Annotated in this window: 104 protein-coding genes, 4 tRNA genes and 2 pseudogenes; 53 read left to right on the forward strand and 57 right to left on the reverse strand. The window is 68.5% G+C overall.

Going from position 1 to position 111,014, the window contains the following annotated elements; all coding sequences use genetic code 11:
- Nucleotides 1–328 precede the first annotated feature (328 nt).
- Nucleotides 329–1,768: a MocR-like transcription factor YczR gene (gene yczR / locus ACZ7OI_RS00160; RefSeq protein ID WP_470262064.1), complete on the reverse strand. Its 1,440-nt coding sequence runs from the start codon at nt 1,766–1,768 to the stop codon at nt 329–331.
- 61 nt (nt 1,769–1,829) lie between these two features.
- On the opposite strand from yczR, the gene yczE reads away from it, so the two are divergent.
- The gene (yczE, locus tag ACZ7OI_RS00165) at nt 1,830–2,471 is read left to right on the forward strand and encodes a membrane protein YczE (RefSeq protein ID WP_470262065.1); all 642 of its coding nucleotides are present in this window, start codon (nt 1,830–1,832) and stop codon (nt 2,469–2,471) included.
- On the opposite strand, the gene ACZ7OI_RS00170 is transcribed toward yczE, so the two are convergent.
- Both ACZ7OI_RS00170 and ACZ7OI_RS00175 read right to left on the reverse strand, forming a co-directional pair.
- A complete protein-coding gene (locus ACZ7OI_RS00170; protein ID WP_470262066.1) occupies nt 2,468–3,001 on the reverse strand; it encodes a Clp protease N-terminal domain-containing protein in 534 nt (177 codons plus the stop codon). The genes yczE and ACZ7OI_RS00170 overlap by 4 nt on opposite strands.
- A complete protein-coding gene (locus ACZ7OI_RS00175) occupies nt 3,001–3,210 on the reverse strand; it encodes a hypothetical protein (RefSeq protein WP_009071860.1) in 210 nt (69 codons plus the stop codon). Before ACZ7OI_RS00175 ends, ACZ7OI_RS00170 begins: the two co-directional genes overlap by 1 nt.
- Nucleotides 3,211–3,692: 482 nt before the next feature.
- Here ACZ7OI_RS00175 and ACZ7OI_RS00180 point away from each other — a divergent pair, with 482 nt between their 5' ends.
- Nucleotides 3,693–4,457 carry a hypothetical protein gene (locus ACZ7OI_RS00180; protein ID WP_470262067.1) on the forward strand — a complete coding sequence of 255 codons (765 nt, stop codon included), beginning with the start codon at nt 3,693–3,695 and terminating at the stop codon, nt 4,455–4,457.
- Nucleotides 4,458–4,516: 59 nt separating this feature from the next.
- A complete protein-coding gene (locus ACZ7OI_RS00185; protein ID WP_470262068.1) occupies nt 4,517–5,200 on the forward strand; it encodes a DUF998 domain-containing protein in 684 nt (227 codons plus the stop codon).
- Here the strand turns inward: ACZ7OI_RS00185 and ACZ7OI_RS00190 are convergent.
- Entirely contained in the window at nt 5,178–6,206 is a 1,029-nt protein-coding gene (locus ACZ7OI_RS00190) for a D-cysteine desulfhydrase family protein (protein WP_470262069.1), read from the reverse strand. The two genes, ACZ7OI_RS00185 and ACZ7OI_RS00190, sit on opposite strands and share 23 nt — an antisense overlap.
- Nucleotides 6,207–6,478: 272 nt before the next feature.
- Here ACZ7OI_RS00190 and ACZ7OI_RS00195 point away from each other — a divergent pair, with 272 nt between their 5' ends.
- The 3 genes and pseudogenes from ACZ7OI_RS00195 to ACZ7OI_RS00205 all read left to right on the forward strand — a co-directional run bounded on the left by ACZ7OI_RS00195 (nt 6,479) and on the right by ACZ7OI_RS00205 (nt 9,275).
- Complete coding sequence (locus ACZ7OI_RS00195) at nt 6,479–7,855, forward strand: amidase (RefSeq protein WP_470262070.1); 1,377 nt, start codon at nt 6,479–6,481, stop codon at nt 7,853–7,855.
- Nucleotides 7,822–8,400 (forward strand): TetR/AcrR family transcriptional regulator, encoded by a 579-nt coding sequence (locus tag ACZ7OI_RS00200; protein WP_470262071.1) that lies wholly within the window; start codon nt 7,822–7,824, stop codon nt 8,398–8,400. Before ACZ7OI_RS00195 ends, ACZ7OI_RS00200 begins: the two co-directional genes overlap by 34 nt.
- Before the next feature lies 1 nt (nt 8,401).
- Nucleotides 8,402–9,275: pseudogene (locus tag ACZ7OI_RS00205) on the forward strand (oxygenase MpaB family protein).
- On the opposite strand, the gene ACZ7OI_RS00210 reads toward ACZ7OI_RS00205, so the two are convergent.
- Nucleotides 9,251–9,787 (reverse strand): CGNR zinc finger domain-containing protein, encoded by a 537-nt coding sequence (locus ACZ7OI_RS00210; RefSeq protein WP_470263406.1) that lies wholly within the window; start codon nt 9,785–9,787, stop codon nt 9,251–9,253. The pseudogene ACZ7OI_RS00205 and the gene ACZ7OI_RS00210 sit on opposite strands and share 25 nt — an antisense overlap.
- A 75-nt stretch (nt 9,788–9,862) precedes the next feature.
- On the opposite strand from ACZ7OI_RS00210, the gene ACZ7OI_RS00215 reads away from it, so the two are divergent.
- Nucleotides 9,863–10,699, forward strand: coding sequence for an alpha/beta fold hydrolase (locus tag ACZ7OI_RS00215; RefSeq protein WP_470262072.1), 837 nt, complete (start codon nt 9,863–9,865; stop codon nt 10,697–10,699).
- On the opposite strand, the gene ACZ7OI_RS00220 is transcribed toward ACZ7OI_RS00215, so the two are convergent.
- Together ACZ7OI_RS00220 and ACZ7OI_RS00225 are read right to left on the reverse strand one after the other, a co-directional pair.
- Nucleotides 10,658–12,097 carry an amidase gene (locus ACZ7OI_RS00220; protein WP_470262073.1) on the reverse strand — a complete coding sequence of 480 codons (1,440 nt, stop codon included), beginning with the start codon at nt 12,095–12,097 and terminating at the stop codon, nt 10,658–10,660. The two genes, ACZ7OI_RS00215 and ACZ7OI_RS00220, sit on opposite strands and share 42 nt — an antisense overlap.
- Before the next feature lie 169 nt (nt 12,098–12,266).
- Nucleotides 12,267–12,527: a DUF397 domain-containing protein gene (locus ACZ7OI_RS00225; protein ID WP_037712143.1), complete on the reverse strand. Its 261-nt coding sequence runs from the start codon at nt 12,525–12,527 to the stop codon at nt 12,267–12,269.
- 484 nt (nt 12,528–13,011) lie between these two features.
- Between ACZ7OI_RS00225 and ACZ7OI_RS00230 the strand changes: the two genes are divergently transcribed.
- Entirely contained in the window at nt 13,012–13,248 is a 237-nt protein-coding gene (locus ACZ7OI_RS00230; protein WP_344288058.1) for a hypothetical protein, read from the forward strand.
- Nucleotides 13,249–13,400: 152 nt separating this feature from the next.
- Here ACZ7OI_RS00230 and ACZ7OI_RS00235 read toward each other — a convergent pair whose 3' ends face one another.
- Entirely contained in the window at nt 13,401–13,988 is a 588-nt protein-coding gene (locus tag ACZ7OI_RS00235; protein WP_470262074.1) for a TetR/AcrR family transcriptional regulator, read from the reverse strand.
- 92 nt (nt 13,989–14,080) lie between these two features.
- Here ACZ7OI_RS00235 and ACZ7OI_RS00240 point away from each other — a divergent pair, with 92 nt between their 5' ends.
- Together ACZ7OI_RS00240 and ACZ7OI_RS00245 are read left to right on the forward strand one after the other, a co-directional pair.
- The gene (locus ACZ7OI_RS00240) at nt 14,081–15,274 is read left to right on the forward strand and encodes an MFS transporter (RefSeq protein WP_470262075.1); all 1,194 of its coding nucleotides are present in this window, start codon (nt 14,081–14,083) and stop codon (nt 15,272–15,274) included.
- 29 nt (nt 15,275–15,303) lie between these two features.
- A complete protein-coding gene (locus ACZ7OI_RS00245) occupies nt 15,304–15,687 on the forward strand; it encodes a nuclear transport factor 2 family protein (protein ID WP_470262076.1) in 384 nt (127 codons plus the stop codon).
- A gap of 33 nt (nt 15,688–15,720) precedes the next feature.
- Here ACZ7OI_RS00245 and ACZ7OI_RS00250 read toward each other — a convergent pair whose 3' ends face one another.
- On the reverse strand, nt 15,721–16,569 hold the full coding sequence (locus ACZ7OI_RS00250; RefSeq protein ID WP_470262077.1) for an SAM-dependent methyltransferase: 849 nt from the start codon (nt 16,567–16,569) through the stop codon (nt 15,721–15,723).
- A 120-nt stretch (nt 16,570–16,689) separates the two neighbouring features.
- Here ACZ7OI_RS00250 and ACZ7OI_RS00255 point away from each other — a divergent pair, with 120 nt between their 5' ends.
- Nucleotides 16,690–17,844 carry a glycosyltransferase gene (locus ACZ7OI_RS00255; RefSeq protein WP_470262078.1) on the forward strand — a complete coding sequence of 385 codons (1,155 nt, stop codon included), beginning with the start codon at nt 16,690–16,692 and terminating at the stop codon, nt 17,842–17,844.
- On the opposite strand, the gene ACZ7OI_RS00260 is transcribed toward ACZ7OI_RS00255, so the two are convergent.
- Complete coding sequence (locus tag ACZ7OI_RS00260; RefSeq protein ID WP_093571970.1) at nt 17,804–18,658, reverse strand: helix-turn-helix domain-containing protein; 855 nt, start codon at nt 18,656–18,658, stop codon at nt 17,804–17,806. The two genes, ACZ7OI_RS00255 and ACZ7OI_RS00260, sit on opposite strands and share 41 nt — an antisense overlap.
- A 282-nt stretch (nt 18,659–18,940) precedes the next feature.
- Between ACZ7OI_RS00260 and ACZ7OI_RS00265 the strand changes: the two genes are divergently transcribed.
- On the forward strand, nt 18,941–19,858 hold the full coding sequence (locus ACZ7OI_RS00265; RefSeq protein WP_470262079.1) for an MBL fold metallo-hydrolase: 918 nt from the start codon (nt 18,941–18,943) through the stop codon (nt 19,856–19,858).
- A 56-nt stretch (nt 19,859–19,914) separates the two neighbouring features.
- Nucleotides 19,915–21,351: an NADP-dependent phosphogluconate dehydrogenase gene (gene gndA / locus ACZ7OI_RS00270; RefSeq protein WP_470262080.1), complete on the forward strand. Its 1,437-nt coding sequence runs from the start codon at nt 19,915–19,917 to the stop codon at nt 21,349–21,351.
- Between the two features lie 52 nt (nt 21,352–21,403).
- Here gndA and ACZ7OI_RS00275 read toward each other — a convergent pair whose 3' ends face one another.
- A complete protein-coding gene (locus tag ACZ7OI_RS00275) occupies nt 21,404–22,126 on the reverse strand; it encodes a Clp protease N-terminal domain-containing protein (RefSeq protein WP_470262081.1) in 723 nt (240 codons plus the stop codon).
- A gap of 83 nt (nt 22,127–22,209) precedes the next feature.
- Nucleotides 22,210–23,163, reverse strand: coding sequence for an ArsR/SmtB family transcription factor (locus tag ACZ7OI_RS00280; protein ID WP_470262082.1), 954 nt, complete (start codon nt 23,161–23,163; stop codon nt 22,210–22,212).
- Between the two features lie 70 nt (nt 23,164–23,233).
- Between ACZ7OI_RS00280 and ACZ7OI_RS00285 the strand changes: the two genes are divergently transcribed.
- On the forward strand, nt 23,234–24,415 hold the full coding sequence (locus tag ACZ7OI_RS00285; protein ID WP_470263407.1) for an MFS transporter: 1,182 nt from the start codon (nt 23,234–23,236) through the stop codon (nt 24,413–24,415).
- Here ACZ7OI_RS00285 and ACZ7OI_RS00290 read toward each other — a convergent pair.
- The 3 genes from ACZ7OI_RS00290 to ACZ7OI_RS00300 all read right to left on the reverse strand — a co-directional run bounded on the left by ACZ7OI_RS00290 (nt 24,391) and on the right by ACZ7OI_RS00300 (nt 27,945).
- On the reverse strand, nt 24,391–25,563 hold the full coding sequence (locus ACZ7OI_RS00290) for a 4-hydroxybenzoate 3-monooxygenase (protein WP_470262083.1): 1,173 nt from the start codon (nt 25,561–25,563) through the stop codon (nt 24,391–24,393). The two genes, ACZ7OI_RS00285 and ACZ7OI_RS00290, sit on opposite strands and share 25 nt — an antisense overlap.
- 12 nt (nt 25,564–25,575) lie before the next feature.
- Nucleotides 25,576–26,799, reverse strand: coding sequence for an NAD(P)/FAD-dependent oxidoreductase (locus tag ACZ7OI_RS00295; protein WP_470262084.1), 1,224 nt, complete (start codon nt 26,797–26,799; stop codon nt 25,576–25,578).
- Nucleotides 26,800–26,865: 66 nt separating this feature from the next.
- On the reverse strand, nt 26,866–27,945 hold the full coding sequence (locus ACZ7OI_RS00300) for an erythromycin esterase family protein (RefSeq protein WP_470262085.1): 1,080 nt from the start codon (nt 27,943–27,945) through the stop codon (nt 26,866–26,868).
- An 88-nt stretch (nt 27,946–28,033) separates the two neighbouring features.
- On the opposite strand from ACZ7OI_RS00300, the gene ACZ7OI_RS00305 reads away from it, so the two are divergent.
- Nucleotides 28,034–28,705, forward strand: coding sequence for a MerR family transcriptional regulator (locus ACZ7OI_RS00305; RefSeq protein ID WP_470262086.1), 672 nt, complete (start codon nt 28,034–28,036; stop codon nt 28,703–28,705).
- Here the strand turns inward: ACZ7OI_RS00305 and ACZ7OI_RS00310 are convergent, their stop codons facing one another.
- Nucleotides 28,706–29,014, reverse strand: coding sequence for an NIPSNAP family protein (locus tag ACZ7OI_RS00310; RefSeq protein ID WP_470262087.1), 309 nt, complete (start codon nt 29,012–29,014; stop codon nt 28,706–28,708).
- Nucleotides 29,011–30,132, reverse strand: coding sequence for a 5-methyltetrahydropteroyltriglutamate--homocysteine S-methyltransferase (locus tag ACZ7OI_RS00315; RefSeq protein WP_470262088.1), 1,122 nt, complete (start codon nt 30,130–30,132; stop codon nt 29,011–29,013). Before ACZ7OI_RS00315 ends, ACZ7OI_RS00310 begins: the two co-directional genes overlap by 4 nt.
- Nucleotides 30,133–30,206: 74 nt before the next feature.
- On the opposite strand from ACZ7OI_RS00315, the gene ACZ7OI_RS00320 reads away from it, so the two are divergent.
- A complete protein-coding gene (locus ACZ7OI_RS00320) occupies nt 30,207–31,547 on the forward strand; it encodes a nucleobase:cation symporter-2 family protein (RefSeq protein WP_470262089.1) in 1,341 nt (446 codons plus the stop codon).
- Here the strand turns inward: ACZ7OI_RS00320 and ACZ7OI_RS00325 are convergent.
- Nucleotides 31,504–32,073, reverse strand: coding sequence for a TetR-like C-terminal domain-containing protein (locus tag ACZ7OI_RS00325; protein WP_470262090.1), 570 nt, complete (start codon nt 32,071–32,073; stop codon nt 31,504–31,506). The genes ACZ7OI_RS00320 and ACZ7OI_RS00325 overlap by 44 nt on opposite strands.
- A gap of 87 nt (nt 32,074–32,160) precedes the next feature.
- On the opposite strand from ACZ7OI_RS00325, the gene ACZ7OI_RS00330 reads away from it, so the two are divergent.
- Both ACZ7OI_RS00330 and ACZ7OI_RS00335 read left to right on the forward strand, forming a co-directional pair.
- On the forward strand, nt 32,161–32,601 hold the full coding sequence (locus tag ACZ7OI_RS00330) for a pyridoxamine 5'-phosphate oxidase family protein (protein ID WP_470262091.1): 441 nt from the start codon (nt 32,161–32,163) through the stop codon (nt 32,599–32,601).
- A 261-nt stretch (nt 32,602–32,862) separates the two neighbouring features.
- Complete coding sequence (locus ACZ7OI_RS00335; RefSeq protein WP_470262092.1) at nt 32,863–34,281, forward strand: pyridoxal phosphate-dependent decarboxylase family protein; 1,419 nt, start codon at nt 32,863–32,865, stop codon at nt 34,279–34,281.
- Nucleotides 34,282–34,723: 442 nt separating this feature from the next.
- Here the strand turns inward: ACZ7OI_RS00335 and ACZ7OI_RS00340 are convergent, their stop codons facing one another.
- Together ACZ7OI_RS00340 and ACZ7OI_RS00345 are read right to left on the reverse strand one after the other, a co-directional pair.
- Nucleotides 34,724–36,658: an APC family permease gene (locus tag ACZ7OI_RS00340; protein ID WP_470262093.1), complete on the reverse strand. Its 1,935-nt coding sequence runs from the start codon at nt 36,656–36,658 to the stop codon at nt 34,724–34,726.
- Nucleotides 36,659–36,724: 66 nt separating this feature from the next.
- Nucleotides 36,725–37,255 carry a hypothetical protein gene (locus ACZ7OI_RS00345; protein WP_470262094.1) on the reverse strand — a complete coding sequence of 177 codons (531 nt, stop codon included), beginning with the start codon at nt 37,253–37,255 and terminating at the stop codon, nt 36,725–36,727.
- A 148-nt stretch (nt 37,256–37,403) separates the two neighbouring features.
- Here ACZ7OI_RS00345 and ACZ7OI_RS00350 point away from each other — a divergent pair, with 148 nt between their 5' ends.
- The gene (locus ACZ7OI_RS00350) at nt 37,404–38,399 is read left to right on the forward strand and encodes a rhomboid-like protein (protein WP_470262095.1); all 996 of its coding nucleotides are present in this window, start codon (nt 37,404–37,406) and stop codon (nt 38,397–38,399) included.
- Nucleotides 38,400–38,515: 116 nt separating this feature from the next.
- Nucleotides 38,516–41,221 carry a sensor domain-containing protein gene (locus tag ACZ7OI_RS00355; RefSeq protein ID WP_470262096.1) on the forward strand — a complete coding sequence of 902 codons (2,706 nt, stop codon included), beginning with the start codon at nt 38,516–38,518 and terminating at the stop codon, nt 41,219–41,221.
- Here ACZ7OI_RS00355 and ACZ7OI_RS00360 read toward each other — a convergent pair.
- Nucleotides 41,215–42,015: an arylamine N-acetyltransferase family protein gene (locus tag ACZ7OI_RS00360; protein WP_470262097.1), complete on the reverse strand. Its 801-nt coding sequence runs from the start codon at nt 42,013–42,015 to the stop codon at nt 41,215–41,217. The two genes, ACZ7OI_RS00355 and ACZ7OI_RS00360, sit on opposite strands and share 7 nt — an antisense overlap.
- Before the next feature lie 158 nt (nt 42,016–42,173).
- Here ACZ7OI_RS00360 and ACZ7OI_RS00365 point away from each other — a divergent pair, with 158 nt between their 5' ends.
- The gene (locus ACZ7OI_RS00365) at nt 42,174–43,007 is read left to right on the forward strand and encodes a serine protease (RefSeq protein ID WP_470262098.1); all 834 of its coding nucleotides are present in this window, start codon (nt 42,174–42,176) and stop codon (nt 43,005–43,007) included.
- A 386-nt stretch (nt 43,008–43,393) separates the two neighbouring features.
- Here the strand turns inward: ACZ7OI_RS00365 and ACZ7OI_RS00370 are convergent, their stop codons facing one another.
- From ACZ7OI_RS00370 to ACZ7OI_RS00390, 5 genes are all read right to left on the reverse strand, one after another.
- Nucleotides 43,394–45,133 (reverse strand): glycoside hydrolase family 9 protein, encoded by a 1,740-nt coding sequence (locus ACZ7OI_RS00370; RefSeq protein WP_470262099.1) that lies wholly within the window; start codon nt 45,131–45,133, stop codon nt 43,394–43,396.
- A gap of 399 nt (nt 45,134–45,532) precedes the next feature.
- Nucleotides 45,533–45,606: transfer RNA gene (locus ACZ7OI_RS00375), tRNA-Phe, on the reverse strand.
- Between the two features lie 31 nt (nt 45,607–45,637).
- Nucleotides 45,638–45,711, reverse strand: a tRNA-Asp gene (locus ACZ7OI_RS00380).
- Nucleotides 45,712–45,725: 14 nt separating this feature from the next.
- Nucleotides 45,726–45,798: transfer RNA gene (locus tag ACZ7OI_RS00385), tRNA-Glu, on the reverse strand.
- 363 nt (nt 45,799–46,161) lie between these two features.
- Complete coding sequence (locus ACZ7OI_RS00390; RefSeq protein ID WP_378398698.1) at nt 46,162–46,413, reverse strand: hypothetical protein; 252 nt, start codon at nt 46,411–46,413, stop codon at nt 46,162–46,164.
- 451 nt (nt 46,414–46,864) lie between these two features.
- Between ACZ7OI_RS00390 and ACZ7OI_RS00395 the strand changes: the two genes are divergently transcribed.
- Nucleotides 46,865–47,284 (forward strand): hypothetical protein, encoded by a 420-nt coding sequence (locus tag ACZ7OI_RS00395; RefSeq protein ID WP_470262100.1) that lies wholly within the window; start codon nt 46,865–46,867, stop codon nt 47,282–47,284.
- Between the two features lie 1,310 nt (nt 47,285–48,594).
- Here ACZ7OI_RS00395 and ACZ7OI_RS00400 read toward each other — a convergent pair.
- Nucleotides 48,595–48,798 (reverse strand): cold-shock protein, encoded by a 204-nt coding sequence (locus tag ACZ7OI_RS00400; protein WP_003097368.1) that lies wholly within the window; start codon nt 48,796–48,798, stop codon nt 48,595–48,597.
- Nucleotides 48,799–49,022: 224 nt separating this feature from the next.
- Here ACZ7OI_RS00400 and ACZ7OI_RS00405 point away from each other — a divergent pair, with 224 nt between their 5' ends.
- The 5 genes from ACZ7OI_RS00405 (at nt 49,023) to ACZ7OI_RS00425 (ending at nt 51,999) form a co-directional block, all read left to right on the forward strand.
- A complete protein-coding gene (locus ACZ7OI_RS00405) occupies nt 49,023–49,151 on the forward strand; it encodes a hypothetical protein (protein ID WP_470262101.1) in 129 nt (42 codons plus the stop codon).
- Nucleotides 49,152–49,257: 106 nt separating this feature from the next.
- Complete coding sequence (locus tag ACZ7OI_RS00410) at nt 49,258–50,466, forward strand: L,D-transpeptidase (RefSeq protein ID WP_470262102.1); 1,209 nt, start codon at nt 49,258–49,260, stop codon at nt 50,464–50,466.
- Nucleotides 50,467–50,634: 168 nt separating this feature from the next.
- Nucleotides 50,635–50,943 (forward strand): hypothetical protein, encoded by a 309-nt coding sequence (locus ACZ7OI_RS00415; RefSeq protein WP_470262103.1) that lies wholly within the window; start codon nt 50,635–50,637, stop codon nt 50,941–50,943.
- A gap of 7 nt (nt 50,944–50,950) precedes the next feature.
- Nucleotides 50,951–51,496, forward strand: a complete 546-nt coding sequence (locus ACZ7OI_RS00420) for a SigE family RNA polymerase sigma factor (protein WP_470262104.1) — start codon at nt 50,951–50,953, stop codon at nt 51,494–51,496.
- 5 nt (nt 51,497–51,501) lie between these two features.
- Nucleotides 51,502–51,999 carry a hypothetical protein gene (locus tag ACZ7OI_RS00425; RefSeq protein WP_470262105.1) on the forward strand — a complete coding sequence of 166 codons (498 nt, stop codon included), beginning with the start codon at nt 51,502–51,504 and terminating at the stop codon, nt 51,997–51,999.
- Between the two features lie 355 nt (nt 52,000–52,354).
- Here ACZ7OI_RS00425 and ACZ7OI_RS00430 read toward each other — a convergent pair whose 3' ends face one another.
- The gene (locus ACZ7OI_RS00430) at nt 52,355–53,713 is read right to left on the reverse strand and encodes an MFS transporter (protein ID WP_470262106.1); all 1,359 of its coding nucleotides are present in this window, start codon (nt 53,711–53,713) and stop codon (nt 52,355–52,357) included.
- Nucleotides 53,714–53,917: 204 nt separating this feature from the next.
- Between ACZ7OI_RS00430 and ACZ7OI_RS00435 the strand changes: the two genes are divergently transcribed.
- On the forward strand, nt 53,918–54,496 hold the full coding sequence (locus tag ACZ7OI_RS00435) for a PaaI family thioesterase (RefSeq protein ID WP_470262107.1): 579 nt from the start codon (nt 53,918–53,920) through the stop codon (nt 54,494–54,496).
- 289 nt (nt 54,497–54,785) lie between these two features.
- Here ACZ7OI_RS00435 and ACZ7OI_RS00440 read toward each other — a convergent pair whose 3' ends face one another.
- From ACZ7OI_RS00440 to ACZ7OI_RS00475, 8 genes are all read right to left on the reverse strand, one after another.
- Nucleotides 54,786–57,245 carry a tetratricopeptide repeat protein gene (locus ACZ7OI_RS00440; RefSeq protein ID WP_470263408.1) on the reverse strand — a complete coding sequence of 820 codons (2,460 nt, stop codon included), beginning with the start codon at nt 57,243–57,245 and terminating at the stop codon, nt 54,786–54,788.
- A 793-nt stretch (nt 57,246–58,038) separates the two neighbouring features.
- On the reverse strand, nt 58,039–59,004 hold the full coding sequence (locus ACZ7OI_RS00445; protein WP_470262108.1) for a glutamate ABC transporter substrate-binding protein: 966 nt from the start codon (nt 59,002–59,004) through the stop codon (nt 58,039–58,041).
- A complete protein-coding gene (locus ACZ7OI_RS00450; protein WP_470262109.1) occupies nt 59,001–60,389 on the reverse strand; it encodes a hypothetical protein in 1,389 nt (462 codons plus the stop codon). The genes ACZ7OI_RS00445 and ACZ7OI_RS00450 overlap by 4 nt, the downstream gene beginning before the upstream one ends.
- 91 nt (nt 60,390–60,480) lie before the next feature.
- Nucleotides 60,481–61,536: an ATP-NAD kinase family protein gene (locus ACZ7OI_RS00455; RefSeq protein ID WP_470262110.1), complete on the reverse strand. Its 1,056-nt coding sequence runs from the start codon at nt 61,534–61,536 to the stop codon at nt 60,481–60,483.
- Between the two features lie 143 nt (nt 61,537–61,679).
- A complete protein-coding gene (locus ACZ7OI_RS00460) occupies nt 61,680–61,901 on the reverse strand; it encodes a heavy-metal-associated domain-containing protein (protein ID WP_470262111.1) in 222 nt (73 codons plus the stop codon).
- A 192-nt stretch (nt 61,902–62,093) separates the two neighbouring features.
- Nucleotides 62,094–62,297: a cold-shock protein gene (locus tag ACZ7OI_RS00465; protein WP_116199576.1), complete on the reverse strand. Its 204-nt coding sequence runs from the start codon at nt 62,295–62,297 to the stop codon at nt 62,094–62,096.
- Between the two features lie 212 nt (nt 62,298–62,509).
- A complete protein-coding gene (locus ACZ7OI_RS00470) occupies nt 62,510–62,785 on the reverse strand; it encodes a hypothetical protein (protein WP_470262112.1) in 276 nt (91 codons plus the stop codon).
- A gap of 297 nt (nt 62,786–63,082) precedes the next feature.
- On the reverse strand, nt 63,083–64,726 hold the full coding sequence (locus ACZ7OI_RS00475) for a thiamine pyrophosphate-dependent enzyme (RefSeq protein ID WP_470262113.1): 1,644 nt from the start codon (nt 64,724–64,726) through the stop codon (nt 63,083–63,085).
- A 124-nt stretch (nt 64,727–64,850) separates the two neighbouring features.
- On the opposite strand from ACZ7OI_RS00475, the gene ACZ7OI_RS00480 reads away from it, so the two are divergent.
- On the forward strand, nt 64,851–66,131 hold the full coding sequence (locus tag ACZ7OI_RS00480) for a hydroxyacid-oxoacid transhydrogenase (RefSeq protein ID WP_470262114.1): 1,281 nt from the start codon (nt 64,851–64,853) through the stop codon (nt 66,129–66,131).
- Nucleotides 66,125–66,538, forward strand: coding sequence for an acyl-CoA thioesterase (locus ACZ7OI_RS00485; RefSeq protein ID WP_470262115.1), 414 nt, complete (start codon nt 66,125–66,127; stop codon nt 66,536–66,538). Before ACZ7OI_RS00480 ends, ACZ7OI_RS00485 begins: the two co-directional genes overlap by 7 nt.
- On the opposite strand, the gene ACZ7OI_RS00490 is transcribed toward ACZ7OI_RS00485, so the two are convergent.
- Nucleotides 66,525–67,478: a helix-turn-helix transcriptional regulator gene (locus ACZ7OI_RS00490; protein WP_470262116.1), complete on the reverse strand. Its 954-nt coding sequence runs from the start codon at nt 67,476–67,478 to the stop codon at nt 66,525–66,527. The genes ACZ7OI_RS00485 and ACZ7OI_RS00490 overlap by 14 nt on opposite strands.
- A gap of 45 nt (nt 67,479–67,523) precedes the next feature.
- On the opposite strand from ACZ7OI_RS00490, the gene ACZ7OI_RS00495 reads away from it, so the two are divergent.
- Both ACZ7OI_RS00495 and ACZ7OI_RS00500 read left to right on the forward strand, forming a co-directional pair.
- Nucleotides 67,524–68,612, forward strand: coding sequence for an epoxide hydrolase family protein (locus tag ACZ7OI_RS00495; RefSeq protein ID WP_470262117.1), 1,089 nt, complete (start codon nt 67,524–67,526; stop codon nt 68,610–68,612).
- Between the two features lie 69 nt (nt 68,613–68,681).
- A tRNA-Lys gene (locus tag ACZ7OI_RS00500) sits at nt 68,682–68,757 on the forward strand.
- A 63-nt stretch (nt 68,758–68,820) separates the two neighbouring features.
- On the opposite strand, the gene ACZ7OI_RS00505 is transcribed toward ACZ7OI_RS00500, so the two are convergent.
- A complete protein-coding gene (locus ACZ7OI_RS00505; protein ID WP_470262118.1) occupies nt 68,821–69,435 on the reverse strand; it encodes a TetR/AcrR family transcriptional regulator in 615 nt (204 codons plus the stop codon).
- A gap of 116 nt (nt 69,436–69,551) precedes the next feature.
- Here ACZ7OI_RS00505 and ACZ7OI_RS00510 point away from each other — a divergent pair, with 116 nt between their 5' ends.
- The 3 genes from ACZ7OI_RS00510 (at nt 69,552) to ACZ7OI_RS00520 (ending at nt 71,800) form a co-directional block, all read left to right on the forward strand.
- On the forward strand, nt 69,552–70,028 hold the full coding sequence (locus ACZ7OI_RS00510; RefSeq protein WP_470262119.1) for an iron chaperone: 477 nt from the start codon (nt 69,552–69,554) through the stop codon (nt 70,026–70,028).
- Nucleotides 70,029–70,033: 5 nt separating this feature from the next.
- A complete protein-coding gene (locus tag ACZ7OI_RS00515; RefSeq protein WP_470262120.1) occupies nt 70,034–70,642 on the forward strand; it encodes a glyoxalase in 609 nt (202 codons plus the stop codon).
- A 276-nt stretch (nt 70,643–70,918) separates the two neighbouring features.
- A complete protein-coding gene (locus tag ACZ7OI_RS00520) occupies nt 70,919–71,800 on the forward strand; it encodes a hypothetical protein (RefSeq protein ID WP_470262121.1) in 882 nt (293 codons plus the stop codon).
- A gap of 88 nt (nt 71,801–71,888) precedes the next feature.
- Here the strand turns inward: ACZ7OI_RS00520 and ACZ7OI_RS00525 are convergent, their stop codons facing one another.
- The 3 genes from ACZ7OI_RS00525 to ACZ7OI_RS00535 all read right to left on the reverse strand — a co-directional run bounded on the left by ACZ7OI_RS00525 (nt 71,889) and on the right by ACZ7OI_RS00535 (nt 76,593).
- Nucleotides 71,889–72,842 carry a helix-turn-helix transcriptional regulator gene (locus tag ACZ7OI_RS00525; protein ID WP_470262122.1) on the reverse strand — a complete coding sequence of 318 codons (954 nt, stop codon included), beginning with the start codon at nt 72,840–72,842 and terminating at the stop codon, nt 71,889–71,891.
- A 72-nt stretch (nt 72,843–72,914) separates the two neighbouring features.
- Nucleotides 72,915–73,310 (reverse strand): STAS domain-containing protein, encoded by a 396-nt coding sequence (locus tag ACZ7OI_RS00530; RefSeq protein ID WP_470262123.1) that lies wholly within the window; start codon nt 73,308–73,310, stop codon nt 72,915–72,917.
- Nucleotides 73,311–73,482: 172 nt separating this feature from the next.
- Nucleotides 73,483–76,593: a BTAD domain-containing putative transcriptional regulator gene (locus ACZ7OI_RS00535; RefSeq protein WP_470262124.1), complete on the reverse strand. Its 3,111-nt coding sequence runs from the start codon at nt 76,591–76,593 to the stop codon at nt 73,483–73,485.
- A 123-nt stretch (nt 76,594–76,716) separates the two neighbouring features.
- Here ACZ7OI_RS00535 and ACZ7OI_RS00540 point away from each other — a divergent pair, with 123 nt between their 5' ends.
- Together ACZ7OI_RS00540 and ACZ7OI_RS00545 are read left to right on the forward strand one after the other, a co-directional pair.
- Nucleotides 76,717–78,210, forward strand: a complete 1,494-nt coding sequence (locus ACZ7OI_RS00540; protein ID WP_470262125.1) for an FAD-dependent monooxygenase — start codon at nt 76,717–76,719, stop codon at nt 78,208–78,210.
- On the forward strand, nt 78,207–78,869 hold the full coding sequence (locus ACZ7OI_RS00545; protein ID WP_470262126.1) for an SGNH/GDSL hydrolase family protein: 663 nt from the start codon (nt 78,207–78,209) through the stop codon (nt 78,867–78,869). The genes ACZ7OI_RS00540 and ACZ7OI_RS00545 overlap by 4 nt, the downstream gene beginning before the upstream one ends.
- Here the strand turns inward: ACZ7OI_RS00545 and ACZ7OI_RS00550 are convergent, their stop codons facing one another.
- The 5 genes and pseudogenes from ACZ7OI_RS00550 to ACZ7OI_RS00570 form a co-directional block, all read right to left on the reverse strand.
- Complete coding sequence (locus ACZ7OI_RS00550; RefSeq protein WP_470262127.1) at nt 78,870–79,709, reverse strand: SDR family oxidoreductase; 840 nt, start codon at nt 79,707–79,709, stop codon at nt 78,870–78,872.
- The gene (locus ACZ7OI_RS00555; RefSeq protein ID WP_470262128.1) at nt 79,706–80,638 is read right to left on the reverse strand and encodes a patatin-like phospholipase family protein; all 933 of its coding nucleotides are present in this window, start codon (nt 80,636–80,638) and stop codon (nt 79,706–79,708) included. The genes ACZ7OI_RS00550 and ACZ7OI_RS00555 overlap by 4 nt, the downstream gene beginning before the upstream one ends.
- A gap of 69 nt (nt 80,639–80,707) precedes the next feature.
- Nucleotides 80,708–81,553, reverse strand: coding sequence for a GGDEF domain-containing protein (locus ACZ7OI_RS00560; protein ID WP_470262129.1), 846 nt, complete (start codon nt 81,551–81,553; stop codon nt 80,708–80,710).
- Nucleotides 81,554–81,827: 274 nt separating this feature from the next.
- Complete coding sequence (locus ACZ7OI_RS00565; RefSeq protein WP_470263409.1) at nt 81,828–82,847, reverse strand: carboxylesterase family protein; 1,020 nt, start codon at nt 82,845–82,847, stop codon at nt 81,828–81,830.
- Nucleotides 82,751–83,371 (reverse strand): annotated as a pseudogene (locus tag ACZ7OI_RS00570) (carboxylesterase family protein); the annotation flags it as partial. The gene ACZ7OI_RS00565 and the pseudogene ACZ7OI_RS00570, both read right to left, overlap by 97 nt.
- Between ACZ7OI_RS00570 and ACZ7OI_RS00575 the strand changes: the two are divergent.
- Complete coding sequence (locus ACZ7OI_RS00575; RefSeq protein ID WP_470263469.1) at nt 83,253–83,528, forward strand: hypothetical protein; 276 nt, start codon at nt 83,253–83,255, stop codon at nt 83,526–83,528. The pseudogene ACZ7OI_RS00570 and the gene ACZ7OI_RS00575 sit on opposite strands and share 119 nt — an antisense overlap.
- A 208-nt stretch (nt 83,529–83,736) precedes the next feature.
- Here ACZ7OI_RS00575 and ACZ7OI_RS00580 read toward each other — a convergent pair whose 3' ends face one another.
- Nucleotides 83,737–85,014 (reverse strand): helix-turn-helix domain-containing protein, encoded by a 1,278-nt coding sequence (locus tag ACZ7OI_RS00580; RefSeq protein WP_470262130.1) that lies wholly within the window; start codon nt 85,012–85,014, stop codon nt 83,737–83,739.
- Nucleotides 85,015–85,389: 375 nt separating this feature from the next.
- Here ACZ7OI_RS00580 and ACZ7OI_RS00585 point away from each other — a divergent pair, with 375 nt between their 5' ends.
- The 8 genes from ACZ7OI_RS00585 to ACZ7OI_RS00620 all read left to right on the forward strand — a co-directional run bounded on the left by ACZ7OI_RS00585 (nt 85,390) and on the right by ACZ7OI_RS00620 (nt 93,013).
- Nucleotides 85,390–85,974, forward strand: a complete 585-nt coding sequence (locus ACZ7OI_RS00585) for a toll/interleukin-1 receptor domain-containing protein (RefSeq protein WP_470262131.1) — start codon at nt 85,390–85,392, stop codon at nt 85,972–85,974.
- Between the two features lie 40 nt (nt 85,975–86,014).
- Nucleotides 86,015–88,141 carry a hypothetical protein gene (locus ACZ7OI_RS00590; protein WP_470262132.1) on the forward strand — a complete coding sequence of 709 codons (2,127 nt, stop codon included), beginning with the start codon at nt 86,015–86,017 and terminating at the stop codon, nt 88,139–88,141.
- Nucleotides 88,138–89,118 carry a hypothetical protein gene (locus ACZ7OI_RS00595; RefSeq protein ID WP_470262133.1) on the forward strand — a complete coding sequence of 327 codons (981 nt, stop codon included), beginning with the start codon at nt 88,138–88,140 and terminating at the stop codon, nt 89,116–89,118. The genes ACZ7OI_RS00590 and ACZ7OI_RS00595 overlap by 4 nt, the downstream gene beginning before the upstream one ends.
- A gap of 3 nt (nt 89,119–89,121) precedes the next feature.
- Nucleotides 89,122–90,141, forward strand: coding sequence for a serine/threonine protein phosphatase (locus ACZ7OI_RS00600; protein ID WP_470262134.1), 1,020 nt, complete (start codon nt 89,122–89,124; stop codon nt 90,139–90,141).
- On the forward strand, nt 90,138–91,082 hold the full coding sequence (locus tag ACZ7OI_RS00605) for a protein kinase domain-containing protein (RefSeq protein WP_470262135.1): 945 nt from the start codon (nt 90,138–90,140) through the stop codon (nt 91,080–91,082). Before ACZ7OI_RS00600 ends, ACZ7OI_RS00605 begins: the two co-directional genes overlap by 4 nt.
- The gene (locus ACZ7OI_RS00610) at nt 91,079–91,780 is read left to right on the forward strand and encodes a vWA domain-containing protein (protein WP_470262136.1); all 702 of its coding nucleotides are present in this window, start codon (nt 91,079–91,081) and stop codon (nt 91,778–91,780) included. The genes ACZ7OI_RS00605 and ACZ7OI_RS00610 overlap by 4 nt, the downstream gene beginning before the upstream one ends.
- 101 nt (nt 91,781–91,881) lie before the next feature.
- Nucleotides 91,882–92,289, forward strand: a complete 408-nt coding sequence (locus ACZ7OI_RS00615) for a hypothetical protein (RefSeq protein ID WP_470262137.1) — start codon at nt 91,882–91,884, stop codon at nt 92,287–92,289.
- Nucleotides 92,273–93,013: a hypothetical protein gene (locus tag ACZ7OI_RS00620; protein ID WP_470262138.1), complete on the forward strand. Its 741-nt coding sequence runs from the start codon at nt 92,273–92,275 to the stop codon at nt 93,011–93,013. The genes ACZ7OI_RS00615 and ACZ7OI_RS00620 overlap by 17 nt, the downstream gene beginning before the upstream one ends.
- A gap of 24 nt (nt 93,014–93,037) precedes the next feature.
- On the opposite strand, the gene ACZ7OI_RS00625 is transcribed toward ACZ7OI_RS00620, so the two are convergent.
- Nucleotides 93,038–93,922: a LysR family transcriptional regulator gene (locus ACZ7OI_RS00625; protein ID WP_470262139.1), complete on the reverse strand. Its 885-nt coding sequence runs from the start codon at nt 93,920–93,922 to the stop codon at nt 93,038–93,040.
- 125 nt (nt 93,923–94,047) lie between these two features.
- Between ACZ7OI_RS00625 and ACZ7OI_RS00630 the strand changes: the two genes are divergently transcribed.
- Nucleotides 94,048–95,037 carry an NADP-dependent oxidoreductase gene (locus ACZ7OI_RS00630; protein WP_470262140.1) on the forward strand — a complete coding sequence of 330 codons (990 nt, stop codon included), beginning with the start codon at nt 94,048–94,050 and terminating at the stop codon, nt 95,035–95,037.
- A gap of 42 nt (nt 95,038–95,079) precedes the next feature.
- Here the strand turns inward: ACZ7OI_RS00630 and ACZ7OI_RS00635 are convergent, their stop codons facing one another.
- From ACZ7OI_RS00635 to ACZ7OI_RS00665, 7 genes are all read right to left on the reverse strand, one after another.
- A complete protein-coding gene (locus ACZ7OI_RS00635; RefSeq protein WP_470262141.1) occupies nt 95,080–95,484 on the reverse strand; it encodes a hypothetical protein in 405 nt (134 codons plus the stop codon).
- An 8-nt stretch (nt 95,485–95,492) separates the two neighbouring features.
- Entirely contained in the window at nt 95,493–98,900 is a 3,408-nt protein-coding gene (locus ACZ7OI_RS00640) for a WXG100 family type VII secretion target (protein WP_470262142.1), read from the reverse strand.
- Nucleotides 98,900–99,232, reverse strand: coding sequence for a hypothetical protein (locus ACZ7OI_RS00645; protein ID WP_470262143.1), 333 nt, complete (start codon nt 99,230–99,232; stop codon nt 98,900–98,902). The genes ACZ7OI_RS00640 and ACZ7OI_RS00645 overlap by 1 nt, the downstream gene beginning before the upstream one ends.
- A gap of 1 nt (nt 99,233) precedes the next feature.
- The gene (locus tag ACZ7OI_RS00650; protein ID WP_043837971.1) at nt 99,234–99,491 is read right to left on the reverse strand and encodes an acyl carrier protein; all 258 of its coding nucleotides are present in this window, start codon (nt 99,489–99,491) and stop codon (nt 99,234–99,236) included.
- On the reverse strand, nt 99,484–101,091 hold the full coding sequence (locus tag ACZ7OI_RS00655) for a fatty acyl-AMP ligase (RefSeq protein WP_470263410.1): 1,608 nt from the start codon (nt 101,089–101,091) through the stop codon (nt 99,484–99,486). Before ACZ7OI_RS00655 ends, ACZ7OI_RS00650 begins: the two co-directional genes overlap by 8 nt.
- A 90-nt stretch (nt 101,092–101,181) precedes the next feature.
- Nucleotides 101,182–102,381 (reverse strand): RNA polymerase sigma factor, encoded by a 1,200-nt coding sequence (locus ACZ7OI_RS00660; RefSeq protein ID WP_470262144.1) that lies wholly within the window; start codon nt 102,379–102,381, stop codon nt 101,182–101,184.
- Nucleotides 102,378–102,749, reverse strand: a complete 372-nt coding sequence (locus ACZ7OI_RS00665) for a YciI family protein (protein WP_470262145.1) — start codon at nt 102,747–102,749, stop codon at nt 102,378–102,380. The genes ACZ7OI_RS00660 and ACZ7OI_RS00665 overlap by 4 nt, the downstream gene beginning before the upstream one ends.
- Nucleotides 102,750–102,866: 117 nt before the next feature.
- Between ACZ7OI_RS00665 and ACZ7OI_RS00670 the strand changes: the two genes are divergently transcribed.
- A complete protein-coding gene (locus tag ACZ7OI_RS00670; RefSeq protein WP_470262146.1) occupies nt 102,867–103,634 on the forward strand; it encodes a methyltransferase in 768 nt (255 codons plus the stop codon).
- Nucleotides 103,635–103,643: 9 nt separating this feature from the next.
- Here the strand turns inward: ACZ7OI_RS00670 and ACZ7OI_RS00675 are convergent, their stop codons facing one another.
- Nucleotides 103,644–104,387 carry an alpha/beta fold hydrolase gene (locus ACZ7OI_RS00675; RefSeq protein WP_470262147.1) on the reverse strand — a complete coding sequence of 248 codons (744 nt, stop codon included), beginning with the start codon at nt 104,385–104,387 and terminating at the stop codon, nt 103,644–103,646.
- Nucleotides 104,388–104,466: 79 nt separating this feature from the next.
- Here ACZ7OI_RS00675 and ACZ7OI_RS00680 point away from each other — a divergent pair, with 79 nt between their 5' ends.
- The 4 genes from ACZ7OI_RS00680 to ACZ7OI_RS00695 all read left to right on the forward strand — a co-directional run bounded on the left by ACZ7OI_RS00680 (nt 104,467) and on the right by ACZ7OI_RS00695 (nt 107,886).
- Nucleotides 104,467–105,060, forward strand: coding sequence for a TetR/AcrR family transcriptional regulator (locus ACZ7OI_RS00680; protein WP_470262148.1), 594 nt, complete (start codon nt 104,467–104,469; stop codon nt 105,058–105,060).
- Nucleotides 105,061–105,597: 537 nt separating this feature from the next.
- Nucleotides 105,598–106,008 carry a hypothetical protein gene (locus ACZ7OI_RS00685; protein WP_470262149.1) on the forward strand — a complete coding sequence of 137 codons (411 nt, stop codon included), beginning with the start codon at nt 105,598–105,600 and terminating at the stop codon, nt 106,006–106,008.
- Entirely contained in the window at nt 106,005–106,601 is a 597-nt protein-coding gene (locus ACZ7OI_RS00690; protein WP_470262150.1) for a DUF3558 domain-containing protein, read from the forward strand. The genes ACZ7OI_RS00685 and ACZ7OI_RS00690 overlap by 4 nt, the downstream gene beginning before the upstream one ends.
- A gap of 1 nt (nt 106,602) precedes the next feature.
- Nucleotides 106,603–107,886 (forward strand): hypothetical protein, encoded by a 1,284-nt coding sequence (locus ACZ7OI_RS00695; protein ID WP_470262151.1) that lies wholly within the window; start codon nt 106,603–106,605, stop codon nt 107,884–107,886.
- A 1,056-nt stretch (nt 107,887–108,942) separates the two neighbouring features.
- On the opposite strand, the gene ACZ7OI_RS00700 is transcribed toward ACZ7OI_RS00695, so the two are convergent.
- On the reverse strand, nt 108,943–109,476 hold the full coding sequence (locus ACZ7OI_RS00700; protein ID WP_470262152.1) for a hypothetical protein: 534 nt from the start codon (nt 109,474–109,476) through the stop codon (nt 108,943–108,945).
- 183 nt (nt 109,477–109,659) lie between these two features.
- Here ACZ7OI_RS00700 and ACZ7OI_RS00705 point away from each other — a divergent pair, with 183 nt between their 5' ends.
- Nucleotides 109,660–110,706, forward strand: a complete 1,047-nt coding sequence (locus ACZ7OI_RS00705; protein WP_470262153.1) for a LysR family transcriptional regulator — start codon at nt 109,660–109,662, stop codon at nt 110,704–110,706.
- Nucleotides 110,707–111,014: the final 308 nt, after the last annotated feature.

A 111,014-nucleotide genomic window follows, 5' to 3' on the forward strand; every position in this document is an offset into this window, starting at 1 on the left:
TAAAAGAGGGTGCGAAAATGTACCCCCTCCTCCCGACCGATCGCCCGCCCCTGTCGTGTGTTCTCCCTTTTCCCCTCACCCCCCTCCCCCCTCTCCCCCGGGACCCACCACGGGCGTGCTCCGGAGGCTTTCGCTCACCGCGCCGAGCGAGGGCCTGCGCCAACCGAAGCCCGCCTGAACCGAGGGCGCTTCCCGGCACTTCGAGGGGCTGTGCCGGGAAGCGCCTCGGACGATCGGCCGGTGCGCCGGACAGGTGACCGTCACCCTCCCTGGAGTGGCTGGATCCCATCCGGTGCACCGGCTGTTCATTTTTCGGGAGAAAACCGCGCTACGTCACCGGAATCCGTTCCGCGGGCACGTCCGCGCACCCGCGCACCGAGGCCGCCGCCGCGCTGACCCGCCGCACCGCCTCCGGCAACTGCTCGCGCGGCAGTCCGAACGGCAGCCGCAGCCAGCGTTCCAATCCGCCGTGCACCCCGAACCTCGACCCTGGCGCGAGCTGCACCCCGCGATTCGCCGCCGACACCGCCAGCCGCGTGCTCATCGGTTCCGGCAACCGGCACCACACCGACAATCCGCCGGACGGCACCTGGAATGTCCACTCTGGACAGTACTTGCGCAGCGCCGCGACCGTGATGTCCCGCTGCTCCCGGAATTCCGTCCGCCGCCGGGCAAGCACCTCGTAGCCCTCCGGTTCCAGCAGTGCCGCCAGCACCAGCTGATCGAACACCGGAGCGCCGAGGTCGACCGCGAACCGCGAGGACTGCAACCGGTCCAGCAGATCCGTCGACGCCCGGATCCAGCCCAGCCGCAACCCGCCCCACTGCGATTTCGCCGCCGATCCGACGCTCAGCACCAACTCCCCGCCGAACGCGGCCAGCGGCGGCGGGCCGTCCACCGGATCGCCCTCGTAATCCAGTTCCACCAACGATTCGTCGACCACGACCGGCGTCCGCGACCGGGCGAGCAGCCCGCCGAGCCGTTCGCGCCCGGCCGCGTCGAGGCGCAGTCCGGTCGGATTCTGGAAGTCCACCACGAGGTAGCCGAACCGGGGCGCGGCCTGCCGGAGCGCGGCCTCGATCCCGGGCAAATCCCAGCCGTGCACCGGATCGAGCGCGACCGGCACCGGCAACGCGTGCGTCGCGCGGACGGCGTCGATCGCGTTGGGATACGTCGGTTGTTCGAGCAGGACACGGTCGCCCGGCCCGGTCAGCATCCGCAGGCACAGCACGAATGCGGAGTAGGCGCCGGACGTCACCAGCACCTGGTCCGGCGAGGTCGGCAGCCCTCGTGCGGTGTAGCGCTCGGCAATCCGCTCGCGCAGCCGCGGAAGGCCACCGGTGAGGTAACCGTTGCCGCCGACGTACTCGACGAGGTCGCGCCGCGCGGTGTCGAACGCGGCCATCAGCCCAGGCACGGCAGGCGGCGCGGCCCGCGCGAGGTCGAGGAGGTCGTCGCGGACCGCCTCGGCCTCGTCGCGGTTTCCGACACCGGCCACCCACGACCCGGCCCCGCGACGGCTGGCGACGAGACCGTCCGCGCGGAGCCGGTCGAGCGCCGCGCCAATGAGCGTGCGGCTGACGCCGAGCGCGTCGGCGAGTTCGCGCTCGGCGGGCAGCCGGGTGCCGATCGGCAACTGCCCGTCGAGCACGTGCAACTCGACCGCCGCCGCGAGGTCGGACGCACCCTGCCGGGAGCCACGCTGCCGCCATTCCCCCAGCAATGTGGCCAATCGCCGCCCCGAGATGCGTCCGCCTAGAGGTTCCATAAGGCCAATTGTCGCGTATTGGCCATGGCTTATCAGGCCAGTGGTCGCCAATAGTGGAGAAGTGGCAACTATCGACCTCAGTCCGCTCAGCATCCGCCGATCCCCCGCGCGCCGGGGCGCCCAGTTGTTCGCCGGCCTCGCGCTCTACGGCGCGAGCATGGCCATGCTCACCCGGGCCCGCCTCGGCCTCGACCCGTGGGACGTGCTGAACGACGGCCTGACCAGGCTCACCGGCCTGACGTTCGGCACGATCAGCGCGGTCGTGGCGGTGTTCGTGCTGCTGCTGTGGATCCCGCTACGGCAGCGGCCGGGCATCGGCACCGTCGCGAACATCGCGGTGATCGCGGTGGCCGTCGACGCGGTGCGCGCCGTACTGCCGGACCAGCACGTGCTCGTCTGGCAGATCCTGATGCTGATCGGCGGCATAGTCCTGAACGCCGTCGCGACCGCGGTGTACGTCGGCACCCGCCTCGGCCCCGGGCCGCGAGACGGCCTGATGACCGGCCTGCACGCCCGAACCGGCTGGTCGGTGCGCTTGGTTCGGACCGGCATCGAGGTACTCGTCCTGGCCGCGGGCTGGCTGCTGGGCGGCTCGGTCGGCGTCGGAACCGTGCTGTACGCCCTCAGCATCGGCCCGCTGACCCAGGCCCTGCTCCCCCTGGTCACTTGGCGCACCGGGCCGGACGAGCGAGAACAGCATTAGCGATCGCCGACGGCCTGGCGGACCGCCGGGTAGTCGATGCCGCGCGCCGCAAGAAAATCGGCGACCGGACCGCGCTGCTTGACGAGCGCGAGCAGCAGATGCTCCTGCCCGAGATGCTTGTCGCCGAGATCATGCGCCTCCCGCACGCTCATCTGCAGCGCGTTCTTCGCCTCCGACGTGAACGGCAGGTGATTGCGCCGGGAGCGCCGCCCAGTGTCGGCGAGCGCACCCGGCCCGTGCGTCTGCTCGACCCGCTCGACAATCTGATCGACGTCGATGCCGAACTCGGTAAGCGCCTCGGCATCGGCGTCGCTGATCCCGCCACGTCGGCGCACCCGGGCAAGCTCAGCGAAGACGTCGTCGCGAGACACCCCGAGAACCCGCAGCAGCCGCACCGCCTCGCCGCCCTCAACCCGCGCCAACCCAGCGAATACGGCCTGCGCGGAAATCTCGTGCGCCCCTGCCTCATGCGCCGCCGCCTGCGCCTCGACGACCGCTCTCCGGGCGTCATGGGTGAACTTCTCGAACATCAATGCCTCCCGTACTTCTTGTGTACGGCCTGCCGGCTGACCCCCAACTCGGCCGCGATGTCCTGCCAAGACCAGCCGTGCATGCGCGCGCTGCGCACCTGCACCGCCTCCAACTGCTCCAGCAACCGCCTCAACGCCGCCACCGCCCGAAGCCCCACCCGGGGATCCCGGTCACCGGCGCGAGCGGCCAGATCCGTCGCTTCCGTCATGATGTCAATCTAGGTTGACGCAAGCGCTCTGTCAACCTCCGTTGACATCCAGCCGTGAGGGCCACCTTCACAGCCCCTGATTCCCCCAGGGCTCCCCGCACTCCCCGCCTCCCGCCGGGTTCACGCCCCACCGCGAACCTCCGCATCGCGACCCCCCACAACCAACCGCCCAAGCCGCGCGCCCCCACCCCCCAACCGCAGCCCGCGCACACAAACCCACCAACGCACCCAAGCCCCGCGACCCGCCTACCCAACCGCAGCTCGCGCACCCAACCCACCAGCGCACCCACACCACCCCCGCACCCCGATACGAAGCCAAAATGCGGTCTGGGGGTGCTTGTCAAGGCATCTTTCCCGCCTTGACAAGCACCCCCAGACCGTCATCACAATCGGGCTTCGGGGTGCCCCAGCCGAATCCACGGCAATGTCGCCGCCAGGCGACGAGCCGCCCCCGCACCCCCACGAGAGCTACAGTCGACCCCGTGCCCGAGATCTCGACCGCCGAGCGAGCCGGGGTCGGTTCCGACGGCCACCCCCGCCCCACCGAAGACCACATCGCCCTCCTCCCCCACTCCATCCTGGTCCTGGACGGCGCCACCTCCCCCAGCCCCGACCTCCCCCCAGGCGGCTGGTACGCCCACCTTCTCCGCGACCAACTAGCCCAGGAACTCACCACCCACCCCCACCACCCCCTACCCACCGCCCTGGCCACCGCCATCACCGAGGTAGCCAAAACCCACGACCTACACCCAGGCCACGCCCCCTCCAGCACCGTCTCGGTCCTCCGCTGGACAGCCTCCGAAGTAGAAGCCCTAGTCCTGGCCGACAGCCCAGTTGTCGCTTTTGGACAGTTCGGCACCGACGTAGTCTCTGACGACCGCCTGATCTCCCTGCGCAACAACGGCCTACTCCAAACCAGCGCCGACGTCCGCCGCCGCCGCAACGCCGAGGACGGCTTCTGGGTAGCCGAAGCCGACCCCGCCGCGGCAGGCAAAGCAGTCCAGCGCAGCTGGCCCCGCGAAGACCTCGACGCGGTCCTCATCGCCACCGACGGCGTCGCGATCGGAGTGGACGAATACGGCCTCTTCACCTGGCCGGAAGTCCTGCAGCTAGCCAAAAACAAGGGCCCCGAGGCAGTGCTCGACGCGGTACGCGCCGCGGAAAACGACGACCCGCACGCGGTCCGCTGGCCGCGGGCCAAACGCCACGACGACCAGGTTCTCGTACTGGCCGACTTCGCGGGGTAGGGGCTTAATCAGGGGTTTTCCCTGATCACGAAACGCCGCCGAGCCGCCAATCTGGCTACATGGGGAACTCACGAGGCGTCCGGGGATGGCGCCTGACCGCACTCGCGGCGATCGCCTGGGGGCTGTTCACGATCACCGTGCTGCACATCATCAGCTCGCACGATCCGATCTACGACACGCTTTCGAGCTACACGATCACCGACCGAGGGGAAGGCATGCTCGGGGCGAGCGTGCTGTCGGTGGCCGTCGGATCGCTCGCGGTGCTCGGCGCGCTGATCGCCGGCGGAGTGCCGATGACGTTCAGCACCAAGGCTTTGCTCATGCTGTGGGCGCTCGGGCTGGCGGTCGCCGCGGTTTTCCCGGCCAGCTACCCGCCGAGCCCGAATCCGCTCAGCGGCGACATCCACCTGTACTCGTGCCTGGTCGCGTTCGCGAGCCTGCCCGGCGCGGCGATCACCATGCTGGAGCCGTTGCGGGGCACGGCGGAGCGCGTGTTCGTGGTGCGCTGGCTGAAATTCGGGCTCGCCACGGTCGGGCTGTTCGCGCTGAGTTTCCTGTTCGTCCGTCTCGACGAAGCCGGGGTGAAGCCGTTCCACGTGCTCACCGAGGTGCTGCCGGTGGGCGCGACGCAGCGGCTCACGCTGCTCGCGAACGTCGCTCTGCTGCTGGTCTTGCTCCGCATCGCCGTGCGAACCGAAACCGCTCGCGCCGCGGTGCTCGTCACTTCCGCGCCTCGGCCATGAATTCGGGCGCGTAACCGAACAAGCCGGGAAGACCTCCGGTGTGCACGAACACGACGGTCTCCTCGGGCGAATACCGCCCCGCCGCCGCCCATTCCACCAGGGCGGCGGCGGCTTTTCCGGTGTAGACCGGGTCGAGCACCACACCCTCGGTGCGGCCGAACAACCGGATCGCTTCCCAGGTCCCCGACGCCGGAATGCCGTACCCCTCGCCGATCGTCGTGTCGTTCAGCCACACGTGCTCCAGCTTCGGTGGGTCGAACCCAAGCAACTGCGCGGCCCCGGCGGTGAGGTGGGCCAAGTTGTCCACAGCCTCGCCGAGCGGATGGCTGACGCAGGCGATGTCCAGGTCCAGCGAACCGAGGAGTTCCGTGCCGAGCGCGAGCCCCGCCGCGGTGGCCCCGCTGGCGTGCGGTCCGACGATCCGGGCGTGGTCCAGGCCCAGCTCCGTCAACTGGGCAGCCAGCTCCCGGGCGGCATCCACATAGCCGAGCACACCAAGTGGGTCGGACCCACCGACGGGGACCGACCTCACTTTCCGGCCCTCGTCCGCCGCTTCGGCGAGCAGCCGTTCGTACGTCGCTGTCGCTTCCGCGTCCGACGCGCAGACGTGCACTCGCGCGCCGAAGAGGTGGTCGAGCGGGACGTTGCCGGACCGTTCGTACGCGTCGCCGGAGCGCGGCACCTCGGCGGTCAGCACCAGCTCGCAGCGCAAGCCAAGCCGGGCGCATGCTGCGGCGGTCTGGCGGCCGTGATTGGTCTGCAGCGCGCCGAAGGTGAGCACGGTGTCGGCTCCCTCGGCGAGTGCCGCACCGAGGTGGAAGTCGAGTTTGCGCAGCTTGTTGCCGCCGACGCCGAGCGGGTGGACGTCGTCGCGCTTGAGCAGCAGCCGTGGGATGCCGAGCGCTTCGCCAAGCCGCGGCGCCGGGACCAGCGGGGTCGGTCCGTGGTGCAGACCAGCGCGCGGAAAGCCGTCGAAAGCGGGGAACCGGGCGAAGTCGAACGTCATCGATCCTCCGTGCGCTGGCCGGGCTGATGACGTGCAGTTTAGGTGGCTTCCGCGGGCGGTGGCCGGGTCTGCGGCCTTCGCTGGCCACTCGATTTCGACCCTTCGACTCTGCCAGAAGGCGGCGTGCAGCTGCTCACGCAGGCTGTCGGCGTGCCTGACGGCGGCAGGAAACGAGCAGCCAACAATCCCCCCGCCTCGTCGCCGACAGGGGCGCCTCCCGCCCGCCTTCGTGATACGTTCGTTCGAGCGAACGAGAGAAGGGGGAGCCGCTGATGTCTTCCGCGACGACAGAGTTCACGACCCTTGCCGACCAGGCCGCCGCCCTCGATGCGGGCGAGGTCACGGCCGTGCAGCTCACCGAACTCGCGCTTAAGCGGGCGCACGCGAGCCAGCCGGTGCTCAACGCGTTCCGCGTCCTCCGTGACGAAGCCGCACTCGCCGAGGCCGCCGAAGCTGATCAGCGCCGCGCCGACGGTGCTCGCGCGCCGTTGCTCGGGGCCCCGGTGGCGATCAAGGACGACGTCGACCTCACCGGCCTGCCCACCGCGTTCGGATGTCCCGGCGACTTCCCGGCGGCCACCTCAGACGCGCCGGCGGTAGCGAAGCTCAAGCAGGCCGGCGCGGTCATCATCGGCAAGACCAACACGCCTGAGCTGGGCCAATGGCCGTTCACCGAGGGGCCCGCGTTCGGCGCGACGCGCAATCCGTGGCAGCCCGAGCACACGCCGGGCGGGTCGTCCGGCGGATCGGCCGCGGCGGTGGCGGCCGGGATCGTGGCCGCCGCGCTCGGATCGGACGGAGCGGGTTCGGTGCGCATCCCGGCGGCGTGGACCGGGCTCGTCGGAATCAAAACCCAGCGCGGCCGGATCCCGACCGACGGCGAACTGTTCCACGGCCTCACCGTCCTCGGCCCGCTCGCCCGGACGGTCGCCGACGCGGCCGCGCTGCTCGACGTCACGGCGGGCACCGGCACGTCGTTCCAGACCGCCGCGCGCCGCGAACCCGGACGGCTGAGAATCGGCCTCTCCACCCGGATTCCCTTCACCGCCACCAAAACCAGGCTCGACCCGGTGGTCGAAGCGGCGGTGCGGCAGACCGCCGAAACGCTCGCCGGACTGGGGCACGAGATCGTGCCGGTCGAACCCGGGTACGGGCTGATCGGCCTCACCTTCCTGCCGCGGTCGCTCACCGGCGTGCGCGATTGGGCCCGGCGCGTGCCGGAGCCGTCCGCGCTGGACCCGCGCACGCGCAGCAACGCCCAGCAAGGCGGCCTGCTCGCCGGGCCCGCGCTGAAGCTCGCCCGCGCGCTCGAACCCGTGCTGCGCCGCCGGATCGGCGGGATGTTCGGCGACATCGACGTCCTGCTCACGCCGACCACCGCCACCCCGCCGCCCGCGATCGGGTCCTTCGACGGGCTTTCCGGCTGGCAGACCGATCAGTCGATGATCGCCGCGTGCCCGTACGCTTGGCCGTGGAACGTGCTGGGCTGGCCCGGGGTGAACGTGCCTGCCGGACTGACCGCGGACGGGTTGCCGCTCGGCGCCCAGCTGCTCGGCCCCTCGCATTCCGAGGAGCGGCTGATTTCCGTTGCCGCGCAACTGGAAGAGGTGCTGCGATGGCCGGACCGACGTCCCGGGCCGGGGTGGTGAGCACCCGCGACGCGATCCTCCGCGCCACCCTCAAGGTGGTCGGCGAGCAGGGCGTCGGCGGGCTCACCAACCGGCGCATCGTCGCCGCGGCCGGGGTTTCGCTCGGCACGCTGACGTATCACTTCCCCAGCCAGACCGAGCTGCTGCGCGAGGCGATGCTGCTGTTCGCCGAGGAGGAAACGGCGAAGCTGGCAGGAATTGTCGAGGTGTACCGGGAACAAGGGCTGAGCCTCGAACAAGCGGCGACCGTCGTGGAGCACGTGATCAAGCAGCTCCCGTTCGGCACGGACGAACTCGCGCCGCATGAGCTGTACCTGCAAGCCGCGCGGGACCCCGGGCTGCACGAAGCTTCGGCGAAATGCTTTGCCGCGTATGACGAATTGGCCGTCACGATCCTCACCGCGCTCGGCCTGCCGGATCCGGAACGAGTGGCCGGGCCGGTGGTCGCGCTGATCGCCGGGCTGCAGTTGCGCCGGCTCGCCACTGGCACGGACGTTCCGGCCGCCGAGCCGTTGATGATGCTGCTGCATGGCGCCCGGGGCTGACGTGGCCCCGCCGGTCGTCCGCGGCACTGCTTGGCGCTATTTCGGCGACTTCCGCGATGCGCTGCTCGCGGGACAGGTGCTCGTGCTGCAGGTCGCGCATCCGGTCGTGGCGGCCGGAGTGCGCGATCATTCGGACTACCGCGAGGATCCGTGGTCCCGCTTGATGCGCACCGTCGCTTCGTTGTCGATCTATGTGCACGGCGGGACAAGGGGTGCACAGTTCGAAGCCGAACGGCTGCGGAAACTCCACCGCACGTTCACCGGAACCGCCGACGGCCGCCGCTACAGCGCGCTCGACCCCGGTGCGTACGCGTGGGTGCACGCGACGCTGGTGATGGCTCCCGTTGACGCGCAACGGTTCTTCGGCCGCCCAATGTCCACTTCGGAGCTTGACGAGTACTACGCGAAGATGTGCGGCATCGGCCGGATCCTCGGCGTGCGCGAGCGGGATCTGCCGCCGACCTGGCCGGAATTCGAGCGGTACTACCGGGAGATGGTCGCCGGGTTCTGTCCTAACGAGACGATCAGCACGCTGTTCGAAACCATCGACACCGTGGGGAAACCGTTCGCCCGCATGCCGGACCGCCGGTGGTCGAAGCTCCAAAAAAGGATACTCGACCGCACAGATGTTCCTTGTCCGCACGCCGGACGTTCCCCTTCGGCCCGCCAGCGCAGCCCCCGCCCTCCTCCGGGGGACGGCCCTTGTCCAGTATATCCGCCCGCGCCGACAACCCCGCCTACTTCGGCCGGGTTGTCCACAGCGACTGCGACTTGGGGAAAGCCCCGTTCCCGCCGCGCCCGTGCGAGGAGTCGGCAAGCTGAACGTCTGGCTTCGCGCGCACCCGTGGGCTTACCGGTTTTTCGTGCGTTCGTAATGCGCCCGGGCCTTCGCCCGGTTGCCGCAGCGGGACATCGAGCACCACTGCCGGGTCCGGCGCGGCGACGTGTCGACAAACCGCAGGCCACAGTCGTCCGCCGAACAGATCCGGATGTCCTCCGCGCCGGTAGCGAGATCGACTGCGTCCGCGGCCAGCACCGCGAAGGCCGTGGCCACCGGATCCGCCGGAGCGGGCACTTCCCGCTGCAGCACCCCGTCCTTCACCAGCAGCCGGTCTGGTTTCGGCGCGGCGGCGAGTGCGTCGTTGACCAGCCGGACATCGGCGACCAGCGGCTTGGCGGTCAGCAGTCGGTTCACTGCCTCGCGGAGGTCCTTTGCCGACGCCAGCTGGGCAGCAGCCACCGGCAGACGGCCGAACCCCGCCAGCTCAAGCCATTCCGCGAGCGCGTCCGGGTCGGTGAGCAGCTCGATGCCCTCCGGGAGATGCCGGGAGCGCAGCGTGTTCACCAGGTGCAGACACGGACGCCCGGCGTCGAACACCCAATCCATGCCGCTCATTCTAACCATTGAAACCGGTGAGAACCCGCGCTACCGTCTAACCCTATGAGCCGGTTAGAAGCAGCCATGGCCCAAGTAGACGACCTGCGCATGCACTACCTCCGCGGCGGCGACGGTCCGCCGCTGTTCCTCCTGCACGGCTGGCCGCAGACCTCGCACTGCTGGCACCGCGTCGCCGGGCCGTTAACCGAGACGCACACCGTGATCGCCCCCGACCTGCGCGGATACGGGCGCACCGACAAACCGCGCACCGGCTACGACAAGCGCACGATGGCCGCTGACGTCGCCAAGCTGGCCGAGCAGCTCGGGTTCGACCGCGTCGCGGTGGCCGGGCACGATCGCGGCGGACGAGTCGCGCATCGATGGGCACTCGACCGCCCGGACCAGGTCGAACGATTGGCCGTACTGGACATCGCGCCGACGAGGGAGATGTGGCGTCGCCTCGACCGCGACCTCGGGAAGGCTTACTGGCACTGGCTTTTCCATCTCCAGCCAGACCTGCCGGAGCTGCTGGCCGGGCAGAACATCGCCGCCTACCTCGGGTATTTCTTCGAGCGCTGGACCTTCCAACGGCACGGGCTGCCCGCCGAGGACGTCGCCGAGTACGTGCGCGCCTTTGAAGCACCCGGCGCGCTCCGAGCCGGTTTCGACGACTACCGCGCCTCTTTCCCGGACGACGCCGAACTGGACGACGCCGACTACGCCGCCGGGAAACGCCTCACCCAGCCGGTACTGGCGATGTGGGGCAAGGCCGGCCTGCTCGGCAGCCTGCCCACGCTCGACATCTGGCGCGACTACGCGGACCACGTGACCGGCGTCGGCCTCGAAGACTGCGGACACTTCCTCCCCGAGGAACAACCCTCACAGGTCGTGACACATCTGCGGGAATTCCTGGCCAGTTAACGGAATCCGCGCGAACCCCGCGCCCACGGTCTGCTCGATCGCCGCGCCGACGCGGAACGCCACGCCGTCGGCGTACTTGCCCGCGACGACCTGGACGCCGGTCGGCACGCCGTTTCCAGCCCAACCGGACGGCACGGCGAGCACCGGATGTGCGCTGCAGACGTTGAACGCCGGAGTGAGCGAAGCATCCGAAAAGTGTTCCAGCGCAACACCGTTGACCATCACCTGCGCAGAAAGGTAATCCTCGCCAGCGGCAAACTCGGTCGCACCGAGGGTCGGCACGACAAGCGCGTCGAACCGGTCAAACACGGCGTCGAGGCGTTCGCGGATCGCCGCTTCGACCGCGTGGCCGGTTTCAGCGTCCACAATGTTCTCGACGCCCTTCCGCGCGAAAGCCTGGCAGTACGGGGTGATCACGTCCGGGTTCCGCCGGTCCAGTTCCAGGACCTCGGCGGCCAGCCCGGTCCCGAAATGCGCCCACAGGGACTGCTTGACCATGTCGAGCGTCCAGTCGATCTCGATCTCGGTCACCACCGCACCGGCGGACGCCAGCGCCTGCCCGGCCGCACGGGTGTTGGCGGCGACCTCGACGTCCACCGGGAAGTCTCCAGGCACCGGGCAACACGCGACGCGGAGCCCGCGCACGTCCCCTGGCTCCACAGAAACCGGCGGAAGCCGCGAATGCGGGTCACGCGGATCCTCGCCGGACATGACGTTCTGCAGGAGTGCGCAATCGGCGACAGTCCGGGCCATCGGGCCGTGGTGGTAGTAGGTATCCAACCCCGCTGGCGGCAGGACCGGATTACGCCCGTGCGGCGGTTTGAACCCCACGACGCCGGTGAAGGACGCGGGCGCGCGAAGCGACCCGCCGATGTCCGACCCAGTGGCGAGGAAGGCCGTCCCCGCCGCCAGCGCCGCACCCGAGCCGCCGGACGAGCCGCCCGCCGCGGTCTGGAGGTTCCACGGATTGCGCGTGATTCCCCAGCGCCGTGTGTGCGACAGCGGCATGCAGCAAAACTCGGACGTCGTCGTGCGAGCGTGCAGAATCCCGCCGGCCACCTGGATCCGGCCGAGCCCGATCGCGGTCTCCCGCGCCAGTTGAGGCGGACGCAGGAGGGTTCCGTCGGTGACTGGACGCCCAGCCAGCGGCTGTTCTTCTTTCGCCGCGATTGGCAGTCCTTCGAGCGGTCTCGGCTGACCACCGGGCGCGTACTGCTTCTCCGCGACAGCCGCCGCCTGCAGCGCCTGCTCGAACATCTGCTCGGCGAACGCGTTGACGTCCGGCTCGACCCGCTCGGCCCGGTCCACGACCGCGCGCATCAGCTCCACGGGTGACAGCTCGCGGACCCGAAAGAGCCGCAACGCCTCGACGGCGGAGAGGTAGTGGAGTGAGGTCATGGCGCGCTCCGTGGGGTCGGGCCGCTCAACCTACTCAACCGGCGATCCTCGCCAAGCCGACATTCAGCCCACCGCCACCGGCACCCACGGTGACCAGAGCCAATCCGCACTCCACCCGATCGAGTGACTGTTTGCGAATCGCCCTCCGTTGAGACCTTGCCGTGGTGGACTACTCGCTCGGCGGCAGGTCGAACTGGCCAGCCTTGACCGCGACGAGGAAGGCGTCCCACTCGCCGCGGTCGAAGACCAGCACCGGGCTCGCCGCGAGCTTCGTGTCGCGCACGCCGATCAGGCCGGGACGGGAGAGGTTGACCTCGACGCAGTTTCCGCCGTTGGGCTCGCTCGCGAACGACTTCGCCCAGGCCGCGGCCGCGAACAGCGACTCTGCCGTGTCCGGGTCGTAATCCTGGGGCGACGGATAATCCGCCATGGGTCGTCCACCTCCGAGCCTTGTGCAGGGCGTGCGGTCTGGTGCACGTCCCCGGCTTCTTTGCGTCACTACGGAGCAAACCGCAGGGCCAAGCGGGTGATCAACTCGACCCGATCTCGACATGAAGATTATTCCAGGAGTAGGATTAATCGCAGCGATCGGGGCGTCAGTGGTGGGTGAATGGCTTGCGACATTCAGCCCAACACCGGCAGCACCCGCCCGGGCACCCGGCCCGGGCAGCGGAACAGCTGCGAGATATCGGGAGGAGTGCGGATGCGAGCCGACCCGTTCGGCCCGGCCAGGAGCCGATCCGCCCGCCTCTCCGGAATCGGCGCTGGTCCAGGTGCCGCGACGACCCTGCGGAGATGCCGCAACGAGGCGGTTTCCCTGGTGCCCGGCGTTGACCCGTCGAGCTCGTATTACCCCGATCCGGCCGGCGCCGACCCGCGCCGGTTCCCGTTATCCGAACTGGGGGTGTGATCCCATGGCCGTCCGGCTTACCACGCTTTTCCGCCGTGAGGACGAACACACTCGCGGCCGGCGTGGGATCAATCACGAATTGCGCAACCGGTTCGGGTTCAGCCTGATCCAGGCCCCGCTGCGCAGCCCGATGGTTGTGGACACCGAAATCGAAGTACCCGCTCCGCGCCAAGCGGACACCGTCCACGCCACCCGCCACCGTCGCGAGACACGAGTACCGATTCTCCACGGACTCGGCTGAGCCGCCGCCGTCCGCATCGTCCACGCTCCCCGGAACGCCTTGCCCGGGGAGCGTTTTCGTGTCCGGGGAACCTCGACCGCGGCATCCGGCAGATGGTTGAGACCATCGCGCGCGGTCTAGACCACCGCATTCAGGTCTGAACCAAGCTCCGGTCAGTCCGACGCGGGCCGCTCGAGCCGCTCCTCAGCCATCGTCCGAACCGCCGCCGAAACCTGAGCGCCCAGCCGGTCCAGCGAGTAATCCTCTCCCAGCACCATGCGGCGCAGCTGCGGCATCGACAGGCTCCAGCCGACCAACCCCATCGTGAAGAACAGCAACGCCTTCGGGTCCTCGCCGCCGCCCGCGAGCGCGGTTTCCGCGGCCGCGACCTTGTCCGAGTAATGCCGGGCCCGGGCCGCTTCCTCGGGCACCGGCTCGTCGCCCATCTCCAGCGCTTCCCACAGCAGCAGCCGAAGCGCCGCGGGATGGGCTCGGTGATACTCGAACAAGGCTCCCGCGTACGCACCGAGGTCCGCGTCGGCCGCGGGCGGCACAGCCTCGGCCAGCTCAGTCATCAGCCGCTCCAGCACAGCCGCGAACAACGCCTTCTTGTCGCCGAAGTAGTCGTAGATCGCCCGCTTGTTGGCTTCGGCGGACGCCGCGATGCGGTCGACCCTGGCGCCGGCCACCCCGTACGCGGCGAATTCGGCCGACGCGGCGGCGAGGATGCGGTCCTTGGTCGCGGCGGAGTCGTATGCCATGCGTCCAGGGTAACGAACCAGTTCGTTTGACACTCGCGATCACCGCCTCCTACTATCCGAACTAACTAGTTCGATCGATTTGGAGGGCAGAGATGACTACGGCGGAAAGCCCGCCCCTGGCCCGGCCGCTGCTGTTCGGGGCGATGGCGGTGTGCAGCGGGGCGACCGTCGCGAATGTGTACCTGGCGCAGCCGCTGCTCACGTTGTTCGCGAGCGAGTTCGGCGGCGCGGCGTCCTCGGCCGGGCTGGTGGTGACGTGCGCGCAGTTCGGTTACGCGGCGGGGATCCTGTTCCTGGTCCCGCTCGGCGACGTGCGCCGACGGCGTCCGTTGTTGACCGCGCTGCTCGCCGCGACGGTCGTCGCGCTGCTGCTCGCGGCGGTCGCGCCGAATCTGTCGATGGTGGCGGCGGCCGCGGCGCTCGTCGGCGGCTTCACGGTGATCCCGCAGGTACTGGTGCCGCTGGCCGCGGAGCTGGCACCGCCGGAGAAGCGGGCTTCGGTGGTCGCCGGAGTCCAAATCGGATTGATGACCGGGATCATCGGCTCACGGGTGATCGGCGGCGCGGTCGGCGAGGCGGTCGGCTGGCGGTCGGTGTATCTGCTCGCGGCCGTTCTGACCGCGGCGTCCGGACTGGCGACCGTCGCACTGGTGCCCCGCGAACCAGTCCGGGCGAACACCATCGGATACGGGCAGTTGCTGGCGTCGCTGCCTCGATTGCTGCGCAGCGAACCCGTGCTGCGCCAGTCCTGCCTGCTGCACGCCTGCCTGTTCGGCGCCTACAACGCCACCTGGACCTCGCTGGTCCTGGTGCTCACCCATGACCCGTACCGCTTCAGCACCGCGACCGCCGGATTGTTCGGCCTGCTGGGATTGGCGGGCGCGTTCGCCGCACCGTGGGCGGGCCGGTACATCGACCGGCGCGGCGCCTTGCCGATCGTCACCGCGGCACTGGTGCTGACGTTGGGCTCAGCGGGCGCCTACGCGCTCGGCCAGGTCTGGCTCGCGTTCCTGGTGGCGGCGATCATCGCCGTCAACATCGCCGTGCAATGGAGCCAGATCGCCAACCAAGCCCGCGTTTTCGCCCGGCTTCCCGAGGCACGCAGCCGCGCCAACACCGTTTACATGGTCGCGGTTTTCCTCAGCGGCGCGCTCTGCGCGGCACTGGCCGCGGTGTGCTACGGCGCGTTCGGCTGGCTTGGAGTCTGCGCACTGCAAGGGATCCTCGCCGTGGCCGGCCTCGCGGTCCTGCCCGCCGCTCGCCGCTACGACCGCTCTTTCGCCTGAAAACCCTTCAATACCAAGGAGAATGTTCAATGCTCGCAATGCCGCCCGCTGTCACGCAGTTCTTCACCGCGTCCCAATCCGGCGACGCCGACGCCTGGGCCGGCGCGTTCGCCGCCGACGGTGTCTTCCACGACCCGGTCGGCGAGCCGCCGATCGTCGGCCGCGCCGCGATTCGCGAGTTCATCGCTTCGGTGCTGCCGAACTTCAGCCCGTTCCTCGGGCTCACCCCGCGCGAGGCGCACGCCGTCGGCGGATCGGTCGCGGTTTCCTGGAGCGGCGCGGCTGTCACCGGCAACGGGGTCCCGGTCAACTGGTCCGGCATCAATGTCTACGACCTCGACGAGGACGGACTGATCCGCGAAGCCCGCGCCTACTTCAACCGGGCGATCTTCCAAGCCCAGCTCGCCGGATGAGGCCCGGGGCCGGAGCCGGGCGGCTCCGGCCCGTCAGGGCTTGCGGCCCAGCGCGCAAATCCCGCCGCTGAAGGAGGGATCGTCCGCCATCCGGTCGCTCGCAGTCGATTCGCCCGCTTCCGGATGCCAGTCCGACACCCACGAAATGCCCGGCTCCACCAGTTCCAGCCCGGAGAAGAACTCCCCGAACTCCGCCCGCGAGCGGTAGTGGAACGGCGTGCTCGACTTCTGGTACTGCTTGTGGATCGCGTCGCGGCGTTCGCCGTCGTTCGTCGGCACGCCGTCGTCGGTCAGGTGCGAGGACAGGAAGTACGAGCCGGACGGCAGCAGCGACAGGTACTTCCGCACGATCTCCAGCGCCGGCTCGTCGCGGCCGACGAAGTACAGCACGCCGACCATGATCAGCCCGATCGGGCGCTTCGGGTCGAGTACGCCGGTGTCGAGCGCGCGCGGCCAGACGTCGGCCGGGTTGCGCAGATCGCCCTGAAGCACCGCGTGCCGGTCGGCGACGCCGTCTCGTTCCAGCAGAATCTGCGAATGCGCGACGGCCACCGGTTCGTTGTCGACGTAGACGCAGCGCGCGTTCGGGTTCACCGAGGTGGCGATCTCGTGCACGTTGCCGACCGTGGGCACGCCGGAGCCGATGTCGAGGAACTGGTCGATGCCCTGTTCGGCCATGTACCGCACGCCGCGGCCGAGGAACTCGCGACCGGCCTTGGCGATGGTCTTGATCATCGGAAAGGTCTGGACCGCCCGTTCGCCGAACTCGCGGTCGATGGCCCAGTTGGCGGTGCCGCCGAGGAACCAGTCGTAAATCCGCGCCGCGTTCGGCCGATCGAGGTCGACGCCCTCCGGGGCTTCCGGATCCGGTGCCTGAGTCATCAGCTTCCCCTTCCGTGCGGGTACCAGTGTGCCCACTCGCCGCGGCCGCGCGCCGCCGCCCCCGGCAATCGCCCGAAAATGCCACGACTCGGGTACATCCGGGCCACTAGGTTGCGAGGGATGCGCATTCTTTTCTCGTTCGTCGGCGGTCGCGGCCACTGGGATCCGATGGCACCGGTCGCGCGAGCGCTCCTCGCGCGCGGCCATACGGTAGCTGTCGCAGGCGGCGGTTCGCACGTGCCAGCGCTCGCCAAAGCCGGATACACGACCTTCGCGGTCAACGAACCGCGCGAGCTCGAGGCGACGCGACAGCCGATGCCGCCGGTCGATCCGGCGCGCGACGACTGGGAAATCCGGGAGCTGTTCGGCAGGCGCGCGACGCGGGAACACGTGCCGGTGCTCCTGGAGATCGCCCGGGAATGGCGGCCGGACCTGATCGTCCGGGACGAAGTGGACTTCTCCGCCGCGATCGCCGCCGAGGTCCTGGAGCTGCCGTGTGCCACCGTCCTGGTGCTCGCCGCCGGAACGTTGCTGCGCAAGGAACTCCTCGCCGAACCGCTCGCCGAAGCCCGCGCCGCGCACGGTCTGCCGGCCGACCCGGAGCTCGAAATGCTCACCCGCGGTCAGGTGCTTTCGCCGCTCCCGCCGTCCTTTCGCGACCCCAGCTCGCCACTGCCGCCGGGCACTTTCTCGTTCCGCCAAGGAGATCCGGTCGCGCCCCGCCAGCCCGCCGAAAAACCGCGCGTGTACTTCACTCTCGGCACCAACTTCAACCTCGAGTCCGGCGACCTCATCGAGCGCACTCTCGCCGGATTAGGCCAATTGGACGCCGACGTGACCGCCACCGTCGGCACCCAGATCGACCCCGCCGAGTTCGGACCGCAACCGGCGCACGTCCGGGTGGAACGGTTCGTACCGCAGGCCGAGCTGTTGCCTCGCCTCGATTTGATGATCTCGCACGCCGGGTCCGGCAGCGTCATCGGCGCGCTCTCGCACGGTCTGCCCTCGCTGCTTTTCCCGATGGGCGCCGACCAGCCCGGCAACGCCCGGCGCTGCGTCGCGCTGAACGTCGGGCACGCACTCGATCCGGAAACGTCCACTCCGGACGAAATCCGCGAAGCCGCCGCGAAAATCCTCGGCGACCCTAGCTATCGCGAAGCCGCGCAACGGATGCAGGCGGAGATCAACAACCTGCCCGCCGCCGAAGCCACCGTGCCCGTGCTCGAAGCACTGGTCACATCATCTGCGAGCGGTAGCTTTCCGCCAGCTCCTTGAGAAACTGCCGCGTCTCGCCCCGCTCCAAAGCCGCACCGCGCAGCCGGTCCCACGAGTCCACGAAGATGTTGAAGTCCTTCACGTCGTCGAGGTACAGCCCGCCCGCGGAGTGTTCGATGTAGACGAAGTCGCGCGTGCGGTCCGGGAACCGCATGATCGTGAAGTCGTTGGGCACCGCGGCGAGTTTCGCGCCGAACGGCAGCACATGCACGTACACGCGCGGGTGCCGGTCGAGCGCGAGCAGGTGTTCCACCTGGTCCAGCATCACCGCGGGCGCGAACCCGCCGGGCGCGCGGCGCAGCGCGCCCTCGCTGATGATGAACCGGTAGTACGGCGGCTGCTGCTGGTCGAACACCGCCTTGCGGTCGAGCCGGTTGCGCACCAGCGACGTGACGTCGGTGGCTCCCGCCTCGGTGAACTGCTTGAGCATGTAGTGCTCGGACTGCAGCGGCCCCGGGACGCGCTCGCCGTGCCAGGTGAGGATCTCCGCGGCGGCCGGCTCGAGGTCGGTGAAGGTGCGGAACCAGTGCGGCACCACCGACCGGTAGCCCGACCAATGGCCGCGCTGCCCGGCCGCGGCCCGGGCCAGGTTCATCAGAGTGTCGGCCTCTTCGCCGTTGATCCCGAACGCGTTCAGCATGGTCCGCACATCTCCGAGCTTGACCCCCACCGCACCGGACTCGATCTTGTTGACCTTGCCCTGGGTGCAGCCGAGTACCTCGGCGACTTGCTGCTGCGTCATCTTCGCGGCGTTTCGAGCATGCCGGAGCTCGTTGCCGAGCTGCTTGCGGCGCGAGGTGACGGTGCTCGCCATCTCCCCTTGCTCTCCTGAACACTACTGCCGACGGGCTTTCCGCCGGACCGCGAACTACGAACCACCCAGGCCACTGCGACCCAACGGAGTTCGATGATGACACCCGGCAGCGTTTCAGGAAATGCACGAGAACGCCAGTCACCCGGCATGTCACCCTGCCGGAGCAGTGGATTCCGGGCGCCGCGGACATCTCGGCTACTCCATTCGGACTAAGAGGAGACTTCCGGGCACAGCTGAGCCGCCGACGCCCCATGCAGGCGCGCCGGGCGGCATAGTGTCGTCGTGATCGATCGATCCCCCGGCGCGGCGAGCGTCAAACAGCTGGCAGACGGCGCATTCGGCTACGTCCAGCCCGACGGTTCCTGGTTCATCAACAACTGCGGCTTCGTAGACGCCGACGGGCACGCTGTGCTTATCGACACATGCGCGACCGAACGGCGTACGCGCGCCCTCCTTTCGGCCGTCGGCGACACCGTCGGCCCGGTCACGACGCTCGTCAACACCCATCACCACGGCGACCACACCAACGGCAACTACCTCGTCGGCGGCGCCACCGTCGTCGGCCACCGCAAGACCCGCGAGACGCTGCTGGCCGACGGGATCCAGCGGTACGAGGGCGTCTTCACCGACAGCGATTGGGGCAAGCTCGAACTGCGCGTGCCCGACCTGGTCTTCGACGACACCGTCACCATCTACGCCGGACAGACCCGGATCGACCTCATCCACCCCGGGAACGCCGCGCACACCACCAACGACGTCCTGGTCTGGCTGCCCGAGCAACGCCTGCTCTACGCCGGCGACCTGGTGTTCAACGGCGGCAGCCCGTTCGCGTTGATGGGATCGGTCGCCGGGTGGCGGGCCGCGCTGAACGTCATCCGCGAACTCGACCCGGCCGTCATCCTGCCCGGCCACGGCCCGGTGTGCGGACTCGAAACAGTGGACTTGGTCGACGACTACCTGGAGTTCGTCCAGCGCGCGGCGGAAACCGGCAAGGCGGCCGAGCGCACGCCGCTGGAGCAGGCGAAGGCGACCGACCTCGGCCGGTTCGCCGAGCTGACCGAACAGGAGCGCCTCGCCGGGAACCTGCACCGGGCGTACGCCGAACTCGACGGCGAAGGGTGGGGTGCGCCACTCGATCTGGTGGCTCCGCTGAAGGACATGCTGGCCTGGAACGGGGGCCCGATCCGCTGCTTCTCGTGAGCACCGGTTTTGTGGTTAGGCTCGGAATCCGGCAGAGGTTTTCGGAAAGGTTTCGGATGAGCAAGAAGGCGAGCATCGGGGTCACCGGCCTCGCGGTCATGGGCCGCAACCTGGCGCGGAACCTGGCCCGGCACGGGCACACGGTCGCCCTGCACAACCGCTCCGAGGAGCGCACCCGCTCGCTCGTCGAGCAGTTCGGCGACGAAGGCGACTTCATCCCGGCGTACTCCGCGCAGGAGTTCGTCGACGCGCTGGAGCGGCCGCGGCAGATCGTGATCATGGTGAAGGCGGGCGGCCCGACCGACGCCGTCATCGAGGAGTTCGCGCCGCTGCTGGAGCCCGGCGACGTGATCGTGGACGCGGGCAACGCGCACTTCGCGGACACCCGCCGCCGCGAGCAGGCGCTGCGCGAGCGCGGCCTGCACTTCGTCGGCACCGGCGTGTCCGGCGGCGAGGAAGGCGCGCTGCACGGGCCGAGCATCATGCCCGGCGGGTCGAAGGAGTCCTACGAGTCGCTCGGGCCGCTGTTCGAGGACATCTCGGCGAAGGTCGACGGCGAACCGTGCTGCACGCACGTCGGCGCGGACGGTGCCGGGCATTTCGTCAAAATGGTGCACAACGGCATCGAGTACGCCGACATGCAGCTGATCGCGGAGTCGTTCGACCTGCTGCGCGGCGCGGCGGGCTACTCCCCGGCGGAGATCGCCGACGTCTTCGGCACCTGGAACACCGGGCGGCTCGACTCGTACTTGATCGAGATCACCGCGCAGGTGCTCAAGCACGTCGACGGCGCGTCCGGCAAGCCGTTCGTGGACGTGGTCGAGGACGCCGCGGAGCAGAAGGGCACCGGCCGCTGGACCGTGCAGATCGGGCTCGACCTCGGCGTGCCGATCAGCGGCATCGCGGAGGCGGTCTTCGCTCGGTCGCTGTCCGGGTCCACGGGGTTGCGTTCGGCCGCGCGCGGTCTGGGCGGACCGACGCGCGCGCCGCTCAGTGGGTCCGCGCTGGAGACCTTCGCGGACGACGTCGAGCAGGCGCTGTACGCGTCGAAGGTGGTCGCGTACGCCCAGGGCTTCAACCAGATCCAGGCCGGAGCCGCGGAGTACGGCTGGGACATCGACCTGGGCCGCGTCGCCTCGATCTGGCGCGGCGGCTGCATCATCCGGGCGAAGTTCCTGAACGACATCACGTCCGCCTACGCCGCCGAGCCGGGCCTCCCGACGCTGCTCACGTCCGGCGGCTTCCGTGCAGCGGTCGAAAACGCGCAGGACTCGTGGCGTTCGGTGATCTCGACGGCGGTCCGCCTCGGCATCCCGACGCCCGGCTTCTCGACCGCACTGGCGTACTACGACGGCTTGCGCGCGGACCGGTTGCCGGCCGCGCTGGTGCAGGGACAGCGCGATTTCTTCGGCGCGCACACCTACCGGCGGGTCGACCGTCCCGGCTCGTTCCACACGCTGTGGGCCGGGGATCAGTCTGAGGTCGAGGCCTGATTTTTGGTGCGGTGGAAGGGCTCTCCCGGTTTCGGGAGGGCCCTTCTCACTGTCATTTCTGCAACGTGCTGAGGATTTCGGCGAGGAATTCCTTGATCTTCGTTTCGGCCTGTTCCTTGTCGACCCCCAGCGCGGCAAGGACTTCGTAGCCCGCGCCCTCGCCTTGTTCCAGCAGGGCAAGGAGAATGTGCTCGGTACCGATGTAGTTGTGCCCGAGCCGCAGCCCCTCGCGCAGGGTGAGTTCGAGAGTCTTCTTGCCCGCCGGAGCGAACGGCACCGGATCAGGCGCGTCGTCGACCGGCTCCGGCAGCTTCGCCTTGGCGGCTTCCTTGACGGCGTCGAGAGTGATCCCTTGCGCGACAATCGCTCCCGCCGCCAGCGCGTCGGGTTCGGAGAGCAGGCCGAGCAGCAGGTGCACGGTGTCGATCTCGCGGCTCTTGCCGTCGATGGCCGCCTGCTGAGCAGCGACGACGACGTGCCTTGCCCGGTCGGTGTAGCGGCCGAACATCCGTTGTATTCCGCCGGATGAATCGTCGCTCTTCGGAACGAATCTCTTCTGGGCGGCTTGTTTGGACACGCCCATACTGGCCCCGATGTCGGTCCAGGAAGCCCCGCTGCGCCGAGCCTGGTCGACGAAGTGGCCGATCAGGTGGTCCGCAACGTCACCGAGGTGCTGGCCGACGTACACGGCGTCGGTGAGCTGGGCGAGAGCGTCTTTGTCGTTGTTGGCCTTGATGGCGCTGATGAGGTCGTCGAGTTTCACTGAGTCGGTCATGTCGTCAACTGTAGGTTGACGATCCGGTGGCGTCAACCCTTGGTTGACCAGGTCGGCGTGGAATGTGGGCGCGATCTGTGCGTTCACTGGAGTGGCTTGGCCTGGAGCACCGCGTCGCCAAGGGCCGTGCGGCGGTAAAGCACGCGATGCCGGCTGCGGTCGCTGGCCAGAAGTCCGGCCGCGCGCAGGGTGGTCAGGTGTGCGGACACTGTCGCCGGTGCGAGGCGCAACTGCTGGGCGAGGTCGACGGTTGCCGAGGGCCGGTCCAAGCAAGCGAGCAGGAGCGCGCGTGTTCGGCCGAGGAGATTAGTCAGCGGTTCCGGCGGTTCCGTCGGCTGGGCCCACAGCGACGCGACGCCGCGGGCGGGATACAGCAGGGCGGGCTGCCACGGCGGCACGGTCACCACCCCGACATTCGGCCACGCGAACACAGCCGGGATGAGCAGCAATCCGCGCGCGTCGATGTCCAGCCGTTCCCGGGATCGGACGTCGACGAGGATCGACGTCCCGGCCAGCCTTACGCCCGGATGCAGTTCGGCCAGCGCCTTCGTGAGCCCGCCCTCGCCGAGAAGCCGCGTTCGGTGTGCGATGTCGGCGGCGAGCAGTTCGCGCAGCGTGGGCCAGGCCGGTGCGAGCAGTGCGTTCCAGACGGTCTCGAGCTGGTCGGCGAGCAGATCCCGTGCGGTGGCCGGGTCGTCGGGCAGGGCGCTCAGGTCGGCGTCGACCATCGCCAGTTCCCATGCGACTTGGGAGGGCGGCGTGGTACGAACGGTGTTCAGTTGCATTTCCGCGGTCGTTTCCGGACCGTCAGGAGGCGGGCTCAAGAACTCCGTGATGTAGTGCCGCGCATTCAGCACCGCCGCCAACTCGGGGATGCCGAGGTCGTCGAGGGCGGGTGCACTGGACACCCACGGCAGATGTGCCGGATGTCCGCGGACGCCCAGCAGGGTCTGCACGGCACCGAGTACTTCCTCCAGCGGCGAGATCGCGAACCGGACGCGCTGACTGCCCGCCGCGGTCATGACCAGCTCGATCACGGCCGACCCACAACATTCGGTCCCACCCGAATCACTATGCCGCACTGCGGGATCCGGCGAGCGTATTCGCATGTCAGTGTTCACTTATCGGGCGTATTGGCACTGGTCGGCTGGAGCCCAGTGCGCCCGTCTCCCGGCGACGATGGCACCTCTCGCATTCACTCTGCTGACCACGGCTACCGCTGGGTCGTACCGGCTCGGCGGCGTTCTGATGTCGGTCTATGTCGTCGCGGAGATGGCCGGCGCGGTGCCGCTCGCACGGTTGCTGGACCGCGTCGGCGTGTCCCGCGGCCTGACCGGATTGCTACTGCTGGCCGCAGCCGGATTTGCGCTGATCACAGTTGCCGCGTCCGCGCATGCGCCGAATGCCCTGCTGCTCGGGCTCGTCGTGGTGCCCGGTGCCACGGCGGGTGCGTCATCCGGCGGCTTTCGGACTCTGCTGGCCGACGTGGTCGACGACCAGCAGCTGCCGAGGGCCGTGTCGCTCGACGCGGTTGTCCTCGAATGCGTCCTGATCGGCGGTCCGGTGTTGGTTGCCCTGCTCGCACTGGCCGGACCGCTGCCGCCGTTGGCCGCCATGACCGTCGCGTGCCTGCTTGCTGCGATGCTGGTCCCGCGCCGCGTGGGTGTGCACCCACGGGCCGAGGTCGCCGATGATGTCCCGCCGCGACCGCTGACCGTCTGCCTGCCGTGGCTGTGCTGCGCGTTCACCGTCGGGCTGCTGCTGTCCACGATCGAGGTCGCGCCGTTGCCGCTGGTCCATCGCCTTGGCGCGCCTGATACGGCCGCGCCGGCGGTGATCGCCGTGCTGAGCGCGGCCAGCATCGCGGGCAGCCTGCTCTGCGCGTGGCGAGGGAAGACTGGCGACCCGCGGCTCTTCCTCGCCGGCCTAGCGGCCGGCGGGCTCGCGCTCGCAGCAGACCTTGCCTGGCCCGGTTTGGTGGGCTCGCTGACGCTGATCGGTGGATGCACTGGGCCGTTGGTGGCCGCGACCTCGGTCAACCTCCAGCGACTGCTGCCGAAGAATCGCAGGTCAGCTGGTTTCTCGCTGTCGTTCACCGTGCAGGCGTGCGGGTTTGGTCTTGGGTCGCTTGCCGTAGGCGTGCTGCCGTTGTCGCTCGCACCGCTGTTCGGTGTCGGCTCCGCAGCCATCGCCGCCGGAATGCTGACGGCTGTTATCCGTCGGCGCCTCGATCCGACACCGGCCGCTCACAGTCACCGGCACCCTCAAGCGAACGGCAACCCCACGTAGTTCTCCGCCAAACTCGTCGCCGCCGCCCTCGACGAAGCCGTGTACCGCAGCTGCGACAGCTGCAGCCGTCGAGCGAACGCGTCCGCGCCCGGGTCCACGTGCAGCATCGTCGTCATGAACCACGAGAAGTGCTCCGCCCGCCACACTCTCCGCAGGCAAGTGTCCGAATAGGACTCCGCTAGCGACGAATCCCCTTGCAGCAAAGCGACCAAAGCCCGGGACAGCACCACGACATCCGCGACAGCCAGGTTCATCCCCTTGGCCCCGGTCGGCGGCACGATGTGCGCCGCGTCCCCGGCCAGGAACAACCGGCCGTGGCGCATCGGCTCGGTCACGAAGCTGCGCATCGGCGTGATGCCCTTGTCCAGGATCGGCCCCTCCTGCAGGGTGAACTCCCCGTCGACCGCAAGGCGCGCCGACAGTTCCGTCCAGATCCGGTCATCCGACCAGTTCGCCAGGTTCTCCGCCGGATCGACCTGCAGGTACAGCCGCGTGACGTCCGGGGAACGCATGCTGTGCAAGGCAAATCCCCGCGGATGATGGGTGTAGATCAGCTCCTCGTGCGACGGCGGCGTCTGCGCCAGCACTCCCAGCCAGGCGAAGGGATACTCGCGTTCGAACGTGGTCAGCACACCGTCCGGAATGGACGGACGCGAGACACCGTGGAAACCGTCGCAGCCTGCCACGGCGTCGCATTCCAGGGTCTGTACAACCCCAGCGGAATCCCGATAGCGCACAACGGGCCGTGAAGTGTCCAATGAGGACAGAGAAACTTCCGAAACCTCGAAGTGCAGCGGAAGATCCGCGGCCTCGTGCGCGTCCACGAGATCCTTCACGATCTCCTGCTGCCCGTACACCGTGATCGCTTTGCCGGTCAGCTCGGTGAGCGCGATCCGGTGATCGGCACCGTCGAACCGAAGCGAGAAACCCTCGTGCGGCAAGCCTTCCGCCGCCAACCGGCCGCCGAGGCCGATCTCGGTAAGCAGATCGACCGTCGGCTGCTCGCACACCCCGGCGCGCACCCGTTGCCGCACGTACTCGCGGTCGCGCGCTTCGAGCACGACAGCCTCGACGCCCGCCTGGTGCAGCAAATACGACAGCAGCAGCCCGGCCGGGCCGGCACCGATCACGGCGACCTGCGTGCGCAACGGAACCTCCGATCAAGCCGCGGTGCGCGACTTCAGGTGTGCTTTCAGGTCGAACGAACTGGCCTCCAGATCCGCGTACGCCGGATGCGGTTCGGCGGCGAACAACCGGCGCGCGGCGATGTGGTCCGGTGGGCGGTTGACCGATTCGACGGCGATCAGCACGTCGTCGCGGAAGGACAGCACAGAGAACTTCCCGGCGGACCGGTCACCGGTCACGACGGTCCGGTCAGCGGCCCCGAGAATGCCCGCGATCTGCAGTTTCGCGCCGGTCTGATCGGTCCAGAACCACGGCAGGCTGTCGTAGCGCGCCGGTTCCCCGGCGATCGCCGCAGCCACCGATCGGGCCTGGTCCACGGCGTTCTGCACGGATTCCAGCCGAGTCGCGGCACCGGCCTGTACGCACGGGAAGCACGCGCAGTCGCCGATGGCGAAGATCTTCGGGTCCGCGGTGCGCAGGTGTTCGTCCACGACAACGCCATTGCGCACCTCGAGCCCAGCCGCCTCGGCGAGCGCCGTCTCGGGCAGCACGCCGACCGCGACCACCACGAGGTCCGCGGGCAGCCGTCGCCCGTCGGAGAGTTCGACGGACTCCACGTGGCCCGACCCGTGCAGCGCGGTGACCCCGACGCCCAAAATCAGCGTGTGCCCTGCCGTCCGGTGATGTTCGGCGAAAAATTCCGAGATCTCCGGCGACGCGACCCGCGCCAGCAGCCGGTCCTGCGCCTCTACGACGGTAACCGGACGACCGGCGTGCGCGGCGAACTCCAGCCCGATGAACCCGCCGCCGATCACCACGACGTCGCCCGCCGCGTCCAGCGAAGCCCGCAGCCGGTCGGCGTCCGCGCGCGTGCGCAGCGTCAGGACGCCCTCGAGGTCGGCACCGGGCACCGGCAGCGCGCGGTTGCGCGCGCCGGTGGCCAGCACCAAATGGTCGTAACCCAGCTCCGTACCGTCCTCGAGCCGGGCTTTCGCCGCGTCCCGGTCGATCGCGGCGACCCGGCCGCGGACCAGCTCGATGTCCTTTTCGGCGAAGTAATCCTCGGGCCGCAGCACCAGCTGCTCGACGCCCGCGCTGCCCGCCAGGTACGCCTTCGACAGCGGAGGCCGCTGATACGGCACCCCCGGCTCGTCGCCGACGAGAACCACGCGTCCGGCGAACCCCTTGTCGCGCAAGGACGCCGCGGCTTGGAACCCGCTTTGCCCACTGCCGACGACGAGAACGGTCTCGGTGCTCATCTCGCTCCTCCCGACATCTCAGCTCCATCTGAGCACACCTCAGCCAAGATCGTCGAGGAGCGGCGGTCACACCCGCTGCAGGAACGCGATCGCATCCGCCGCCTCGACCGCGTCGAACGGGAGATACCCGCGTCCGTCGCCGGCCCGCGCGGGCAGCTCCGAGTCGATTCCGGCGGTTTCGACCAGTTCACGGTCCTGAACCGTCGCGGCGAGATACGCCTGCAGCGTCCCCGGCGCGGGCTCCCCTACCGCATCGGAGGAGCCGAAATCGGTGGCAATGAACACATACCGGTCACCAAGCCGATCAGCGACCTGCGCGCCCGCGCTCCACCACTGCGCACCCATCATCGAGGCCGCGCGACGCTGCAGGTGCTGGTTGTGCGCGGAGACGAACGTGCCCGGCAACGCGAGCAGGTTGTCCGCCATCATCCTGTCGCGCTGCGCCCCGAGCCTGCCCATCCGCTGCGGCGAGGTGTCGGCCATCAGCGAGTGGTAGCGGCAGAGCCCGACCGCGGTCCGGGCGAGCAGGTCGCCGCCTTCGGGCAACGCCGGTCGGGCGCGTTCGAATTGGCTGGCGAGATCGTCGGCGACCAACCGCAGCTCCCTCGCATCCGGACTGTCCCCTTTGGACTTCGCCCCGTCCCACATCGCCGCTTCGTCCGCCCACGCCGCGTCGTCGCCAGCCAGCCGTTCGATGGTCGCGACGTCGTGCGGCACGTCGTCAAGATGCTTGGCCAGGAAGCCATGCAGTTCGGTGAGCACTCCGCGCGGGCTGGGCGCGCTCGCCATCTCGAGGGGAGCGTCGAAGCCGTGGAAGCGGACCTGGTCCTCGGGCTTGCGGCCAGCGTTGTGGTCACGCAGCCACTCGACCAGCGCGCGGTTCGACGGGAACGCTCCGAAACCGTGGCTGAACCCGGTGGCCAGCACCTTGTCGAGGTCGCCTTCGCCGGTGGTCACGTAGCGGTCGACGAGGCGTCCGGCCAGGCAGTCGCTCTCCAGCGCGATCGACCGGTAGCCGTGTTCGAGGACGAGATGCCGGAAGATTTCGTTGCGGAACAACGGGAATGCCTCGGTCCAATGCGTGGGCTCCCCCAGTCCGAGCAGGGTCGGGCGGCGGTGGGCGAGGAAGTCGTCAAAGGTCTTCATTGCTTCGACCGTATCGTTGAACTCTCCGTTGGCACTTCTTCGCGAATCACCTGGTTAAATGGCAGGGAACCCTCAAATCGGAGGTGAGATGCGTCCGAAAGACCTCGCCCGCGAGCACGGCCTGTCGACCCAGGCCGTCCGCAACTACGAGGAGGACGGCATCCTCCCGCCCGCCGAACGCGGACCGCAGGGCTACCGGACCTACACCGAACACCACGCGCAAGCGTTGCGCGCCTTCCTCGCCCTGCGCCCCGGCTTCGGCCACGCCCGCGCGGCGGCGATTCTGCGCGCGGTCAACGAGCGTTCGGAAGACACCGCATTCCAGCTGATCGACGAGGGTCATGCCGAGCTGTTGCGCGACCGCGGCACCCTCACCGAAGTCGAGCACGCGCTGCGAAACCTGACGCGGGAACCGGACGTACGCCAGACCGTGCCGTCGATTGGCGCGCTTGCGCACCAGCTGTCCGTGCACCCCGCCACGCTGCGCAAATGGGAGGCCGCCGGGATCCTCCAACCGGAACGGGACCGAGCCGGAAACCGCCGCTACCCGCCTCCCGCGGTGCGCGACGCCCGCCTAGCCCACCAACTACGCCGCGGCGGCTACCCGCTCGCCCGGATCGCGACGGTACTGGAGCAGGTCCGGCACGCGGGCGGGGTCGCGCCGCTGGAAGAAGCCTTGCGCACCTGGCGTTCCCGGCTCACCGCCCGAGCACACGCGATGCTGGACGGGGCAGCCCAGCTGTCGCGCTACCTCGAATGATCATTCCGGCAAAAGCGGCCGCATGAACGTCCGCCGATACCGGATCACGCACCCGCTCTCGTCCCGGATCCGGTCCGCCGCCACGAACTCCGGGTCCACTCCGAACAACGTCCGGTACCGCTCGTACGCGGCGAGGCTTTCGAAGCTGAACAACGCCCGAGCCTCGTCGCTGGCCCCTTCCGCGGGCAGGAAATACCCGTGGTGAATCCCGCCCTCGCGCCGCACCAGCCGCATCCACTCGGCGGCGAACCGTTCGAAGTCCGCGATTTTCTCCGGGTCGATCACGTAGTCGACAACGCAGGTGATCACGATCGACCCCAGACCCGCTCCGCCGTCGAAACGATCAGCTCCAGCTTCCGCAGCTGCTCGCCGGCGGTCAGATCGTTTCCCTCCTCAGTGGACGAAAACCCGCACTGCGGCGACAAGCACAGCTGGTCGACGTCCACATACCGCGACGCTTCCTCGATCCGCCGCACCAGCGCGTCCGGGTCTTCCAGCTCCGGCCGTTTGCTGGTGACCAGCCCGAGCACGACCCGCTTACCCTTGGGCACGAACCGCAACGGCTCGAAGCCGCCGGAGCGTTCGTCGTCGTACTCCAGGAAGAAACCGTCCACCGCCAGCTCGCCGAACAGCGCTTCGGCGACGAACTCGTAGCTCCCGGACGCCACCCACGACGAGCGGAAATTGCCGCGGCACAGGTGCGTCGTCACGTTCAGGTCCGCCGGTTTCCCGGCGAGCGCGGCGTTGATCGTCGAGATGTTGCGCAGGTGCATGGTGTCCGGGTCGCCGCCCATGCGCGCGACGAGCTCACGCTGCTTCGGGTCGTTGAGATACGCCAGACTGGTGTCGTCCAGCTGCAGATACGTGCAGCCCAGCGCACTCATCGCGCGCAACTGCTCCGCGTACGCCGCGCTGAGGTCGGTGAAGAACTCGTCTAGTTCCGGGTACACGGTCTCGCTCACCGCCGCCCGGCCGCCGCGGTAATAGACCATGCTCGGCGACGGGATCGTCAGCTTCGGCGTGATGCCCGGGTCAGTGTGTGCCTTCAGGAACTCGAAGTGCTCGGCGAAGATCGGCTCATCCAGCCGTACCTTGCCGTCGACCTGCAGGCCTGGCGGGCTGAACTCCAGGTCACCGGCCAGATTGTGGAATTTCACGTGCAGCCGCTCGTCGCTGCGCGAGACGCCGCCGAGCGCGTAGATGAAGTCCATGTGCCAGGAGGAGCGGCGGAACTCGCCGTCGGTCGCCGACTCCAGGCCGGCCGCCTTCTGCATCTTCACGACGTCGCGGATCGCGTCGTCCTCGACGGCTCGCAGTTGTTCGGCGGAGATCTCCCCCGCCGCGTGGTCGCGCCGCGCTTCGCGCAGCACCGGCGGCCGCAGCAGGCTTCCTACATGATCGGCACGGAAAGGAGGTCGTGCAGTCATGTCTGGCATGGTCACACACAAACCGGCGGTATGTGCAGCGATAATCCGGCGGGACCACAGCGAAGGAGCCGCTCATGACGAACGCCGTGCACCCGGTCGACCGGGGCCTTCCCGCCGGACGACTGCTTCTGCTCGGGCTGCAGCACATGGCGATCATGTACACCGGCTGCATCGCGGTGCCGCTGGTCATCGGCAGCGCGCTGCACCTGGACAACGCGTCGATCGCGCTGCTGGTGAACGCCGACCTGTTCGTCGCCGGACTGGCCACTTTGGTCCAGTCGGTCGGCATCGGACGGCTGTTCGGCGTCCGGCTGCCGGTGGTCGCGGGCGCGACGTTCACCGTGGTCAACCCGATGATCCTGATCGCCGCGCAGTACGGCATCACCGCGGTGTACGGCGCGATGATCGCCTCCGGCGTCTTCGGCCTCCTGATCGCCCGGCCGTTCGCCGCGCTGATCCGGTTCTTCCCGCCGCTGGTGTCCGGGACGCTGCTGCTGGTCATCGGCATCTCGCTGCTCGGCCCCGGCACGGCCATGATCGGCGGGCACGACACCGGCGACCCGTCCTACGGCGACCCGGCGAACCTCGGGCTGGCGTTCGGCGTGATCGCGCTGGTGGTGCTGTTCACCCGGGTGCTGCGCGGATTCCTCGGCCAGATCGGCCCGCTGGTCGCGTTGATCGCCGGCGTGCTGATCGCGATTCCGCTCGGCCGCACGCACTTCTCCGGCGTCGGCGACGCGAGCTGGTTCGGCCTGGCCTCGCCGTTCCACTTCGGAGCGCCGACGTTCCCGGTCGCCGCCGTGGTGTCGATGTGCGTGGTGATGCTGGTGTCGTTCACCGAAACCACCGCCGACCTGATCGCGGTCGGCGAGATCACCGGCCGGCCGGTCACGCCGTCCGACCTCTCCCGGGGCCTGGCCACCGACGGCCTGTCGGCGATCTTCGGCGGCTTCATGAACTCCTTCCCGGACACCGCGTTCGCGCAGAACGTCGGGCTGGTGCAGATGACCGGCGTGCGCAGCCGCTGGGTGGTCGCGACGACCGGCGGCATGCTGGTGGTGATGGGCCTGGTGCCGAAGATCGGCGCGTTCATCGCCGCGATCCCGGAGCCGGTCGTCGGCGGCGTCGCGGTGGTGATGTTCGCGATGGTCGGGGTCGTCGGCGTGCAGACACTCAAGAAGGTCGACTTTTCCGGCAACCACAACGCTTTCGTCGTCTCAGTGGCGCTCGGAGTCGGCCTGCTGCCCGCTTTCGGGCTCGACCGGTTCGGCAACTCGGTGTTCTTCCAGCACTTCCCCGCCTGGCTGCGCACGATCTGCGGCAGCCCGATCACCGTCGCCGCGGTACTGGCCTTCGTGCTGAACCTGCTGTTCAACCACTTCGGCCGGCGGCGGGAGGAAGACCTGCTGCCGTGAGCAGCCGATCCGCGAGCTTTGCGCCGGTCCCCGGTTCGATCGGCCTGCTCAGCAACACCCGCAGGTACAGCGGAGCGAGCACGTAATCCAGCAGTTCCTGCAGGTCCAACGCAGGCTCGCCACGAGCGGCGGCCGCGGTCAGCATCTGCTCCAGGTCCTCGCCGCGCGACAGCAGCTGCTCAATCGGATCAGCGTTGGTCCCGATGAAGGTGATCAACGCCCGAACCAGCACCGCGCCATCCGGGTCAGCGAGCGCGCGCTCGACCGCCGTCGCCCACTGCTCGACGTCACCACGCAGCGACCCGGTGTCCGGCACCGGCGATGTGAGGCTCAACCGAGCGACCGCAGCGTCGAGCAGGACGCTCGCGCAACTCCCCCAGCGCCGGTAAACGCTGGTCGGATTCACCCCGGCCCGCTCCGCGATCTGCGGTACCCCCGCAGTCGTCTCCCCCTCCGCGAGCAGCTCGATCACCGCACGGTGCACCGCTTCGCGCACCCGCGCGCTGCGTCCGCCCGGCCGAGTCATCCCGTCATCCTAAAGCAAAGGGATTGGCCTTAACGCCCGGAGCATGCGTAAGCTAAAGGCAAATCAATTGGCCTTAAGGAGCCCGAGATGGTCAGCAAGATCCCGCCCGCCGAACGCGAGGCCCTGCTCGCCGAACCGATCATCAGCGTGCTGAGCGTGACCGCGGAGTCCGGCCGCGCACCGCTCACCACCCCGATCTGGCACCAGTACACGCCCGGCGGCGAGGTCACCGTGCTCACCTCGCCCGGTGCGCGGAAAACGAAACTGATCGAAGCCGCCGGCCGCTTCGCCCTGTGCGTGCAAGACCCGAAGACCATCCGCTACGCGACCGTCGAAGGCCCCGTCACCGGCGTCCGCGCGGTGACGGAGGAAGACCGCCTCGAGATGGCGCGCCGATACCTGCCCGAGGACGCGGCGCTCGCCTACGTCAAAGCCACTCCCGAGCAGAACGACAACATCGTGATCTCCATGCGCCCCGAACGCTGGAACACCGCAGATTTCAGCGACCTGACCGACGAACTCTCCTGACCCCTTCTCGGTCGGCTTCGCCCCCTTCTCGCGGAGCCGACCGAAACCCCTTGTCCCCCAGCCCTTCCCCGGTACCGCCGTTCGGCCGCAACACCCGATCATGCCCGGTTTCCCTGACTTCCCCGGCCGTTCGGGCAGTTCTTTCCCCGCCGCATTCCGCCCAGCAGCCGGAAAGTCCCGCTCCCCACTTTTCGCCATTGCGCCGCCGTTCTCGGCCATGCCACCTTGTGCCGGAAAAGACCTTCGAACAGAAGAGGGCGCATGGACGGCACTTCCCTCATTCTCAATGCCGCCGAACGGGCCAGAGCGGCCGAACTTTTGGCCCAGTTCACCGACAGCTACGAAAATTCACTCACTAGTCGCCCCATTGCCCCTGACGCAGACCGGGAAACCCTCGCCAAACTGCTAGCCGAACCGTTCCCGGAAGAAGGCCTTGGCGTAGAAGCATTCTTCGCCGACGTCGTCGACCGGATCGTGCCCTACACCACCACGATCGCGCACCCGCGCTTCCTCGCCTACGTACAAGGCCCGCCGAACGGCATCGGACCCTACGCCGAAGCGATCGCCGCGATACTGAACCAGAACTGCAACCTGTGGCAGATTTCCCCCGCCGCCAACGTGATCGAACGCTCCGTCATGGACTGGCTCACCAACCTCTTCGCACTGGGTCCGTCCTCCGGAGGCCTCCTCACCAGCGGCGGATCGGGAGCCACGAAAGACGCGATCACCGCCGCCATCGCCGACCGCAGACCAGACTTCCGCGAACGCGGCCTGCAAGAAAACCGCGCGCCCCTTGTGCTTTACACCTCCGACGAAGCACACCGCAGCGTAGTCAAAGCCGCCGCCCTCCTGGGAATCGGCTTGGCCAACGTCCGCACAATCCCGGCCGACGACCATTTCCGGCTCCGCGTCGACCTGCTAGCCCAAGCAATCGCCGAAGACCGAGCCGCCGGAAAAGAACCGTTCTGCGTCGTAGCCACCGCAGGCACAGTAACCACAGGCTCGATAGACCCAATCGGCCCCATCGCGGACCTCTGCGCACAAGAAAACCTCTGGCTGCACGTAGACGGCGCATACGGAGCCCTATTCGTCCTAGCCGATTCGACCCGAGACGCACTGCTCCCGCTGTCCCGAGCGGACTCCATCACCCTGGACCCGCACAAGCTGCTGTTCGCCCCGCTGGAAGCAGGAGCCCTGCTGGTCAAGGACATGGCGAAACTACGCGCAGCCTTCGCCTTCTCCTCGACGTCGTCGTACCTCACCGCAATCGACGACGCCCACCTGCTCGACTACATGGACCACGGACCGCAACTTTCCCGCAGCTTCAAGGCATTGAAGGTCTGGGCCGCACTGCGCACCTTCGGCGTCGGAGCCTTCCGAACAGCCACCGAACGCTGCCTAACCCTAGCCACCCGCCTAGGCTCGCACATCGCCGCCGCCCCAGGCTTGGAACTGATGAACCCCGTGACGCTCACCGCAGTCTGCATCCGAATGCCCGGCCGCAACGCCGAAGCACACGCAGAACTCCTCACGAGACTGCACGAAGAAGGCACCGCAATGCTAGGCCCCGCAAGAATCCGCGACCAAGCGTGCGTCCGCGCCTGCATCACGAACCACCGCACCACCGAAGCCGACATCGACCTGCTAGCCGAACGCCTAACCACCCTCGCAACCCTCTGACCCGTCCGTGAGGGCCACCCTGAGGGAATCAGAGTCCCTCAGGGTTCCCCTCACTACCCACACCCACCGCCGCCGCGACCCGCACCGAACGCCACGCCACATTAGGCACGCCGCATGCACCCAATTCCACACCGGAGCGCAGCCCCGCCAGCTGCCACACCGAGCCGTTAACCCCACCACCCAGCCGCCCCCGCGAACCCAACTCGCCACACGCCCAAGCCCCGCGCCCCCACCACCCAACCGCAGCCCGCACACCCAACCCACCAGCGCACCCACACCACCCCCGCACCCCGATACGAAGCCAAAATGCGGACGGCGGGTGCTTGTCAAGGCATCTTTCCCGCCTTGACAAGCACCCGCCGTCCGTCATCACAATGGGCTTCGGGGTGCCCCAACCCACCCGGGCGCAATGTCGCCGCCAGGCGACGAGCCGCCCCAGAGATCACCCCACATGCACCAACGGCCGCCGATGCGGATCCGGCTCCGCCCTCCGCAGCACCTCCCGAGTCACCGGAGGCACATCCCCATCCCCAAAGAACAAATACCGCCCCAAAAACTTAAACGGATTCCCCTCCGTCCAAGCAAAGTAAATATGCGGCTGCATCCCAGTCTCATCCCGCACATGCAACAACACCGCAGCAATAGCATTGGCAATAGATGGACTCTTCATCCGCAAAATCCGATACCCAGCCCGCTTCTCCCCGTGCACCCGCAACGTAGTCTCAAAATCCGAAGCATCCGAAATAGTCACCTCAAGAAAGAACAACGCACTATCCCGAGGAATATGATTATCCTCCCGCGCCTCCTGCTCCTTCTCCCGATACTCAGCCTCATCCCGGGCATCCGGCTCATTGGCGATAATCCGCACCGCCCCCGACCGCACCGCCTTGTCCACGATCCGCTGCGCGGCCGCATCGAACTCGACCTTCTCGACCCGCAACTCCAACGACCGAGTAGCCCGGGAGATCAACGAGGTCACCACAATCGCCCCGATGAAGAACCCGGCGATCTTCACCCCCTCCGGCCGCTCCACGATGTTAGCGATCGTCGTGTACAAAAAAACCACGGTAATCGCCAGATAACCCCAGAACGCCCGCTGCTTAAGCCGCCGAGCAGACAACGTAACCGCCACCGAAGCCGACGAAATCAACACCAGCACCCCGGTCGCATACGCCCCGCCCTGAGCCTCCACGTCAGCGTCGAAGATCAACGTAATCACAAACGCGATCACCGAAACCACGATCACCAGCGGCCGAGTAGCCCGAGCCCAATCCGGAGCCATCCCGTACCGCGGCAAGTACCGAGGCACGATATTCAACAACCCGGCCATCGCCGAAGCCCCGGCAAACCACAGGATCGCGATCGTGCTGGCGTCGTACACCGTGCCAAAGCCATCGCCAAGGTAGCTGTGCGCGAGATAAGCCAGCGCCCGCCCGCTGGCCTTGCCCCCAGCCTGAAACTCCCGCTGCGGAATCAACACCGCGGTAGCGAAACTGGACGTGATCAAGAACGCGCTCATGATCAACGCCGCGGTAACCAACAACCGCCGAGTGTTCCGAATCCGCCCCACCGGCTCGGCTTCAGCGTCCCCAGCAGCCCCCCGGACCAGCGGCATCACCGAGACCCCGGTCTCAAACCCCGACAACCCCAGCGCCAGTTTAGGAAACACCACCAGCGCGACCCCGACCATCAACCAAGGATTGGGATGCTCGCTCACCAGCAAATTCTGCCAGTCGACAATAAGCTGCGGCGCCCCGAACACATGCGCCAACGCGACGACCACCACCACGACGTTCAGCGCGAGATAAACCCCCACGAGAACGACCGCGACCCCGATCGCCTCAGCGAACCCCTTGAGAAACACCGCCCCCAGCAACGCGATGAGCACCAGCGTGATCCAGACCTGCCCACCATGCAGCGCAGCCGGAACAAACGGATTCTCAATAACATGCGCGGTAGCGTCAGCCGCCGACAACGTCACCGTGATGACGAAGTCAGTAGCCGCAAACCCCAGCAGCGCAAGCACTAACAGCTTGCCGCCCCACCGGGACAACAGCTTCTCCAGCATCGCGATCGACCCCTGGCCGTGCGGGCTCTCCCGCGCGACCCGGCGATAGATCGGCAGCGCCCCGGCCAGCGTGAGCACCACCAGCACCACAGTGGCCAACGGCGACAGCACTCCAGCGGCGAGCGCGGCAATCCCCGGCTGATATCCGAGCGTGGAGAAGTAGTCGACGCCGGTGAGGCACATGACCTTCCACCACGGCTGTTCGGCCTTTTTGGTCTCCCGCTTGCCACCGGTCATCTGCTGGGCGCGCTTGTGCTCGCCTTCGAGAAGCCAGGCACGCAGCTTTGTATTCGGCACGCGGCCGATCATGCCGGTTTCGGCACCCCCGCGCGGACCACGCTCAGCGGATGCTCAGGGTTTCACCCGGCATGTAGGTCAGAGACAAATAATGTTCAGGACGCACGGCGGCTCATGGCTACTCGGCGAAGACGGCTGGCTCGAACTCGACGGAGCCGACGGGCTCGACGACGGCTGAGACGGCGCGGTCGGACCGGTGGTCTCCGGCCGTTCGCTCGACGCCGGATGCGACGGAGCGGAATCAGCCGGGTGGTTCGGAGTGCTGTGCTCGCCGAGCGGGTTGACGTTCACCTTGCTCGAAGGCGCATCCCCGACGCCGACCGTGCCCCCTTCGGTTTCCTCGCCGGTGGGCGTCGGCGGGTTGGTCTCGTCGACGCCGCCGGCGCCGCCAGTGCGGTCCGGCATCTCGATCACGCGCATCTCGGTGATCCGGGAGGCCCCGTCGCTCGCCGTGGTCCCGTAGGAGACGAGCATGGCCGCCGCCCCGCAACCGACGATCACCGCGAGCATCACCGAAACCATGCGCCACCGAGACCGCGACGGCGGCGGGATCCGTCGTTCGTGTCCTTCGCGCACCAACAGCTCGGCGACCGAAACCTCGTCGTTCACCAGCGAGACCTTTCACCAGGAGTGGCCTATTCTTACCGGATGAGCCCACCGAACGGGTGACAACGGGCGAAACCTTCTACCCTGAGTGCTCACTCTAGCGGGTGTGAATCACAGCGCATTCACAGCTGCTCTTGGCCAAAATCCCAGCATGCCCAGCCACTCTGGACGCATGTCGCTGCGCGAGCCGGAACCGGCACCCCGCCCGGCGCGCGGTGCTGCCACCACGGGAACTCCCCGGAAGTGGCGCTCCTTGACGTGGCTGCGCGGACGGACGCCCGCCGCCCAGCCGGTCTCCGTCCCGATGGCCGGGAAGCCGGAGCCGAGCACCACCGCGGCAGCGGCCCCGACCAGAGCAGGCGGCACCCAGTTGGTCGAGATCATCGAAGGGTCCTCGCGACCGACGGCGACAGCCGTGCTGGCCAAGAACGACCCGGCCGCCAGTTCCCTCGACCTCGTCCAGCCCGCCCCCAGGCTTCCTTTCCTGGCCATCCCCGCGACCTGGCGGCCGAAGCGAGCCTGGCTCGCCCTCGTCCCCAGCCCGCGGTCCACGCCGTTCACGTTCGGCTACCTCGTTCTCCTCCTCGGCACCTCGCTGCTCATCCGTTTCGCCAGCCCCAAGCTCACCGGCAAACTCCTCGCCGTCTCCAGCACCGACGCGCACAACATGGCGCGCCACCCCCTCACCGCGCTTCTGACCAGCGCGTTCTGGATCGCCGACGGCGGCTGGCTGCCGTACGCGGTGATCTTCGCGATCGCAGTCGCCCCGTTCGAGCGGCGGTTCGGCGGGCTGCGGACGGCGCTGGTCTTCTTCAGCGGGCACGTGCTCGCCACGATCGCCACCGAACTGCCGGTCATGGCCCTGATCCACACCGACGTCCTGCCGCATTCCGCGGGCCGCTGGCTCGACATCGGCGTCAGCTACGGCTTCCTCACCACCGCCGGCGTGCTCGTCGCACTGCTGCGCGGACGGGCCAGGATCGCCGGGATCGTGGCCCTTGAGCTATTCGTTATCAGCGTCTACGTGACCGACGATCCCGCCAGTCTCGCCTCCGTCGTGACGGTCCTCGGACATGCCTGTGCGGCCCACTTCGGCCTGCTCGTATGGGGTCCGCGACTGCGCAGCGTGCCCCGCATCGCCCGATAGCACCGCCGTCGGCGTCCAGACGAGTGATGCAAGCGGCTCCCCGTGTGGATATACACAGGCTTCACTCGGTGGTGTAATCGACGGGCCATACGCCGACAAGGGGGATCGGAAGCACCATGGAGGCTGACGCCCTGGCCGGTGAACCGGGTGGAATCACCCGGCGCGCCCAGCTCGCGGGCCTGCGGCCGGACGCCGGCGCGGGGGTCCTGTTCTCCCTGCATGCCTCCGAACCGGCGACCCTCACGTGGCTGCCCGGCCTCGACGCCGTCCTCGGCCTCCCCGGCGCGACCGGCAAAGAACTGTGCGACCGGCTCACCGAGCTGCTGCGCCCGCTCACCGCGAACCTCCGCCGCACCCCGCCCGGCCGCGATTTCGAACTCGAACAGCCACAGGACAGCGCCGACGGGACCCCTCGCCGCATCCGGCTGCGCGCGCGGACCGTCGGCGAAGAGGACCACACGACCGGCCTGCTCGGCGTCGCCTCGGCGGTCGCGGAAACCGCGCCGGACAAGTCCGACCTCGCGGAGCTGTCCGACCGCTACCAGCTGCTGATGGAGCAGAGCCCGGACGCGATCTGCGTGCATTCCGGCGGCGTCGTCACCTACGCCAACCAGGCCGCGCTCGACCTGTTCGCGGCACGGGCGGCGCACGAGGTCGTCAGCCACGAGTTCGGGGACTTCGTGGCCGCCGAATCCGCGCAGCTGCTTGAGGATCCCAGCGCGGAACCGCGCGAAGCGGTGCTGAAACGGTTGGACGGGAGCAAATTCGTGGCGGAAACCGTTTCGGTGCGCACCAGCGACTCGAATCCGCCGTCGTTCCAAGTGGTGATCCGCGACAGCACCGTCAAGCACGCCGCCGCGGCTGCCGTCCGCGCGCAAGAAGCGCTGGTCACGCACGTCAGCGACGCCATCGTCACGATCACCGCCGAAGGCATCGTCACCGGCTGGAACCCGGCCGCCGAGACCGTCTACGGCTGGCCCGCCCCGGAGGCGCTCGGCCGACGGGTGCACGAGGTGCTCGGCATCGACCCGAACCCGGCCGCGATCCGCGACGGCATCGCCGCGCAGACCCACCGCGGCCGGGACGGCTCGCCGCGCCAGGTCCGGGTGTCCGCGACCGAGACCGTCGACGGCTTCCTCCTCGTCTGCACCGACGAAACCGCACGTCGCCGCGTTGAACAGCACTACGCGACGGTCGTCGCCGCGCTCGACGAGGGCGTACTGGTGATCGGCCCGACCGGGCTGATCCAGTCGGCGAATCCGTCCGCCTGCCGCATCCTCGGAGTCCCCGAGACGAAGCTGCTCGGCGTCCCGTGCACGACGCTCGTGCTGTTCGACGAGGACGGCAACCGCATCCCGGACGACGAACTGCCGTCCATGATCACGCGCCGCACCGGGAGCACGCACAACGGCCTGGTCGTGCGCCTGCGCCGGCCCGACGGCCGCGACGTGTGGGTGTCGCTGACCTCCCGGTTGCTCGATTCGGACGATCCGAACGGCGTCTCGGTAGTCACGTCCTTCACCGACATCACCGAACGGCGCGCGATCAGCGCCCGGCTGGCCCACGAAGCGACTCACGACCCGCTGACCCGGCTCGCCAACCGCACCCTGGTGCTGGACCGGCTCGACCGTCGCGACGGCGCCGAGGCGGCCGCCGTGCTGTTCCTCGACCTGGACAAGTTCAAGCTGATCAACGATTCCCTCGGCCATCCGGTCGGCGACCAGGTGCTGCGCATCGCCGGCGAACGCCTGCGCCGGGCCACCGGTCCCGACGACGTCGTCGGCAGGCTGGGCGGCGACGAGTTCGTGGTCGTCACGTCCGCGACGACCGGCCAGGCGCAGGTCGGCGTCTTCGCCGCACACCTGCGTTCCGTGCTGGCGGAGCCGGTTTCGGTGCACGGCAGGCAATTGCACCTCGACGCGAGCATGGGCATCGTCCTCGTCGAACCGGACGACCGCCGCAGTGCGGAGGATTTGCTGCGCGACGCGGATGTCGCGATGTACCAAGCGAAATCCCGCGGCCGGGGCCGGTTCGAGTTCTTCGACGTCGCTCTCCGGGAACGCATGCAGCGCCGGCTGCGGATGGAACAGGACCTCCGCGACGCTGTCCACAGTGGACAGCTGTGGCCCGCCTACCAGCCGGTGGTCGACCTGCGCACCGGCGAAATGGTCGGCGTCGAGGCGTTGCTGCGCTGGACCCATCCGAAACACGGCGCGATCTCGCCCGCGGAATTCATCCCGCTGGCCGAGGAAAGCGAACTGATCAACGTGCTGGGCAAGTACGTCCTGCGCGACACCACGCGCGAACTGGCCGCCCTGCGCAACGGCCGGGGCCTCGACCTGAGTTTGAAGGTCAACCTGTCCGTCCGGCAGCTGGACGACCCGCACCTGGTTCCGGCGGTCCGCGACGCACTCGCCACCACCGGCCTGCCGCCCGGCTCGTTGACCTTGGAGGTCACCGAAAGCGCGCTCATGCGCGATACGTCGGCGGCCGCGGAAGTGTTGTCCGCCTTGCGTTCTCTCGGGGTTTTGCTGGCCATCGACGACTTCGGCACCGGCTATTCGTCACTGGCCCAGCTGCGTCGGCTGACGCTGGACACCCTCAAGATCGACCGCTCGTTCATCACCGGAATCGCCGACTCGCGCGACGCGGCCGCGATCGTCACGAGCATCATCGCGATGGCGCACGCGGTCGATCTGACGGTGGTCGCGGAAGGCGTCGAAACGGCGGAAGAGCTGGCGCTGCTGCGGGAACTGGGCTGCGACCAGGCCCAGGGCTACCACCTCGGCCGGCCGCTGGCCGCCGCGGAGCTGTTTCAGTAAGTCTCGAGCAGCGCTGCCAGCTCGTCGCCGGTGAGGAAGACGTCGAGATCCTCCAACGTTTTTCCGAGATCGACCGGTTCGATCGTGCGTGTCTCGACCGTGCCGTCCGGGTGGCTCTCCTGGTATTCGCGGCCGAGCAGCCGACGGAACCGGCCAGGCTCAAGCCGCATCACCACGATCCGCCCGGTGAACGGAGACTTCTGATGCGTCGACGTGTAGTGGTGGAACACCTGGTAGTCGATCGGACGGCTGCTCACCTGCGGCAGGACCTCGTGCAGGTCTTCCCAGCCGTCGCCGTCCTGTTTCTGCAGCACCCACCAGCCGTCGCGCAGGGTCATCCGGTGCGTCCACCCGGCTTGGTCCACTTCGGCCCCGTCGATCAGCGGCATCGGCACCAGGATCCCGGCGCCGAACCCGACGTCGACGAGAAACTGTTGCCCCTCAACGGTAATCACCAGCGTCATATGGGTGTACGGCCCGCTCTTGCCCGGCTGCACCCGCGCGACCGTGCGCTGCACCTGGTAACCCAACTGCTCCGCGACGGCCGCGAAAAGCCCGGCCTGCTCGTAGCAATACCCGCCGCGGCGCCGTCCGACGAGCTTCTCGCTGACGACGTCCAGCTCGATCCCGCGATGCCGGCCGATCACTACGTCGACGTTCTCGAACGGGATCGTCTCGACGTGCGCCTGCGCCAACCGCCCCAGCGCCGCTACCGACGGTTCCTCCCGGCGCTGCCCCACGCGTGCGAGGTAGGCGTCGACGTCTGCTGCCTCGATGTTCCATTCCCCAGTCATGCGATCAGTCTGCAACCTCTAGCTAGCTTTAGGTCAACAGTCACCCAGGGTCACAACGGTTGTGACTGGCACCACTCTCTGGTGTGATGTACCCCGCGATGCCTACCGGTCAGTAGCACACGTCCGAGTGAGTGCTGGCCTTTCTCGAAGGGAGCCCGATGAAGACCCCTCGACCACTGGCCCGGGCCAGTGCGGTGACGGCACTGGCGACCGCCGCCGCATTGCTGCCCGCGACCGCGTGGGCAGCGGCCCCGACCTGGGCCCCGGCGGACACCGCCGCCGTGCACCCCGGGGTGCAGACGCACACCAACGGGGCGCAATGCACCTCGAACTTCGTGTACAGCAACGGAACGGACGTCTTCCTCGGACAAGCCGCGCACTGCTCCGGCACCGGCGGTTCGACCGAAACGAACGGCTGCTCCGCCGGTTCTCTCCCGATCGGCGCCCCGGTCTCGATCACCGGGGCGAGCAAGCCCGGGACGCTCGTGTACAACTCGTGGCTGACCATGCAGTCCCGCCACGAAGCGGACGCGAACACCTGTCAGTACAACGATCTCGCCCTCGTGAAGATCGACCCGGCGGACGTGTCCAAGGTGAACCCCAGCCTGCCCTTCTGGGGCGGCCCGACCGGCGTGAACACCGCCGGCACGAAGCAACTCGGCACCGTGCTGAGCTACGGCAACTCCGAACTGCGCGGCGGCATCACCCAGCTGTCACCCAAACAGGGAACCAGCCTCGGCGACACCGGCGGCGGCTGGAGCCACACGGTACTGACGGTGACACCCGGCATCCCCGGCGATTCCGGCAGCGGCTTCCTTGACAAGGACGGGAACGCGCTCGGGGTGCTGAGCACGCTGAACCTGCTGCCCCAACCGGGGACGAACGGGGTTGGGGATCTTTCGCGTGAACTGGCGTACGCGAGCGCACACGGCGGGCTTGGGACGGTGGAGCTTGTTCCTGGGACGGCCAAGTTCCGTGGGCCGTTGATTTAGCGGTTGTTCCAGCCTCGAGCTGGTGTGCATGGCGTGCCCGGCACGGTTCAGATTCGTGCCGGGCATGGCCGCGCTTCGAGGCGCGACCTCGCGACCGCGAACGTCCACAGTGGACTTGGCACAGTGCAGCTCGCGCCGGGCACGGTCACGCCGAACTAGCTGCTCGCGAGGGGATCCCTGCGGACCTCCCGCGAAAATCCCTTCACCGGCTTCGGCCCCTCACCAGCCTTGTTCCCTCACCGACCCCGTCCCTTTACTGGCTTCGTTCCCTCACGAGCCTTGTTCCCTCGCCAGCCTCGTCCCCTCACCGGCCGTTGCCAGAGCAGCACATCCACGCCGCACCGCCACCGGAACCCGCCGACCGCCCGCCGCTCCGGGACCCGGGCTCAGTCCCCCACCGCGACCGCATACAGGTACCAAGTCGAGTGCGGCAACCACTGTTCATCCCACCGCCAATCGTCGTCCTTTCCGGTGACCACGTAACCGCGGTCCCACGCGATTCCGCTGCCGTCCTCGTTCAAGCCGGTGATGCCGTTGACAATTCCGCCCGCCGTCGGCAGGAACTGCCACGACCCGAGCCAGCTGTACTGCGGGTTTTCGCGGCCGCTGCCGTCGAGCATGCACACGCCGTACGGGTTGCTGCCGCAGATCCAGTTCAGCTGGTCCGCCGCATACGACCGCAGACGACCCGCGAAATCACCGGAAAACCGTTGTGCGGCAAGCCGAGCGGCGGTCGCCAGCGACGCGATCCGCGCGTTCTCGCCCTGCCACCACTGATCTTTCACTCGCGGCGTGACGTTGTGCGGGAAGAAAAATGAGCTGTACCTCTTACCCTCTCCATCTTGCACAAGATTCCGCGCATACCCAAACGGGTTAGGCACCTCGGCAGTCACCGCGAGCTCGAACTCCAGCGACCGCCGCACCACCTTCAGCACCTCAGAAACCGTTGGCGCATCAGCGATCTCGGCGTACGCGAGCAGGCTGATCACCGGCAGCCCGGCATCAGAGGGATGGAAGTACGGCCGATCGCCGTCGTCCGCGCGCCAGTAGTCCCGGTATGACTTCCAGGAAACCAAGCGCCGCAACAGGTTATGCGCTCGACGATCCGCCGCCTCGCGGTACACTGGCTTCTTGGTCACCTGATACAACTCGACCGCCGCCAGCAACGCGCCGTAGTCGTCCTGGATGTTTTCCTTGCCGTCATTGGTCATCTCGACGTTGTGGTGCTCCAGGTAGTCGAACGCCGCTTCCGCCGTCGCCAGGTACTCCTCGTGGGAGTAATCGCCCGACGCGTCCAGCGTCGTCGCAGCAGCCAGCGCCGCGATCGCGACCCCTCCGCCTTCGCGGTAGTTCACTTGGACGGGCTCGCCGTCGCCGTTCGCCAGGACATGCCGCAGCTTCGGATCTTTCGGTGGCCCAGGCTGGATAACCGAGGTAACGAACGTGCCGTCCACAAGCTTCACCCGGCGCAGGTAGTCGGCGCCGAACAGAGCTTCGTCGGCCAGCCAGGTGCGCAATTGGGTGAAGTTGGTGTCGCCGCGCGCCGTAAGCCGCTGGTACGCCTTGGCCAGCACCCAGGCGGTGAGCGGGATCTGGAGAGTGTTGAAGTAACTGCGGTCCGACAGCTGCGTGAAGTGCTTGCCGAAGTCGCCGGTCGCGTCGTACCAGCCGCCGTGTGCGTCCATGACCTGCGTGGCGTTAGGGCCGATCGGCGCTTCGCGGTCCTTGCGATCGAACCGGTCCGAGCTGCGGGTGCCCTTGAAGTAGTGCACGACATGGGAGAGCGTGTAGCGCTCAAGCACCAGCTGATCGACGCGGAACGGCTGCGACCGCCCGTCCGCGGCGAGCAGGACGTACTCGCCTTCGGTCTTCAGCGCGGAAAAGTCCGCGGTCCAGTAATTCCGGTCGTCCCATCCCGGAACCTGGGCCGCCTGCCGCGGAGTCCCGGTGAAGACGACCTTCCCGGTGACGACGTCGACGACGGCAAACCTCGGAATCGCCTGCGGAGACCCGGCCGCGAGCACCGCTCGTTTGGGCGCGCCGGGCGCGTAGCCGACGTTGTTCGCGTAGACCGCCACCCCGGACCGCGTCTCGGCGGCCGCCGCTTCAGCTCCCGACGGAGTCATCGCCCCCACTCCCACCGCCGCCGACCCGGCAAGAAAGCTGCGACGCCCCACATCTCCCGGCATTCTCGACCTCCAAGTGGTCCAGACCTTTGAGATGTTATTGAGGCTAGGGAGCGATCCGGAGGTTTGACAAGACTGCTTCCGAATGGCGACGCCAACGAGAGCGGACCCCAGGTCGGTGCAGTGAGGCCTGCTCGGGCATCCCCGCAGCCGCTCAGCGAAGCCGCGGCCTACCGCCTCAATCACGACCGTCAAGCCCCGCATGGCCGTGGCCTGGCCACCCAAACGGCAGCAGGGGAACGTCACTCTGGACGGCCGCGCGGAGCCGCAACCGAGACGGCCGAAAAACGAAACAGCCCCCATCCGGGTGGATGAGGGCTTCTTTCGCAGGTAACGGTGTGGCCAGGGCCGGGGTCGAACCGGCGACCTTCCGCTTTTCAGGCGGACGCTCGTACCAACTGAGCTACCTGGCCGGGAACGCCGGCTAGGAGCCGAACGATCTTGCGACCCTGACGGGACTCGAACCCGCGACCTTCGCCGTGACAGGGCGACGCGCTAACCAACTGCGCCACAGGGCCTTACTGGTACTGCGTACTCCCAACGGGATTCGAACCCGCGTTGCCGCCTTGAAAGGGCGGAGTCCTAGGCCACTGAACGATGGGAGCCCGATCGGTTTCGGTGGACCGACCGACCGCGCTCTCAGGTGTTCCCCTGGGAGCGATTACAAGCATAGGGCACGTTCCAAGGGCTTTGTACCGGGGGTTCCTTAAGCGGTCAGCGAGCCTCCGACCTGCGATAACGTCCGCGCCAACACCTTGACCGCACCACGCGGCACCGATCAGCCCGCCCGAAGCCGCTCCGGACGATTGGTGTGCGCCACGCCACTCTACGCCGGAGACGCCCCGGCACGCCGGGAATCCGGACCCGCTCAAGCCGCGCCCCCGGCCACCGAGACACGAGTTCGCGCCAAGACCGGCCCGCGCCTGAGCCGATCTCGCGGAAGACGGACGCACTGGCGGCCGACCGGGTCAGCGCTGCACGGGCGCCTCGCCGTCGTCACCCGGACTCAGCCCGAGCATCTCCAGCAACTGCACGCAGTCCTCCACGTCCAGCGCGCCGGCCGCGACGGCCAGCCGGGCTCGGCGGACCTGGTCGTCGGAGACCCGTTGCCCTTCCGACGACCCGCGCTGCGCCGGCACGCCGCCGGACAGTGACGTGCTTCCCCCGTCGGCACCTTCGTACCGAAGGAGGAACTGACGAACTTCGACCGATCCGCTCATGGCCCCTCCATGCGGTTCGCAACAACTGGCCGCGAGGCTAACCAGCGGCGAGCGGCACCGGCAGCCCCCCGGAGAGTGAACCTGTGAACACTCTCCGAAGCTTCCCTGGTAACGCATTCCAAGATCGCGCAGAACGATTTCTCCCGGCTTCCCCTCGCCGATCCCCGGAACTCGTGCAACAATCGGTGTTGCTGACACACCCCCGGTCAGCGCCTGTGGAGATCCCCTCCGACCCCCGCGTTCCTCCCCCTGGCGCGGGGGTCTCTCCATTTCTGCACACCGGCGCTGACCTGCGGATCCACTCTCCGTACTCCTGATCAACAGACAGTCGCGAAATGCGTTTACCGACTGGGCTGAACAGGTGATCGAATTAGGCTTGCCGAGCACAGAAATGCGTGTGTCGTGGCTCACAGTGGTTTGTTTGCCGAGACCGAACCGTTATCGTGTCGGAGTGCCTCTTCCCTCCCTCGGCCGCCTCAGCAGCCGCACGAATCTCAAAGCCGTCTCGAGCGGGCGGCATCGCAATGCCGCCAAGGCCGCCGGCGACGAAGTCGTCGAGGACAAGGAGCTCACCAGCTACCTCGCCGCGCTCGCCCCGGACTCCGACCCGGAGAGCACCGGAACCGGCAGCCGCTTCGGCGACGCGCAGGTCTACCAGCTGCGCATGAACCTCATCGCGAGCCAGCAGCTCAAGGACATCGCCGTCGCCCGGAACCTGACCCCGCAGGCTCTGGCCCAGGAATGGATCCTGGAGCGCCTCTCGTGGGAGGGCCAGGCCTCCTCCGCGCAGGAGCGCCGCCACTCCGACGCCATGACCGACGAGTTCCACTTCCCGGCGGACACGTTCGACCAGCCCCTCGTCGGACGCTGATCCCGCCCCCCGAACGAAAACCCCCGGCTTCCCCCGACGGCCGGGGGTTTTCCCTTTTCCGGGGTTCCGGGAGGCCGAGGTCCCGCTGGGTGGGACGCTGCCGGATTCGCCTTGCCCGACGTTTTGGGTCCGGCGAGAAGCGGGCGATTCGGCTGATAGTTCGCCTGGTTTCGCCGCGGGTGGGGCACGACTCGCGGCGGCCACGACAAGATCGGCATAACCCGGGGGGCCCGACTCGACGGGCTGCGCGGCCGCGATGCAGTCCGGCAGTGCGACGCGACGTGCCGGGCATCGCGGCGGTACGGCGGCGACACAGCGTGGCTGGGCATCGCGGCGGCGCGCTGGACAAGGCGGGCGTCGGATCACGCCAGAGCGAGAACCGCGAGCGCTGCCAACCGCAAGACCTCGGTGGCCAACTCCCGGCCGCAGCTCGGGCAGCCAGCTCCGGCCTGCAGTTTGAGTAGCCGACTCCGGCCTGCAGTTCGAGTAGCCGACTCCAGCATCCAGATCGAGCAGCCGACTCCGGACACCGACTCGCGCAGCCGACTCGGGTGATCGCCCTCGGCCCTCGACTCAGGCAGCCGACTCAGGTGCCTGCCCTGGCCCTCCACTTACGCAGCCGACTCGGATGACCGACCCGGCCCTCCACCCAGCAGCGGACTCGGATGACCGACCCGCCCCTCCACTCAGCAGCCGACTCGGGTGATCGCACCAGCCCTCCACCCAGCAGCCGACTCAGGTGACCACCCCTGCACTCCACTCACGCAGCCGACTCGGGTGACCGACCCGGCCTTCGACCCAGCAGCCGACTCGGTTGATCCCCCCAGCAGCCGACTCAGGTGACCGCCCTCGACCCAGCAGCCAAACTCGGCAACCACCCCAGACTCCCGGCCATCCCGCCCCACGGTCACCCGATCGAGTCAACTCGGCCGCACCCACTCACAGTCGACTCAACCAACCGATCCGGCGTCGCCCATCCGTGCCCCGCCCGCCGAAGCCAGCCCGCACCGAGCCCGCCGAACCAACCCCAACCACCAACCCCCGCAACCGCACTCCCCGAACCCCGGCAGACCCGCCAACCGCCCGTGCTCGAACAAGCTGCGGCGCACCCCACTCACCACCCCAGCCGCGGCTCAGCCCAAGCCGCCAACCACCGACCGCCGAACCACAGCCCCGCCAACACCCCGGATCAACCGCGATAACCGCGGCCTCAAACATTCCCCACAACGGAACCCGCAATGAAAAAAGGCCCCGACGGGAAATCCCGTCGGGGCCCTTCTTTCAGGCCTGAGAAAACGCGCGGGCCTGACTCAGATCGCACGGACCTTCTGGGCCTGCGGGCCCTTCTGTCCCTGGCCGACTTCGAACTCCACTCGCTGGTTCTCCTCGAGGGTGCGGAAGCCGCGTCCCTCGATCTCCGAGTAGTGCACGAAAACGTCGCCTTCGCCGCCGTCCTGCGCGATGAAGCCGAAGCCCTTCTCCGCGTTGAACCACTTCACAGTGCCTTGCGCCACCGCTGTACTCCTCGTAACAGATCCGCTTCGAATGCCACCGAAGCGGCACCCCGGCCGTCCCGGGCGGTTCCAACGAGACGAGCGAAGAGCTTTTACGGCCCCACGGCTCGCGTCAGAAGTTCCGCGAGTGTGAAGCCACGAACACGCAAAACGACGGCCTGGTCAGCAGCCTACCGGGATCTCACCAAATCTGAACCCCGTTGATCGCAAGGATCGGTTCCATCGTGCGCGCATCACCGGAACGTCGTATCGCCGCCTACGCACCGCTGTCGGACCCCGCGGCTACTCTGATCCAGTACACCCAGCGCAGTTCGGTGATGCACAGTGCGCGGTCGATCGAGCCGCCTCCGTAATGGTTACTCGGCGCAGTGTGATGCTGGTCACCCCTTTTCCGGTGAACGTGAAGGCATCTCGGGACGTCTGGGTGTTCGGGGTACTAAGGGGAGATTGGGGATCGGTGTGACAATCCGACACTTCGCACGCCGCCGGGCCGGCGTCGCGGTGCTGGGCTTGGTCGCCGCGCTCACGCTCGGGGCGTGCAGCGGCGGCGGGTCGAGCGTGAACGCGGGAGGGACCGCGGGCGGCGGGCCTACCGAAGCGCCTGCCACGCCCGCGAAAGCGGCGGCCGTGGCGATCACGCCGGCTTCCGGGGCGGGCGACGTGGCGCCGGGCGAACCGGCGAAGGTGACCGTCGCCAACGGCACCATCGGGGCCGTCACGCTCACCAACGCCGACGGCAAACAGGTGCAGGGGCAACCCTCTCCGGACAAGAAGAGCTGGAGCAGCACCGAAGACCTCGGCTACGGCAAGACCTACACCTGGTCCGGCCAAGCCACCGGCGAGGACGGCAAGCAGGTCCAGATCAACGGCTCGTTCACCACGGTCAAACCGCGTCGGCAGATGCAGGGCAGCCTGAACGTCGGCGACGGGCAGACCTACGGCATCGCGATGCCGATCGCGCTCACGTTCCCGAGCGCGGTCAAGGACAAGGCCTCCGTCGAGCGCGCGCTGTCGGTGGAAACCACGCCGAAGACCGAGGGCGCCTGGGCATGGCTCAACGGCGACACTTCGGTGCACTGGCGGCCGAAGGAGTACTTCAAGCCGAACACGAAGGTCGTCGTCTCGGCCAACATCTACGGCGTTTCGATGGGCGACGGCGTCTACGGCAAGCAGGACGTCTCCGCGAGCTTCACCATCGGCCGCTCGCAGATCGTCAAGGGCAACACCCAGGAACACACCATGCAGGTCATCCGTGACGGTCAGCAGGTCATGGACTTCCCGGTGAGCTACGGCCTCGACTCCGACCCGGGCCGGGTCACGCACAGCGGCACGCACGTGGTGATGTCGAAGCACTCGACGTACTCGATGAGCAACCCGCGCTACAACTACACCGACGTGAACGTGCCGTGGGCGGTCCGGATCTCCAACAACGGCGAGTTCATCCACGGTCTCGCGGGGTCGATCTGGGCGCAGGGCAAGAAGAACATCTCGCACGGCTGCCTCAACCTGTCTCCGGCGAACGCGAAGATCTACTTCGACAGCGTCCTTCCCGGCGACCCGGTGGAGATCTCCGGCAGCACCCAGCAGCTGGGCGCGAAGGACGGCGACTACAACGACTGGACCTACGACTGGGCGGCGTGGACGAAGCTGTCGGCGCTGTCCGCGTAACCAAGAACCGAACAAGCACCACCGGACGGCCGGGAGCTCTCGAACGCTCCCGGCCGTTCGCCTGTCCGGCGGGAAAAAGAAAAAACCCGATGCAACCCCGGCGTCCGCCGACCGCATGACTAGAGCAGACAAGCGCCACCCGGCGCTCGTGGAACCAGGAGGAAACTCGTGCGTGTTCGCTTCGCTCTCGCCATCGGTTCGCTGCTGCTCGCCGGAGGCGCGCTGACCGGCGGCGCGGTCGCTTTCGCCGCGGACGCCCCGCCGTCGGCGCAGCCTGCCCCGACGAAGACGACCCCGGCCGAGCGGCCCACCGCCGCCCCGGCCCCGGCGCCGACGGACCGTCAGACCACCGCCGCCCCTGGCGCGCCGCGGATCGCCACTCCGGGCGTGCCGCCGAAGGCCGCGGGCAAGCGCGTCCCGACCGCGGTGCCCGCTGGCCCGACCGGCGACCTGCACCTCCCCTCGGTCTGGGGCTGATCACCCGGTGCCCTCCCGCTCCAGTCCGGCGTCCGGGCCGAGCTCGCCGTGGGACGGCGAGTTCGCCCGGTACTTCGGCGAGCGCGCGCACAGCCTGCGGTCCACTGCCTACCTGCTGTGCGGGGACTGGCACCGGGCCGAAGATCTCGCGCAGGCGGCGCTGCTCAAGCTGTACCTCGCCTGGCCGCGGCTGGCCCGGCACGACGCGCTCGACGCTTACGCGCGCAAAATCGTGCTGCGCACTTTCCTCGCGGAAAACCGCCGCAGCCGCTGGAAACGGGAGCGGCTCACCGACGCACCACCCGACGTCCCGGCTCCTGCCGCCGAGACCGAGCACGACCAGCTGATCCAGCAGGCACTCGCCGCGTTGGCCCCGCGCCAGCGCGCGGTGCTGGTGCTGCGGTACTTCGAGGACCTGTCCGTCGAGGAGACCGCCGCGGCGCTCGGCTGCCGGACCGGCACGGTGAAAAGCCAGGCCGCGCGCGGTCTGGCTACCCTGCGGACCCGGCTGGGCCCGCATTTCGAGGCACTGCCCGTCCATGGAGGGAGGTGAACGAGATGGTCTCCGATGACTCCGAAAACACCGAGGCTGTGCGCGCCTTGTTCGCGCAGACGCCGGACGGCCCGCCGATGCAGGTCGACGCAGCCGACGTGATCGTGCGCGGCGCCTCGATCCGCCGTAAGCGCAAGCGCTGGGCGGTCGCGGGCAGTTCCGCCGCGACGGTCGCGGTGATCGTGGTGGCCGGTCTCGCGGTGGGCAGCCGCGGGACCGAGCAACCGCCGGTCATGCCTGCCGGACCGGGACTCGCCACCGTCTCGCCCGCCCCGTCCAGTCCGGACGGTCCCGTGCAGACTCCTTCGGATCCGGCACCCGGTCCGGAGGTGGGCCCGGGCTCGCCGGGCAGGCAACCGCCGACAGAGCCGACCGGCAAGCGGACGGGAACCTCGCGGCCGGCGCCACCGCCGCGGGCGCATCCGACCACGAGCGAACAGGCCCCCGCGTCTCTGCGTTCACCTGCGGGAATCGCGTCGTTACCCAGCCCGACCTCCGGCTGAAACGCTTTCGTGGCAAGAGTGGCGGACGTCACCAGATCAAGTGGCTTTTCGACGAAATATCCCGGGCTTTCGGGGCGATGTTCTCAGTGGCGGCCGGAGCGGCCGTCGAACCAGTCGCTCAGCCGGCACAGGATTGGCCGGCCCGAGAACCTGAGGAGGAAGCACCATGGTGCTCGTTGCACTGATGATCGAAACCGTTGTTGCCGTCGTGGTCGCCGGTGGCCTGGCAGCTTGGGCCCGCAAGCGCTTCGCTCCGCAGGCGATCGAGGCGACGCAGAACAGCTGACTTCACCACGAAAACCGCCCTCCGTCCTTAATGGACGGAGGGCGGTTTTCGTGTCAGTTCAGCAGGTGCTCACTTGCTGGCTCCGGCCAGCTTCCCGCCGGTGTCCGCGGTGTCGATCTGCTCGATCGGGACCTGGGCCGTCTCGGGGATCTTGATGATCGGGACCAGCGCGATGAGCGCGGCGATGATCAAGTAGTACGCCGGCCAGTCCGCGTTGCCGGTGCCGTCGATCAACGCCGTGACGACCACGCCGCAGGTGCCGCCGAACAGCGACGTCGAGATGTTGTACCCGATGGCGAACGAGCCGTAGCGCACGCGCGTCGGGAACATCGCCGGGAACGTCGAGCCGATGACCGCCAGCATCAGCGCCAGCAGGATCGCCACGACCAGGAAGCCGACGATCAGCCACAGCAGGCTGCCGCTCTGCATCAGCTTGATGCTGGGCCAGCTCAGCACGATGAACCCGATGGCCGCGGTGAGCAGCAGGGGTTTCCGGCCGATCCGGTCGGACAGCGCACCGAGCGGAATCAGCAGCGCGAACTGCACGATTTCCACCCCGATGATGATCAAGCTGGACTCGGTGTCGCCGATGTGCAGGGTGTTGGTGAAGTACGTCGGCATCGTCGTGAGCAGCATGTAGTCGGCGATGTTCAGCAGCAGCACGATGCCGATCAGGTTGAGGATCATCCGCCAGTTGCGCTGGATGGTCTCCTTGAGCGGAGCCTTCTCCGCCTTTTCGCCCGCCGCCTCGAGCCTGCGGAACTCCGGCGTGTCCTCGAGCTTCGACCGCAGGTAGAGCCCGATCGCACCGATCGGAAGAGCGATGAAGAACGGGATCCGCCAGCCCCACGAGTCGAACTGTTCGGTAGACAGCGACAGGTAAGTGACCAGCACGACCGAGTTGCCGAGCACGTAGCCGGCCAGCGTGCCCATCTCCAGGAACGAACCGAAGAAACCACGCCGTTTCGTCGGCGCGTACTCCGCGATGAACGTCGCCGCGCCGCCGTACTCGCCACCGGTCGAGAAGCCCTGGATGAGCCGCAGCAACAAGATCGCGATCGGAGCCGCGATGCCCATGCTGTACCCGCCTGAATACGTCGGCAGGACGCCGACCAGGAAGGTGCAGCCGGACATCAGCAGAATGGTGAGCGCGAGAACCTTCTGCCTGCCGAGCTTGTCCCCCAATGGGCCGAAGAACGCTCCGCCGAACGGCCGTACGATGAAGCCGACGGCCAGCAGGGCAAGCGATTTCAGCACCGCGTTGCCCTCGCCAGGGAAGAACAGTGTTCCGATACTCGTCGCGATCGCGCCCGAGGTGAATACGCCGTAGTCGTACCACTCGGTCGCATTACCCATCGCGGACGCGATCACCGCGCGTTTGACTGTTCTCTGATCGACCTCGGGTTTCCCCGTCTTTGGCTCACTCATCCCGGCGGTGACCTCCTCCTGCACACGTCCCGGTCCATCCGTTGGAGCACATTTCCCCAGTCTTGACCCGTTGAACCAAGCTGGCAGGGTGAGTCGCGAAATTTCTACCGTGCGGAATTTTCCGACTACCCTGCGCTCAGGAAATGCGGCCGCGCCGGTCAGGGCGGGTGCCGACGGGTCCTTCCGCCGGGTTAACGTCGTCCCATGAGTCCTGTTTCCGGCCCGTGGCCGCCAGTGCCGGTGGAGCCGCCGGAGATCCACCCGAAAGCCCCCACGCCCGGCGCCGAACTAGGCGCCCACTTCGCCGAATGCTTCGGCTGCGGCGACGACGTGGACGACGGCCTGCACCTGAGGTCAGCCATCGGCGAGGGCTACACAGTGCACTCGAAGTTCACCGTGACCGCCGCACACCAGGGCGCCCCCGGCCTCGCCCACGGCGGCTTGCTGGCGTGCGCCTTCGACGAGGCACTCGGCTCGACGGTAGGAAACCTGCTGCACCGCCCCGCAGTGACCGGCAAGCTGGAAACAGACTTCCGCCGCCCAGTCCCGGTCGGCTCCACGCTGTACATCGAGGCCAGACTGGACGGCGTCGCCGGCCGCAAGATCTACGTAAGCGCAGACGGCCACCTAGACGCCACAGACGGCCCAGTAGCAGTAAACGCCCGCGCAGTCTTCATCTCAGTGGGCTTCGAACACTTCAGCACCCACGGCGACCCCCAAGCACTGGAGAAACTCGCCGAACAACACCGCCGCAACAAACGCGAGTGGGACATCAACCCCTGACCAGGCCGCTCAGGCACCCTCGACGCCCGTGAGGGCCACCCTCACAACCCCAGATTCCCCCAGGGTTCCCCTCACAGCCCTAAACCCGGCCGGCACCCACGCCCCCAACAATCGAGGCACCCAGCCCCTCCCCCGCACCCCGATACGAAGCCTCCCTGCGGTCTGGGGGTGCTTGTCAAGGCATCTTTCCCGCCTTGACAAGCACCCCCAGACCGTCAGCACACTTGGCTTCGGGGTGCCCCACGCAACCGACCGGGCGCAACGTCGCCGCCAGGCGACGAGCGCCCCCTCAGGTCAACGTCCGAGGCCGAATCGCATTAGCCCGATCCACCAACGCGATCCGATCCGCCGTGTCATCAGTCAACCGAGCCAACGACCGATAACACCGCTCCAACCCAAACCGGACGTCCCGCTCCTCCAGCTCACACCCCAGCACCTTCGCCGCACTAACCGGCTGAGCCTGCCCAGGCACCTTCAGCCAGTCATAAGCCGCTTCAAGAACCTCCGCACTGAGCCGCGTATGCCGCTCAGCGTCAAGGTTGAGCCGCTGCAACCGCCCGGACGCGTCAACCAGATCGCCCTCAGTAACAGTCGGGTGCTCCCCAGTCCCCGCCCCCTGCGCCCGAGTCTTGATCTTGATCGCCGCAACCTGCGCGTCCACGTAATGCGTAGAAGTAGCCGGAACCCCTTCCAGCACCTCCACCGCACTCTCCCGCGCACCCTGCGCCAGATACACCCGCGCCAGCCCGAACGCAGCACTCACATACGTCCGGTCAGTCCGCCAAACCAGCTCATAGAACCGCGCGGCGCCGAAGTAATCCCCAACGCCCTCAGCACTAACCGCCAACGCCAGCTTCGGCGCGATCTCCCCCGGCAGATCGTCGTAAACCGCATCGAACGCCACGTGCGCGACCCGCGGCCGCCCACCGGCCAGCTCGATCAGCCCGCGATACCAGTCAATCCGCCAGTCATGCGGAAACCCATGCCGGATCGCCAAATACTGCGCAGCCTGCAGCTGCCGCTGCGCCTCCACGAACTCGCCCAGCTCAATCCGGGCCCGGACAATCCGCAGCCGCACCTCGATCGACTCACGCGGCGCAGTCGCCAGAGCCTCAATCGCCTCGTGCGGATCAAGCGCAGTAGTCGTAGCAAGCACACCGGCAGCCGGGTCATCCGTGTCCACCTGCGGAATCGGCAGCCCCGCCACGACCTCGGCAGCATCCGGCAACGGCACCCGCTCACCCTGCTCAGGCACCACCAGATGAACGCCGAAGGTCCGGCTCTCCGGCCCGAACACCGTCGACGCGGCCGGCCGCGGCTGACCAGTGCCCAGCGCCATGATCTCGCGCAACACGCCGGTCAGCTGGTCCGCCATGTCGTCAGCGGCGATGAACCGCCGATCCGGATCAGCATGCGTAGCGCGCTTCAGGAACCGGTAGTACGACCCGAAAAGCGCGAACAACGGCACCGCGTCCGGCCCCGGCAGCGTGTTCTTGTACTCACGCGTGTAACCGGCGAACTCGAAGCTCAGCACGGCCAGTGTCCGGCCGACCGTGTACAGATCCGACGACACCGAGGCACCGTGCGACGCCAGCTCGGGCGCGCTGTAGCCGGTGGTGAAGAACAGCGGGCTCTCGTAGTCGTCGAGCCGCCGCACCGCGCCAAGGTCGATCAGCTTGAGCTGCTCGCGGGTCTGGATGACGTTGTCCGGCTTGAGGTCGCAGTACAGCAGGCCCTGGCCGTGCAGGTAGCCGAGCGCGGGCAGGATCTCCAGGCCGTACGCGATGACCTGGCCGATCGGCAGCGGCTCCGGCCGGTTGCTTTCCCGATGGTGCTGCAGCGCGAGCTGGCGCAGCGACTGGCCGCCGACGTACTCCATGACGATGTAGCCGACGGTGTTGCCGGTCTGAGCGTCCGGATGCTGCACGAAGTTGTGGATCTTGACGATGTTCGGGTGCTCGACCTCGGCGAGGAACCGCTGCTCGTTCGCCGCGGCGGCCATCGCGGTGGAGTCGCCGGTGTCGATGAGGCCCTTCAGCACGACCCAGCGGTCGGACACGTTGTGGTCCTTGGCCAGGTAAATCCAGCCGAGACCGCCGTAGGCGAGCGCGCCGAGCACCTCGTACTGGCCGCCGACGACCTCGTTCGCCTTCAGCTTCGCGACGAACGAGAACGGCGTGCCGCACTTCTCGCAGGTGCCCTCGGGCTCGCCCGGCTGACCGTCCTTGCCGCGGCCGACCTTCGCGGAGCAGTTGCCGCAGAACCGCTTGTCCTCGGCCACCACCGGGTTCGCCAGCACCGCGGTCGACGGATCGCGGTACGGCACCGGCGGCACGTCGATGAGACCCGCGCCGAGCCGTCCGCGCCGGGAGCGGCGGGTGCCGCGCGAGCCGGTGCGCCGGGAGGTGCCGGGAAACGAGCCGGTTCCGGTGCCGGTGCCTTGCGAGCCCTGCGAACCGTGGGTGCCGGTGCCGTGCCCTTCGCTGCCGCCGGACGGCAGAACGCTGTCCGTGCCGTGGTCGGGCAGCGGGCCGCCGTCGGCGGGGGCCACGCGCGGCGCCGGCGGCATGATGCTCTGGGTGTGCGGCGTCGGGCTGGCCAGCACGCTGGTCGGCATCGGCGCGGCCGGGTCGACCGGGGCGACCGGCTGGTTCGACTGCGGCAGGACCACCGGCGCGAGGTCGCCCGGCGGACGCGTGGGGGCTTCCCCGCCCTCGACCGGACGCTGGCCCTGAGCCGCGGCGCCCATCGGGATCGGGCCGGAGTTCGGGCCGGTGGCGCGGTTCTGCGGACGCGCGCCCTGGGGCTGCGGCGCCTGCTGCGGACGGTTCGGCGGGACCGGTCGCTGTCCGGTGCGCGATTGCGGCGGATACGGCTGGCCCTGGGACGGCGGCGCGGGCTGCCCCGACGCGGCGGCCGGGTACGGCTGGCCTTGCGTCGGCGGGCGGCCTTGCGGCGGCATCGGCTGGCCGCCACGCGGAGCCGGACGGCCCTGCGCCCACGGCGGCTGTCCTGCCTGGCCCGGCTGCGCGGGCTGACCCGCCGGAGCCGACTGCCCTGGCTGGCCGGGCTGCGCGGGCTGCCCTGCCTGACCCGGCTGAACGGGCTGGCCTGCCTGACCCGGTTGACCGGGCTGTCCTGGCTGCTGGGCCTGACCCTGCTGAGCGCCCGGACCGGACGGCCCCCGCTGCGCCTGCTGACCGGGCTGACCGGGCTGACCGCCCTGAGCACCCTGCGGACGCTGCACCGGGGCGTTGATCAACGTCTCGGCGTCGGGATCCGGCTGCGGGTTGAGCCGCCCGGACACCGACGGTTCCGGGGTGTCCCAGCGCACCGGCGGCGGCGGGGTCCACGAAGCGTCGGCCGCCTCGCCCCGCCCGGACGGCTGTTCCGCGGCTTTCGCCTGGTCGCCGTCCCCCTCCGGTGCTGCGTGCCGAGGACGGCGCGCCTCCTCCGACACAACTACCTCCCGAGCTCCCCGCGGCAAAGCTGCCGCTCAAAAAGTACAACTTGCGCGGCGCCCGCGCCGCGAGACCGGCCGGTCACCCGTATTGCGGGGACGGCGGATTCGCCGGTCCCAGCCGCGCCCCGACCCAGTTCTGGTAACTGCTCGCCCAGGTGCCGTCGCCGCGGATCTTGTCCAGCACCGCGTTCACGAAGCGGACCAGGTCCTCCTCGTCCTTCGGGACCCCGACGCCGTAATTCTCCTGCGTCATCGGGTCGCCCGCGACCTTCACCGTCGGATCCTGCGCGGCCATGCCGGCCAGGATCGTGTCGTCCGTGGAGACCGCGTCGACCTGGCCCTGCTGCAGCATCACCAGGCAATCCGACCAGTTCGGCACCGAGACCGCGACCGGTTTGGCCGGGTCGGTGGCGATCTTCGCGAGCGAGGTCGACTTCGCCGCCGCGCACACGCGTTTCCCGGCGAGGTCGGTCAGCGACTGCGCGTTCGACGACTTCGGCACCAGGATCTTCTGCCCGGCCACGTAGTACACCGACGAGAACTGCACCTGCTTCCGGCGGGCGCAGGTGATGCTGTAGGTCCGGACCACCACGTCGACCTGGTGCTCCTTGAGCACCGTCTCGCGCTGCGACGACGTGATCGCCCGGTACTGCACGTGCCCGTCGGAGCCGAAAATCGCTTTGGCGATCTCGTTGACCAGGTCGATGTCGAAGCCTTCGAGCTTGCCGGTCTTCGGATTCCGGAAGCCGAAGAGGTACGTCGTCTGGTCGACGCCCGCGATGAGCTTCCCGCGCTCTTTGATCTTCTGCAGGCTGGGTCCGGAGGTGTCCAGACCATTCGGCGCGAGGCTGGCCAGCGGGTTGCAGCTGGTGTCGGAGTCGCCGCCGGCCGCGGCGTCGGGGCCGCCGACGCCCGCCGGGGTCGGCCAGGCCGCGTCGGTGACCGGCGCGGCCTCTATCGGCTGGTCCGCCGTCCCGCAGGCGGCGGCGAGAACCGCGACCACCGCGAGCACGGCAGTCCGGACGAAGTGCCGCGACCGGATCACCTGTACTCCCTCAATCTCTCTCGCACGCCGACTGTCGCGCCGCCCGCCGCGAGCACCGAAAGCACGCCGACGCCCGCCGCGAGCGCGGTGAGCGCGTTGTCGCCGGATCTGGTGCTGTCGAGGAATTCCTGACGGCAGACGTCGATCGCGGCCTGAAGGTTCGTGTCGAGCCGGGCGAACGCGGCGGCGGCGCTGTTCGGGCTCACGCTCGTCGCGAAGTCCACCGCTTCCTGGTACTGCCCGCCGTCGTCGAGGCGGCGCACCTGAAGGTGGGCCAGCGACCATTCGCGCGCGGCCTGTTCCGCCGCTTCGATCTTCTTCTCCCCCGCGGTGCCGGACGCGAGGTCGCGCGCCTGGCCGAGCAGGCCGCCCTTGCCGTCGGCGCCGACGAGCTTCTCGGCCAGCTTGATGAACTGCTGCTCGTACGCGCCGCCGTCGCCGCGCGCGACCAGCGTGAGGGTTTCGTCGGCGCGTGCCTGCAGGGCGTAGATCCGGGCCCGCACCAGGATGTCGACCTGCGAGGTGCCGTCGGTGCGCCCGGTCGCGACGAGGCTGCCCTGCACGACGAGCGCGACCGCGCCCCACAGCAGTGACAGCACGATGCAGCCGGTGGCCACGAGCAGGCCGATGTTCAGCACGCGATTCGTCCGGCGCGTCAAGTAGATCTGCGCGACCACGAGCGCCGCGAGGAGCACGAGGACCAGCGCGACCGCCGCCCACGGCACGTCGCTGCTGCTGTCCTGCTCGTCGGAAAGCTTCTTGGTGTGCGCGTTGTAGAGCGCGTCCGCGGCGGGAAGGATCGTCGAACGCATCAGCTGCGAAGCCTCGCGCAGATACGAAGCGCCGGACGGGAAACCCTGCCGGTTGTTCGCACGCGCGGTTTCGACGATCCCGGTGTAGACCGGGACCTTCTGGTTCAGGATGTCCACCTGGTGGGCGGCGTCGCCGACGTCGGCGGTGTCCGACGCCGCGCGGGCGAGCGCGGATCCCGCTTCGGCGATGTCCTGCTCGTACCGCTTCCGCAGCGCGGGCGGTTCAGTGCCGACGGAAAGGAAGGCGCTGGCCGCGGTCGCGTCCGCGTCCGACAGCGAGCGGAACACCTGCTGCGCGGCCGCCGCGAGCGGTTCGCGGTGGTCGATCAGGCCGTTGATCGTGTTGTCCTTGTCTTTCACCGACAACACGCCGACAAGCCCGGCCACCAGCGACAGCACCACCAGCGCGACCGCGATCAGCGACAGCTTGCCGGGCGTGGTGGTGCTCGATCTGACGACCGCTCGCACCGCCTGGCCGGGCAGGTCCAGCAGCCCGGCGATTCCGCTGCGGCCCCGAAATTCCTCCGGAGGGGGCTCGGCAGTCGTTTCCGGCCGCGTCGCAGTGCTGCTCATCCCCGATCCTCCCCGTGTGCCACTCGCAGAAGGTAGCCGGTCGGGCAAGGCGCAGCGAACGACACCCGGAAGGTGTCACCTGCACGTGATCTCAGCCAGCGCAGCGACCGTGGCTTCGGCCTTTCTCGCCGGTTCCGCTTGTAGCAGCACTGCGCAGCAACCCCTGGGTTGCTGCTTCGGCCATTGCCGCGCGTACGTCGACGCACCACGGGCCGTCTGCGCGCAGTTCTACGTACGCGCCTTCGCCGTTCTTCAGCTCCAGCTCGCGTTCTCCGTCTACCGCGATAACACCGCCACCTGCGGCAAGGTCGACGCGTACGCCGGGACGCAGCACTCCCCAGCCGCGTACGCCCACTGGACGCACCACGCCGGGCGCGATCGCTGCGTGCACCACGTACGCGGAACTCTCAACCGGACCAAGCTGAAGCGCTACGCCATCCGCGCTAGAACGAGAACTCGGACACAGCTGTCCGGCGATGCTCGACAAGCCAATGCCGTCCGGCTCGGCGAAGGTGCAGTACAGCTCGGTGAGCGCGGTCGGATCCCAGAGCGCCTTCGCGCCGACGTGTTTGTTCATCGAGACCGCGACGTCCACCAACGCGATCTCGCGGCGGTTCTTCGTCACGACCTCGAGCATGCTGACCCGCTGGGTCACGAGGTCCGCGTCGACCTGGCCGCTCGCGACCATCCCGGCGGCGAGCCCGGCCACCGTGGCCTCGCCGGCCTGCGGGAACGCGTTGTTGGTACCGGTCGGCAGCGCGAGCAAGGGCACGTCGCCGCAGGCCTTCGCGGCCACCCGCGCGGTGCCGTCGCCGCCGAGGCACACGATCACGCCGGCTCCGGCGTCGACCATCCTGCGCACCGCGTTGATGGTGTCCTGCGCGGAGCCGGTGAGCGTGTCCTCGTCGCAGAACTCGACCGCGGGCAGCGGATCGCGGCCGAGGTCGCGCAGGACGGCGGCGGAGATGCCGCCGAGGTCCGTGGAGAGCAGCACTCGTTCGACGCCGGTCACCGCGAACGCCGACAGCAGCCGGCGCACCAGATTGGCCTTCTCCTCGACCGGGACGGCCGACGCCTGCGTGACGAGCCTTCGGATGTCCTGTCCGGAAGCAGGGTTCGCCACTATCCCCGCAACGACTGCCCCCATCGGGCACCCCCCAAGTCTGCTGCCGCCAGGGGACCAGCACACGCGTCCGGCCGCGCGGAGGAAAGGGTTGCACGGACGTTGCATCGGCCGTGCCTCCACGCCGGCCAGAGCCTACCCTGGGTTCCCGCGTGGCTACCCATCGTTCAAACGAGAGAAGCAAGCCCTTCGTAGGTGTACCCGGCTTCCTCGACGGCTGCGCGGACGGCCGTTTCGTCGAGAACCTCGGCGCTGCGGACCGTCACGTGTCCGGTTTCGACGTCGACGGTCACGTTCTCGACCCCGGGCACCTCGGTGAGCTCTTCGGTGACCGACTGCGCGCAGTGGCCGCAGGACATCCCGGCGACGAGATAAGTGTTTTCGCTCATGTCCGGGAGCCTACGAGCCCGCGGACTGGCCACGATCGGGTGATCCACCATGGTCGTCCCAGCACAGAAAGCCTTGGCGGGCAACACAATCCGCATCGTGGGACCGGGGCCGGAGCCGATTCGGGGGCGGAGACGAAAGAAGCCACCACCCCCGGAACCGGGAGTGGTGGCGACTTAGCGATTAGACGCAGGTCAGATCAGGTTGACCGACGTGGCCTGCGGGCCCTTCTGGCCCTGGCCGATCTCGAACGACACGCGAGCGTTCTCCTCGAGGGTACGGAAACCGTTGCCCTGGATCTCGCTGTAGTGCACGAAGACGTCGCCGCCGCCGTTGTCGGGAGTGATGAAGCCGAACCCCTTCTCGGAGTTGAACCACTTCACGGTGCCCTCAGTCATCTAAACAATCTCCATACATAACACCAAAACAGGAAGCCGACCGACGTCCTGGGCCCAGACACGGGCGAGATGTGTTCCCCGAAGGGGGAGGATCACGCCCGCTGAGTTCTGCGAGCGTGCTTTACCACGAACACAAAAATCGAGACCAACCAAAGTAAAGCACAGCGGAGCGGGACCGGACAAGCCGACTCACCCCAGTTCGCGCGACCGGGTCACTCCCCGCTGGCTTGGCGGAGCGGTCCGCCGAACGGCGAGCGCCAGTCGGCGCCCTCGTCGGACGCGACCACGGCTACGTCGTGCGCCTCCGCGCTGGCGCTGAACAGCACCGGAACCACTCCAGAGCGAGTCTGGGCGGGCACCTCGACAGCCTCGCCGTGCTCCGGCTCCTCGTGCACCACGGACACCAGCGCACCGGCCCGCGCGGACCGGGCCCGGCCGCGAGCCGTCGCCGCGGCGGTACGGGATTTCCCGTCCATTTCGTCGGCCATGACGAACTCCCCTCGTTCCTTCCCCGCGCCAAGCGGGGGATGACCGCGATGGTGCCATCCGGCACCGACAAAATCCGGCCGAAACCGGTTGTCCCCACCCCTGAAACGCGCCGAATGGCCGCGAACCGAGCCGGGGAGCATGTCCACCCGGGAATTTCCCCAACCGAACGCCGGCCGAACTCAGCCGAGCGAACCGGGTCCGGATGCCGAACCCCGGGAACACCAGTCACGTTACCCGAGCCAACCCCCGTCAGCTACCGAACATTCCCGGCGTTTCCCTGTGTTCTCAGGAAGATTTCAGGTCCCCGACGGGCGCGGGGCTCCGAGAAGCGTGCTGAGCCGCACGTCCGGGGTCACTACGTCCGGGTCTGTCCGGACGTCGATCACGCAGGGCCGCTGCCGGACGAGCGCGCTCGCGATGATCGGCTCGAGCCGCTCGCGATCGTCCACCGTGTACCCCGCCGCGCCGAGCCCGCGCGCCCACGACGCGAAGTCTGTCAGCGGGATGGTTACTCCGGACAGCCGTCCGTGCGTACGCGCTTGATGCATCGCGAGCGGACCGTGCAGGCCGTTCTGGAACACGACCACCATCACCGGCGCGCGGTAACGCACAGCGGTCTCGATCTCTTGCCCTGTCATGAGCGTGCCCGCGTCGCCGACCATCGCGACCACAGCGCGCCGCGGCTCGGCGAGCTTCGCCGCTACCGCCGCAGGCACCGCGTACCCCATCGCAGCGTTGCTCGGACCGAGCTGGCTGCGCGGAGCGGTGAAGCACCAGTAGCGGTGCATGAACTGCGCGAAGTTGCCAGCGTCACTTGTGACGATGGTGTCCTCCGGTGCGAGCTTTCGCAGCGCGCGCACGACGTCGACCGGATGTACGCGCGTGTTGTTGCTTGTGTTCGGCGGCGTCATGAAGGTGTGCACGGCGGCGTTCGCGGCCGACGCTCTGCGCGTACGCGGCGAAGCGATCGCGCGCAGCTCCTTCAGGAACGGCTCGACCTCAGTGTCCACACGGAACGTCAGGCCGCGGCGTCGCTGTTCGTCGATGCCAGTGCCGACAAGGACAAGCGTCTGCTGCGGAGTCGGATAGCGGAAGCCCTGCGTCGTGACTTCGTCGAGCTGTGTGCCGAGTGCGAGCACGAGGTCGGCTCTTTCGAGCGCGTCGAGCTGGCGTGCGGGGATGCCGAGGCCAAGGTGTCCGGCGTAGCGCGCGTGGTTCTCCGGGAAGGCGTCCTGGCGGCGGAAAGCGTTGTACACCGGGAGCGCCAGCTCCTCCGCCACCGCGATCAGCTCGTCCCGCGCCGACCGCGCGCGCCCGCCGACGATGACCACCGGGTAGCGCGCTTCGTCCACCAGGCCCGCCACAGCTTCAGCCGAACGGCCCAGCGTTCCGGTGGCCGGCGGGCGAACCTTCGCCGCCGGTTTGGCCGAGTCGTACGGCACTCCCCACGCGTCGCTCGGCACGCCGATGACGACCGGACCCGGCCGTCCTTCGCGGCAGCGGGCGAGACCTTCGGCGAGGAGGTGCGGCACGTCGTCCGGGTCGTCCGCGCGGACGACCCATTTGGCGACCGTTTCGAACATCCCGGTCGAATCGGAGGCCGGAACCTCGCCGGTGAGCACCGGGTCGAGCGCGGGGGTTTCGAGCAGCACCACCATCGGCGTCTCGTCCTGGTACGCCGTCTGCACGCCCATGACCAGCGCGGCAGCGCTCGGGCCGCGGCTCGCGAGCAGTACGGCGGGGCGTTCGGTGAGCTTGCCCTCGGCCTCGGCCATGAAGGCGGCGCCCGAATCGTGGCGGGCCGAAACGAGGGTGACGTCGCGCTCGCGGCGGAGCGCGTCGAGCAATTCCAGGAACGACTCGCCGACGACCGCGTACACCCGGCGGACCCGGGCCTCGTTCAAGACGCGTACGGCCGTTTGCGCGACGGTGGTTCCCACTTGGTATCTAATGAGGAGAGCTTAGGGCGGCACCGTGAACCGGCGTCAAGTGATCTTGAACAACTCGTCGCGGGATTGTGCCAATTGCCGGATTGGGCTGCCCACCAGTTGGGAGGACGCCGTCGTGACATCCGCCGAACATGAGACTGTTTTCACTTATGGGGCTCCGGCGCTCAAATACGGAACCGGCTCAAGCGACGAGATCGGATACGATCTGACCCAGTTCGGCGCGCGTCGGGTGCTCGTCGTCACCGACCCGGTCGTCGCGGCGACCGGCTGGCCGGAGCGGATCGCCGAGGGCATCCGCGGCTACGGGATCGCGGCCGAGACCTTCGACGGAGTGCACGTCGAACCCACCGACGTCAGCCTGCAGAAGGCCGTGGACTTCGCGCGCGGCACCGGTCCGTACGACGCGTTCGTGGCGGTCGGCGGCGGCTCCAGCATCGACACCGCGAAGGCCGCCAACCTGCTGACCAGCAACGACGGCGAGCTGATGGACTACGTCAACGCGCCGGTCGGCGGCGGCCGCGCGCCGGCGAACCCGCTGAAGCCGCTGGTCGCGGTGCCGACGACGACCGGTACCGGCTCCGAAAGCACCACGGTGTGCGTGCTGGACGTGCTGTCGCTGCGGGTGAAGAGCGGGATCAGCCACCTGCGGCTGCGCCCGACGCTGGCGGTCGTGGACCCGCGGCTCACGGTCAGCCAGCCGGCCGGGGTCACCGCGGCGAGCGGGATGGACATCCTGTGCCACGCCGCGGAGAGCTACACCGCCAAGCCCTACACCGAGTTCGGCCGGAAACGGCCGGAGGAGCGGGTGCCGTACTGCGGGGCGAATCCGCTGGCGGACATGTTCGCGGAGAAGTCGCTGCAACTGCTGTCGTGGGCACTGCCCGCCGCGGTGCGCGACGGCGACGATCTGGCCGCGCGCGAGGCGATGGCGCTGGCCGCGACGTTCGCCGGGCTCGGCTTCGGCAACGCCGGCGTGCACATCCCGCACGCCAACGCGTACCCGATCGCCGGACAGGTCCGGGATTTCCACCCCGACGGCTATCCCGGCGACGAAGCGATGGTGCCGCACGGCATGGCCGTCTCGCTCACCGCGCCCGCCGCGTTCCGGTTCACCTTCGCCGCGAACCCGGAACGCCACCAGCGCGTCGCCCGGCTGCTGGCCCCGGACTTCGAGTGGTCCGGCGACTTCGCAGATCACCTGCCGGCCGTGCTGACCACGCTGATGCGCGACATCGGCCTGCCCGCCGGGATCGGCGCGGTCGGCTATACGGAGTCCGATGTGGACTCTCTCGTGGAGGGAACGCTGAAACAGCAACGGTTGCTGGCCACCGCGCCGCGCACACCGTCCGAAAAGGACCTGGCGGGGATTCTGCGCGACTCGGTGCAGCTGTGGTGAGCTACCCGCATTGGCAGACGGTTCCGTTGCGCTGGAAGGACAACGACGTCTACGGCCACGTGAACAACGTCGTGCACTACTCGCTGATGGACACCGTCATCAACACCTGGCTGATCGAACGCGGCGGTCTGGACATCGAGTCCGGGCCGGTGATCGGGCTGTGCGTGGAATCGCGTTGCGCTTACCACGCTTCGGTTTCGTTCCCGGACACGCTGCGGATCGGACTGCGGGTCGCGCACCTCGGGCGGTCGAGCGTGCGGTACGAGATCGGGATGTACTCGGCGTCGGAAACCCTGGTGGCGGAGGGGCATTTCGTGCACGTGTTCGTGGATCGCGAGTCCCGGCGGCCGGTGGAGGTGGCAGGGAAGCTGCGGGAATCGTTGACTGCCTTGATCACCCAGGGCTGACCGCGCGGAGCGCCCGGCCGCCGAGTTCGCGCAGATGCTCCGCCAGCTCCGGCGGTTCGTGCACCTCGAACTCGCGACCGAGGCTGGTCAGCCGGAACGCCAGCCACTCCAGGGTGTCGGCCGGGCTGACGACGCGGCAGGTGCGGTCGTCCACCGCGGTCACTTCGCTTGCCGCGCCCCAAATCCGCGCCACCTCGTCCGCCGGCGCGTGCACGGTGACCACCGCGCGATGCGTCGGGCGGGAGGTGTGCAGCTTCTTGGTCACGTACGCCGCCGGGTCCTTTGTGGGCAGGTGGCGCTGGTCGAACCGTGCCCCGGTGGCCTGCAGCCGTTCGATGCGGTCAACCCGGAAGACCCGCCAGTCGTCCCGGTCGCTGTCGAACGCGAGCAGGTACCAGCGACGACCGGACGACACCAGATGATGCGGCTCGACCAGCCGTTTCGTCTCCTTGCCGTCGTTGGCGAGATAGCCGAACCGCAGCCGCTCGCGGTTGGCGATCGCCGTCGCCAGAACCGTAAGCGACTCCGGATCCACCCGCGGCCCGTCGTTCACCGGCAGCGGCACCGTCGCGTTGCTCAGCACGCTCACCCGACGCCTAAGCCGCGACGGCAAGACCCTCTCCAGCTTGGTGAGCGCCCGCACCGACGCCTCGTCGATCCCGGTCACCGCATGCCCCGACGCCATCCGCAACCCGACCGCGATCGCGACCGCCTCCTCGTCGTCGAGCAGCAACGGCGGCATCGCACTGCCCGCGACCAGGCGATATCCGCCGTCGGAGCCCATCGTCGCCTCGACCGGATACCCCAGCTCGCGCAGCCGCTCGATGTCCCGGCGCACCGTCCGGCCCTCGACGCCCAGCCGCTCCGCCAGCTCACTGCCCGGCCACTGCCTCGGCGTCTGCAACAAGGACAGCAACTGCAACAACCGCGCCGCACTCATGATCTAGGACCATATCTGACCTACATGGTCTCTAGCGTTCTCGTCATGAACATTCGCCCGTTCCGCATCGACATCTCCGACGCCGCCCTCGCCGACCTGCGCGCCCGGCTCACGCAGACCCGCTGGCCGGCGCAACTGCCCGGCGAAGGCTGGGACCGCGGGGTGCCGGTCGACTGGCTGCGCGAGGTCGCGTCCTACTGGGCGACCGGCTACGACTGGCGCGCCCACGAGGCTCGGTTGAACGAATTCCCGCAGTTCCACACCGAAATCGACGGGGTCGACCTACACTTCCTGCACGTCCCGTCCGCCGCGCCCGACGCCACGCCGGTGTTGCTGACACACGGCTGGCCGAACTCCTTCGTCGAGTTCGCGGGCTTGATCGAGCACCTCTCGGACTTCCACGTCGTCGCCCCCTCGCTGCCCGGTTTCGGCTTCTCCTCCGCCCCCGGCCCCGGCTGGGATGCGTCTCGCGTCGCCCGCGCGTGGGCCGAGCTGATGCGGCGTCTGGGGTACCGCGACTACGTCGTCCAAGGCGGGGACTACGGCGCATACGTCGCCCCGGAAGTCGCTCGGGTCGGTCCGGTACTGGGCGTCTACATCACCGCCGGCCTGGGCATTCCTGCTGAGGCCGACGTGCCTGATCTGGACGCGGCGGAGCGTGCCGCGTTCACCGAGATGATGTCGCAGGACTGGATGAACGGCGTCGACCACCACGGCCTGCTGCGGGCCGCGCCGCAGACGTTCGCTTATGGCTGGAACGACTCCCCGGTGGGTGCGCTGGCGTGGATGGCGCAGAAGTTCCACGAGTTCAATGCCGGTGGTCGGCCGCTGGACGAGATGCTGGACGCGTTCCTGACGAACCTGAGCGTGTACTGGTTCACCGAGACTTTCGGGACGTCGTCGTGGTCGTTCTATTCCGGTACCGGTTTCGCCTGGCCGCGGGGGCAGAAGGAGGTGCCGACCGGGGTGTACAGCGGGGTGCCGGGGATCCGCCGGCTGGCCGAGCGGGAGTCGGAGATCGTGCACTGGCCTGTTGACAATCCGGCTGGGCATCACTTCATCGCGATGGACCAGCCGGAGGCTTACGCAGCGGATCTTGCACGGTTCGTGACACGGGTCCGGTCTATGCGGTGAGGCGCCCGTCGCCGGGGTGAGGACCCACCCCGGCGGGAGGCCGGGCGGTGCCCGCTAGACTGAGCGCGCGGGCCGTTAGCTCAATTGGTAGAGCTGCGGACTTTTAATCCGTAGGTTCTGGGTTCGAGCCCCAGGCGGCCCACCACGATCGACATCCCCGCTGGCCAGCGGGGATGTTCTGCTTACCGGGTTCAGGCAGCGCTAGAGATCACCGCGCCGCAGCCGGGCCCGTTCGCCCAGCCGTTCCATACGCGGCCATGAACATGTCCAGCAGGTTGTCGACAGTGCCCTCGTCGACCACGCGGGTCGACAGCAGATGGCGGTAGTACAACGTGCCGCACAGCACCTCGGCGGCGAACTCCAGATTTACGTCCTCCATCAGTTCTCCGGTGTGCTGCGCGCGGGTGATCCGTTCGAGGGTTCGGCTTTCCACGGTGAGCAGGAATCGTTCGTGCAGGGTCGCTCGCAGGGCGGGATCGGATTGCGCCTCGGCGATCAACCCGCGGTAGACGGGGCCGACCGGCGGGCCGGAGAGTGCGGGGCCCGAGCGCAGGAATTGTTCGCGCAGGTCTGCTCGGACGTCACCAGTGTCGCGGTAGTCCAGATCCGTGGTCCATACGCGGCTCAGCGCGTCCAGCAGGAGCGCGGCCATGGAGGGCCAGCGGCGGTAGATCGTGTGTTTGCCGACTCCGGCGCGGCGGGCGACCGCTTCGATGTTCAGGCCTGCGTAGCCGACCTCCCCGGCCAGGTCGAGGGTCGTTTGAAGCAGTTCGTCGGTGCGTGCGGCGCCTCTGCGTCGCGGTGCGGCGGGCTGGTCGGCCATGTCTCCATCTTATCGGCACGGTTCGTGCCGTTGACAAGACGCGGGGATCGAGTACATCATCGGCGCGTGATCGGCACGGTGCGTGCCGATACTGAGATTCTGGAAGGGACACCGCTATGGACAGAACGCACGAAGGCTTCACCGCCGAAGAGCGGGCCGCGATGAAGGACCATGCCAAGGAGTTGCGGGCTGCGAGACGCGGCGGTTCGCGTGCGGACAAGGCGGCGCAGGCGGAGCGGGACGTGCTCGCGAAGATCGCCGAGATGCAGCCGTCGGATCGGATCATGGCCGAGCGCGTCCATGCCGTCGTCAAGGCCAGCGCGCCGGTCCTGGAGCCGAAGCTCTGGTACGGGATGCCCGCCTACGCGCTGGACGGCAAGGTGGTCTGCTTCTTCCAGAGCGCGGAGAAGTTCAAGGCGCGCTACGCGACGCTCGGATTCAGCGACCTCGCCGCGCTGGACGACGGTCCGATGTGGGCGGCGGGCTTCGCCTTGGCCGACGTGACGGCAGAAGCGGAGGCGCGGATCTGTGCGCTGGTGAAGCAGGCAGTGAGTCCGGTCAGGGACCGGCAAGCGCTGCCGGAATCCGCGTGACTGCCATGGCATCCATCGAATCCGTCACCCTCGACGTGGCCGACCCCGCAGCCGCCAAACGTTTCTACGCCAACGCTTTTGGCCTGGAGACGCAGATTCGCCTGCGGGCTTCGGAGGCGCCGACGACTGGCTTCCGCGGGTTCACGCTGTCGCTCACGGTGTCCCAGCCGGCCACTGTCGACCGCCTCATCGGCTCGGCGATCGACGCCGGCGCCACGACGCTGAAGGCCGCGGCGAAGTCGCTCTGGGGTCACGGCGGGGTCGTCCAGGCCCCGGACGGGACGATCTGGAAGGTCGCGACCTCGGCCAAGAAGGACACCGGCCCGGCCACCCGGCGGATCGACGAGATCGTGCTTCTGCTGGGCGCCGCAGATGTGGCTGCCAGCAAACGGTTCTACGTCGAGCGCGGCCTCGACGTGGCGAAGAGCTTCGGTCGAAGGTACGTCGAGTTCGCCGCTGGGACGAGTCCGGTGAAGCTGGCGCTTTACCGGCACCGCGCTCTTGCCAAGGACGCCGGAGTCTCTCCCGACGGCACCGGATCGCACCGGCTCACGATCAGCGGCGATGCCGGGTCCTTCACCGATCCGGACGGGTTTGACTGGGCCGCCTCCTGATTGTCTCTGCGCGACGCGGCGGACGGGCGACGGCCCGGAAATCCTTGCGCGGCACTACTCCGCACCTTGTTCCGGCAGCAGGCGAGACCGCAGTGCCGGAACAAGGTGCGCAGCCCTCCCGGTTGCTCAACTAACCGGAGCCGTGCCTTCCCGGTCGTGTGCGGCCGTCCATTCGGGCAGCGTTGCGTGGTGGCGGCCGTCTGGCACAACCTCCGCGGGGCCGTGGCGTCTTCTCGGGCAAAGCTTCACCAATTGCCGCGAGAGGGGACGCTGGACATGGGATTCACCGCAAAGAAGACGGTCAAGATGGCGATCATCGGAGGGGCGATCGCCGCTACCGCGCTTCTTTCCGCCTGCAGCGGGAACACCGCTGGGAACGGGTCGCCGGTGAACGACGCCGCCGTCCAGCAGTCTTCGCAGGGTGCTGCCGCCGGTGGGTCCGGGGGTTCCGACAACACCAAGGGCAGCACAAAAGGCAAGGCGAACGGCGACGTCAACTGCAGCAAGCTCAACGGCAAGCAGGTCACCCCGCCCGGCGGCTCGCAGATGGACGTGATCGCGGTGTCGGCGACCACCGGCACCAACCCGGGCTGCGACGACGCCTTCAAGGTGATCACCGAGTACTACCGGGAAATCCCGACGAAGGGCGAAGGCCCCGGTCACCGCGTGCTCGACATTTTCGGTCACTGGACCTGCGCCGGCTCCGGCGACCAGGCCAACCCTCAGGGCAGTGTCTGTGGCAAGGACGGCCGTACCGACTACACGATCGAGACCCGGCCGTCGGGGCGCGACAAGGCACCGGAGCCTCGCCGGTTCCCGAACACCACTCAGACCGTGCAGTTCACCGGCTTTGACGCTAGCGTCAACATGGCCACCTTCCACCTCGTCCGCCCTCAGGGCCGCGGCGAGTACGTGCCGGTCGCGGGTGACACCAAGACCTACCGCCTCCCGCTGGCCGAACGTGCCATCGTGTGGAGCGCGGCCACCCTGTGCCAGAACGACAACCAAGCCACCGTCGGCGAAGACGGCCTCGGCACCTTCCGCTGCGACGCCGACCAGCTGCGTCGCACCCTCGCCGGCGGAACCCCGGCCCTCGCCCAGATCCTGGTGAGCGGCGACGACCAGATCGCCCAGGTCAAGGAGATCTACCACCCCTGACCCAGCATTTCTTCCGACTGTGGGGCGACCGGGAATCTCCGGCCGCCCCACAGTCGTGACCGGGAAATCCGCTAGTCCACTGTGGACATCAGCGGTCGTCCTGAAGAGACTGCGAGGGAAGCTCGTCATACGCAGCCCGGTAATGCGCAGTAAAAGCACTGGGCCGCGTATACCCCCAACGCGCCGCCACCTGAGTAACAGTCGTCTGTCCTGGCACGGCAGCACGCAACTCAGCCCGCGCGTGATCCAGGCGGACACGCCGCAGGTAAGCCATCGGCGTCGTATCGAGGTGCCGTCGGAATGCCAACTGCACTGCCCGCGCCGAGACGCCAGCCGCCTGGGCTAGGTCGGTGGCCGTGAGGTCGCGCTCGGGATTGGCTTCGATAAACGCGATGGCGCGGCGCAAAGCTTGCGGATGCGCATCAAGGCCGGTGCCAGCGCGTTCGGCCAGCGCGGTCGTGGGAAAAGCTGCGAGCACAGCAGCAGCGAGGTGCTGGGTCGCGGTGCTGACCAGCAGCGGGTGCTCAGCGATGTCCGGAGCAGCGAGGACCTGATCGCGCACGTAAGTGATGGCCGCACGAAGGTGCTGGGCGCTGGCGGCGGACACCGGGTTGTGGTCGAGCAGTTCGACGGGCTTTTCGGCACCGGCGACGCGGGTCAGCACAGCGGGATCGAGCATGGTGATGCTGTAGCGAGCCCGGCAGATCCGGCCGGAGTAGGGGCGGTCGGGCGGGGCGAAGGAGAACAGGTCGCCAGGCGCGAAGACGGCGGGTTCGGTCCACCCGGCGACCTTGTGGTCTTCGATGGTTCCGGCTTCGATGTCGCAGAGGCAGATCCGGCCCAGCGGATCGACGTCGTAGCTCATGTCGAAGTGCAGGTCCAGCTCGTCGGCGCTGACCGTGTCCGAGGCGACGCGGGTGATGTGGGCACCGGCGTCGCGGCTGCCGCTGCCGATCCGCATGGGGGCGTAGGAGTTGCTGAGGAACTCTTCGGTGCGGTCCAGATCATCACTCTCGAACACCACGCGCCCAGGAGCGGACATACGCAAGCGGCCCTTCGTCCCACGTCGACAGCGCCCCGGCGGCACCGTGCAAGGACGCTCCGGTTACCCGCGTCAGCCAGGGGCCAAACCGTTGATCCTGAGCTGGGCGCAGGCGTCGTCGATGGTGGCGGCGAGGTTGAGCCTCACGTCGACCCGAGTGAGGCGCATCGGGCGCAGCACGGCCCGGTTGCCTCCGGTCACGACGATCAGCTTTCGTTGCTGGACGCTGGCGGCGCGGTGGGTTTCGATCATCAGCGACATCCCGACGACGGCCATGAAGTCCAAGCCGGCGCAGTCGAGCACGACGTCGCGGCCGTTCCGCAGCTGCGTGTCCAGCACGGTGGCGAGGTCGCCGGCGGTGGCCAGGTCCAGCGAGCCTCTCAGCCGCACCAGTACGAGGGAGCCCACGGCCCCGCATCGGATCGCCAGGTCGCCGGGGCGCAGCGACCGGTCGGTTGTCTCGGACATCAGCGGGGTTCTCCCTGTCGTCTGTGTGGCCAACGCCGCGAGGGGAAGAGTTTCCCGAAGTCACCGCTGAATCTCACTGCTCGGCTTCCGTCCGCTTGGGTCCGGAAGGATCTGGTTGTCTCCACCGTGCAGGGCTCAGCTGGAACGGTCTAGCGGCGCAACCGAACACCGGCTATCCGGAAAACGAACCGTTCCGGCGCAGCCGTGCGGGATCGGTTCGGGTGACCGCCGTCGGCGCAGCCAGCTGCCAGCCGCTCTCGTACGCCGTCGCGAAGCGTTCCTCGCCTAGGGACAGCCGGCCGCGGCTGCTCAGCGTGCGTACCTGCAGGTCAGTCCAGTCGTGCGCACCGCGCAACCGGGCTGCCGCGCCGAGGATCACAGCCCCGTCCTGGAAGCGGCCGTACAGCTCGGCCAGGCCAGCCACCGTCACCGCGACGGTGGCCACGATCGGCAGGTCCTTGCTGTTGACTGCGGCCGCGTACGCGCGGGCCAGCGCTGCTTCGGCACCGGGGCCGTCGCCGTGCTCCAGGCAGAGTTCGGCTCGGACGGCGCTCACCAACGCCTGTCCGTGGTCGGCGCCGAACGGGAGCTGGGTGGACAGCCCGGCCTCGGCTGCCTCGATCAGCTCACGCGCTCGGGTCAGGTCACCGGTTCGCAGGCGGAAGCTCGCTTCTCGGGCGTCGAGCAGCACGACGGTCTCGGGCATGGTCGAGCGCAGCGTGCGTTCGCGGGTTGCGGCGATCATTGTCGCGGCTTGGTCGGTTTCGCCGAGTCGGACGTGCAGGTCGATCAGGCGCAGGTCGATGAAGGTCTCGTCGTTGTGGTTGAGCGAACCGAATTCCCGGGCCAGCCGCTTGGCCTCGGTCAGGTCGGCCAGCGCACCGTCGAGATCGCCGTCGTACTGCCGCAGCAGGGCGCGCATCGGGAGGGCCATGGCCAGGCCCCAGGTGTCTCCGGCGTCGGTGAAGCAGTCGAGCGCGACGGAGACGTCCGGGCCGACCTGGTCGAGGTGGCCGTCGTTTTCGGCTAGTTCGGCGCGGGTGATCCGGGCCAGTCCGGCCAGCCATCGGTCCGGGCCGTCGGCCAGCCGCTGGATGAGCGGCGACGCGTCGATTCCCGCGCGGGCGGCCAGTTCGGCGGCGGTCAGTACGCCGAAGGGCGGCAACTCCGGGTAGTTCAGCAGGCGAGTGACCACCTCGTCGGCTGGGGCACCGGCGTCCAGCAGCAGCGCTCCGGCGGCGATGTCGTGGTTCATGCCTGGCGGAGCAGTCGCTTGGCCGAGCCAGTACGACGAGTCGGCGTGCCGGCCCAGCATGTGCCAGTACCAGGTCAGGTCGAGCGCGAGGGTGAGCGCGGCGTCCGAGGTGTCGCAGAGGTGACGCAGGGCGGCCAGGATGTTGTCGTATTCGGCGGTCAGCAGGTGGAGGGCGTCGAGTTGCCGGGGACCGCGCAGAAGCGGGTCGTTGGCGGCGGCCAGTTCGGCGAAGTATTGCGCGCCCAAGTCGCGGACGGTGGCCAGGATTCCTTGTCCGGCAAGGCATTCCAGGCCGTATTCGCGGATGGTCTCCAGCATCCGGTATCGGCCGGGGACGAGCTGGAGCAGCGAGCGGTCGACCAGGTCCGCGAGCAGGTCCTGGACTTCATCGACGGGTAGTGCGCAGACCGCGGCGGCTGAGGCGGGCGTGACGCCGCCGGGCAGGACCGAGATTCGTTCCGCGACCGATCGCGCGTCCTCGCTGAGCAGGTCCCAGCTCCAGGCGATCACCGCGCGCAGCGTGCGGTGCCGGGGGAAGGCCGTTCGGCTGCCGGTGGTGAGCAGTCGGAATCGGTCGGACAGGCCGGAAGCCAAGTCTGCCAAGGAAAGCGTGCGCAGCCGGGCGGCGGCCAGTTCCAGCGCTAGCGGCATGCCGTCCAGGCCGCGGACGATTCGCAGGACGTCGTCGAGGTTCCGCTCATCAACGGCGAAATCGGGGCGCACGGCGGATGCTCGCTCGGTGAACAGCCGCACTGACTCGGTGTCGCGGGCCTGCTCGACGTCAGAGTCCAGTTCTGGCAAAGGAAGCGGGCCGAGCGGGACCAGTGCCTCGCCGTCGATCGCCAGTGGCTCGCGACTGGTGGCCAGGACCCGCAGGCCGACGCAACGTAGCAGCAGTGACGACAGGAGGTGGGCCACAGCGTCGATCAGGTGCTCGCAGTTGTCCACCACCAGCAGGCTTTCCTTGCCGCCCAACTGATCCGTCAGTACCTCCAGGTCGCTGACCGGTTTGGCCAAGGGCTCGAACAGCGCGGCGCCACGGAGTCCGATCGCCGACAGCATCGCCGCGGCGACCTTGGTCGGTTCGGTGACCGACGAGAGGTCGATCAGCCAGCTGCCGTCGCGGTAACGGTGGAGGCGGGCAGCTTCCAGGGCGAGGCGGGTCTTTCCGGCACCACCTGGGCCAAGCACGGTGACCAATCGGCCAGCGGCGAGCAGCGTGTCGATCCGGGCCAGATCGTCGGTGCGGCCGACGAAGCTGGTCAGCGACGCGGGCAAAGCGGTCGGCTTAGTCGCCTTGACGGGTTCGGTGCGCAGCAGGTTCAGGTGACGTTCGCGAAGCGCTGCCCCGGGATCGGCGCCCAGAACCTCAGCCAGCGTTTCCCGTGTTTTTTCGTACTGGGCCAAGGCTTCCGCTTGACGGCCTTGGGCGGCGAGGGCGTCCATGAGCAACGCGGCGGCGCGCTCGTGGACGGGATGGCCGGCCAGCAGAGCGGTTAGGCGGGCAGCGGCTGCGTCGGGGCGGCCCTGGGAAAGCTCGGCTTCGGCGAGATCGGTGACGACCTCGATCGACAGTCGGGCCAGCCGGGTCGCGGCGGCGGGCTCGACTGCCGCGACCGCTGCCGGTTCGACGCCGGGGCGGTCTCCCCACAACGTCACGGCCTCCAGCAAAGCCGTGGCACGGAGGCGACCTGCGGTGGCGAGGTGCTCGAACCGCAGCGCGTCGACGTCGGCGGCGTCGACGGTCAGCCGGTAGCCGCCCCCGAACTGCGTGACATCGCTGGCCGAGCCGAGGGCTCGACGCAGCCGTGAGACCAGGGCCTGCAGAGCGTGCGCGGGATCGGCGGGCAGGTCCGAGGCCCAGATCGCGTCGACCAGGGCGCTCTGCTCGACCGTCCGTCCGCCAGCCAGCGCCAGCCGCGCGACCAGCCCCTGCAACCGGCGGCCGGGCACCGCCAGTACGGCCTCGCCCCGCACCACCTGAAACGCCCCGAGCAGCGTGACCCGAAGCCGCGCGCTCCCGTCCATTCGACGATCTTCGCGCGAACACCCGGGTCAGCGCCATGTGCCTCCGGGTGAGCGCCGTGTGCGGGCCGTGTGAGCGGCCGTCGGCAGGGTGGCCGTATCGAACGCGAACACAGGGGGTTTGCCATGCATGACGCAGTAATAGCGGGGGCCGGGCCGGTCGGTTTGTTCCTGGCCTGCGAGCTTGGTCTCGCGGGGAGTTCGGTTCTCGTGCTCGAACGCGAGCCCGAGCCCGGTTCCCTGTGGCGGACTGCGCCGCTCGGGCTGCGCGGGCTGTCGGCCACGTCGATCGAGGCATTCCATCGCCGCGGGATGCTGCCGCCGCTGATGGCGGCGTCGGACGTCCACGACGCTCCGAGTGAGGATCGGCCCCGGTCGGTGGGCCATTTCGCGGGCATGGTGCTCGATCCGGCCAAGGTCGACCTCGACGCGCTTCCCTACCGGCTGCCCAGTTCGCTGCCCGGGGGCATGATGACCAACCTCGACGCGATCGAGGCGGTGCTGTCCGAGCAGGCGGCCAAGCTGGGGGTCGAAATCCGGCGCGGGGTCGAGGTTTCCGCTGTGGAGCAGGGCGAGGACGGCGTGGTCGTGCGGGCTGGCGAGCGGGAGTACGCGGCGCGCTGGGCGATTGGCTGCGACGGCGGGCGCAGTGTCGTGCGCGGGCTGGCGGGTTTCGAGTTCGTCGGCACCGAACCGCAGTTCACCGGCTACACCATGCTCGTCGACATCGCCGATCCCGAGAAGCTGAGCCCGGGATTCAGCCTGACGCCGACCGGGATGTACGTCCAGATGCCCACGCCGGGTCACCTCGGTGTGCTGGACTTCGACCACGGCGCGTTCGACCGCACGCAGCAGCCGAGCCTCGAGCACCTGCAAACCGTGTTGCGCCGAGTGTCCGGCACCGACGTCACGCTGACCGGCGTCCGCCTGGTCTCGACCTTCACCGACCGGGCGATGCAGACCACGACGTATCGGCGCGGCCGGGTACTGCTCGCCGGCGATGCCGCGCACATCCACTCCCCGCTGGGCGGTCAGGGACTCAACACCGGCATCAGCGACGCCTTGAACCTCGGCTGGAAACTCGCGGCGGTCGTGCGTGGCCAGGCACCGGAAGCGCTGCTCGACACCTACACCCGCGAACGCCATCCGATCGGAGCCTGGGTGCTCGACTGGACTCGTGCTCAGGCAGCGGCGATGCGACCGGACACGCACGGCCAAGCAGTGCAAGGCGTCCTCCGCGACTTGCTGAACACCCGCGACGGGACGACCTATGTGTACGGGAAGATGTCCGGCTCGTCGCTCCGCTACGACCTCGGCGGCGAGCATCCGCTGATCGGCCGCTATGCCCCGGATTTTCAGCTGACAGAAGGAATTCGCCTCGGCGATCTGATGCAGGACGGTCGCGGCGTCGTGCTCGACTTCAGTCCCGATCAGCGTCTGCGCGAGGCAGCGGGCCAGTTGCGTTACGCGGCCGGTGCGGCGAAAGACGATCTCGGATTGGGTGCGGTGCTTGTCCGGCCGGACGGCATCGTCGCATGGGCGGGTGACCACGAGTTTTCCGCGGAATCGTTCATCCAAGCCAAAACTCAGTGGTTCGGCGAAAACCAGGAGCAGCAATGACGATCACTTTCCGCCCGGGAAGCACTGTGCTGTTCACCGGCGATTCGATCACCGACGCCCAGCGAAACGAGAGCGAAGACGGTCTCGGATTCGGTTACCCGCTGCGGATCGCGGGCGAATGGGGGCTTCGCCACCCGGCGCGTCAAGTGACCTGGCTGAACTCCGCGATCGCGGACAACAAGGTGATGGACCTCGAATCCCGTTGGCAGGCCGACGTCCTCGACGCGCGTCCGGACGTGGTGTCGATCCTCGTCGGCATCAACGACGTCGGCTGGCATTCGTACGATCCGGACGGCTACGTCATTCCCGCCGAGGAGTACGCGGCCGGTTACGACCGGCTGCTCGCGCCGCTGGCCGAATCCGGAGCCGAACTGATCCTCATCGAACCGTTCCTGCTGCCGATCAGCGGCGACATCGAGGTCGGCGATCTGCGCCTCGGCGTCGCGGAACGGAAGAAGTGGCGCGTCGATCTGGACCCGAAAATCCAGGCGGTGCGCGAACTCGCCCGCAAATACGGCGCGCATTTGCTCGCCGCCGACGGCATGTTCGCCGAGCTTTCCGCGACGACCGGGCCGGAGTACTGGGCCGCCGACGGTGTCCATCCGACTCCGGCCGGGCACGCGGCGCTCACCGCGGCTTGGCTGCGCCTCGTCGCCTGACTATCGCCGAGATCCCTGCTGTGTCTCGAGATTCGCCCGGTACGCCGTGCGTTCCGGGCGATCCGAGTGCAGCGCGCGGTCGTCGTGGACCAGCCGCCGGATACGGTTGAGGACCGGCTCCGGGGTGATTCCCGCGGCCGTGGCGAGCACGCCGACGTAACCGGGGACGGCGATTTCGGCGCGGCGGTTGTGCACCGAATCGACGACTGCCCTGGCGACGTCTTCCGGCTGCACCTTAGGAATCGGCCGCATGTCCAGACCCGAGGCGAGCGCGGTGTCGACGGCTGACGGCAGCACGGCGGTGATGCTGACGCCCGCTTCCGCGAACTCCAGTCGAGTCGCGGCCGTCAGCCCCACGACGGCGAATTTGGTGGCGTTGTAGACGGCCAGTCCCTTGACCGGGAACTTGCCCGCCAGCGAGGCGACGTTGACGACGTGGCCGAAACCGCGTTCGGCCATGCCGGGCAGCGCCAGTTTCAGGCCGTTGAGGACGCCGCCGAGGTTGACGTCGATCTGCAGCCGGTCGGTGGCGTCGGAGAGTTCGAGGAAGCCGCCGTTCGGCATCAGGCCGGCGTTGTTCACCAGCACGTGCAACGGTCCGTGGGCCTTCTCGGCCGCGGTGACGAAGGACGCGAACGAGTCGCGGTCGGCGACGTCGAGGTGATGGGCGGTGCCGCCGATCGTCTCGGCGGTCTCCTCGGCAGCCGCCTGGTTGAGGTCGCCGATCGCGACCCGCGCTCCCTTGCTGGCGAACAACTTCGCCACGGCACGGCCGATCCCGGCACCGCCGCCGGTGATCGCGACGGACGCGCCGTCGAGGTTGATCTTGGGGTAGGTCATCGGGTCGCTCCTTGCTCGATGGCGGCGTGCACGCGCGCCGGGGTCAGGGTGCGACCGGCGCGGAGCACGTCGGCGCGGCGGCGCGGGTCCATGAAATTCGGACCCATGACGTCCAGCTCGGCCTGGCCGGGTTCGATCCGCAGCACCCGGATGCCGGCGGCGCGGAGCTGCTTGACCTCGGCGTCGACGCGCCTGGTCATCGCGCGCCGGGCGAGTCGTTCGACGCGAGCGAAGCCGCGCCCGCGTGCGCCGCCGGAGGTGGACATCGGCGGAATGAGCACGACCTCCTCGACGCCGGTCGGGAGGACGAGATCGGCGGACGTCGGCGAGACGGTGCCGCCGTCGGCGTACGCGCGGCCGTCGATGGCGACCGGCGGGAACCATCCCGGAATGGCCCAGGACGCGGCAATGGCGGCGGCGAGGTCCGTCCGGTGCGAATTCCCGAACGCGATCCGCTCCCCCGTGCGGATGTCGGCCCCGACGAGCCAGGTCTTCGGGTGATCGACCCAGCCCTCGGCATTGGCCAACGCGGCACCGAGATCGCGCAGCCATCCGGCGTCGCCGCGGCCCCTCGGCAGCACTCCGGCCAGTCCCGCCAGCAGGTCCACCCGGCCGCGCAATGCCGCAGCGGTGAGGCCGAGGCCAGGCCAAAGAGGTGTCGGCAACGGCGGCAGCATGCCCGGATGCCGGGCGAGATGATGCACGACGCGCTCGTCCGCTGGCTCCCCACGCAGCGCGGCCAGGATCTCGCCTGCCCCGATGCCCGCGCCGAGAAACGCCGCCATCTCCGCGCCAGCGGACGTCCCGACCAAGACGTCCGCGTCGCGCGCGTCCCATCTCAGCCGGTCCTCGACCACGGTGAGAGCGGCAGCGGTCCAGGCGAAGCCGAGCGTGCCGCCACACCCGAGCACCAGTGCGCGTTTGGTCATCGGCCACCTCTGCGGAATCACGTGTCAGTGTCGGAACCGTATGTCATTTTCGTGGCGAGGGCAATCCGGTCAGGCGGGGTCGGCGCGGCTGACGACCTTGTTGCGGCCGGTGTTCTTCGCGGTGTAGAGCGCTTGGTCGGCCGCATGGACGAGGCGGTCGACGGCGGATCTAGCCTCGGGATAGGTCGCGATGCCGATCGATGCCGAGAGCCCGTCGATCGTCTTCGTGCCGTTCAGGTCGGGCACGTCCACGGCGAGCCGCTCAACGGCCTCGCGGACGCGTTCGGCGACGACGTGGACGTCGGTTCGGTGGATGTCGGGCAGCAGAACCACGAACTCCTCGCCGCCGAAACGGCCGACGCTGTCGTATTCGCGGACCGCGCCGGTGATCGCGGTGGCGACGGCGCGCAAGACGGCGTCGCCGCTGAGGTGCCCGTGCTCGTCGTTGATTCGTTTGAAACGGTCGAGATCCACCATCAGCACGCCGAAACTGGAGGCCGTGCGCTGGGCACGGTCGAGTTCGCGGGCGGCGAGGGCGTGCCAGCCGGTGGTGTTGAAGAGGCCGGTCTTCTCATCGGTGGTCGCGGCGATTTCCAGCTGTTCCACGAGGACCGCGCGGTGGATGACCAGCAGCGGCGGCAGGACGCAGAGGGCCAGCTCGGCCATGGTCGTCACGGCGAGCGCGGTCAGGATGCCGAGGCAGAGGGTCGCGGCCTCGAGCAGGTTGTCGCCCCAGCCGCCGAAAAGGGTGCGAAGCGAGCGGTCCGGTGGGCTGAGCCCGGGGACGGTGATGAGGGCGGCGTTGAAGACCACGCGGAATGCCGGAGATGAGCCGCAGCCGGCCAGCAGGCCGAAGACGAGGAGATCCCGGCCGGAGAAGCATTCGGTACAGGCAGCGCTCGCGGCCGCAGCCACCGCGGCGGTCTCGATCAGGAGACAGTAGGCGATCAGACCGGGCCGCTGGGTCCACAGATTCCACTACGACAGCGAGACCGCGGCACGGAAGGAATGCGCCGATCTGTCCGCGAGATCGGTGTCAGCCGTACTCGCTTCGCCGCCCACGTCGCCCCCTGCTTGACCAGCGCGTCAGAGTTCGGAAAACGTTGCGGCGAGACGATAATGCGGATGTACGGCCAGGTTTTCCTTGTCCTGACTGCTGAATTCAAGTGTCCCGGCCGGGCAAGGCTGGTCAGCGTTTGAAGGGAGTCAACGGGTCCCAGAGTTCCGCGCAATGGTGCTGGCGCGGGATTTCCGTGGTGAGCTGACTGTCCCCGGCGGCATTCAGCGCCATCACGGCAGGATTGTCCTTTGTGTACGGATCCCACTGCGGAGCCCCGTCCACGGTGGGATTTCCGGTGCGCGCGAACCCCGCCCACTGCGTCAGCAGCTGATCGGCGAGTGCTTGCTGATTGGGCGTGAGCTGAACGCCGTTCGGGAACATCAGCAACCATTCGGCGACGTGGTAGGCGCCGTTCGGCTTGGCGGGGTCGACGAAGAATTGCGGCGGTATATCGGTGTCGTCGACCTGGTAGGCGAAGACCGGGATGTGCCGCGCCAGCCGCTCGTCGTTGATCAGTGCGGGGCAGACCGAGTTGGAGTCGGCGACGGCGGTCCGGTAGGCGAGGTACGGAGCTGGGGCGGGGTACCGTTTCAGCGGATAGGTCTTGCGGACCTCGTCGGCGTGCTTTCCGTACTGTTGCTTCATGAATTTGTCGTAATCTGCCGCGGTTTCAGCGAACGGCAGTTGAGTTTCGTCGCGGTCGACGCCGTGCATCAGCGTTACGCGATTGACGTGCCCGGTAGCGAAAGCCTCGGCGGGCGACATCGGCAACGTCCTGCCGTCGACGATCGGCGCGACTGTGCCGTTGTCCGGTTTTCTCCCGTGGTCGGCCTGTTTGAGCACAGTCTCCGCGGGCAGCGCGCGCAGGCAGGCAGCGGTGGAACAACCCAGTGCCGCGGCGAACCGTGCTCCCTTTTGCCGCGCTTGTTTCTCGGTGGCAATTGTGCTTTGCAGTCCTGCGTTTGCCAGATGATGTCGACGCCGAGCAGCGAGTTGTACTCGCCGCTTTGGCTGATCCCGCGCTTGAACAGCCCGGCCGAGGCCGGCGAAGCGGTGTGGGCGCAGACGCTCGAACCGCCCGCGGAATCGCCGTAGATCGTGACGTTGTGCGGGTCGCCGCCGAACTTCGCGATGTTGCGTTGCACCCAGCGGAGCGCGGCTTGCTGGTCTTGGAGGCCGTAGTTGCCAGCATGCGCGCCGAACGATTCATGCGCCAGGAAACCGAAAATCCCGAGCCGGTAATTGAACTCGACGCTGATGACCTGCCCCGCGGTCACGAGACGGCTCGCGTCCGCCGGCTTCCACAACAGGAATCCGCCGCCGTGGATCTGCACCATTACCGGAAACGGACCAGGCCCCGCATTGGCCGGCACCCGGACGGTCAAGTTGAGACAATCCTCGTTAGCCGACCCCGGACCGGTGCCAGGCGGCTGCGGACACTCGTTGCCCTCCACAGTCGCGGCAAACGGCTCCGTCCAGCGCGCGGGCCGCTGCGGCGCTGCCCACCGCAACTCGCCGACCGGCGGCGCGCCGTAACGAATCCCTTGCCACGACTTGATCTCCGCGTTCGCGACCCCGCACACCGGGCCGTCGTCAGTGGTCACGGTGGTGCCTGGCGAACACGCCGGCGCGCTCACCTTGGTGACCAGCGCCGCCGACCCGGCCAGCGACATCACCACCCCCACGACGGCCGCCAATACCGCAGCGGATGTCTTTCCGTCGAATCTCATCCGTCCTCCTTCGCTCCCGCCTGGCCGGGCAGACCGAACGAACGACGAGCAGCAACCACGCACCGAACAGGCGGTTTACCGGTATGGGCTCGACCAATGACCAGCTCCGGGTCATTGCCGCGGGCACAGATCCCGCGTGCCTCCAGTCTGGCCGCCGCGCGGAGAGGCACAACCTCCGTTCGGGCGCGCGAGAACTGTCAAATTCCCGGGGACGATGGTCTTTGTCAGGGATCGACGAGAGCGTGGAAAAGCATTACGGCCAAGCGGGTTCTCCGATGCCTGGCTATCCGCTGGCCGGACGGAACCGGCTATCTCGCCGCGCTCAAGGTCGCGGTCAGCGCCGGCCCCACCGCGCGAACGTCGGGATGGGCGTGCCACCTCCGCAACACCACGGCCAGTTTCCGCACATCGGTCCGGATCGTCGCGGAGCCGAGCTGGGCGATCTGCGCCAGCAACGGCTGTGCGAGCCGGCACGCCTGCTCCAGTTCGCCGGACGCCGCATACGCCAAGCACAACCGCAGGCCGAACCGGGCACGAGCGCGTACGGCGCCGAGGGGGATCCTCGCGAGCTCCCGGTCGAGAACTTCCGCTGCTTCCGCCGGGCGGCCCAGGTCGTAGAGGCACCAACCGGTCGCGACGCCCACCGGGTCGGCGACCTGCGACGTGCCGACCACCGGTCCGTCCGGCATGCCGTCGGGGTCCTGCAGCCAGGCCCGCGCCCGGTCGAGCGCTCGCAGGCATCCGTCCGGATCGCCGACGAGAGCGCGTCCTTGAGCTTCCCGTTGCGCCGCGAGTCCCAGCACTCGGGCCGGCACGTTCTTCCGCTCCTGCGCCCGTTGCGCGAGTGCGACAGTCTCCGCCCCGTCCCCCTGGTACATCGCGATCAGTGCTTGCCGGACCAATGCGTAGCTCGACAGGAAGTCGTCGCCGGCCACGCCGGAGACGCGCACCGCCCGCGCGGTCCACCAGGCGGCGGCAGCGTCGTCGCCTGACTCCTGAGCCATCCAGCCCGCGTACTCCGCCGTTCGTGCCGCCAGCGAGGCCACGTTCGGCAAAGCCCGGCCGTCCACCTGCGCGGCGAGTGTCCGCAGCGCTTGCGCCTGCCCCACCACCATGGGCAGCACGACCTCAGGAGAGGAGGACTGCCCTAGGGCCCGCGCGGCGTCGAACAGCCGCCGATGCTGAAGCAGTTGCGCCTCCGCGTCCACGGACACGACGCCGGTGCCGGACACCTTGAGCCCAGCGATCACCGCCATCCCGCCGAGCAGCACGTCTCGCCGCGCGACCGGATTGAACGCGCCACCGCCGTCCGGCATCATCGTCATCACCCACACCTCCTCCTCGGTTGCCCCGGCCGCGGTCGGCCGGGAAGCCCGCTCGGTTTCGCCGGCGAGTTCGATCAGGTCTCCTCCGGCGCCCAGCAAGGCGTCGCACTTCCGCACGAACTCCGGAGACGGAGCCTGCGCACCGGTCTCGACCCGGCTCACGTGTCCCTTGCTGTAGTAGAGCCGCCGGGCGAACTCGCTCAGCGAAAGCCCTTCGGCGATCCGCAGCGCTCGCACTCTCGACCCGAACGTCTCCGGCACGGAAGACACCTGGCGCACCGCCCTTCGTCGATTTCCCATCTTGCCCGACCGGAAGTCTTCAGCCATCAGGATTGACGTTCCAAGCAACAACTGGAAACAGGAAACGAACGATCAGCATAGTGCGATTTCAATCGACCACATGATCTCCAATGGCAGATTTCGTAGATCATTACTTCAGCACGGGGAGCGGTAGTCAAAAGCTGGACAAAAACTCCGTCGGCGATCGGAAACAGGAAACGCTCGCCTACCCTCAAGTAGGACTTGTCAAGCAGCCGTTCGGATGCCAAAGATTGCTCTCTGCTCCCCGCGACCCCTCCGCCCCGACCGGCCCGTGCCACGGCGCACGCAACCAGTCAGACCAGGAAAGGCCCCTCGTTGAACCAGATTTTCCTCAACTACCGCACGGCCGACGAACGGTTCGGCGTGGCGCTGCTCGACCACGAACTGTCGCGCGCGTTCGGCCCGGATGCCGTCTTTTTCGCGTCCAAGTCGATCGAGCTCGGCTCCGAATGGGAGCAATACCTGTTCGACGCGGTCAAGGCTTCCGAAGCTCTGCTGGTGGTGATCGGGCGAGATTGGCTGAACGCCTGCGACGCGGACGGCCGCCGCCTGCTCGACGATCCCCAGGATTTCGTCCGGAGAGAGATAACCACCGCATTCGAGCTGGGGAAACGCGTCATTCCGGTCCTGCTGGACACCCCGCGGATTTCGCGCGAGGAGCTTCCCGCTCCGCTTCGCCAGCTCGCCGATGTGCAAGACGCCCGGGTCCAGTTCCGCAACGCCGTGCCCGACATCGACCGCCTCGCGAAGAGGCTCGAACAGCTCATCCCCGGATTGCACCGGGCGAGCGCCTCCGTTCCGGCCGGCCCGAAGTTCACCGGCCACGCGCATCAGGGCGGCGTGGTCAACCAGTTCGACCGGGTCGACGTGCGCGGCGACTTCCACGCCGGGCCCCGCTGACCGGCTTCCCTTCCCCCTACCATCTCTCCGGAGCTGACTCTTGAGCGAAGAGACTCCGGCCGAGGACGCTCCGAAGGCGCCGGCGGAACCGCCGGCGCCCGAGCCTGCCTCGGCCGAAAAAGACCCGCCGCCTTCGGATCGGGACCAGGCGGTCCACGACCTGCGCGGCCAGGCCTCGGACCTGCTGAACGTCCAGTTCAGCAAGATCGTCTCGGAAGCCGCCGGCCGGCTGGAAGGCGTGACGAACCTCAACATCTTCCACGAGGTGCACACCGACGGCGACTTCATCGCCGGACCGGGCGGGCGGAGCACCTCGCGGCGGTCGGGCAGAAGCCGGGCCGAGCCGCAGGACCTCGCCGCGATCGAGTACTTCGCACCGCCGCCCGACTTCCAGGACTGTGTGGACCGGCTGCACAGCAACCACCTGCTGATCATCGCCGACGCGGCGAGCACCGGACGGTTCAGTCGCGCGCTGGCGACCTTGCGGGAGGTGCTCGACGAGAACGCGGTGATCTACCGCCTTCCCGCCTCGATCCTGGGCAACCCCGGCTGGCGGATTCACCAGCCGCGCAGCGGTTACCTGGTCGTGGACCCGGACAGCGGCGACGGCAAGTTCTCCGCGAGCAAGCTCACCGACGATTGGCTCGCGAAAACCGCCGAGCGCCTGCAGGACGAGGAAAGCCATCTCGTGGTCGTGACCGGCCCGGCAGCGGGAACCCTTGCCACCGCGACAAAACGCGTCGAGTTCGTCGTCGAAGAGCTCGAGCTGCCGGATCCGATGGACATCGTGCGCAAGCGGCTGGACGGGGAGGTCCCTTGGGCAGACCCCGAAACCCTCCGCGGCGATCTGGCCGCGGCCGGTGTGGAGGAGCTGCTCGAAGAACGCGACAATCCGGAGTTCGCGGCTCGCGTCGCGCGCGCCGTGGTCAATGCCGTCCGCGAGAAGGAGGATCTCGGCAAGGCGCTCGACAAACTGCGCGACCCGACCGGGCAGGTCCGGGAATGGCTCAGCCAGAACCCGGGCAGCGTGGACGTCGCGCTCGTGTTCGCCACCGCGGTGCTCGAAAACGCCAGCTATCTCCACGTCGCGGACGCTGCGATCGCCCTCCACCGGCAACTCAGCAACGGCAGTTCGGCGACGCTGACCCTGCGGTACCTCCGCAAGATCGTCGCCGAGCGCAGCTGGCTAGAGCTCGATTCCGACGAGACACGAGGCAGAGCCAGGCTGCGGTTCAAATCAGCTCGCCTGCGGGTAGCCGTGCTCGACATCCTGTGGCTCGAACTCGACGGCGCCCGCGAGAAAATACTGAGCTGGCTGCAAAAGCTCGCCAATCACACGAACGTGGACGTGCGGGCCAGGGCAGCACACGCCGCGGGCATTCTCGCGAACACCGATTTCGAGCACGGCGTGCACGGGTACCTTCTGCACTGGGCCACGTCCGACTCGGCTTTGCTGCGGCAGAGCGCCGCGTACGGGCTCAACGTCGCGGGGACGCAGAGCCCCGGCAACACCGGCATCGCCTGGTCGTATGTCGAGCGGTGGGCGGAACTCGTCGGCGAACCCAAGATCCGCAGGCTGCCGATCACCGCGGGCCTCGCGGTCGGCGGGCAGCTCGGCACGCAGAACCCCCGGCGTGCCTTGCGCGTCTTGCGCCGTCTCGTCCGCCTCGGCGACTGGGGTCTGCTGGAACCCGTCGCCGTCAGCACCCAGGCACTGCTCGAATCGGGCTGCGCGGAGGAGGTGCTGCAGGCCCTGCTCGAGTGGACCGAGCGTTCGGAAGACGGGGAACCCGAGGTCAAAGCCCTGACGATGTTCGCGTTCGCCGTCGCGCCCGAAGCCGGTCTGCGTGAACGTCCGCTGCTGATGCGCGAAGAACACCGGCACCGTGACGTGCTGGCCGAACTCTGGGGACGGGCGCTGGCCAGTTCGGCGGCCAGGGCCCTCGCCGAAGACTCGCTGAGGTCGTGGGTGCGCATTTCCGACCGCGACCGCTCGGCCGCGGATCCCGTGCTCAACGTGCTGGCCGGAATCGCCGATCGCGGGACGACCGACTTCGAGCGGATCCTGCACCTCCTGCGCACCTGGGCGAGCGACCCGCACGATCCGTCGAACCAGGCAGCCGAGTTCCACGACACCCTGCTCGACCTCGAGGAAGAAGCATCATGAGCCAGACCTACAACCCGGTCCTCGCCTGCGACGAGGTCCGGCGCATGCGCCTCAGCGCCCCGCTGCGCTCGCCCGAACTCGGCGTCGCGATGGTCCTGGAACGGGCGACCGGCACACCGCTCGTGATCAACCACGGCGAGCGCGTACCGGACGCGCGGACCGGCAATTACCGCCGGATGCACCTGATCGACGTGGCCACGCGCGGCCTGTCTTTCACGATCTTGGTGGCGAGCGCCGATCCGGCCTTCACGTTCCGGGTGACGGTCGAGTTCGCCTGCCAGGTCACCGATCCCGTCGCCATCGCGCTGAACAAGGTCACCGACATGACTGCCAGCCTCTTGCCGTCGCTCACGGCGATCGTCCGCGAGAGCGCGGCCCGGTTCGACGTGCTGGAACCCGCGGCCGCGGCGAACGCGATCTCCGCCCGGCTCAACTCGGCACGCGATTCGCCCGCCGTGCGGCTCAGCACCTACTCGGTGTCGGTCTCGATGGTCGACAACGAAGATTTCGTGACGGAGCAAAGAAAAATCCGGGTGCGCAAGCTGTCCTACGACGCCATGCGACCGATCGCGGGCGGAAGCCGGGAGGACATGCTCGCCCACATCATGTCGATCGACGACGGCGATCCGATGGCGCTCCTGGACCGCGAACGGGCCGACCGCGCCGCCGAAACGAAGGCCAAGATCGACGTGCTGCGCGCCTTCACCGGCACCGACATGGAGGATTTCAGCGCTTCCGAGGTGCGCGAACAAGTCCTCGGCGAGTTCTTCGACCGGAGCAAGGCTGTGCCCGGCAAGCGGCGGAAACTCCGGGACAGCCTGGAAACCCGCGCCAAAGCGGAAATCGAAGAAGCCAAAGTCGTCGAGGGCAACGTTCCGCCCGCGAAGGAGCCCGCCGAGAACGAAGCGCCGTCTTCGAAGCGCGCCAGCCGGCTCCGGGGCAGCATGCGGCCGGCCGAGCCGGAAAACGAAAGCTGAGGCATGGACGTACCTCCTGGTGCGCGAGGCACCGCACGCCTCTGGCACTACACCGAAGAAGCACTCGCCGCGGTCGCGGTGTGGACGGAACGGATCACGGGGAAGGGAGAGGACGCCGATCCCCTCGTGCTCCTGCACCGGCCGACGAGGTCCGGATTGCTCGCCGTCTTCGACGGGGTCGGCGGCGCGGGCCGGGCCCCGGCGGGCCGGACTCCGTCCGGACAGCTGCGCACCCAAGCCTGGCTCGCTTCCCGCCGGGCCCGCGCCCTGGTCGAAGAATGGTTCACCGACGCGTCGGCAGGCGTCGCCCCGCAGGTGCTCGCGACACACCTCGGCAACCGGCTGGGCACCGGTGTGCTGCGACCTCGGAGAATCCGGGGCAAACTCCAGCGCGAGCTTCCGACCACCTTCGCCGGGTTGATCTTCGAACTGGCCGACGGGCAGGTTTCGTGGCAGGTTCTGTGGGCCGGAGATTCCCGGTGCTACGTGGCGGAACCACGAGGCGGGCTGCAGCAGCTCAGCCTCGACGACACCGAGCCCGGCGATGCGCTGGAGCTGCTGCTGCAAGACCCGCCGATGACGAACCTGGTCCAGGCGGGCGGCCCGTTCCAGATCCACGGCAGCCGGGGAGCCGCCCGGTTGCCGTGCCTGCTCATCACGGCGACCGACGGTTTCTTCGGCTACGTCGGCACTCCCGCGGAGTTCGAGTGCGCGCTGTGGGAGACGTTGCTGAGCGCGCAGGACGCGATGCACTGGTCTGTTCTGCTCACCGAAAAGGTCCAGTCCTACACCCAGGACGACGCGTCGATCGCGATCGTCGCACTCGGCTTCGAGGATTTCCCCGCCGTCCGCGCGAGCTTCCGGACCCGGTTCGACCGGCTGCGGGAAGAACACGCCGAGCCGATGCGCCGGGCGGCCGCCAGCGGACGAACAGCCTTGGTGGAGACCAGAAAGCGTTCCTGGCTCGCCTACCGGGAGCACTACGAACGCAGGCTTCCCGCACGCGAAGGGAGCAACTCGTGAAACTAGGCTCGGCTGTGCGGGGCTACGAGATCGTAACCCGGCCGTCGAACGCGAACGCGGGCAAATGCATGTGGGCGTTCGCCCGCAAGGACGACAAGGATTTCTTCGTCAAGGAGTTCCTCGAACCCAAACGCCCGCGTCCGGACTCGATGGGATCCGTCGAGGACAAGAAACGCCGTCTCGCCGCCTGCCGGAAGTTCGAGAAACGACACGAGAAGCTGTCGAATATCCTGCGCGCGGACCATCCGCACGCCGGGAATCTGGTGCTGGCACGGGCCTTTTTCGCCGAGGGAACGCGCTACTACAAGATCACCGACCGGATCGACCCGGTGGACGTGGCGCCTGCGGACCTGGCCCAACCGGATCGCGCCATCCTGTTGCACACCCTCTGCGAGAGCGTCGCGCTTCTCCACGAACACAAGATCGTCCACGGAGACGTCCGGCCGGAGAACGTGCTGATTCACCGGCCGCCGGGCAGCGATCTGCATATCGCGAAGCTGATCGACTTCGACGACTCCTACGTTTCGGGCCGGCCGCCGAAAGCTGGCGAAGTCGGCGGAAACCCTTACTACGGCGCACCGGAATGGCTCAGCTACCTCCGCGGCGACCGGGGCGTCCGGTCTTCCCAGCTCACCACCGCGGTGGATGTTTTCGCGCTGGGACTGCTGATTCACGTCTATTCGACAGGTGCTCCGCCCGCGTTTCCGGAGGAGTTCGAATCGCCCGCCGCGGCGGTGCTCGCCGGCGCCGGCCTGAAACTCGATCCGGCGCTGCCGGCGGAGTGGGCCGAGTTGCTGTCCGGCACGATGCACGACCAGCCCTCGGCCCGCCCCACGATCAACGACGTGCTGGCCCTGCTGCGCTCCCAGCACGCGCCTGCCGCGCGCAGCCGAGTCCGGATCAACCTCACCGGCCGTGTTCCGACGAAAGGAAACCGATGACCCAGCAAACCGCAACCGATCTCGGCTACGCGGTCGACATCGTGTTGTGCATCGACACCACGGCGAGCATGCGGCCCATCCTGGACAACGTGAAGACGAGCGCGCTGACCTTCCCCGGCAAGCTCATGCAGGAGATGGCCGACAAAGGCAGGCGGATCTGCAGCCTGCGGCTGAAGATCGTCGCGTTCCGCGATTTCGGGGACCGCGCCGACGACGCGTTGTCCGAGACGGATTTCCTTTCCGTGCCGGCGAAGGTGGACGAGTTCGAACGCACCGTTCGCGCGCTTCGGCCGGACGGCGGCGGGGACGAGCCCGAGTCTGGGCTGGAAGCGCTCGCCGTCGCGATGCAGTCCGAATGGGAGACCGGTCTCGACCGGCGCAGGCACGTGATCGTCGTTTTCACCGACGCGTCCGCGCATCGGCTCGGCGATCCGCGCCAGCGCGGCGCCGCCGGTTACCCGTCGTCGATACCGGGTTCGCTGGACGAGCTCTTCGCTTGGTGGGGCCACGCGCAGCAGCGCGGAGCGCGCATGGAGAACTCGGCCAAGCGGCTCTTGATCTTCGCTCCCGAGGTCTACCCGTGGGAGGACATCGCCGACGACTGGAACAACACGCTGTTCTTTCCCTCCACCGCGGGGGAAGGGCTCGAAGAATGGGAAATGGACCAGATCATCGCGACGATCGCGAGCAGCCTTTGAGCCGGCGCTTCCGCTGGCCGGGCCGACGTCGCCCCGTAGTGCCTCCGCCAGCGGAAGCTCCCCCTCGCCCCCTGCCGCCGGCGATCGAAGGGCCGGACGTCGTGCTGTACCGGGACCGGGCGTTGCTGGTCATCTGCGAGCGCCCCCGTCCGGGAGCGCCGCCGGCGGTGCTCCGGATCCCTGTCCGCAGCTGCGCGGCGGCGGCGCTCTCCATCGAACCCGGGCTGACCGGCCAGGAACTTCTCCGGCTGGACTTGACCGTGCGCTGGGGCCGGGACGCACTGGTCGAGCTCCCGATGTGGTTTCCGGAGCGGTATCGGGTCTTGCTCCAGAGGCTGGTCGACGAGGTGACCGCACCGCTGAAGCCGAACCCGCGACCGCCGGGACCGCCGTCGCCGCCGGTGCTCGCACTGCTTCCGGTACGCCGTGCTCCCCACGACCACCACTGGGTGACCTTCCGCTCCGGAGACGACGACGAGGTGGTGGTATTCGATGCCGGACAAGGCTGATTGGTCGTGCGACTCCTGCCACACGAACAACTACGCGCAACAGTCGATGTGCCGCGTTTGCGGCCGCGAGGCGGGAAGCGCGACCGGGGAACTGGCGATTCCCGACCATCGACCGCTGACGATCGCGGCCGAGGAGACCTTCGCGTTCGTGGATTCGAAGCACAGCGAACCGGAGCGGCCGACGATCGCGCTGGCCCCGGTGCCGCCGCCACGGCCACCGACGCGCCCCCCTCCCGCGCCGAAGGTCCCGTCGGTCACCCCGCGACCGTATGTCCCGCGCCGGAGGAAGCGCCGAGTTGTCCCGTGGTTGGTGCTGGGCGTGTTCGGCTTGGTGGCATTCATTTACGGCAGCAGCTTTCTCGCCTACCTCGGTTCGCAGGTTCGGCAGCCCGGGCAAAACACGGCCACGACCCCGTGCCCGTCGGAGGCCGCTCGCTGGCTGCCCGATTCCGGTTCCGGAGCCGGGCTGGTGGCCAAGTACGACACCGGCAAGCACACCGTGACGATTTGCGTCGGTTCGGACGGCTCCTACCACTACGACGGCCGCGTCAACGACGGCAAGCCGACGACGGCCGACAACCACCTCTCGATCCCGGCCGAGCGGACTTCCACCGGATTCACCGCGGCCAACGGGGCCTACAGCTACGAGATCTCCGGGCTTGACCTGACTGTTCGGAAGCGCGACAAGGTCATCGGCCGGGAGCACCTCACCCCGGTGCACTAACCCCACGGGCGCGCTATTCCGGCGCTACACCGCATGCACCTCGGCCACCGCTCGCAATTCGTGCACCAATTCGCGCACCGCGAGGGACTGTGCACCGGCGTAAGTGGCGACGTACCCGATCCTCCGGGTGGGCGGGTCGGCGATCGGGGTGACCGCGACTCCTGGCGGGATGGCGGCGAGGGTGAGCTTCGGCAGCACCGCCATGCCAATCCCTTGCGCCACCATGGAAAGCACCACTCCGTCGTCGGCGACCTCCATTTTCGCCGAAGGCAGCCAATCCTGCCGGGCCCACCAGGACCGGGTGTAGGAGGAGCAGTTTTCCGGCCAGTCGAGCAGCGGCAGGCCGCGCGGATCGGGCTGGCTGCCCGGGTTTACCAGGAAGTACGGCTCCCGGAACAGTTCTCCGGCGACGAGACCCGGCGGCGGGGTTTCGTCCTCGCCGAGGGTGGCGATGGCGACGTCCGCGCGTCCGTCAGCTACCTCGCCCGCGGTGCCTCGGCCTAGTTCGGGGACGATCAGGACTTGCGGTTTCAAGCCGGAATGCTTGGCAGTCAAGCGTTCCAGCGCGGCGGGCAGGAGATGCGCGGCCGCGCTGCGGAAAGCGGCGATCCGCAGGGGGCCGGTGAGGGTTCCGGCTGCCGCGCCCCGGGCTTCGGCGCGGAGAACGTCGAGTTGGCGCAGGATCAGCCGGGCGTGCACGAGCGCGCGGGCACCCGCCGCGGTGGGGCGGGCGCCGGTTCGGCCGCGGTCGAAGAGGATGGCGCCGACCTTGCGTTCGCAGGTCCGGACGGCGTGCGAGACCGCGGACTGGGTCAGACTCAGCTCGGCGGCAGCGGAGGTGAAGCTGCCGGTGCGCTCCACCGCGAGCAGCAGGCGCAGCTCGCCCGGCGTGAGGTCGACAGCATCCATGCGACCAGCCTAGCCGCGGCCATGAGCGGGATTCATGGATTGGCGCGGTCCATCGATCCAGCGGTCTGCCGCAATGGCTTCGCCGTGCCTAAGTTGCTGGTCAGAGCCATCCCTAAGGAGATCCCGTGTCGCTTACCGCCGTCCGCCAGGTTCGCCGCCCCGAGGGTGCGCCCAGCGCCGCCGATTTCGAGTTCGTCACCCAGCCGCTGCCGAAACTCGCCGACGGCCAGGTGCTGGTCGAGAACCGGTACCTGTCGGTCGACCCGTACATGCGCGAGTTCATGGAGTGGGGCGGCTGGGAGCTGGGCGCGGGTCTGGAGGGCCGCACGATCGGCGAGGTCGTCGAATCGAAGGAGCCAACGCTGCCGGTTGGCACGACGGTGTTTCACCGGCACGGCTGGGCGACCCACGCCGTCGTCACCACCGCCGACGTCCGCACGATCACCCCGGCGGACGGCGTTCCGCTGAGCGCTTACCTCGGCATTCTCGGCGGGACCGGGCTCACCGCGTACGTCGGTCTCACGCGAATCGCCCAAGTGCGCCCGGGCGATGACGTGTTCGTCTCCGCGGCAGCCGGTGCGGTGGGCAGCGCGGCCGGGCAGATCGCCCGGCTGCTCGGCGCGGGACGGATCGTCGGCAGCGCCGGATCCGCGGCGAAGGTCGAGCATCTGACTCGCGACCTCGGGTTCGACGCGGCCTTCAACTACCACGACGGCCCGGTCGCCGACCTGCTGGCGAAGGCGGCACCGGACGGAATCGACGTGTACTTCGACAACGTCGGCGGCGATCACCTGGCCGCCGCGATCGACGTCCTGCGCGAGCGCGGACGAGTCGCCTGGTGCGGTTCGGTCGCGCAGTACAACAGCCTGCGCACGCCGCCGAGCGCACCGCACAATTTGTTCGACGTCGTCGGGAAAAGCCTTCGGATCGAAGGGTTTCTCGTGCGCAATCACCTCGACGCGCGCGAGGAGTTCGAGGAATTCCTGATCCCGCACGTGCGCAGCGGTCGCGTGTTGGTGAATGAGACTGTGGCAGAAGGGTTTTCCAGCATCGTGGACGCGTTCATCGGGATGCTGCGCGGGGAGAACGTCGGGAAAATGCTGGTCCGGATCTGACCGTCGGGAGGGGGCCGCGAAGCCCCCTCCCGGGTCAGAACCTCAATCGCGCCAACGGTTGTTGAGGAAGGCGTCGTCGTCCTCGTCGTCTTCCACCGGACGCGGACGGCGCGTCGGGCGGCGCGGGGCCTCGCTCCGCAGGGCGGGCTGATTCGGAGTCACCGCGAACGGCGACGCCGAACCGGGCTCGTTGCCGAACTCGTCGGAATCGAACGCCGAGGGCGGTTCAGTGCTCGGCCGGTCCGTGCTCCACCCGGACTTGGTCTTGCGCTTCCCCATCTCCCGCCGGTGCTGGACGTACCGTTCGGCCGCCTGCGCCTGCTTCGTCATGTACTCCTGGGACTGCGCCTTGATCTCCTCGGCCTTCTGCTCGCGCAGCGCCCGGCGATCAGCCTGCTCGCGGACCAGCGCGTCCAGTTCGGCCTTCATCGCGGCGGTTTCGCTCATGCGTCCTCCTACCTGGTCCGGATGATCGGCGCGTCGTCGTCATCGTCGAGTGAACCAGTGATCCGGCTGGCGGGCTCGACGAGGTTGTCGAAGACCGCGCCCTCCACCCGGTACGCCGCGCGCCGCTCGGTCTCGCCACCGCCGCCGCCACCTCCGTGGCCGCCGCCCATCGCGCCCATGCCGGGCATCCCGCTGCCGCCGGACCCCTGCTGGCCGCCGCCGGGGTGGTCGCCCGCCGGTGCCGAGAACCCGCCACCGGTTTGGGTTCCGACGACCGGCGTGCTGTCGACTCCGACCATGGGTGCGCCGTGCAGCGGAGCGCTCGGGGCGCCGGCGGGCACGCCCGGACCGCCGGTGTGCGAAATCTCCGGACCGGGGCCGCCCTGCAGCGGATGACCCGGTGCCCCGCTCGGGACGCCGTGGTGCAGCGGCTGGGCCGGACCGCCCGCGGGGTGTCCCGGAGCGTCCGAATTCGAGATCCCCGGGCCGCCTCCCGCCGGATGCGCCGGATCGCCTGCCGGGTGCCCGCCGAACGGGTCGCCGGTGTGCGAGATCTCCGGACCCGGCCCGCCCTGCAGCGGATGCACCGGGTGGCTGCTGCTGGGCGAGGCGCCGCCGTGCCCGTTGCCGTCGGGTCCCTTGTGGTCGCCGTGCTGACCCGGACCGTCGCCGCCGTGCTGGCCAGGACCGTCGCCCGCGTGGTGGCGGCCGGTGGTGCCGTCGGGCGGCTGCGGGACGTGGTCCTGCTCGTGCACGCCCTGCTTCTTGTCCTCCTCGCCGAGCGTGTAGGTCGTCGGGTTGCCCTTGCCGTCGTCGACCGTGACGACGGTCGGCCCGTTCGGCCCGTCCGGACGCTCGGCGGTGATCTTCGTGTCGCCGTCGCGGAGGTGGATCTTGCCGTCCGCGCCCGGGTGGTGGACCTCGTCGCCGTGCTGGCCGTCCCCGCCGTCGTGCGCGGACTTGTCGTCGGACCAGTCGATCTTGAAGTCCTTGGCGGGGCCGGAACCCTCGCCGATCTTGATGTCCATCTTGCCGTCGTGGTCCGGCTCGGACATTTCGAAGGTCTTGTCGCCCTGCTTGACCTTCAGGACGTCCCGGTCGTCGTCCGGTTTGCCGTCGTGGTTCTTGTCCTCGCCGGGCTTGCCGTCGTGACCCTTGCCGTCGTCGTCGGGCTTGCCGTCGTGGTCCTTGTCCTCGCCCGGTTTGCCGTCGTGACCCTTGCCGTCGCCGTCCGGTTTGCCGTCGTGGTCCTTGTCCTCGCCCGGCTTCCCGTCGTGACCCTTGCCGTCCTCGCCGCCAGGACCGCCGTCGGCGGGATCGGTCTTGATCGGCGGGCCGTCGACCGGACCGCCGCCGCCGGGGGAACCGCCGCCGCCCTTGTCGCCGGGGGCCTTGTCGTCGCCGGGGCTCTTGTCGTCGGGCCCCTTGCCGTCGGGACCCTTGCCGTCGGGACCCTTGCCGTCGCCGCCGGTCGAACCGGGTTCGCTGCCGCCCGGACCGCCGAGGCTGCCACCGCCGTGACTGCCCTGCGAGTCCTTCTTCAGCGCGTCCATCGCGGCCTCGGCCTTTTGCTTGGCCTCGGCCTGGGCCTTCTGCTTGGCCTCTTGCTCGGCCCGCTGCTTGGCCTCTTCCTCGGACTGCTGCTGGTCCTGTCCGCCGCCAGGCCCCGAACCACCCGGGCCCGAACCACCCGGACCGGAACCAGAGCCACCAGGACCGGAGCCGCCGCCGGAGTCAGTCTTGATCGGGGGGCCGTCCACCGGACCGCCGCCGCCAGTCCCGCCGCCCGAACCGCCGCCGAGCGGGCCGCCACCAGGCGAATCGGACGGGATATCCAGATCGGGAACCTTCCCTCCGCCCCCGCCGGAGCCGCTGCCGCTGCCAGACCCGCCGCCCGAACCGGACCCGCCGCCGGTGCCGCCGCCAGGACCGCCGCCGATGCCGCCGGGACCACCGCCGGTACCGCCGGTGTGGTCACCCTGGGGCGTGTCCGAACCGGATCCGCCGCCGGACCCGCCGCCATAGCCGCCGGTTCCCCCGCCGGTACCGCCGCCGTGCCCGTTGCCCTGGCCGCCGCCATTGCCGTTGCCCTGACCGCCGCCGTAACCGTTGCCGCCGCCGGAACCGTTGCCGTTGCCCTTGTTGTTCCCGCCGGGCCCCTGACCGCCACCGCCGGGACCCCCGCCGCCGGGACCGCCCGAACCACCAGAACCGCCGGCCCCGCCGTCCTTGGCGCCCTCGAACTTGTTCTTGAGCTTGCCCATCTCTTTGTCAAGAGCGTCGTAGGCCTTGTCGACGAGGTCCTTGGCGTCCTTGCAGGCCTTCTCGAACCCCTTGTAAACGTTGTCCCACATGTCGGGGTTGAACTGGTTCATGATCCACTGCTTGGCGAGGTCCTTGCCGTGGCTCTGGATCTCGTCGTCGTCGCAGCAGCCCTGGTCGTTGAGGGTGTTGACCAGGTTGGTGCCGAAGTTGTAGTCCATCCAGCCGGCGATCTGGGCCAGGTCGTTGACGCTGCCGTGCTCGCCGTTGGCGACCGCGATGACCTTCTGCGCCATCGTGTAGTCGGCCTTGCCGACCTGGTCGCGGTACAGCGCGATGACCTGGTCGGCCTTCCCCTTGCACAGGTCGAACAGCGTCTTCGTGGCGGCCAGCGTCGCTTCGCTGGCGTGGTTGAGGTCGTCGCCGAGCTTCGCGGCCTTCTTCTGGATGCTCTCGTTGTACTTGTCCGACGCCGCGTCGGCCCCGGCTCCGGTCCAGGTCCCGAACAGGGTGCCCAGCTCGGTGCCGGTTTCGGTCAGCGTCGACTTCACGGTTTCCGAGCTGTGCTTGAAATGCATGGCGTCGTTGACGAAACTCTCGAAGCTGATCCCGCGCTGTTCGTCGAACGGGCCGCGGATGTCCTTGTCGAGGTCGAGCTTGCGCGTGTTCCCCTTGCAGTCGTCGGGGATCTTCTCGAGCAGCCCGCCGAAGGTCTCGAACACCCTCAGCGCGGCCGCAGCGGGGTCGAAGAGTTCATCGGACGTCTTCGTGCCGGTGGCCGCGGCGTCCTTGCCTTCGCCGGGGGCGGGCGGCTTCTTCTTGCCGAGCTCGTCCTTGCCCTGGTCGACGGCCTTTTTCTTCTCGTCCTGGTTGTAGCTGTTCTGCTGGCCCTTCTGCCGGGCCTCTTCGTAGACCTGCTCGAGCGGCGGGGCACCGCCCGGAGCCGCGAACGGATTCTTCGGGACGGTGATGAACGTCCGCCCGTACGACTGGATGTACTTCGCGACGTCCTTGCCCTCGTCGCCTTGGGGATTCGGGTGCTCGTGCACCCACGCCCGGAGCAGCCCGTCCTTCAGCTCCGGCGGCACCGCCGAGTTGTCGAGGAGCTTCTTGACATCCGGCCACGTCTTCGGCTGCTGTTTGTCGTCCGCCATCAGAGGATCCCGTCGACGCCGTTGCCGGTCTTGTTGATGTTGTCGGACTGGTCGTCCTCGTTCTTGCCGTAGGCGGACCCGGCGGTCTTGATGTTCGTGCCGAACGATTCGAGCGCCTTGCTGTAGCCGGAGAGCGCGCCCCACAGCTGTTTGGTGCCCTCGAGGTACTTGTCGGCGTGCGCCTGGTGCACCCGGCCGAACTTCTCCTTGGTCAGCTCGGAGTGTTCGAGGTCCGGATTGTCGTCAAGCAGCTTTTCCGCCAGGTCGCCGATGTTCGTCGACGCCTTCGACAACGCTTGGGTTGTCGCGGTGTACCCGCCCCCACCGCTCATTTCAGTGCTTCTCCTCAGCTCGGCTAGCTGCCAGGGCCTCCGCGAGCACGTCCGCCACGGATTCCACGTCGGTGAACCGATCGAGCTCGTCCAGATCGATCGACACGTCGTAGTAGATCTCCAGCGCCGCGAGAAGCCGGATCCGGCCCTTCGAGTCGATGCCGAGCTCCTCCAGCGGAGCGTCGGGCACGACGAGGGCCGGGTCTAGCCGGAAGGTGTCGCTGACGACCTTCGTGACCTCGGCGCAGTGATCACCCACGCACCCCACCGTAACGCGCTTTGGCGGCGGACCGGGCGACCTTCCCGCTGGAAGTGCGCGGAAGTCCGCCAGAAGGGACCAGGTGTACCGCACGGAGCGTGAGATCGTGCTCTCGCGACACCGCTCGCAGCACCGCCCGGGTCACGTCCTTGACCTCGGCTTCCGCGCCGCGGGCCCATTCCGCGACCACCATCGCGCCCTCGCCCTGCTCGTCGGCGACGCCGAACGCGGCGACCCGGTCGCGGCGGATCGCCGGATGCGCCTCGCCGGCCGCGGCTTCGAGGTCCTGCGGATGGAAGTTGCGGCCGTCGACGACGATCAGGTCTTTGAGCCTGCCGGTGACGTAGAGGTCACCGCGGTGCAGCACCCCGAGGTCGCCGGTGCGCAGCCAGCCGTCGAGCCCGTCGAGGACGCCGCTGAACGCCTCCGCGTCGCCGCGTCCCCAGTAGCCGGACGCGACGTTCGGGCCGTGCACCCAGATTTCGCCGACCTCGTCCTCGGGCTGCTCGTGTCCGTCGTGGACGATCCGGACGAGCTGCCCGACCGGCCGTCCCACGGACATGACCGGCTGGCCGTCCGGCGTTTCGACGGCCCGGCCCTGGGCCAAGGCTTCTCGGTCGAGCACCGCGCCGCGCGGCCCTTCGTCTCCCGCGCTCGCGACGTACACAGTGGCCTCGGCCAGCCCGTACGACGGACGGTGCGCTTCGGGACGGAACCCGCGCGGGCCGAAGACCTCGTGGAAACGCTCGACCGTGCGCGGCCGGACGGGCTCGGCGCCGTTGAGCGCGACCCGGACGTCCGAAAGATCGAGGTCGTCCTCAGCGCCGGCGTCGGCCGCCAGGTCGTAGGCGAAATTCGGGGCCGCGGTGAAGACGGCCGGGTAGTCCGACAGTTGGCGCAGCCACCGCTGCGGCCGGTGCACGAACTCCGCCGGGGACATGAACACCGACCGCCCGCCGACGTACACGGGCAGGCACAGCAGCTGGATCAGGCCCATGTCGTGGAAGAACGGGATCCAGCCCGCGCAGGTCGTCTGCTCGTCCGAGGCATAGGCCTGGCTGGCCTGCCAGCACGCCGCGACGATCGCCCGGTGCGGGATCACCGCGCCCGCCGGTTCGCGCGTCGACCCCGACGTGTACTGCAGGTAGGCCGGGCTTTCCGGGTCCACGCGAACCGGGTCCACGCCCGGTCCGGACAGCTCGTCCACCACCACGAGATCGCCGGGATCGCTGAACTCGCGCGCCTTCGCCGCGACAGCCGACGACGTCGCCCACACTCGCGCGCCGGAGTCGGCGAGGACGCCGGAGAGCCGGTCGGCCTGCGCGCGATTGCCGGGCAGCATCAGCGGAACCGCGACCATCCCGGCGGCGAGAGCGCCGAAAAACGCCAGCGGGTAAGCGAGTTCCTGTCCGGCGAGGATCGCGACGCGCTCGCCCGGTTCCGCGACCCGGCGCAATTGTCCGGCCACGACCCGGACTTTCGCGGCGAACTCCGCCCACGTCAGCGTGTGCTCGACGCCGCGGTTGTGATCTTGGTGGGTGAACAACGGCCGTTCGTCGTCCGCGCGGGCGAACAGCCGGTCCACGATCGAGACGTGCATGACCTCGTCAGGCACGCTCGCAGACGTCCGGGACACGCAGCGCAACCTACTCGAACTCGGGAGCGGCCCGCGAGGCCGGTCGCGGAGAATTCACTCGCGCACCTGGGCGGCCCGGGACTCCAGATAACGCTTCTCCGCGATACTCGCCGTCGCCTTGGCCGCCAGCCGGTAGTTCTCGTACGCGCCAGGCAGATCCCCGGCTTTCTCCAGCAAATGCGCCCGCACCGACAGCAACCGGTGATGCCGCGCCATCCGTTCTTCACCGTCCAATGTGGACAGCAGAGCCAGCCCCGCTCGCGGCCCCTCGGTCTCGGCGAGCGCGATCGCCCGGTTCAACGTGACGACCGGATTAGGCGCGATCCGTTCCAGGATCAGGTAAAGCGCGTGCACCTGCCGCCAGTTGGTCTCCTCCGCGGTCGCCGCGTCGGCGTGCGTCGCGGCGATGGCCGCCTGCAGCTGGTACGGCCCCAGCTCAGGACCGGCCAGCGACGCTTTCGCCAGTTCAGTGCCCTCGTCGAGCATGGCGTGATCCCACGTCGAGCGGTCCTGATCGGCCAACGGGACCAGGTCTCCGGACGCCGTCGTGCGGGCCGCGCGGCGCGCGTGGGTCAGCAGCATCAATGCGAGCAGACCGGTCACTTCACTGTCGTCCGGCAGCCGCGCGTGCACCATCCTGGCCAGGCGAATCGCCTCGTACGCCAGGTCGGCGCGATGCAGGTCGCTGCCGGAGGACGCGGTGTAGCCCTCGTTGAAAATCAGATAAAGCACCTGCAGCACGACACTCAGCCGTTCCGGGCTTTCCGTGCCGGGGAACGAGCTGCCCGCCGCCTTGATCCTCTGTTTGGCACGGCTGATCCGGGCAGCCATCGTGCCCTCCGGTACCAAAAACGCGCTGGCGATCTCGGCCGTGGTCAGCCCGCCGACCGCGCGCAGGGTCAACGCGGTCTGCGAGGCCGGCGTCAGCGTCGGATGGCAGCACAGGAACAGCAGGAGCAGCGTGTCGTCGGTGTCCGGCACCTCGGGCGCGGCCTCGACGGCGTTCGCCAGCTCCCGCTCGCGGCGCGCCTGATCGCTGCGCAACTGGTCGATATAGCGCCGGGACGCGACCGTCGACAGCCAGCCGCGCGGATTGTTCGGCACGCCTTCGACCGGCCATTGCTGCGAAGCGGCGAGGACGGCCTCCTGCACCGCGTCCTCGCACCCCTCGAACTGGCCGTAGCGGCGCACCAACACGCCGAGGACCTGCGGCACGAGTTCGCGCAGCAGGTCCTCGACGGCGGGAGGTTTCACGCGTCCAATTGTCCTTCCGAGAACATCACCTGGCGCACCTCGACCCCGAGCCCCTCGATCGAGGCGTCCGGGATCTGCGCGGCCAGCTCGATCGCGCGCTCCTTGCTCTCGACGTCGATCATGTAGTAGCCGCCGAGGAACTCCTTGGACTCGAGAAACGGCCCGTCGGTGACCACCGGCTGCCCGCCGCGCACCGAGACCACCACGGCCTGCGACGGATCGGCCAGCGCCTGGGCCGCGATCAGCTCGCCGGACTTCTTCGTCGACTCCATGAACGCGGTGACGCCGTCGCCGAGGGCTTCCTTCTCCTCGTCGGTGAGGGCGTCGAGGACGGACTGGTTGATGTGCAGGCTGATCAGGAACTTCATCGTCTTGCTCCTCGTGGTTTCGGGGTCTTACGGGGGATGGTCGGAGGCGGGCGCGGGTTCTGGACATGCACTTTATGTGACGCGCGTCACTCACGATTCGGGAGCAGGATGAACGGCATGGAGACCGACGCCTGGGCCGCACTGGCGAGTCCGTTCGTGGAAGGCGCGTACGCGACCGTCAAAGGCCGAATTCGCACGTACGTCCTGCATCAGCAACTCCTGGCGCACCTGCCTCCGCCGCCGGCCACGGTGCTCGACGTCGGCGGCGGGGCTGGGCATCAGTCGTTTCCGTTGGCGCGCTTGGGTTACGACGTCGTCCTGCTGGATTCGTCCGACGCGATGCTGGCGAAAGCGCGGGAGCGTCTCGCCGCGGAACCGGAGGAGGTTCGCGAGCGAGTCCGGCTGTTACGCAGCCGCGGCGAGGACGCCGTCGCCGCGGTCGCCGGTCAGAAATTCGACGCGGTGCTGTGTCACGGCGTGCTGATGTACGTGGAAGATCCCGTGCCGATGATCGACGCGCTCTGCGCCTGCGCGGCGCCAGGCGGGATCGTCTCGGTGATGGCGCTCAACGCCGAGACGCTGGCTGTCCTCCCTGCTTTGGAAGGACGGTGGAGCGACGCGCTTACGGCGTTCGACGCGCACGGCGAGCGGGGCGTCCTCGGTGTGGACACGCGCGCCGACACCGTGGCGGGGCTGTCGCAGCTGCTCGTCGGACAGGGAGCTGAACCGCTTGCCTGGTACGGAGTTTGGCTGTTCGCCGACTGGCTGGACCTGGACCCTGAGGAGAGTCGGATCGCCGAAATCGCGGAGGTCGAACTGGAGGCGGCGCGACGAGATCCGTACCGGCGGCTCAGCCGGGTGTTCCATCTCGTCGCGCGCGCCTGAACTGTCCTATTAGGACGCTTCCCAGAACTCCGTGAGGATTCGCGCGCCCTGGACCGGATCCTGCGTCATCCACCAGTGCCCGAGCCCCTCCAGCACCGCGACCTTCGCCCCGGCCCGCCCGGCCGCGCGGCGGCGTTGCTCGTCCGTCCCGACGAAATGGTCCTCGGTCGCCAGCACGACGAGCCCCGGACGGTCCGCCGCGCGTTCGAGATCCCGGCCGAACTCCGCGATCGCCGGCTGCGCCGCGGAGCGGTAGAGCGGGAGCACCGCGCGCGCCATGTCGTCGTTCATCCCCTCGGCGACCTTGGCGGCCACCGACTCGTGCATTCCGCCCAGCACCAGGCGTTCCGCCCGTTTTTCCACCGGCGCGCCGAACATCGCCGCGACGGCTTCCTCGCCGACGCCCGGTTTCTGCCACCCCTGCGCGAGGTCGTGCCAGACGTAATCCGGATCGAACGCGCCCGCCGTGTCGCTGACCCAGCTGCGCACCAGCTCCGGACGGGCCATGACGGCGTTGAGCACGTGCGCGCCGCCCCAGTCGTGGCCGACCAGGTCGACCGGTTCGGGGAATTTCTCCAGCTCGGCGATCAGCCAGTCGCGGTATTCGACGGCCGTCGCGCCGAAACCTTCTGGCCACGGCGCGCCGAATCCGGGCGGGGACAGGCATACGACCGGCCGGTCGCCCAGCTCGGCGAGCAGACGCTCCCACACCGCGGCGGTTTCCGGGTTTCCGTGGACGAAAACTGCAGTCATCGGACTTCCTCCCTCTCGTCGCTCCCACTCTACGCATACTTGCTTGTCAGCTGGCAAGTATGTTGTAGGGTTTCTTCCCGTGACCACGCGCCGCACTCAACAGGAACGCCGCGACCAGGCGTCGGCCGCTTTGCTCGAAGCCGCCGCCGAGCTGGTCGTCGAGGAAGGCGTGCGCGCCGTGACGCTGGCGCGCGTCGGCGAACGCGCCGGGTACAGCCGTGGCCTGGTCACCCACCACTTCGGCGGCAAACAGGCCCTGCTGGAACAACTCGCCAGGACCACGCAGACCGGTTTCGTCCCCGGCCTCGACTCGCTGCCGCCCGGCCTGGACCGGCTGTTGCGGCTGATCGACGGCTACCTCGCCCAGCTCAGCGAGCCGGACGTGCTGAGCCGCGCTTTTCTGGTGCTGTGGGCGGAATCGATGACCGCGCCGGAACTGGCCCCGATCTTCCGCGAACGCGACCAGGCCTTCCGCGACGACCTGCGTCAGGAGATTTCGGCGGGCATCGCCGAGGGCACCATCCGCGCCGATGCCGACCCGGAGCAGCTCGCCGTAGCCATCGTCGGGCAGCTGCGCGGCGTCGCACTGCAGTGTCTGCTCGATCCGGCCGCGGTAGAGCCCGCCGAGCTGTGCCGCTGCGCCGCCGAGGTGTGGAAACGGGCTCTTTCCTAGAGCTGCGACGCGCCGCCGATTCCGCGCCGGTCGTGTAGGTGGCGTCGAAGGCGAGGAACAGCATCGCCTTCGCGACCTCCTCCGGCGTACCCGCTCATCAGCGGCAGCCCTCGGACGTTCGCCACTGATGTCGTGAGCACCACCGCGCCCCGGCCCCGCCTCTCGCGGAAAGCTACGAGGACAAGCTGGAAATGGTCGCCGAGGGCCAGGCCGTCGCGGTACTCCCGCTGACCGACTGCCGAATCAGCGCCCGCCCAGACCTGCCGACGGTCCCGATCGACCGGGATCGCCCCTTGCCAGATCGTGGTAGCCAGCCGAGCTGACGACGAAAACCCGCTGCTGCCAGACGTCCACCGGGCCGCGGTACGGCATTTGTCGGCCTGAACTGCGCATTCTTGGATTTACATAGAAATTGCGTCTAGAGCATTAATGTCTAGTCGTCTTCCGCATTTCGGAGAACGTCACACAGGCAGTGAGTGATCAGCTACTTTGTTAGCTGTCTGCATTTGATGACACCGAACATGGGGAGGGCTTCGCGTGTGGGAGGACGTCCAGTTCTCGGTCTTTCACCCGTGGGAATCCCAGCCTCGCCAGGGCGGGTTCTCGCTGGACGCCGGTGCGGCGAAGGAGATCCTGCAGGATCTGCTGGAGTACCAGGACAGGCTCCTTTCCATGAAGCGCAAAGTCACCGCTCTGTGCGCGATGAAGCCGCCGTCGAAGGACCCGTCGACCACGGCGATGCACGTGGCGATGGTCGGTGACGGCAACGGAAAACAAGGTGCGTTTTCCTACGGAGGCGGGCACATCGACTTGCAATTGCGCTACGTCGAGGAGCTCGCCGACCGGATCCGGAAAGCGCTCGCCGCGATCGGCCAGAACGAGCAGGACCAGACCAAGACCGTCCAGAACGTCAACCCCGGTGCCCACTCTCCAGGAAAAATCGGATGAACCTGCGCACGCCAGTCGCGATGCTCGCCGTCGCTGTCCTCGCCGTCGGCTGCTCGACCCCCACGGACGGCACCGCGACCCCTTCCGCGTCGCCGACGCCGAATCTGCCCTATGGCGGCGCTCCGAAGGTCGAAAACCCGCTGCCGGACGATGTGCTCTCCGGCGATCCGTGCCAGGCGCTCACCCCGCAGCAACTGACCGACCAGCTCGGTTCCGCGGTGCCGGGGAAGCCCGACACCTCCCCGGTCCGTGCCTGCGACTGGATCAGCCCCGACACCCATGGGTTTATCGGCCTGTCGTTCTTCGACAAGCACAACGACGGCCTCAGCAACGTCTACGTGAACGTCCGGCCGCAGATGAAGCGCTTCGAAGCGCTCCAGCCCATCCAGGGCTTCCCCGCCGTCGCCTACAGCACTCAACCCGGCCCGAATTCCCAGACCTGCGACGTCAACGTCGGTGTCACCGACCAACTGTCTTTCGCGGTCGAGGTCACCCCTGGCGGCAGCAAATTCGGGAAGGTCGACCCGTGTCCGCTCGCGGCCGATGTCGCCAACGACGTCATCACCACGTTGAAGCACAAGGCCGGGCGGTGACATGAAATTCTGGGAGCCGATCAAGCAGTACCTCGACCAGCACCAAGAGCTGACGGTGCCGATCGAGGACATCGTCAAGCAAGTGCAGGCTTCCGAACCCAGCGGCTGGCATGAAGGCGTGACCATGGCTCGCGAGCTGGCCACCGAGCAGGAAACGCTGAGCCAGGACCTCTCCGGAACCTTGACGAAGCTGGAATCGTGCTGGAGCGGCGAGGGCTCCGACCTGATCAGCGAACGGCTGCGCCAGGTCCGCGCCTCGGCGATCGACGCGCACCAGGCGTTCGCGGCCAACGAAAACACCCACGCCACCGGCATCGCGATGCACGAGAACCTGCGGAATCAGCTGACCTCGATCCCGCCCGCACCCACGGGAAGCCCGACGCCCGCGGCGGGACTGATGAACGCGGACGTGATGTCCAAGCTGCTGGAGCACGACAGCGCGCAGCAGAAAAACCTTGATACGTATGAGAAATTCACCTCGGAAAGCCAGGGAAACACCCAGCAGCTGAAGGTCGACTACGGCAAGATCGGCACGTACGACGGCGGCGACGTGACCATCCAGCAACACCCCTCCGCCGACGCCAAGCCCCAGCCCGGACCGGTCGCCCCCGAACATCGTTCGACCGGCGGGACTGGGTCGACGTTCAGTCCGGGCACTGGGCCCAGCGGCCCTTCCCCGCACAGCTACCCGCCCGCGAATGCCTTGCCTGGCACGGGAAACGACCACACCAGCACCTCCGGATACACCCCGCCACCGGCCTCCGGACCAACCGCGGACAACCCGTGGCGCGGCGGAACGAGGGTGCCGTCGGTGCCCGGCCCGGTGAACGAACCCGGCGTCACACCGATCAGCGCCCCCATCGACGGCCGTCTCGGCGGCATCTCAGAACGCCTCGGCGGTGGTTCCGGTCGCTTCGGCAGCGGCTCCGGACGCTCTGGCAACGTCTCGGGCAACATCGGCGGCTCCGGACGCCCTGGCAGCGAAGGCGGTCCCGGACGCCCAGGTAACGGCCCAGGTTCCGGACGCCTGGGCAGTGAAACAGGCCCCCGCTCCGGAGCCGGCGCGAGCGAAGGCGCGGCTTCGCGAGTCAACGCGGAACGCGGCGCCCCCGGCGGAAAGGGCCTGCCCGGCGCAGCCGCACCCGGCGGGCAACGCGGCAAGAACGAAGAAGACGAAGAGCACGAACGCAAGTACGTTCTTGATGTAGACCTCTTCGCCGACGACGGTACCGCCGTAGACCCAGAAACCGGAATGCGCCCGACGCCACCGACTCTCGGGGCTTAGCGAGGCACAAGACCCGCTGACCTGGCCTACCTCGCCGAACGCCGGAGCAGTTCGCCGTGGTCACTCGCCATGTCCACTCGCGGCGGTTACTCTCCATGGTGACTCGCCGTGGTGACTCGCCATGGTCGCCCCCGTGGTGACACGCCGCGGTCACCCTCGGTGGTAACTCGCCGAAGTCACTAGCCATGGTGACTCGCTGCGGTCACTCGCCATAGTGGCGCGCCAGCGCCACTCGCCATGAGGACTCGCCGCAGTCACTCGCCATGGGACTCGGCACCGCCGCTCGCCATGATCAACGGCGCACCGTAGCGGCTGGTCAGCGGCAGGAACGGAGCTGGCGACCCGGTCCCGCCTCGCCACCCAACAGGCGACGAGGCGGAACTCCCCCTCGAACGGCGCTCCCCTCAAGCATCACGTCCCTCAACGCTGCCCCTCGAAGGCTGGCCCATCGAACGTCGCCCCTCCCGCAACGTCCTCCGAGCGGTCGCCCCTCAGGCACCGTCCCCCGACGCCGCCCTCCGGTGCCGTCCCTCAACGCTGCCCTCAGGTGCCGTCCCTCGAACAGTCGCCCTCAGAGGTGCCGTCCCTCGAGCAATCGACCTTTTCGGACGCTGTCCCTCTCACACATCCGCCCCCTCAAACGGATGCGCCTCCAACGCCGCCCCCCTCACGACCGCCCCTCCGGCACCGCTCGCAGATGACCGCCCCTCAGGACACGCTGCCCTCGAAGCATCCGCCTCCCCGCGATTGCTCCGCACAACACTCCGTCTGAACAGCCATCGCCCTCAGCACCGTCACCTAAGACAGTCGCCCCTCCGGCACCGCCCTCGCAGATGACCGCCCCGCCGGACGCGCTCCCCCGAAGCATCCGCCTCCCCGCGATCGCTCCGCACAACGCTCCGCCTAAAACAGTCACCGCCCTCAGCACTGTCCCCTCAAACAGCCACCCTCCGGCACCTCACCCCGACAGGCACTCTCCCCCTCAGACACCAGCTTCCTCAATCGGCACGACCCCTCAGAACGTGCCGCCCGCAAAAACCGCGTCCTCGAAAGACCTCAGACCGCGAAAGCCGCGGCCTTCCTCGCGATCACCGCGTTCTTCCGCGCCCGAACCGCTCGGTTGGCCCCCGGCAGCCACTGCACCACGAGCACCGCCAGCAGGCTCAGCACCGCAACAGCGTCGAAGGCGTTCAGCAGCGCCGGGTTCAGGTCGATCAGGTCGCGCAGGCCAAGGCCGATGCCGAAGACCGCGAACACCGTCAGCACCACTCGCGCCCAGTTGTGCGCGGCGAGGACCATCACGGCCGACACCAGCGTTACCAGGCCGATGACCAGCCAGATCGCCGCGCGGCTGTTGAACGACGTCATGGCGATTCCGGTCAGGTCATTGGCCGTCAGCAGGCCGCTCGAGGCCAGTTCTCGGCCCTCGTTCTGCAGGTATTCCTGCACGGCGGGGCGAATCAAACCCTCGCCCTGCACCAGCACCATCGCACCCCACAGCAGCCCGCTGAGCGCGCCGGCCAATCCCAGCCCCCCGCCGACGGTCAGGGTGCGGGAACGGCGCGCACCGGTGGAACTGTACGAACTCACTTCTGTCGAACTCCTTGGATCAGCAATCGAATCAAGCGTCACGGAGTTTCCCGCCGACTGCTTGCGCCGTCCACTGGTTCACCGATAAAATCTGCAGATTTTTTGAACTGGCCGCGAGATCAGAAGAGCCGCGTTAGGCTCTTCGTCGTCCGAGAAGCGAATGCAGAAGGCGAGCCCTGGCAGATGTCCGCACCCAGCCCGTTCCGGTCGCCGTCGTTCAACGTGCTCAGCAGGCTCCTGCGCTCCTCACCTGCGCTGCTCGACACGACGTTCGACCAGTTGCGCACGCTGATCACGGTCGCGGAAACCGGAACTGCCCTCGCCGCCGCCCGCACGCTCGGCCGCGACCAGTCCAGTGTGCAAAAACAACTCGACACTCTTAATCGCAATTTCTCCGAATTGTGCGGGGAACCATTGTTGCACCGCCAAGGACGCGGCCGTGACGTTCTTTTTACCGACACCGGGCGCGCGGTCGCCCAACAGGCTCGCCGCACTCTTACCGAATGGCTGGACACCATTCACGAATGCCGCCGCGAACTCGGCGGAACGCTTACCGTCGGCGCGACTCGCTACACCCTCGGCAGCCTGGCCCACGCCGGCGATCTCGTGGCCGAGCAGTTCCGCGCGCGCGACATCGAGCTGAACGTCGTCCACGTGCGCACCAAAGACCTGATCGACCGTCTGCTGGCCAAGGACGTGGACCTGGTCTGCGGCAGCGTCGTCACGACCAACGCGCTCGACACCGTCGACGTGCTCGAATGGCGGCGCAGCGGCCTCGGCATCCTGACCAATATGGACACTCCGAAGCCCGGCGAGTCCGTGCGCACCAGCGAATTGCCGACGCTGCCGCTCGTCGTGCCCAGCGGCGGCGTGATCAACGACTTTATGCGCGGCTGGTTCGGCACCGACTACCGCAACCGGCTCGACATCGTAGCCGAGATCGACTCCGCGCAATACGGATTCGAACTGCTCCGTTCGGGTCTCATCCGCGGATGCATGCTCGTCACCCAAGGGCTCGGCGAGGCCGCGGGCGAAAACCGGCTGCACGCCGCTTCAGGATTGCGCACAATCGGTCTCGTCGACGACATCGAGCCGAAACTCGAACTGCTCGTCGGCGTCTTCGCCCGGCGCGGCGAACGATCCTCGTACCCGGACAGCCATCCGCTCAATCTGCTGTGGAACGCGCTGCACGAGGCGGGCGAAGCGTCTTGGCTCGAAGTCGACCGCTGACCCAGTTCCGGACCAGGATCAGCGGCCAGCCGAGATTGGCACCGGGCCAGGGGTACCTCCGGACCCGGACGAGCAACCAACCTAGATCAGCACCAGACCATGACTAGCCAGGAGCCGGGAGCAGCACCGAACCGTCACCAGCACCGAACCAGGCTCAGCAACCAGCCGAAGCTCAGCAACCAGCCGGATCGACCACCGAACCGGGATCAACCGCCGAACTTGGCTCGGCACCAAACCGGAATCGACCCCGAACCTGGATCAGCGGCAAACCGGAACCAGCACCCCATCGGCCTCAACGCCGAGCCGAA

The sequence above is a fragment of the Amycolatopsis sp. NPDC114503 genome (assembly GCF_055633655.1).

Bases quoted from the DNA above. Each gene is read 5' to 3' on its own strand.
- yczR (WP_470262064.1), bottom strand. From the start codon at position 1,768: ATGGAACCTCTAGGCGGACGCATCTCGGGGCGGCGATTGGCCACATTG.
- ACZ7OI_RS00170 (WP_470262066.1), bottom strand. From the start codon at position 3,001: ATGTTCGAGAAGTTCACCCATGACGCCCGGAGAGCGGTCGTCGAGGCG.
- ACZ7OI_RS00175 (WP_009071860.1), bottom strand. From the start codon at position 3,210: ATGACGGAAGCGACGGATCTGGCCGCTCGCGCCGGTGACCGGGATCCC.
- ACZ7OI_RS00185 (WP_470262068.1), top strand. From the start codon at position 4,517: ATGGGGAACTCACGAGGCGTCCGGGGATGGCGCCTGACCGCACTCGCG.
- ACZ7OI_RS00190 (WP_470262069.1), bottom strand. From the start codon at position 6,206: ATGACGTTCGACTTCGCCCGGTTCCCCGCTTTCGACGGCTTTCCGCGC.
- ACZ7OI_RS00195 (WP_470262070.1), top strand. From the start codon at position 6,479: ATGTCTTCCGCGACGACAGAGTTCACGACCCTTGCCGACCAGGCCGCC.
- ACZ7OI_RS00200 (WP_470262071.1), top strand. From the start codon at position 7,822: ATGGCCGGACCGACGTCCCGGGCCGGGGTGGTGAGCACCCGCGACGCG.
- ACZ7OI_RS00210 (WP_470263406.1), bottom strand. From the start codon at position 9,787: ATGGATTGGGTGTTCGACGCCGGGCGTCCGTGTCTGCACCTGGTGAAC.
- ACZ7OI_RS00215 (WP_470262072.1), top strand. From the start codon at position 9,863: ATGGCCCAAGTAGACGACCTGCGCATGCACTACCTCCGCGGCGGCGAC.
- ACZ7OI_RS00220 (WP_470262073.1), bottom strand. From the start codon at position 12,097: ATGACCTCACTCCACTACCTCTCCGCCGTCGAGGCGTTGCGGCTCTTT.
- ACZ7OI_RS00225 (WP_037712143.1), bottom strand. From the start codon at position 12,527: ATGGCGGATTATCCGTCGCCCCAGGATTACGACCCGGACACGGCAGAG.
- ACZ7OI_RS00230 (WP_344288058.1), top strand. From the start codon at position 13,012: ATGGCCGTCCGGCTTACCACGCTTTTCCGCCGTGAGGACGAACACACT.
- ACZ7OI_RS00235 (WP_470262074.1), bottom strand. From the start codon at position 13,988: ATGGCATACGACTCCGCCGCGACCAAGGACCGCATCCTCGCCGCCGCG.
- ACZ7OI_RS00240 (WP_470262075.1), top strand. From the start codon at position 14,081: ATGACTACGGCGGAAAGCCCGCCCCTGGCCCGGCCGCTGCTGTTCGGG.
- ACZ7OI_RS00245 (WP_470262076.1), top strand. From the start codon at position 15,304: ATGCTCGCAATGCCGCCCGCTGTCACGCAGTTCTTCACCGCGTCCCAA.
- ACZ7OI_RS00250 (WP_470262077.1), bottom strand. From the start codon at position 16,569: ATGACTCAGGCACCGGATCCGGAAGCCCCGGAGGGCGTCGACCTCGAT.
- ACZ7OI_RS00255 (WP_470262078.1), top strand. From the start codon at position 16,690: ATGCGCATTCTTTTCTCGTTCGTCGGCGGTCGCGGCCACTGGGATCCG.
- ACZ7OI_RS00260 (WP_093571970.1), bottom strand. From the start codon at position 18,658: ATGGCGAGCACCGTCACCTCGCGCCGCAAGCAGCTCGGCAACGAGCTC.
- gndA (WP_470262080.1), top strand. From the start codon at position 19,915: ATGAGCAAGAAGGCGAGCATCGGGGTCACCGGCCTCGCGGTCATGGGC.
- ACZ7OI_RS00275 (WP_470262081.1), bottom strand. From the start codon at position 22,126: ATGACCGACTCAGTGAAACTCGACGACCTCATCAGCGCCATCAAGGCC.
- ACZ7OI_RS00285 (WP_470263407.1), top strand. From the start codon at position 23,234: ATGTCAGTGTTCACTTATCGGGCGTATTGGCACTGGTCGGCTGGAGCC.
- ACZ7OI_RS00295 (WP_470262084.1), bottom strand. From the start codon at position 26,799: ATGAGCACCGAGACCGTTCTCGTCGTCGGCAGTGGGCAAAGCGGGTTC.
- ACZ7OI_RS00300 (WP_470262085.1), bottom strand. From the start codon at position 27,945: ATGAAGACCTTTGACGACTTCCTCGCCCACCGCCGCCCGACCCTGCTC.
- ACZ7OI_RS00305 (WP_470262086.1), top strand. From the start codon at position 28,034: ATGCGTCCGAAAGACCTCGCCCGCGAGCACGGCCTGTCGACCCAGGCC.
- ACZ7OI_RS00315 (WP_470262088.1), bottom strand. From the start codon at position 30,132: ATGACTGCACGACCTCCTTTCCGTGCCGATCATGTAGGAAGCCTGCTG.
- ACZ7OI_RS00320 (WP_470262089.1), top strand. From the start codon at position 30,207: ATGACGAACGCCGTGCACCCGGTCGACCGGGGCCTTCCCGCCGGACGA.
- ACZ7OI_RS00325 (WP_470262090.1), bottom strand. From the start codon at position 32,073: ATGACTCGGCCGGGCGGACGCAGCGCGCGGGTGCGCGAAGCGGTGCAC.
- ACZ7OI_RS00330 (WP_470262091.1), top strand. From the start codon at position 32,161: ATGGTCAGCAAGATCCCGCCCGCCGAACGCGAGGCCCTGCTCGCCGAA.
- ACZ7OI_RS00335 (WP_470262092.1), top strand. From the start codon at position 32,863: ATGGACGGCACTTCCCTCATTCTCAATGCCGCCGAACGGGCCAGAGCG.
- ACZ7OI_RS00340 (WP_470262093.1), bottom strand. From the start codon at position 36,658: ATGATCGGCCGCGTGCCGAATACAAAGCTGCGTGCCTGGCTTCTCGAA.
- ACZ7OI_RS00350 (WP_470262095.1), top strand. From the start codon at position 37,404: ATGCCCAGCCACTCTGGACGCATGTCGCTGCGCGAGCCGGAACCGGCA.
- ACZ7OI_RS00355 (WP_470262096.1), top strand. From the start codon at position 38,516: ATGGAGGCTGACGCCCTGGCCGGTGAACCGGGTGGAATCACCCGGCGC.
- ACZ7OI_RS00360 (WP_470262097.1), bottom strand. From the start codon at position 42,015: ATGACTGGGGAATGGAACATCGAGGCAGCAGACGTCGACGCCTACCTC.
- ACZ7OI_RS00365 (WP_470262098.1), top strand. From the start codon at position 42,174: ATGAAGACCCCTCGACCACTGGCCCGGGCCAGTGCGGTGACGGCACTG.
- ACZ7OI_RS00370 (WP_470262099.1), bottom strand. From the start codon at position 45,133: ATGACTCCGTCGGGAGCTGAAGCGGCGGCCGCCGAGACGCGGTCCGGG.
- ACZ7OI_RS00390 (WP_378398698.1), bottom strand. From the start codon at position 46,413: ATGAGCGGATCGGTCGAAGTTCGTCAGTTCCTCCTTCGGTACGAAGGT.
- ACZ7OI_RS00425 (WP_470262105.1), top strand. From the start codon at position 51,502: ATGGTCTCCGATGACTCCGAAAACACCGAGGCTGTGCGCGCCTTGTTC.
- ACZ7OI_RS00430 (WP_470262106.1), bottom strand. From the start codon at position 53,713: ATGAGTGAGCCAAAGACGGGGAAACCCGAGGTCGATCAGAGAACAGTC.
- ACZ7OI_RS00435 (WP_470262107.1), top strand. From the start codon at position 53,918: ATGAGTCCTGTTTCCGGCCCGTGGCCGCCAGTGCCGGTGGAGCCGCCG.
- ACZ7OI_RS00440 (WP_470263408.1), bottom strand. From the start codon at position 57,245: ATGGGCGCCGCGGCTCAGGGCCAGCGTCCGGTCGAGGGCGGGGAAGCC.
- ACZ7OI_RS00450 (WP_470262109.1), bottom strand. From the start codon at position 60,389: ATGAGCAGCACTGCGACGCGGCCGGAAACGACTGCCGAGCCCCCTCCG.
- ACZ7OI_RS00455 (WP_470262110.1), bottom strand. From the start codon at position 61,536: ATGGGGGCAGTCGTTGCGGGGATAGTGGCGAACCCTGCTTCCGGACAG.
- ACZ7OI_RS00460 (WP_470262111.1), bottom strand. From the start codon at position 61,901: ATGAGCGAAAACACTTATCTCGTCGCCGGGATGTCCTGCGGCCACTGC.
- ACZ7OI_RS00465 (WP_116199576.1), bottom strand. From the start codon at position 62,297: ATGACTGAGGGCACCGTGAAGTGGTTCAACTCCGAGAAGGGGTTCGGC.
- ACZ7OI_RS00470 (WP_470262112.1), bottom strand. From the start codon at position 62,785: ATGGCCGACGAAATGGACGGGAAATCCCGTACCGCCGCGGCGACGGCT.
- ACZ7OI_RS00490 (WP_470262116.1), bottom strand. From the start codon at position 67,478: ATGAGTGCGGCGCGGTTGTTGCAGTTGCTGTCCTTGTTGCAGACGCCG.
- ACZ7OI_RS00495 (WP_470262117.1), top strand. From the start codon at position 67,524: ATGAACATTCGCCCGTTCCGCATCGACATCTCCGACGCCGCCCTCGCC.
- ACZ7OI_RS00505 (WP_470262118.1), bottom strand. From the start codon at position 69,435: ATGGCCGACCAGCCCGCCGCACCGCGACGCAGAGGCGCCGCACGCACC.
- ACZ7OI_RS00510 (WP_470262119.1), top strand. From the start codon at position 69,552: ATGGACAGAACGCACGAAGGCTTCACCGCCGAAGAGCGGGCCGCGATG.
- ACZ7OI_RS00515 (WP_470262120.1), top strand. From the start codon at position 70,034: ATGGCATCCATCGAATCCGTCACCCTCGACGTGGCCGACCCCGCAGCC.
- ACZ7OI_RS00520 (WP_470262121.1), top strand. From the start codon at position 70,919: ATGGGATTCACCGCAAAGAAGACGGTCAAGATGGCGATCATCGGAGGG.
- ACZ7OI_RS00525 (WP_470262122.1), bottom strand. From the start codon at position 72,842: ATGTCCGCTCCTGGGCGCGTGGTGTTCGAGAGTGATGATCTGGACCGC.
- ACZ7OI_RS00530 (WP_470262123.1), bottom strand. From the start codon at position 73,310: ATGTCCGAGACAACCGACCGGTCGCTGCGCCCCGGCGACCTGGCGATC.
- ACZ7OI_RS00535 (WP_470262124.1), bottom strand. From the start codon at position 76,593: ATGGACGGGAGCGCGCGGCTTCGGGTCACGCTGCTCGGGGCGTTTCAG.
- ACZ7OI_RS00540 (WP_470262125.1), top strand. From the start codon at position 76,717: ATGCATGACGCAGTAATAGCGGGGGCCGGGCCGGTCGGTTTGTTCCTG.
- ACZ7OI_RS00545 (WP_470262126.1), top strand. From the start codon at position 78,207: ATGACGATCACTTTCCGCCCGGGAAGCACTGTGCTGTTCACCGGCGAT.
- ACZ7OI_RS00550 (WP_470262127.1), bottom strand. From the start codon at position 79,709: ATGACCTACCCCAAGATCAACCTCGACGGCGCGTCCGTCGCGATCACC.
- ACZ7OI_RS00555 (WP_470262128.1), bottom strand. From the start codon at position 80,638: ATGACCAAACGCGCACTGGTGCTCGGGTGTGGCGGCACGCTCGGCTTC.
- ACZ7OI_RS00595 (WP_470262133.1), top strand. From the start codon at position 88,138: ATGAGCCAGACCTACAACCCGGTCCTCGCCTGCGACGAGGTCCGGCGC.
- ACZ7OI_RS00600 (WP_470262134.1), top strand. From the start codon at position 89,122: ATGGACGTACCTCCTGGTGCGCGAGGCACCGCACGCCTCTGGCACTAC.
- ACZ7OI_RS00610 (WP_470262136.1), top strand. From the start codon at position 91,079: ATGACCCAGCAAACCGCAACCGATCTCGGCTACGCGGTCGACATCGTG.
- ACZ7OI_RS00620 (WP_470262138.1), top strand. From the start codon at position 92,273: ATGCCGGACAAGGCTGATTGGTCGTGCGACTCCTGCCACACGAACAAC.
- ACZ7OI_RS00625 (WP_470262139.1), bottom strand. From the start codon at position 93,922: ATGGATGCTGTCGACCTCACGCCGGGCGAGCTGCGCCTGCTGCTCGCG.
- ACZ7OI_RS00635 (WP_470262141.1), bottom strand. From the start codon at position 95,484: ATGAGCGAAACCGCCGCGATGAAGGCCGAACTGGACGCGCTGGTCCGC.
- ACZ7OI_RS00640 (WP_470262142.1), bottom strand. From the start codon at position 98,900: ATGGCGGACGACAAACAGCAGCCGAAGACGTGGCCGGATGTCAAGAAG.
- ACZ7OI_RS00645 (WP_470262143.1), bottom strand. From the start codon at position 99,232: ATGAGCGGTGGGGGCGGGTACACCGCGACAACCCAAGCGTTGTCGAAG.
- ACZ7OI_RS00655 (WP_470263410.1), bottom strand. From the start codon at position 101,091: ATGCACGTCTCGATCGTGGACCGGCTGTTCGCCCGCGCGGACGACGAA.
- ACZ7OI_RS00665 (WP_470262145.1), bottom strand. From the start codon at position 102,749: ATGAAGTTCCTGATCAGCCTGCACATCAACCAGTCCGTCCTCGACGCC.
- ACZ7OI_RS00670 (WP_470262146.1), top strand. From the start codon at position 102,867: ATGGAGACCGACGCCTGGGCCGCACTGGCGAGTCCGTTCGTGGAAGGC.
- ACZ7OI_RS00675 (WP_470262147.1), bottom strand. From the start codon at position 104,387: ATGACTGCAGTTTTCGTCCACGGAAACCCGGAAACCGCCGCGGTGTGG.
- ACZ7OI_RS00690 (WP_470262150.1), top strand. From the start codon at position 106,005: ATGAACCTGCGCACGCCAGTCGCGATGCTCGCCGTCGCTGTCCTCGCC.
- ACZ7OI_RS00695 (WP_470262151.1), top strand. From the start codon at position 106,603: ATGAAATTCTGGGAGCCGATCAAGCAGTACCTCGACCAGCACCAAGAG.
- ACZ7OI_RS00705 (WP_470262153.1), top strand. From the start codon at position 109,660: ATGTCCGCACCCAGCCCGTTCCGGTCGCCGTCGTTCAACGTGCTCAGC.